The sequence below is a fragment of the Pseudofrankia coriaricola genome, from assembly GCF_032027725.1.
Lineage (GTDB): Bacteria > Actinomycetota > Actinomycetes > Frankiales > Frankiaceae > Pseudofrankia.
Window position 1 is genome coordinate 1 of the sequence record NZ_JASNFO010000076.1, and the last position, 89,527, is coordinate 89,527.

The following is an 89,527-nucleotide window of genomic DNA, read 5'->3' on the forward strand; positions in this document are numbered from 1 at the left end:
TCCACGCAGCGTCGGCCGCGTCCGTTTTGCGGCCCGGGACGTTGCGCAGGTGCCGGGCGTTGAGCAGCCAGCACTCGCCGATCACGTCCTCAAGGATGTGGAAGACCGGCTTCCAGAAAACCCCGGTCGACTCCATCCCGACCCGGGTCACCCCCAGGGAGGTCAGCCAGTCCCGCAACGCCAGCAGCTCCCGGGTCGTGGCCCCGAACGTGTGCAACTGGACCTGGGCAGACCCACCCGGCCGCTCGGTGACCCGCACACAGGCCACGATCTCGTCCTTGTGCACGTCCAGACCGGCGCACCGCGCCACCTGCGCTTCCATCAGACCCCCAGACGGTCGTCCCGACAGGACAGGGCGGCCACCCGGGGGGATCCGATGATCAAAGAGTCTAGAGGTCGCGCTCGAAGCAGCAGTCCCACGTGCCTGCAGATCCCCACGTCACACTAAGCGACGGGCTCAACCTTCGGCACCAAGCTCGCCCGACGTCGTCCAGGTGACCACAGGCATTTTCCGACGCCCCACGTGGCCGGCGACGCCGGCCCTCACCACTAAGCGGTAGGCCGCAGGTCCGATTCCTGCCGGGGGCACCCAAGAACGATCTTGGGTCTTCTATTTACGCTGGTCATCAAACTAGGTAAGCGACATCGCGCCTCAACCTCGCCGCTCATCCAGGGACACGCCAAACCGGCCGCCACCAGCGGTTTCGCCAATCGCAGGCCGGCAGAGGTCCGTGCCCTCCGGGGTAACGGCGCCGACAGCCCGGTAACGCCAGCTTCGGGTTCGAGTCCCTGACGGCCCACCACGCTGTGTAGTTAGCCTCTGACCTGGATTGATAGGTTTTACGTATCGGTTGTGTCGCTCGAGGGTCACGTGAACGCGCAGGTAGGCGGGCCTGACTCCTGGTTCGTACGGAAACATGGTCCTGCTCAACAGGCGTCCGCCCAGCCCGCGCGACAACGGGGCACCCGGCCACGGACGCACCCAGGGCCACCGGCCAAACTCAACATCAACAAGGCTGGGAGGCCGGCTCGCGATCACACCCGGCCGAGGCACGAAAGATCTGAGCCAATGCAGGATCGCGCTTGGCTATCGCGGGATGGTGTGCGGACCGGCGACTACCTGGTCGACCATTCCATAGTCCTTCGCCTCGTCGGCGGTGTACCACCGTTCGCGATCGAAGTCACGGTCAATCCGGTCCTTGGGTTGCCCAGTGTGGTGGGCAAGCCGTTCGCTTATCATTACCTTGACAAAGGCGAGCTGTTCGTCCTCGGTGGCGACGTCGGATCGGTCTGCGTTCCGGCCCGCCGTTGGCGGGCGTGTCATGATTCGCGCATGCGGCAGGGCGTAGCGTTTACCAGTCGCCCCCGCGCAAAGAAGTAGCTGTGCTATGCCCGCGACCAGTCCCATCCCGACCGTGACAACATCGGCCTGGATGAACTGCATTGTGTCGTAGATCGCCATGCCGGCACCCACCTTGCCGCCCGGCGAGTTAAGGTAGAGGAATATGTCGCGGTTTGGGTCCTGCGCTTCCAACAGCAACAACTGGGCGCAGATTTGGTCCGCCCGGTCGTCCTCCAGGACCGCGCCGACGACGATGATCCGCTCCCGCAGCAGCCGTGCCTCCTGCTCCGGCCAGAGGGGGTCCGTCTGCTCAGGCGTGCGGTTCGGGAGCGGAGACTCGGCGGATGGCTCGGTCGGGGTCGCGTCGCTCGGCGGGGTGCTCGTCGTAGTAGCTGGGTTGTCGGGGTCGACGTGCTTGGGCCGATCCTCGAAGATCTTGATGACGACCCACCGCTGGCCGCGCGGTTCGGCCTGCCGGCCGGGGTAAACCCGGACCTGGGTCCTGGCCGGGCAGGCGGCGGACAGTTCGCCCGCCAGGGCCAACCCAAGATCGCTCCCGTCTCCCCAGAACCTCCGGCGGTTGGCTCCAGTAATCTGCGGGTCTTCCTCGAACACCTCGGGGACGGTTTCCTCGAAAAGTCCGCTCATGAACTCGGGCGACGGTGGCTCCCGCCCTTCGACCAGGACGCCGACGTGGACGAGCGGCAGGTTGAGGCGCGGTGTCTGGACCTCGTCGCGGCGTCCGTTCGGACGTGGCGCGGAATCCATCTCCCCACCGCATCGGAGGCAGCCACGAAGAATGCCCGTCGGTCCCGTCGGCACGTGCGTTCGACAGAGCGTCTCGCCGCACTTCTTGCAACCCGCGCCGAGCGGATTGGCGATCACGAGAGTTCGCCAGGCGTCTCTCGAGTGGTGCGCGCTGACCCAGGTCACCTGACAGCCAGGCGCGTCGCAGAAACAGAAGATCGGGGAAAGGCGGCTGTCCATCAGATGCGGGCGCTCGAGCACCTCGTCGGGGCTCGCGTCGGCGGTCCGCCGCGTGCCCGCGCGAACCACCTCGCTGGCCAGCATCCGCGCCTCCGGCTGACCCGGGTAGACGTCAAAGATGATCAAAAGCCGCTGCAGGGCTGACCGATACCTTCGCGCCTCGTACAACGAGAGCGCGTCGTCCAGCAGTGTCCGCGTCCACCGCGTCACCCCGGACGTTCCTTGGCCAGCGATCATCACGACGCCTCGGCGCATCTGGCAATATTGCGCGGCAGTGCTATCACCATTCCGTCATTCTGCGGGTTGCGGTCCGCGCAAGTCCGCGCTTCGGAGCGCCGCCAGCGGGGCTACCGGGAAGCAGCACAGCCATCCGGGTCTCCCTGGTACTCCAAGTCGCTGCTCTGTGATCATTTGGTTTGTGGTCTCGGCGGCGATAGTGGCTGGTCCCGGCGTTGGCTGCGTGGCGTCGTCGCCAACGTGACCAGCGCAGGACGTGATCGAGCGCTATGGCTGGCGGGGTGATGATCGCGTTGACGAGGCGACGGGTCTCGTTGACGGTGATCGGTAGGAGGTGCTCATCGCCTGGCTGGTCACGCTGCTCGGCCGCGGCGTAGTCCGAGCGCGAGGACACTCTCGAACCCGAGGAGAAACGCCAACGCGACCACGAGGCCCCCGATCACGGGCACAAGTCGGGTCGGCGCGTCCCGAGCCGCGACAGATTCGGAACGCTTGTTCGATTCGATAGATGATGTTCCGGTTGGCGCGGTCACCGGGCGTCGCCCCTGGCTACGGCCCGGGTAGCGACCGGACGGACAGCGATTTCAGGGCCAGCAACCAAGATCGAACGGTTCGGATGCTGGTACATGGTCCACTACGGCGAGCGACAGGTCACTGACCTGGTCAAATAGGCTGTACCTATCTGCTGGGCTGCTCGGGCGTTGCCTAAACGAGCAGGTAGATAGGCAGATCATCCGGTTCGTACGGCTCGCCCATCAGGACCACCAGACCGACAAGAGCCACTCGTGCGAACGTCCCCCGACCGTGGCCAGGGGTGGCACCGGTCGCCGGCGACCGGGTCTGCCCAGCCCACCACGCAGCCGCCGCCGTTGCCGCGATCAGCCCCACCAGGTGGGAACGCAGGCGACGGCGGCCTCGACCAGGTCCGTTTTCGTCACCGTGTCGTCGCTGAGCCACCCGGAGATGGCACCGGCGAAGCCGTGGGCGACAAATTGGGCGATGATCTGATGGTTGCCGGCAGGCAGGTCCGGATGGGCGCACCGGGCGATGAAAGCCAGGCTGTAATCGGTGAAATGGCGAACCAGCGCCTCGTACACGCCGCGGTCGGCCGGGTCCCGCAAAGCATGCTGATAGACGGCCTGGAACCGTTCGACGTGGTCGGCGACGTCGGCGGTGGCCAGACGCAGCATCTGCGCCGCCGAATATCCGCCTCCGGCTCGTCGATCCTCCTCCAAGCGGTGGGCGCGCTCCAGATCGGCGTAGAGGACCTCGATGAGGAGTTCGAGGGGACTGCCATAGCGGTTGTAAAAAGTCGCGCGAGTCACCCCGGCACGGTCGGCCAGCTCGGCAACGGTGATCTGTGAGACCGGGCGCAGGGCTGCGAGATCCACGATCGCCTGCGCCAGGACTTCCGTCGTACGTGCGATCCGCGGATCTATCCGGTCAGCCATCCGTCGCCCTCCCCGCCAGCGTCCGAACGGACCGGCCTCCGCCGTTCAACGGCGGCCCGTCGCAGCTCAGCGCCCGTTGCGTCGCAGCCTAAAACCTGCTGTTATCCACGTGTAAAATAGTCTTTGTGAGAGGCCACCATGGCACAGCACACGACAATCTCACCCGCGGAAGCCGCTGACCGACTGGCCATCCGCGAACTGGTCGACGCGTACGCGCGCTGCGCGGACCGGCGCGACGCCAAGGGCCAGATGGCGCTGTTCACCGAGGACACGCGCTTCCTGGTGTTCATGGACTACGACTCCCCCGAGCCGACCCAACAGGTACGCGGGCGCGCGTCGCTGGCACCCGTGTTCGACACCCTCAACGCCTACGCGGTCACCATGCACTTCAACGGGCAGAGCACGGTCGTCCTCGACGGAGACCAGGCGAGCGGCGAGAGCTACTGCCTGGCGCACCACCTGTCGGTCGCCGAGGGTGGACAGCGCACCGTGATGATCGCTTCTATTCGCTACCTCGATGAGTTCGTCAAGCAGGACGGCCAGTGGCTCTTCGCCGAGCGCCGGCTGATGGTCAACTGGGTGGAGACCCGACCGTCTACACCTTGATCTCTCGGCCGGCCGGCGTCCAACTGCCCCATGGCGCCCAGGCTCCGGCCGCGGATTCACGGGAGCGACACGCACCCAGTCGAACCGGAACGTGGAGTGACATCACATTTTGGGCCACGGACCGGCCAGCGATGATCTGCCCGGCCGAAGCGGACCCGGTAGAAATCGGTCAGGCCTGAGGCAGCCCCTGGCTGTCAGGTGCGAGGAGTGCTGACGGACACATGACGAGCGTGGCGACGGAGCAGCACGCTAACCAGGTGCCGCGGCAGAGCGCACAACGCTCTGCGGGTACTCGTGGAATGCTCGACCGGCCGGATCTGCTCCGGCTGCTGGATCGCGCGACGACCAAACGGGTGACGGTCATCTCCGCCCCACCGGGAAGCGGCAAGACCTCGCTGCTGCGGGCGTGGGCCGATCGCTCGGACCTCCGTCATCGCGTCGCGTACGCGTCCGTCGACCGAGGCCAACAGGACACGCAGCTCTTCTGGTCAGCGCTTCTGGAGGCGATCCGCGGCCCAGCGTCCTCGACCGGCGCTGCGGCCCCAGGTGCGGCGACACTCGACGGCGACCAATGGGTCGATGCGGTCGTTGCGGCGCTTGCCGAGGTCGAGCCCGCCGTCCTGATCATCGACGATCTCCACGAGCTCAACCTGGCTGATGGCCGCGGACAGCTTGAACGCCTTGTCTCGACGTTGCCGCGCTCTGCGCGGCTGGTGCTGTCCTCTCGGCGAAATCCGCCCATACGGCTGCACCAGCTCAGGCTGGCTGACGAGCTGGCGGAGATCCGAGCTGACGATCTTCGATTCTCGAGGACCGAGGCACGCGAGTTGCTCGCCGCCTCCGGGATCACCCTGTCCGAGCGCGCGATAGCGACGTTGCACCAGCGCACAGAAGGCTGGGCAGCCGGCCTGCGTATGGCAGTGATGTCGCTTCGGGGTCACCCAGACCCCGAACGGTTCGTGGCAGAGTTCTCGGGCATCGACCGGGCGGTCGGGGAATACCTGATGGCCGAGATGTTCGAAAGACAACCAAGCATGATCCAGAACCTGCTGTTGCGTACCGCGCTTGTCGACCGCCTGAACGGCGAGCTCGCAGACCTGCTGGCCGGCCTATCGGGCTCCGAGCAAGTGCTGCTGCACCTGGAAGACGCCAACGCCTTCGTCGTCTCGCTCAACCCCAGCCGTACCTGGTTTCGCTACCATCAGCTTTTCGCCGACTTTCTGCGCCTTGAGCTGCGCAGACGGCACGCCGACGAGATTCCTGACCTACACCGCCGAGCGGCGCAGTGGCTTGATCATCATGGTGAGATCGCCGACGCCGTGCGGCACCTCCTCGCCGCCGGCGAGTGGCCTGACGCGGCCCGGCTGCTCGCGGACCATCTGTTCAGTCTCACCCTCGACGGGCAGGAAGGCACGATCGCCGCGCTGCTTCGGCTGTTCCCGGCCGGCGTCTCCGTCGATCACCCCGAGCTGGCATTGGCACACGCAGCGGTCGAACTCGCGCAGGGCCGTTTGGAGGAAGCCGCCGCCCGGCTGGCCCAAGCCGAAACCCACGCCCAGAGCGCCTCGCCAGACCGCCGTCCGAGCCTCGCGGTGGCAGTCGCTTCGTTGCGGCTCGCGCGAGCCCGGCGCAGCGGGCGATTCACCGAAGTCCTGGAACAGGTAAGCCTGCTCGACGCCTCAACAGCAGGCACATCGAGCGACCTCATCGCGATGAGCAGTGAGTTGCGAGCCGTCGCGCTGATGAATCTCGGGATCGTGGAGACGTGGTCAGGCCGGTTCGCCGACGCGGACCGGCACATGACCGAAGGAGCGACGCTCGCGGAGGCGATCGGCAGGCCGTATCTGGAGGTCACCTGCCGCGCCTACCAGGCGTTTCCATCCCCCCTCAGCTCGCTCGCCACGGCACGCGACCGCGGTCGTCAGGCGCTGACCGTGGCCGAACGCCATGGCCTGACGGACCACCCGGTCCTCGCGCCCGCGATGGGAGCGATCGCCTGCATCACGGTGTGGATGGGCGAGTTCGAGGAGGGCGAGCGCTGGCTTCGCCACGGCTGGAGCGTCGTTCAGCCAGACATCGACCCTGCCACTGCGGTGCTGTTGCACATGGTGACCGGCATGGTGCACGCCGGTCGCGGCGAACACCGGTCGGCACTTGAAGCGCTCACAGCGGCCGTGCGGGCGCAGTCTCTGCTCACCGGTGCGCACATTCTCGCGACGGTGATTGCAGAATGGCTCGCGGTCACCCAGGCTCGGCTCGGGATGCCCGACGAGGCCCGCGCGACGATCGCCGCGTTCTCCGCCGAACACGAACCGATGCATGGCATCGTGCTGGCCAGAGCACTCATCAGCCTGACCGAGGGCGACCCTGCCGTGGCGCTAGCTGCCCTCGGGGACGTGCGGGACATGGCGCCGCCACCCGGCTTCCCGGCCTACGCACTCGTAGAAGCACATGTGCTCGCCGGCCTCGCGTACCTCGCCCTGGGCGATCAAAGGGCCGCCGCCGCGTCGGCCGAGGCAGCGCTCGCCGCTGCGGAACCAGATCGGCTGATCTACCCGTTCGCCCTGTTCGACGCTGCCGAGCTCCTCAATGTGCTTCCGCGGCATCAGACGGCGCATGGCGCGTTGCTCGTCGATGTCGTCGACCTCCTGCGGGAGACTCCGCCGCCAGGTCGCGACCGCGGCCAGGCCTCGTCCTCGGTCGCGCTCAGCCGTAGCGAACTGCGGGTACTGCGCTATCTGCCAACGAACCTCACGCGGCCAGAGATCGCCCGGGAGCTCGGCGTGTCGATCCACACGGTCAACACGCACATCCGCAACGTCTACGCCAAGCTCGGCGCGCGCGACCGGTCCACCGCTGTTCAACAGGCACGCCACCTGCGGCTCCTGTCCAACCAGCTCCCGTCGACACGGCCCATCTAGCCCGGCGCGATCCTCCTGTCCTCCGCTGAGGCCGATCAGGTCCGCAGCCCCTCTCGCGACGAGCCCGCGACGGTCGCGCGCCACCACCAGCCGTCTGGGATCGGTGCGTCGCCGATGGCCGGTCTTCGTCCACCACCCGCAGGGACTGCGCCCGCGCTGAAGCCGGTGGCATGGGTAATCACCTGGATCTGGCGAGGGCCGGTCACCGGGATTCAGGCCATCGTGCGCTCATGAGCACGGAACAGCAGCGCCAGCTAGACGCCATCCTTCGCCAGGGCGGGCTGGACACCAGCGCAGACGTCGCCACGATGCGGGCGGCCTTCAGCGATCTCATGGCACGGATACCGGTGGCTCCCGACGTGCAGCAGAAACCCGTGGAGCTGGGCGGGGTCGCAGGCATCGAGGTCACCATCCAGGGCCACGACTCCGAGAATGTGATCCTCTATTTTCACGGAGGTGTCTACGTCATCGGCAACGCCGAAGCGACGGTGCCGTTGGCAAGTGATCTCGCGCGAAGAACCGGCACCAAGGTCATCACGACCGACTACCGGCTAGCGCCCGAACATCCCTATCCAGCCGCGGTCAGGGACGCACGGGCAGCCTACGAAGCCCTCCTCGCCCAGGGCATCGCGCCAGCGCACATCGCTCTCGCGGGCGAATCAGCCGGAGGCGGGCTGGCCGTGGCCGCGCTGCTCGCCCTGCGGGACAGCGGCGTGCCCCTGCCGGGCTGCGGGTACCTGATGTCGCCCTACGTGGACCTCACGCTGTCCGGAGAGACGCTGGCCACCAAGCAGACGCTCGACCCGCTACTCACCCTCGACGGGCTTCGCGCCCGGGTTCCGGACTATGTCGGGACCGCCGACGCCGCCGACCCCTACATCAGCCCGATCTTCGGCGACCTCCGCGAATTGCCGCCGCTGCTGATCCAGGTGGGTTCCCACGAGATCCTCCTCGGTGACGCCCTCCGGCTCGCCTGGCAGGCAGCCATTCACGACGTCCCGGTCACGCTCGATGTCACCCCCGGTGTCCCGCACGTCTTCCAGGCCTACGCAGGTCTCCTCGACGAGGCGGGCGAGGCACTGGACCGGGCGTCACGCTTTCTGAATCTTCACCTCGCCCACCCGGAGGTCCAACTGTGACTCGGATTGGCGTCATCCTCGGAAGTACCCGCCCCGGACGCCGCGGCGAGCCGGTCGCGCGCTGGGTGATGGAGGAGGCGAGCCGGCGCACCGACGCCGAGTTCGAGCTCATCGACCTTGCCGACTACCCGCTGCCGCACCTCGATGAGCCCCTTCCCGCGAGCACAGGGCAGTACCAGAACGCGCACACCAAGGAATGGGCCGCAACGATCGCCCGATTCGACGGGTACGTCTTCATCACGCCCGAGTACAACCATTCGACATCAGGCGTTCTGAAAAACGCCATCGACTACCTCTACGCCGAGTGGGGCAACAAAGCGATGGGCGTGGTCTCCTACGGTGCGATTGGCGGCGCCAGAGCCGCCGAACATCTCCGGCTCATCGCCGGCGAACTACGGATTGCAGACGTCCGGACCAACGTCGCGCTCTCGCTGCTGACCGACTTCGAGAACTTCAGCCAGTTCAAACCGAACCAGCATCAGGCAACGGTGCTCGACACACTTCTCAGTGAGGTCGTCGCCTGGAGCCAGGCGCTGGCGCCGTTGCGGCACAACGCGCGGCCCGCGTAGGCCGCAGCGACCCGCAGGAAGGGACCGTTGAGCATGGCTACCAATACAGAATCGGCCACTCACGACTGGCCAGAGGACCACGAAGAAGGAACCGAGCAGCTTCCCAGCCGTCGATGGTGGGCCCTCGCCGTCATAGCCGTCGCCCAACTCATGGTCGTGCTCGACGGCACCGTGGTCACTATCGCACTGCCTTCGGCCCAACGCGACCTGCATATCTCCAACGCCGATCGGCAGTGGGCGATCACCGCCTACACGCTCGCGTTCGGCGGCCTGCTGCTGCTCGGCGGACGGATCTCCGACTATGTGGGCCGCAGGCGAACCTTCCTGATCGGGCTACTCGGGTTCGCCGCAGCCTCCGCACTCGGCGGTGCGGCGCAGAACAGCGGGACGCTCTTCGGCGCCCGCGCCGTCCAGGGCCTTTTCGCGGCACTGCTCGCGCCCGCCGCCCTGTCGCTGATCACAGTGACCTTCGCTGAGGCCAAGGAACGGTCTCGGGCGTTCTCGGTCTACGGCGCCATCTCGGGCGGCGGCGCCGCGATCGGCCTGATCGTCGGCGGATCGCTGACCGAGTACACCTCGTGGCGCTGGTGCCTGTTCATCAACGTGCCGATCGCGATCATCACCTTCCTCGCCGGCACCGTCCTCATCAACGAAAGCAGGTCCGAGAGCGCCACCTCCTACGACATCCCAGGCGCCATCCTCGGCACGGGCGGGCTCGTCGCCCTCGTCTACGGATTCACAGCCGCGGCCAAGCCCGGGGTCGGCTGGCTCTCGGTCGAGACCATCAGCCTTCTCGCCGGCGCCGGCATCGCGCTCGTCGCGTTCGTACTCGTCGAGACGCGGTCCACACACCCCCTGTTGCCGATGCGCGTGGTACTCGACCGCAATCGCGGCGGCACCTACATCGCCTCGCTGTTGTCCTTCGCCGGATTGTTCGCGATGTTCCTCTTCCTGAGCTACTACCTCCAGTACAATCTTGGATACAGCGCGCTGAAGACGGGCCTGGCAGTTCTACCGTTCAGCGGCGGGGTCATCGTTACCTCGGCCGTGGTGCCGCCGCTACTCTCCCGAACCGGGCCCAAGCCGGTGATGCTGATCGGGCTGGCCATGGCCGCCGTCGGTCTCGCCACCTTCACCGCCATCTCCGACACAAGCAGCTGGGGCACCCGCGTCCTGCCCGGCGAGCTGCTCATGAGCATCGGCTTCGCCCTGCTCCTGGTGCCGCTGTCCAGTCTCGCGCTTTCCGGAGTGAACGACAACGACGCCGGCGTCGCCAGCGCGCTCCTCAACTCGACCCAGCAAATCGGCGGCTCCCTGGGCACCGCGCTACTGAACACCTTCTATGCGAGCGCGGTCACGTCCTACGTCGCAGCCCACCATCTCGCACCGTCCGCGTTCAATCCGCTCGCTGCGATCCACGGCTATCGCGTCGCGTTCTGGATCGGCGCCGGCCTGGTCGCCGCGGCCTTCGTCGCTATTCTGGTCCTGGTCAACGCCGGCAAGACCACCGTCGCCGCACAGTCTGACGTCACGCCCAGCGCATAGAGCCGCGAGCGGCGAATCTCAATACCCCTCGCACTACAGACAGATCCATGGTCGCCTCAGCCTGGATGCACCGCCCGATTTGTGCCTTGAGCGGTGCGTTGAACGAGAAAGTGCCCTCTGGCCTGGGAAGATGGGGTTGCTGAAACCATCCTTCCCCCCGGGAAGAGGGCACTTCCAAGGTGCGATTGTTGCATACCGCCTCGCGGACCCATGTCGCGTTCGACGACCCGTCTCTGCTCGGCTCGGCTGGGCTGGTCCCGGTGATGCGCCTCGCCGAGCGGGCCGGGCTGGGCGACCTGGTCGCCGAGCATGTCAAGGTGCCCGCGTCGGCCTGGTCGGCGGGCGCGAACGCGGCGGCGAAGGTCGGCTGCCTGGTCGCGGGCATGGCCGCGGGCGCGGACTGCCTCGACGACATGAACCTGCTGCGCGCCGGCGCTCTCGACGGCGTGTTCGACGGGATCCGCGCACCGTCGACGCTCGGCATGTTCGCGCGCGCGTTCACCTGGGGCAACGTCGCCCAGCTCGGCAAGGTCAACAAGCTGCTGCTGGTCAGCCTCGCCGCCGCGGCGCCGGCGCTGCTGACCGGGGCCGACGCGCTCACGTTTGTCGACCTCGATACCTGCCAGCGCCGGGTGTTCGGCCCCCGCAAACGGGGCGCCAGGTTCGGCCACACCAAAATCGCGAGCAAGTCGGTGTTCGTCCGCGGCCTCAACGCCATGATCGGCACCGTGTCCACCCCGACCGCGGCTCCGGTCATCGCGAACGCCCGGCTGCGCGGTGGTAACGCCGTGTCCGCGAAGGGCGCGGCCCGGTTTCTGGCCGCCACGGTCGGCACCGCCCGCCAGGCAGGGGCGACCGGCGTGATCGTCGCGAGGTGCGACGCCGGGTTCTACACCGCCGAGATCGTGGCCGCGGCCCGCCGCCAGCAGGTCCACTTCTCGATCACCACGCCGCAGAACGTCGCGATCCGGGCCGCCTGCGAGGCGATCGACGAGGCCGCGTGGGTCCCGATCCGCTACCCGAACGCGATCTGGGACGAGGACCTCAAGGAATGGATCTCCGATGCGGAGATCGCCGAGACCACGTACACCGCGTTCGGCCACACGAAGACGCCGGTCACCGCCCGGCTGATCGTCCGCCGGGTCAAGGCCCTGAACAGGAAGGCGAACACCGGGCAGGGCGAGCTGTTCGACGTCTGGCGCTACCACGCGGCGTTCACCGACAGCCCGTTCGCCCTGCCCGAGACCGAGGGCCAGCACCGCGACCACGCGATCATCGAGCAGGTCAACGCCGACCTGATCCACGGCCCGCTCGCGCACCTGCCGTCCGGGGTGTTCACCGCCAACGCCGCCTGGCTCGTCCTCGCGGCGATCACACACAACCTGCTGCGCGCCGCCGGCACGCTGGCCTCGCGGTTCCACGGCCGCGCCCGTGGCGCGACCCTGCGCGCGCACCTGGTGAACATCCCCGGCCGGCTCGCCCGCCACGGCCGCGGCCACGTCACCGTGCACCTGCCCACCGGCTGGCACGCCGAGAACGCCTTCACCGGCCTGGTCGCCGCCGTGCACGCCCTGCCGCCCGCCCGAGCCGCCTGATCCGGGCCGCCCCCCCCCCCCCCCCCCGCACCCGGTCAGCACCATCGCGCAGCGCCCGCCTGACGGAGCCCCAGGACAAGCCGCCGAACCGTGAGCGGCCATCAGTAACGACCAGCGATGACCACTGTCGGTTAACGACCGTTACAGATCAACTGAAATAGCCGCCGAATCAGATCGGTGCATCCAGGCTCAGCATCTGTTGCTCATGCTCGCCAGGAGCGCCATCCGCGCAGCCAGTCGGCCTATCGCTGGCTATGAGCGATTCGATCCAAGGGCCAATGGACGGTGGGCACCGCACCGTACAGCTACACCCGCAACAGCGGGCACAGCCTCGCGACCCTCGACGACGAAATCACCATCGTCAAACTGATCTTCCGCCTCTACACCCGACGCCGGCTCGGCTGCCGCGCCATCGCCGCCCACCTCAACGAGCGGAACCTGGTACGCCGCCGCGCGCACCACAAGGCGATCGCACAACCAGGAACCAGCCCTGAAGCACAAAGCCATCGCCGACGTCCTCACCAATCGCATCTACCTCGGCAAGGTCCGCTTCCGTGACATCGACGCCCGCGCCGCGGTGATCGAGCCTGCCACCTTCGATCTGGCCCAGCACATCCTCACCGAACGCGGCGAGACGAACCCTGAACTGATCTACTCCATCCGACCGGCCAGGGGCCGGGGGGGCGGGGGGGGGGCCCCCCCCCCCCCGGCCCCCCCCCCGGGGTGGGGGCGCGGGGCGGCCCCGCATCACGCCAATCGCACCGCCTACTGAGGCTCTCCCCTGGCGAGGCCCGTGGTGCTTTCGATCTGGGTGTGAGTGTCGCTGCGCAGTTGCACAACCAGGCTGCGAGCGACGCCAGCGCCGACATGCAGGCGTTTGCGGAGCGTCTCCGCGGAGATCGGCCGCTGATGCTGCTGCCAATGCAGCACATCCTCGGCCCGAGCTCGATGCAGCAAATCCTGCTCGCGGGCCCTACCATCCACTCGACACCCCTTCGTTGCCGAGGCCGGCTCAGAGGCGGCGGGGCGATCCCCCCACCCGTGCTGTTTCGCCACCGCGCGACCATCCGCGACATCAGCCCCGTGCGGCTCTGGTGGCGCGACCCCCGACCCGGCAGGCCGCATAGCATGGAGCAGACCCGACCCCACCTCCGCCCAGCCGATCAGCAGCAGAGGGCCAACGGCATCGAACGCCGCCTTACCCAGGTTCCCGGCCGCAATAGGCTCGGCGATATTAAGCGCCAGCGTCACCACACTCGCGAACACCAGAAGTCGACGAGCAGGCCGGATCTCCTCACGAGGCGCGCCCCGCAGCGCAAGCTCCCGGATCGCGACAAGCAGGCCAAGCACGGACAAGTCCACCGCCGGCGCGACCAACGGCGCCACATACGCCGGCACACCCAGCCGCAGACCAAGCAGCCAGACATTGCCGAACCCAAACAAGAACGTCAGAGCGACCACCGCACCCATGATCACGGTGACCGCCCGGAACGCTACACTACGCCCGTCCACACCAGGCGCCGAGACAGGAGTCGTCGTGGTCATCGCGCACCACGCGGAACCTCGAAACTGGCCTCCACAACCAGTTCCCCGGCAGGAACCCCCAGGTCAGCGCCTCCCCCTTCTGCACGGTTCCCCGCCGGGGGCACGCGATCGAGATCTTCCTGTTCGCAAACCCGTCGGGTTTGCTCCCAGACTCCTGCGCCATGCTGCTCCGGGGCCGAGCCCCGGACCCCACGCCGAAAGTTGCGTGGATGCTGTACGAGCCTCCACGGGGGCACTTTTCATGTCATGACCAGCGCGTTTACAGCGCTTAGCGATCGAAGGCTTCAAGCGCTCCGGTCGTAGGTCTATTGACTTTCGGCGTGGCGCGACGCTCCGACGGGCGCGGGCGGGGTGGCGGGCCCGACGTGCCCGGGTGCCGAGCGAAGCGAGGCGGGGCCCCAGTGGCGCGGGCGGGCCGTCGGGGTCCTGCGCCGCGCGCGGCGCGGGCGGCGCGCCACGCATCTCAACGACCGGCGCCCGCGCCCTGTCGGTTCCAGACACGTGGCCGTTAATGCGGTACGGGAGCCTCCTGGCATGAGCTACGACCTGGCCGTATGGGATGGCGAGCGCCCAGCGGATGAAGAGACCGCCAGCCAGGTTCTCCGAGGTCGCACAGCACCCTCAACGGATCGACATGCGTCCGGAGCTTCACGACGAATCGACGGTTGGTTCACTGTCACGGTTCGGCCACGGTATGTGTTGTACCGTCCGGGACATGACGGTCGACGGTCGCAGCGATCAGGCCAGAACGGATCTCGTGACGCCGTGGGCCGCGACATGCATCCTCGCCCGCTCCGACGGGACCAGCCTGCCCGCCGCGGTCCAGCGCGGAGTCGCCGCGGGACGGTGCGGCGTGTGGTGGATCTTCGTTGATCTGCGCTGCTAGGGCTGTGGGGCTGGAAACGCGACTACTTGACAACGCCCGGGTGCTACGACATTCTTGTAGTAATTGAACTAAGGCTAACCTTACGAAGGCGATGCGGGGGTGAGTGGTGGAGTAACCCTGCCGGGGCGGCAGGGCGGTGCTCAGTCGGGTCACTTTCCACCGTGAAGGAAGTCTCTGACCTGCGGACTTCCCTGTGGTGTGGTCGGCTGAGGCGTACTTGTCTCGGGTCCCAGGGTCGGGTCGCCTGACCTAGGCTGACTGCTCGTCTCGTGGCTGTCGCTCCCACGGTCGGAGGTTCCAGGCCGGGCTCGATGGCGGCGTCCGACGGCGGGCGACTCCGCGCGCCTCTGCTCGTCGAGCGGTGCAGGCCGACGTGTCTCGCCACGGCGGTCGCGTCGATGGCGTGGAAACCTGTGTCATCTGGCCGCGTTGCCATCCGCCGTTGTCGCGGCCGGCTGGCGAATGCCGGCCGTCGTTCGCGGCGTTCGACAGCGGGATTCGCGGCGCGTGATATAGGCGTCGATCCTGTCTTGTTGGATGGGTTTGTTGTGGGTATTCCGGTCGGCGGAGCGAGGGCGAGTTCTCCCGCCCGCATCTCGGTGGAGCATGCGCTCAGGAATCACTGAAGCGAGCATCGCTCTGTTCGGAGAGGCGCGGACCGTTCGCGCGTCCGCGCCCCAATTCCCTCCTCTGGAGCGCGTGTCGCGCGCCCTTGGACGTGGTAGAGCCGACGGTCTCCATCACAGAGATTAAGGACTCAGGGAAGATTTGTCGAAACGTGTAGGTGTCGGTATGACCTCTGTTGGCCTGCCCTGCGTGGCGGGTTCGACCGCGTTCTTCGTGCGTGAGCTGGCTCGGCATGGCGAACGCACCGCGGTGGTCACGGCGGAGGGGCAGCTGTCGTACCGTGAGCTGCGGACGCGGGTCGACGAGGCCGCCGCGCGGCTTGGCCCTGGACGTCGGCTGGTGTTGCTCGCCGCGGTCAACTCGCTCGATGTGCTCGTCATGTACCTGGCGGCGCTGTCCGCTGGTCATGTGGTCCTGCTGGCGCCGGGTGATGGTCCCGGCCCGGCGGCGTCGCTCGTCACGGCCTACGACCCCGACGTCGTGGTGCGCCCGGTCGGCGCGGCGGTCGAGGTCGAGCATCGACGCGACGGATCCGGCCACGACTTGCATCCCGACCTCGCCCTCCTGCTGAGCACGTCTGGCTCGACGGGCTCGCCGAAACTGGTTCGCTTGTCGTACGCGAACCTGCAGGCCAATGCCGAGTCGATCGCCGAATACCTCGAGCTGCGGCCGGAGGATCGCGCCCCGACGACGCTGCCGATGTACTACTGCTACGGACTGTCGGTCGTCCACAGTCACCTGTGGCGCGGAGCCGGCCTGATCCTCACTTCCCGATCTGTGACCGACCCGTGTTTCTGGGACCTCTTCCGGGCAGGGAAGGGCACCTCACTCGCCGGTGTGCCGTATACATTTGATCTCCTGGACCGCGTCGGTTTCGACCAGATGCCGCTGCCACATCTGCGCTATGTCACGCAGGCCGGCGGTCGGCTCCCGCCGGACCGTGTGAGGCGCTATGCCCGGCTTGGGCAGCGTGACGGCTGGGATCTCGTCGTGATGTACGGCCAGACCGAGGCCACCGCTCGCATGGCCTACCTGCCCCCGCGCCTCGCCGCGACCCACCCACACACGATCGGCATGCCGATCCCGGGTGGGTCGTTCCGGCTCGAACCGCTGGCCGGCGCCGGCCGCGACGACGGCCCGGTCGGCGACAGCGCGGACGGTCTCGCGGGGGCCGGCGGGGTGGCCGACGCCGTGGGGGAACTGGTGTACACCGGCCCCAACGTCATGATGGGCTACGCGGACTCGGCCGCGGACCTAGCGCTGGGCTCGACGCTGGACGAGCTGCGCACCGGCGACATCGCGCGCCGGACCGACGACGGTCTGTACGAGATCGTGGGGCGGCGGACCAGGTTCGCCAAGGTGTTCGGACTGCGTATCGACCTGCGCCGCGTCGAGGAAGTGCTCGCCACCGATGGGCTGAGTGCCTGCTGCGTGACCGACGACGCCGCGATCGACGTGGTGGTCGCGGGCCCCGCCGACCTGCTGCTCGTCCGTGGGCTGGTCGCGCGGACGTGCCGACTGCCGGACACCGCGGTGCGGGTCCATCTCGTGGACGCGCTGCCACGCCTGCCGACCGGCAAGGTGGACCTCGTCACGATGCGGAGGATCGCGCGTGCCGCGGCGCCTCCCGTGCCCGCCGCGCGGCCTGTGGCCGCCTCCGCGCACGGACGCGAGCCGTCGGACGTCGCCGCCGACGTGCGGCGACTGTTCGCCGACGTGCTGCGAAGCGACGAGGTCACCGAGGACAGCACGTTCGTGAGTCTTGGCGGCGACTCGCTGTCCTACGTCGACCTGTCGCTGCGCCTGGAAGATCTCCTCGGACATCTGCCCGCCAGCTGGCACACCACCCCGCTACGGGATCTGGCCCCGGCGGCCAGGCCGCGTCGTGGACGAAGCGCGTCCGTCGAGATCAGCGCTCTTCTGCGCGCGGTCGCGATCGTGTTGATCGTCGGTACCCATGCGAACACCTTCGACGCGATCGGTGGCCTCCTCGGCGGCGCTCACCTGCTGATCGCGGTCGCTGGCTACAACTTCGCCCGCTTCCACCTGACGTCTGCTCCGCGCTCGCGGCGGGTGCGCGGCCTGCTGCGCAGCACGGCCCAGATCGCCGTTCCGAGCGTCCTGTTCATCACGGCGCTCGTTCTCGTCATGGACGAGCACAACCTCGCCAACATCGTGCTGCTCACCAACGTGTTCGGACCGGACCTGGCCGGCCCGACCTGGGAGTTCTGGTTCATCGAGGCGCTGGTCCAGATCCTGCTGGTGCTCGCGGTTCTGGTCAGCATTCCCGTGCTGGACCGGGCGCAGCGCCGCTTCCCGTTCGCCGTCGCCATGGGGGCGCTGGCGGTCGGTCTCCTCACCCGGTTCGAGGTGGTCGTGCTGCCCGCGGGCCCACGCCATACGCAGACCTCGGTCGCCGTGTTCTGGCTGTTCGCGTTGGGCTGGGCCGCCGCCGCCGCGACCACGGTGTGGCGACGGCTGGCCGTGACGGCCGCCGCGACGCTGACCATCCCCGGCTTCTTCGCGGACGCGCGCCGGGAGGACATCGTGCTCGGTGGCCTGGTCCTGCTGATCTGGATCTCAAGCGTGCGCTGTCCACGCCCACTGCGGCGGCTGGCCGGCGTACTGGCCAGCAGCTCGCTCTGCATCTACCTGACTCACTGGCAGGTGTTTCCCCTATTGCAGGTCGACCACCCGGTCCTGGCGCTGCTGGCCTCGCTTGCCGTCGGCGTGGCGGCGTGGCGGCTCTGGTCGGGCGTGACGACGTTGTTCGGCCGGCTCAGGCTGCTCCCGCGCTCGTTCGTCCGGGCGGGCCGTCGCCCGGTGCCCCAGCCGCCGGGCGTCCCACCGGCGTCCTCCAGTCGAACGCGCCCGCACAAGCAACCGAAAGTGCGTCCAGCTGCCGCGCGGCTCGCGTGTGCTCGCCGCCGCGGCGGCCGCGGCGGTCGACCCGACGTTGAGCACCCACCGCCAGGCATGCTCCACGTCACCCATCTGGAATCGAAGGTAAGGATGGGTTAACTTAACTACTACAAGTTTGTAGCTGTCTGGCCTGTTTCGACGTGTTTGCGCGATGACGAAGATGACGAAGGAGTTCCATGCGTAAGGCGGGACGGATCGCGGCCGCGCTGGCGGCAGCCATCCTTGCGACGGGCCTGTCGGCGTGTGGGTCGGGTGACGGAAAGACGCTTACTCTGTACAACGCGCAGCACAAGGACCTGATGCAGGTCATGATCGATGCGTTCACCGAGCAGACCGGTATCAAGGTCGAAATGCGGTCTGGCGGCGACACCGCGTTGGCCAACCAGATCATCCAGGAGGGCGACAGCTCGCCCGCGGACGTCTTCGCCACCGAGAACTCGCCGGCGATGACGCTCGTCGACCGCGCTGGCGGGTTCAGCCACCTCGACGCGGCGACCATCGGCCAGGTGCCCGACCAGTACGTGCCGAGCACCGGCAACTGGGCCGGCTTCGCCGCCCGGTCGACCGTGTTCATCTACAACCCCAGCCAGGTCACCGAAGACCAGATACCGACCTCGATCATGGACCTGGCCAAGCCCGAGTGGCGGGGACGGATCGGCGTCGCGGCTGGCGGCGCGGACTTCCAGGCCATCGTCAGCGCCGTGCTCGCGGTGGAGGGGGAGCCCGCCACGGCCGAGTGGCTCGCCGGCCTCGACCACAACGCAAAGATCTACGACAACAACATCGCCGCGATGCGCGCCGTGAACACCGGCCAGGTTCCCGCCGCCGTGATCTACCACTACTACTGGTACCAGGACCAGGCGGAGTCGGGCGAGGACAGCAAGAACGTCAAGCTGCACTTCTTCCGCAACCAGGACGCTGGCGCGTTCATCAGCGTCTCCGGGGTCGGCATGCTCGCGGCCAGTGACCAGCAGGCCGAGGCGCAGCAGTTCGTCAGCTTCCTCACCAGCGACGCCGGGCAGAGGGTCCTGGTCGACAGCGGCGCACTGGAGTACGCCGTATCCGACAAGGTGCCCACCAACCCCGCCCTGACCCCGCTGGCGGACCTCGACGCGCCGACCATCGACGTCGGGAGTCTGAACGGCCCGAAGGTCGTCGAGCTGATGCAGAAGGCCGGCCTCCTCTGAGCAGCCTGCCGACGACGGCGGGAGCACGGGCACGGCGCGCCACGGTCATGGCGTACCCGCGCCCGCTGCTCCTGGCCTGCTCGCTCGTCGCGCTGCTGGCGGCGGTCCCGCTGCTGTTCATCATCGGGTACACGATCGACGTCGGGTGGTCGGAGACCTGGCGGCTGCTGGTCCGGCCCAGGGTCGGCGACCTGCTCGTCAACACCACCGAGCTGGTGGTCGGCGGCATGCTCGCCAGCGCCGTGCTGGGCACCGCGGCCGCGTGGCTGGTGGAACGGACGGACCTGCCGTTGCGGCGGGTGTGGCACGTGCTGCTCGCCGCCCCGCTGGCGGTGCCGGCGTTCGTCGTCAGCTACGGGTGGGTCTCGCTGACCCCAGCGGTCGAGGGCTACCGGGGCGCGCTCCTGATCGTCGTGCTCGCGTACTACCCGCTGGTCTACCTACCGGTCGGCGCCACGCTGCGCGGGCTCGACCCGGCGCTGGAGGAGTCGGCCCGCTCGCTTGGGCTCGGCTCGTGGCGGACGTTCGCCAGGGTCGTGCTGCCGCAGCTGCGACCGGCCATCCTGGGCGGATCACTGCTGGTGGGCCTGCATCTGCTCGCCGAGTTCGGCGCCCTCCAGATGCTGCGGTTCCCGACGTTCACTACGGCGATCTACGACCAGTACCGCTCGTCGTTCAACGGCCCGGCGGCGAACATGCTTGCCGGCGTCCTGGTGCTGTACTGCGGGGTGCTGGTCGTGACCGAGCTGAGCCTGCGCGGCCGGCACCGTTACGCCCGGCTCGGGTCCGGTGTCAGCCGTACCGCCGAACCGGCCCGGCTCGGGTGGCTCACCGTCCCCGCGGTGGCCGGTCTCGGCGCGGTCGTCGCGCTGGCACTCGGAGTGCCCCTCGCCAGCGTCGTCCGGTGGCTGCTGGTCGGCGCCTCCACGGCGTTCCCGGTCGGCGACCTGGCCACGGCGACGGCGACCGCGGCGGGTCTGGGACTGGCCGGGGCGCTGGCGACGGTCGCGCTCGCATCCCCGGTCGCCTGGCTCGCGGTGCGGCACCCCGGACGGATCGCCACGCTCCTTGAACGTAGTACCTACACGGCGAACGCGCTCCCGGGGATCGTGGTCGCGCTCACGCTCGTCACCCTGTCCCTGCGGGTGCTGCCGGCGGTGTACCAGACCACCACCCTGCTGATCATCGCATACGCGATCATGTTCCTGCCCAGGGCCATGGTGGCAGCGCGGGCCGCGATCGCGCAGGCACCGCCGGTCCTCGACGATGTCGCGCTCGCCCTCGGGAACTCCCCGATGCGGGCCTGGCGGCGCGTCACCCTCCCGTTGATAGCGCCCGGCATCGGAGCCGGCGCGATCCTCGTCTTCCTCGCGGTGGTCACTGAGCTCACCGCCACGCTGCTGCTGTCGCCGACCGGCACCGAGACGCTGGCGACCCAGTTCTGGAGCGAGACGAACGACATCGACTACGGCGCGGCCGCCCCGTACGCGGCGCTCATGGTGGCGCTGTCGACCCCGGCGACGCTCCTGCTCACCCGATCGGTCCGGAGAGGCCCATGAAAGCGCTCACCGTCAGCCAGGTGACCAAGCATTTTGGCGCGACGACGGCGCTCGCCGGCGTCGACCTGCACGTCACCGACGGCAGCGTGACGGCCGTGCTCGGGCCCTCGGGCTGCGGCAAGACCACGCTGCTGCGGCTGGTGGCCGGATTCGGCGACCCGGATGCGGGGACGATCGAACTCGGCGGGCGACAGGTGTTCGGCCCCGGTCGCAGCGTCCCCGCCCAGCGGCGAGGAGTGGGCTACGTCCCGCAGGAGGGCGCGCTGTTCCCGCACGTGGACGTCGCGGCCAACATCGGGTTCGGGCTGCCCCGCACCGAGCGCCGGGCCGGTCGCCGCGCCGCGAAACTGCTCGACCTCGTTGGCCTCGACGCGGGCCTGGCCCACCGGTTCCCGCACCAGCTCTCCGGCGGCCAGCAGCAGCGGGTGGCGCTCGCCCGCGCGCTGGCGCCCCGCCCCGCTCTCGTGCTACTCGACGAGCCGTTCTCATCCCTGGACGCCGGGCTGCGCCTGAGCACCGCCAACGCGGTCGTCGAGGCCCTGCGCGCCAACGGAACCACCGCGTTGCTGGTCACCCACGACCAGAACGAGGCGCTGTCGCTCGCGGACCAGGTCGCCGTGATGGCCGCCGGCCGCATCGCGCAGGTCGGCCCGCCGCGCGATGTCTACTCCATGCCCGGCGACCCGGTCGTGGCAGCGTTCGTCGGCGCGGCCGTGTTCGTGCCAGCCGTCGTCACCGGCCTCACCGCGTCCTGCGACCTCGGCACACTGCCGGTGGCCGCCGGTGGCGCCGAGGGCGCGGCGCGGGTGCTCATCCGGCCGGAGCAGATAAGGCTCCTCGGCCCGGCGGACGGCACCGACGGCGCCCACGACAGTGGCCGCAACGGTGACCTGGTCGGTGAGGTGACCGAGATCCGGTACTTCGGCCACGACGCGACGGTCCAGCTCCAGCTCACCCGCTCGGGTCTGACCGTGACGGCCAGAATCCCAGGCGACCAGCTCCCAAGCCCCGGCGCGCGGGTACGGCTGGCAGTGGCCGGCCCGGTGACCGCCTACTCCGCACCCGGGTGACCCCACCCGCCCGGTCCCTGAAAGCGTCCGGAAAGCGAACGCTGCCCACGCTGCGCGAGGGCTTCGCCCAGCCACCAGGTCTCCAGTCCCGACCAGCCGCCAAATGAACCATCCCGCGGAGTCTCCCCAGCCTGGCGATCGTGCGCAGCGACTACGCACGGGCCCGTCTCCCCAGTCGTCGAAGTCGTCGACACGCCGTCACATGCGACAAGCCGACCAGTAGTCGCGGCGCCCCGCCAGCACGATTTCCCCAGCGGCCTGATCGTCATGCAGACTCGGCCCACCAGCGCGGCAGGAGCTCCGGCACCTCCCAGGGGCCTTAGCCGAGGGGCCCGCAGATGGGATCAAGTGAGATGGTGGTGGCTTGAGGAATACCTCGCGCCCGAGTCGTTGATTCGTTCACAGTAGGCGGCGAGGGTCTGCAGGAACTCGTCGGCGCTTTGTCCAAAGACGAGACGACCGCGGGACGACCTGAGAGGCAGGCAAGTTAACGACACGCTCAAGCGCGGCAGGAAGTGAAGAGGACCCGCGGGGCTGCCGATCGGGACAGGATGCCGTCGACGGAGCGCTGGAGGGCTTTCACGACGGCCGGTACGTTCACGCGTACCAGTCGGCCGGCGTGCTTGACGACGCGCCCGCCGATGATCACTGTCTCGACGTTGCTTGTGTCCATCAGCATCACGACGGCGCCGGCTGCGTGGTTGACGGGGGCCGCGTTGAGCGCGAGCGCGTTGAGCACGAGGATGTCCGCCTGTTTGCCCGGAGTGAGGGAGCCGACCCGGTGGTCCAGGTGTGCCGCTCGTGCGCCCTCGATGGTGGCCATCCTGAGGATGTCCCGCGTGGTGAGCGGGTCTGAGTGGACGGGCTCGCCGGCGATGGCGCGCTCTTGCCGGCGGCTTCGCTGCAGCGCGTAGGCGGCGCGCATCTGGGTGAAGAGGTCGGTTGGGCCGAGGCTGACCGCGTCGGTGCTAAAACTCGGCTGTATTCCGTGGTCGAGGGCGGGCTGCATTCCTGGTAGGCCAGTGCAGAGCGTCTGTTCGACGAGATTCGACAAACTTACGTGGCCGCCGGTGCGAGCGATCGTGCGCCACGTGCTCTCCGCGAGGCCGGTGCAGTGGATGTAGGTGTTCCATGGCCCGGTGAGTCCGAGTCCGCTGAGCTTTTCTAGCTGCAGGCCGGTCGCCTCGTCGTTGACATGGGAGAACATGGTGAGGTCACGTTCGCGGGCTAGGCGCCAGTTCTGTTCGTCGACCGGCGAGCCCAGCGCCAGGGTCACGAGCTGGTCGTCCGAGCTGAAGTAGGTGTCGCGGAGGCGGTCGACGTCGGCCGGGTAGGCGTAGGACGGGTGGGCTCTGCTTCCGTGGGCCCTGGGCGAGTACGCGTAGACGCAGCGCAAGCCGGAGGCGATGAGGGCATCGGCGGCGGCGTCGGTGTGCTCGGGCGTTTCGGTGCACTGGGACGTGTCGACGACGGTGGTCGTTCCGGAGCTGATCTGTTCTAGGGCGCCGGCGTACTGGCCCCAGTAGATGTCCTCGGGCGTGTAGACGTGGAAGAACGCCTTGTCACCCTGACGAGACTGGCTGAAGTAGTCGTCGGACAGCGCGTCGGCCCAGTAGCCGCGCAGCGCGGTCTGGAACATGTGGTGATGCGAGTTGACGAATCCCGGCAGGATGATTCGCCCGGCGCAGTCGAGGGAGGGCGCGTCGGATGTGAGCTGGGGGCCGACTGCCTGGATCCTGCCGTCCTGGACCAGGACGTCCGCGGTCTCGAAGTCACCGACCCGCGGGTCCATCGACAGCACGAGCCCGTTGCGGAGAACGAACGGGTTGGCGCCTGAGCCGCCGAACTGCTCAGGATCGTTCATCTCTTCTCCATAAGTTGTACCGTGCCCTACCGGTCGGACTCGTGCCAATCTTTACCACGATGTGGCGATATACTTGGTCTCCGTGTACTCGAGCATTCCCTCGTGGCCGCCCTCTCGACCAAGGCCGCTTAGCTTGACGCCACCGAACGGTGCGCTCGGATCGGAGACGATCCCGCGGTTCAGCCCGACCATCCCGGTCTCGAGCGCCTCAGCGACCCGCATGCCCTCGGCAAGATCGGCGGTGTAGACGTAGGAGACGAGCCCGTAGTCCGTCACGTTGGCCGCGGTGATCGCCTCGTCTACCTCGGTGAATCGGACGATCGGGGCGACGGGGCCAAAGATCTCCTCACGCAGGAGATTGGCCTCGGCCGGGACATGGTCGACCACCGTCGGCGGGTAGTAGTAGCCCTCGCGGTCCGGGACTGCGCCGCCGGTGACGAGGGCGGCTCCGCGGCCGACTGCATCGGCCACGAGGGCACCCATCCTGTCCCGCGCCGCTTCGTTGACGAGCGGACCCAGCGTCACGCCGTCCTCGTACCCGGGGCCGACACGTAGCGACTCCATCCTGGCGGCGAAGGCGCGGGAGAACTCGTCGGCGACCAAGTCGTGAACATAGAAGCGGTTGGCCGCGGTGCATGCCTCTCCGCCGTTACGCATCTTCGCCGCCATGGCACCGGCGACGGCCCGGTCCAGGTCCGCGTCGGCGAGCACGAGGAACGGAGCGTTGCCGCCGAGCTCCATCGACGAGCTGAGGACACGGTCGGCCGCGGCGTGCAGGAGAGTGACACCGACCGCCGTCGACCCGGTGAAGGAGACCTTCCGCACGGCGGGCGCGGACAGCAGCCTGCTGACGACCTCGCCGGAGCGCTGCGCGGGCAGCACGTTCACCACCCCTGGCGGTACGCCGGCCTCGGCGAGCAGGGCGGCTGTGGCGAGAGCGGTCAGCGGCGTGTCGGTCGCTGGTTTCAGCACGACGGTGCAGCCGGCCGCGAGCGCGGGCGCTATCTTGCGCGTCGCCATCGCCGCGGGGTAGTTCCACGGGGTAACCAGAACGGCCACACCGATCGGCTCGCGTTCCACGACGACGCGATAGTCGCCGCTGGGGGCGACGTGGACGGTTCCGCCCAGCCGGACCGCTTCCTCGGAGTACCAGCGGAAGAACTCCGCGGCGTACGCGACCTCAGCCAGCGCGTCTGGGAGCGCTTTGCCGTTCTCCGCACTGATCAGAAGCGCGAACCACTCCTGTCGTTGCATCATCAGCTCGAAAGCGCGCCGCAGCAGCTCAGCGCGCGTACGAGGAGCGGTGCGCCGCCAGGAGCGCAGCGCCTCCTCGGCGGCGGCGACCGCGGCGATCCCGTCATCGGGGGTCGCGGAGGCGACCGTGGTCAGCGGTTTGGCCGTCGAGGGATCGATGACCTCGAGGGTGGCGCCGTCGCTCGCGTCGCGCCACTCACCGCCGATGTGCAGCCGCGTCGGCACCGCACTCAGCAGAGCATCCAGATCGTGGGGCATGTCTTATCGCTTTCCGCGCGCTGGCGCGCTCGCGCGGCTCCAGTCGCCGCCGCCCGAATCGCACACCGTCGCTGCTCAGACCGGCGCGTACTCGCCGGCGGTCACGGGGAGCTCGGGCACCGTGGGTGTCGGGTCCTCACGGCCGAGGGCGGACCATGCCGCGGCGACGATGTCGCGCGTGGACAGTCCGTACTTCCGGAACAGGTGCGGAGCGCTCTTCGCGCCCTCCGCGAAGGTGTCCTGCAGCCCGACGCGGCGCAGCGGACGGCCCAGCCCCGCGGTCGCGAGTGTCTCCGCGACGGCCGAACCGAGCCCACCGATGACGGAGTGGTTCTCCGCGGTGACGACGGCTCGTACGCCGCGCGCCACATCCAGCACTGTCGGACCGGGGAACGGCTTGAGGACAGGCGTGTTGACCACGGCGACGGACACGCCGGCGGCGCCGAGCACCTCAGCCGCCGCCAGAGCCGCAGGGATCATCATTCCGCAGGCGATCACGGCCACGGCGTCGCCTTCGGTGAGCACCTGCGCGTCTTCCAGCGAGAGGTGGTGTGGCTCGTCGAAGATGACCGGGATCTCGCCCCGCTTCAGGCGCAGGTACACCGGGCCGGGAAGGTCGACGATCGCCGCGACGGCGGCGCGGCTCTGGACCGCGTCGGCGACGTCGATCACGGTCATGCCAGGGATTGCACGCATGATCGCGATGTCCTCGATGGCTTGGTGGCTCGGCCCGCCGGGGCTGGAGACGCCGGGCATAAAGCCCACAATGCGCACGGGAAGTCGCGGATAGGCGATCGAGTTGACGATCTGGTCGTACGGCCGTCGGGTGGCGAACACACCGAAGGTGTGCACGAACGGGATCAGACCCTTGCGCGCGAGAGCGCCGGCGACGCTCATCATGTTGGCCTCGGCCATTCCGCCGTGGATGAACCGTTCCGGGATCTTCTCCTGGAACAGGTCGACCTCACACTGGCGCGTGAGATCACCCGACAGACAGACGATCTCTTCGCGTGCCGACGCCATGTCGACCAGCGCGGTGCCGTAGGGCTTGAGGACAGTGGGGTATGGCGGGTTACGCAAGACGGGCCTCCAGTTCGGCGATGGCCTCGCGCGCGAGGCCCGGCGGCAGCTTGATGAAGTGCCCGTCCGCGTCTGGCGGCAGGACGTCCAGTCCGGTCCGTGTCGAGGTCCGCGCGATGATCACGCTCGGCCGGTCGGCGTGCAGGGCGGCGGCGACCGCGTCGCCCAGGGCGTCGACGTCGTGGCCGTCGATGTCGTGGGTGTTCCAGCCGAATGCCGCCCACTTGTCGGCTACCGGTTCAAGTGTCGTGATCGAGCTGACCGGTCCGTCGACCTGCGAGTCGTTGGCGTCGAGCAGCACGACGAGCCGGTCGAGGTGGTGGTGCCCGGCGAACAAGGCCGCCTCCCACAGTTGGCCCTCCTCCAGCTCTCCGTCGCTTGCCACGACGTAGACGCGGGCATCGCTATCGCCCTTTAACCGGTTTGCGAGCGCGAAGCCGGCACCGCTGGACAGACCGAGGCCGAGGGACCCGCAGGTGAGGTCGACCGCGGGCGAGCGTTCCGTGCCGATCGCTTCGAGGGCGCTGTCGTCGAAGCCGTACGTGGCGAGCTGCTCTCGGTCGACGAGTCCGATCTGCGCGGCGGCGGCGAACACGGCGATGATGTAGTGACCCGGCGAGCAGACGAGCTGGTCCACGCCGGGGCGATAGGCCCGCAGGTACAACGTCGCGAGGAGCTCCGCCGAGGACAGCGCCTGGCCGAGATAGCCGAAGCCGTGCGGGGCTACCATGCGCACGGCTTCGAGCCGGAGGGCGTCGGCGAACCGGCGCACCTCGCTGGATTCCGCGGCGAGATGGGGCATGGGCACTCTCCTTGGACTACGTGGCCTTGCCGGGGTGTCGGGCGTGGCTGTGCGCTGCTACGACTTCGTGGGGAACTGGTCGGTTTCGGTTGGGAGCCCGGCGATCCTGGCCTGCTGGACGAACAGCGACAGGAAGTCCGCGTCGCGCAGCCCCGACCCGATGGCGCTTTGGATCAGCTGGTGTACCGACGCCGCCACCGGCATCGGGACCTCCAGGGCGCGCGCGGCGCCGAGACCGAGGTCGAAGTCCTTGCGCAACAGTTCGGTGGTGAAGGTCGGTGTCCAGTCCTGCGCGACCAGGTCCTTCGTCCGCTTGCGGACCCAGTCCGAACCCAGGACGGTGCCGTTCAGGAATTCCAGGAAGGCCGCGCGATCGGTGCCGCCCTTCTCGGCGAGGCTGGTGACCTCGACGAGCGCCTGAACCATGACTCCGAGGTAGAGGTTGTGGCAGAGCTTGACGAGGCGGCTCTGCTCCTCCTCCCCCGTCCACACCGCGACTTTCGCGATCTGTAGGAGATAGGGCGCGACGAGGTCGTAGGAGTCGCGCGGGCCGGACGCGACAATGCTCGCGCCGCCTGAGGCGACGACGTGCGGGTTGCCGCTCACCGGGGCGGCGAGGAAGGCAACTCCGGCCTTCGCCGCCCGCGCGCGCACCCACGCCGACGTCTCCATGGACACCGTCGAGCAGTCGACGAGGACCTTGAGCGCGGTCTCGGGCTCCTGCTCGTACGCGAGGAGACCGCCGGGCCCGGCGGCGACCTCCTCGAGATCCCTGGGAGTCGACACCATGGTGAACACGACGTCCGCCGCGCACAGGTCGGCGACAGTCTCGACCCGCGTCGCGCCCTTTTCGACCAGCGGGGCGGTCTTGGCGGCGGTGCGGTTCCAGATGAGCACATCGTTACCGGCGTCGATCAACCGGGCCGCCATCGCGGCGCCCATTCGGCCGGTACCGAGCCAGCCGAGCTTCGTCATGTCAGGTCCTCCTTCGTCCGCCCGGCCCCAGCCCGCCCGGACAGGCTCACTGGTCGGCCTGTCGGGCCTGGTAACCCGGCGGGGTCTTTTCGGCATAGCGCTCCGCGAACGTCCGGCCGTTCTTCATCTTGTCGGTCCACCTGGACTCGATGATTTGAACCGTGACGACGTCCGGCGGGCAGTCGAGGTTGTCCACGAGCGCGCGAGTGACGGCGAGCATCATGTTTCGCTTCTGCTCGTCCGTTCGGCCCTCGGCCATGTAGACGTGTACTTCCGGCATCTTTCCCTCCTTGGCGGACGCGGCATCGAGCATGCCCGTGAGGGCTCAGCCCCCGGCCGACGCCGAATTGCCGTCCTTGTCGAAGTTGTTGCGCCGCCCCTGCCGGACGTATTCCACGGTCGAGGAGATCGCCTCACGGCCGTGAATGCTCTTCTGCTTGGCGACGTGACCGAACATCTGGATTCCGAAACCGCCGTCCAGGTCGTCCACGATGCGCTTCTTCCACGGCCGTCGGACGATCTGCGTGGTCAGCCGCCGGGTGATGCGCGGCTGGCTCATGATGTGGTCGGCGATGACGAGGGCTCTGTCGATCAGCTGCTCACGAGGGAGCAGTTCGTTGACCATCCCCCACTCGAGAGCCGTGCGCGCGGAGATCGCCTCGCCGGTCAGCAGCGCATACGCGGCGCGCTTCACGCCGAGCAGCTCCTGGAAGCAGGTGTGGATCCCGTCCGCCGGCACGGAGCCGATGTCGTAGTGGAGGTCGAAGAGAGTGGCCTCCTGGGCGCACAACGTGATGTCGCACATCAGCACGATCTCGGTGTGGAAGCCCGGCCCGTTAAGGACACCGATGGTCGGGATCTCAAGGTCGTTGATGAGTGAGGAGACGTTGATACGACCGTCCTTGTAGGCGTACTCGTACGCCCAGTAGGGCATGTCGGCGTCCTCGAGCTCGAACCCGGACGGATCGGACTCCATCATGAAGTCCGGGCCCGAGCCGGCGAGGATGAGCACCTCGTTCTCCGGGTCGGCGCCGATCGTCTTGAGCAGCTGGCCGAGAGCGCGATGGTTCTGCACGCTGAGCTGGATCGAGCCGCCGCGGGTGTGCGCCCGCGCGACCAGCACCCCGTCACGGCGCTCCAGGTGGAAGAACTCCTCGAACGCGCGCCGGTAGTCGTCGAACTTCGGCGTGGGGACGAACTCCTGCAACGACATAAGGTCCTCGACTCACCAGTCGGCGCGCGGTGGCCGCGGAACGGGCTCAGCGACGCATGTGGTCAATTGGCTAGGCCAGTATCAAGCTCGACCCACTCCTCGTCAAGGCCCGTGGACCAGCAAAGCGATCGCCGGTTCGGCGTTGACAGCACGGGACACCCGGACGACACTCGCCACAACTGGCATGGCCACATGGCCAATCTTGATGGGAGCACCGACGTGCGGTATGCGCGAAGCGAGGCCAAGGAGGCGGCCCGCAAGCAGTTCACCGGCCTGTGGGCCGCCACCACCACACCGTTCACCACCGACGGTCGGCTCGACCAGGACGCCATCGCGGCGGACCTCGAGCGCCTGACCCGCGAGCTCCATGTCGGCGGGGTTTTCTGCGCCGGCGTCATGGGCGAGTTCTGGGCGCTGAGTGCCGACGAGCGCAAGGAGGCTGTAGAGGCGGTGGTGCGCGCGGCGAGCGGTGCCTGCCCGGTGCTCGCGCACACCGGTGACCACTCGGCCGCCACCACGATCGAGCTCACCCGGCACGCCGAGCAGATCGGCGCGGACTTCGCGGTGGTCATCAACCCCTACTACCCGCCGGCCTCCGCGGCGGGCCTGCGGGCGTGGTACCAGGAAGTGCTGTCGTCGGTGGATATCGGCGTCTGGCTGTTCGACACCAGCTACTCAGGCGTGACGCTACCCATGGATCTCATCGACGAGCTCGCGGACGTGGAGAACGTGTGCGGGATCAAGGTCGGCCACGACCACGCCCGCTATCTGGAGACCTTGGCGCGCGTCGGGGACCGCATCCTGGTCTGCGAGGCGAACGAGGCCACCTGGCTGGAGAACATCCGCGACCACGGGCAGACGGTGTACATGTCGTCGGCCCTGCCCTATCTGTTCCAGACAGCGAGCTCGCAGCCGATGCGGGAGTACACCGAGCTGGCTCTGGGCGGCGAGTTCGACAAGGCGGCCGAAGTGGCCGCGACACTCGAACCGCTGCGCGCCCTCGGGTCGAAATGGCTGCACGGACAGTGGGTTCGCGACCGGATCCTGCCGATTCCGTTCATCAAGGCGTGGGCCGGCCTGCTGGGGATGTCCGGTGGCGACCCGCGAGTGCCGCTGCTGCCGCTGACCGACCGGCAACGCGCCGAGCTCACCGCTGACCTCGCCGCCGCCGGCCTCATCTGAGGACATGATGCGCCTCATCGAGCACTGGATCGACGGCAAGTCGTTCACGGGAACCGGCGCCGCCGCCGGTGACGTCACCGACCCCGCCACCGGCGACGTCACCGCCCAGGTTGGCCTGGCATCGAAGGACGACGTCGAGGCCGCCGTCGGGTCGGCCCGCGACGCCTTCCCGAGCTGGGCCAGCACATCACTCGCCCGGCGTACGCGGATCCTGTTCCGATTCCGTGAACTGTTGAACGACCGCGCCGACGAGTTGGCCGCGATCATTACCTCCGAGCACGGAAAGGTACTGAGCGACGCGGCCGGCGAGGTGGCCCGGGGACAGGAGGTCGTCGAGTTCGCCTGCGGTATCGCTCACCTGCTCAAGGGGTCGTTCACGTCCGCGGCGTCGACCGGGGTGGACGTGCATTCGATTCGCGAACCCCTCGGACCGGTGGCGATCATCGGGCCGTTCAACTTCCCGGTGATGGTCCCGATGTGGTTCTTCCCGGTGGCCATCGCGGCCGGGAACACCATCGTGCTCAAGCCCAGCGAGAAGGTCCCCAGCGCCGCGATGTGGCTGGCCGAGCTGTGGCGCGACGCGGGGCTTCCTGACGGAGTGTTCAACGTCGTGCACGGGGGCAGGGAAGCGGTGGACGCGCTGCTGCGCCACCCCGACGTGCAGGCGGTGTCGTTCGTGGGCTCGACGCCGGTGGCGCGCCACGTCTACGCGACGGCCTCAGCGGAGGGCAAGCGGGTTCAGGCATTCGGCGGCGCGAAGAACCACATGGTGGTGCTTCCGGACGCCGACCTGGACCTCGCCGCCGACCAGGCGGTCAACGCCGGTTATGGCTCTGCCGGCGAGCGGTGTATGGCCATCTCGGTCTGTGTGGCGGTCGGTGACTGCGCCGACGCGCTCGTGGCGAAAATCCAGGAGCGCACGCGGGCGCTGCGGACCGGAGACGGCCGCCGCGCCTGTGACATGGGGCCGCTCGTCAGCGCAGCGGCACTCCACCGCGTCCGGTCCTACATCGACGCGGGCCTCGCCGCCGGTGCCCGGCTCGTCGTCGACGGCCGCGACGCCGAACCAGACGCCGACGGCGCGGGGTTCTTCGTCGGGCCCAGCCTCTTCGACGACGTGACGCCGGACATGAGCATCTACCAGGACGAGATCTTCGGGCCCGTCCTGTCCGTCATGCGCGTCCCGTCGTTGGATGACGCCCTTCGCCTCGTCAACGCAAATCCCTATGGAAACGGCACCGCGATCTTCACGAACGACGGCCGCGCGGCTCGACACTTCCAGAACACGGTGCGCGTCGGCATGGTCGGCGTCAACGTGCCGATCCCCGTGCCGGTGGCCTACTACTCCTTCGGCGGCTGGAAGAACTCGCTCTTCGGCGACAGCCACGCCCACGGCACCGACGGGGTGCATTTCTTCACCCGGGCCAAGGTCGTCACGAGCAGGTGGCCCGAGCAGAACACCGGCGGCGGGGTCGACCTGGTCTTCCCCCGCAACATCTGATCGACTTCGCAGTCTTGGTTCACCCTCATCGAAAGGTTCGACGACGATGTCTGACATCACGCCTGCCAGCGGCGCGCGGTATCCCCGCGAGATCCCGATGCCGGCCGGCTCGGGACCGGAGAGCATCGTGATCGCCGAGGGCGCACGGGCCTACGTTTCGTCCTTGAAGACCGGCGCGGTCTTCCTCGTGGACCTCGAGCACGGTACACACGAGACCTTCATGCCGCCGCTGTCTCCCACCGGCGTCGGTATGGCGCTCGACGCCCGAGGACGGCTGTTCGTCTGCGGCGGGATCGACGGGTCGCTGTCCGTCGTCGACACCGCCAGCCGTAGCGTGATCACCCGCTACCAGCTCGGCCAGGACAGGACGTTCACGAACGAGCTGATCCTCACGCCCAGCGCCGCCTGGGTCACCGACTCGTTCGCGCCCGTCCTCTACAAGCTGCCGTTCGGTCCCTACGGTGAGCTGCCCACCGACGACGACGTCGTCCGGATTCCGATCACCGGCGACCTCGTCTACCAGTACGGCGAGACCTTCGCGGAGAACTTCAACGCCAACGGCATCGCTCCCACACCGGACCGCGCCGCGATCCTGGTCGTACAGACCAACACCGGCAAGCTGTTCCGGATCGACCCGGAAACAGGCTCCGCCACGCTGGTCGACCTGGCCGGCGATGACGTCGCGTGGGGGGACGGCCTCGTCCTCGAAGGCCGGACCCTGCACGTCGTGCAGAACCTCGCGAACACGGTGGCCGTGATCGAACTCGACCCGGCCGGTACCAGCGGGAAGATCGTCGACCGGTGGACGGATCCCGCGTTCGACACGCCGACCGCGATGGCGCGGTTCGGGGACAGGTTCTACCTGTCGAACGCCCGCTTCACCACCCCCGACGCGGAGACCGCCGACTTCAGGCTGATCTCCATCCAGCGCTGAACGACTGCCGGACTGAAAAGGCCGGGCGCTACGCGCCCGGCCTTTTCAGCGACCCTTTTCATCGTCGCCTCAGACCGGCGATCGCAGCCTCAGGTCCCAGGTGGGATGATAAGCGTCGGTCATGAAGTTGCCTTCGAGGCCGCTCAGCGGGACCGGCCCGCGGGGCGGCCACGGCGCATCGCCCGACGCGCCGCTTCCAGGTGTTCAAGCATGACTTCGTGGTGCCGCAGGACGGCCTGCTCGGCAGCGTGCGGATCACGGCTTTCGACCGCGGCAGCTATCGGCTCGTGCAACGCCATCTGCTCCTCCGGATCGGAGTTGCGTAGCCAAGCCGGTACGTTCTCGGTCTGAACCCAGTTGTTGAACTCATACGACAGGATCGCCGTGTGTACGCTCTCGTACACTGCGGCGACATAAGGGTTCCCGGAGCTGCGGACGAGTGTCGCGTGGAACACGGTGTCGGCCGCGATCCATTCCGACGGCCGCCCTACGGACGCGCGCAGGCGTTCCAGTGCGACGACGATGTCGGCGTGCTCGTCCCGGGTGAGCTCCGGCTCCCGCGACGCGGCCTCCTTCACGCCCAGCGACTCGAGCCACAGCCGCAGCTGCATCAGGTGGCCCAACGACTGTTCGTCGAGATCCAGCATCAGGTGGACGGACGCCGCCACCATCGTCTCCGGCCTGCGCAGCACGTAGGCGCCCGATCCGCGGCGAACCTCCACCAGACCCATAAGTGACAAGGTCCGAAGCGCCTGGCTCACGGTCGGCCGGCTCGCTCGAAATCGCTCGGCCAGCTCCCGTTCCGACGGAAGGCGCGCGCCCTCGGCGACCTTCTCGGTGATGATCAGGCGCCTGATCTGGTCGGCCAGCTCGTCCGAAAGACGCGCGACCGAGAGCGGCTCGATGCCCCGCAGGTCGATCGTCGCGCGACGCGACGACTCGACCGACGAGTCACGACTGGACGCAGGCATCGAGCTCGCCCTCCCGGCCTTCGACAGACATGACTACGAGTCTAGCCTCGCGGCCAGGTACTGGTAAATCGGCCAGTCCACCTTGCCAGTCGAGCCACCGAATGCCCGCGATGCGCGCACGGCGGTCCCGTGGGCACGACGGCGTCAGGAGTCGATCACGGGAGCGTCGGCCACTGCCCGGGTGAACCGGGGCAGCGCCGCGGTGCCGACGGCAAGCATGGCAGCGATCCCCATCTGCACATACGCGACGGTGGCGAAGGCATGCGAGATGTCGTGCGGCGCCAGTGTGAGATAGAGCGTGCCGAGCGTGGCCACCCCGAGAGCGAGTCCGCTCTGCTGCAGGGTGATCAGCGCCCCACTGCCGATACCGCCCAGGTGGGTCGGGACGTCAGCCAGCACGCTGCGGAACAGGCCGGCGAACAGCATCGACTGTCCGGCGCCGGCGAGGGCGAGCGGCACGGCCGTGACCCACAGGCTGACGTGCGGCCAGCCGTGCACGAGCACGGCGACCAGCAGGGCCAGGCCGATGAGCTGGACGACCGCGCCGGTCGACATCGCGGCCCGGCCGAAGCGGCCGATCAGGTGCGGGGCGAGCAACGATCCGGCGAAGAACGCGCACGCCATAGGCACAACAGCCAGACCGCCGTGCAACGCGTCCGCATGCAGGCCGTTCTGGACGGTCAGGGCGAAGGCGAACATGAACGCCCCGAAACCCATGCTGAACAGCAGCACCAACGTCAGTCCGCGAGCCATCGAGGGTAGGCGCAGCAGCGACGGCGGCAGCAACGGGACCTCGCCGCGCCGCTCGGCGCGCGTTTCGACCCAGCAGGTGGCGACGGCGAGGACAGCCGCGAGCGTAAGCATCGACCAGGTCCACCAGGGCCAGCCCAGCGAATGACCCTCGGTCAGCGGGACGAGAAGTGCGGTGAGGGTGGCGGCGAACAGGATCGTGCCCCGCACGTCGATGCCGACGGGGTGGGGCGAGCGCGTGGCGGGCACGATCCGGGCCGCCACGAGCAGGACGATCAGCCCGACGGGCACGTTGACAAGGAAGATTGGCCGCCAGGACGTTCCGGCGATGTTGGCGGAGACCAGCAGTCCGCCCACCACCTGTCCGACGACCGAGGCGATACCCGAGGTCGCACCGTAGAGGGCGAGGGCGCGGGCCTTGCGTTCCCCGTCCAGCACATGATGGAACGTCGCCAGCACCTGCGGGACGAGGAGGGCCGCGGCGCCGCCCTGCACGATCCGGGCCCCCACCAACACCGCCATCGTCGGCGCGAGCCCGCAGGCCAGGGAGGCCAGGACGAAGGCGACAAGAGCCCCCAGGAACAGGCGATGCCGACCGTAGCGGTCACCGAGCCGACCTCCAAGTACCAGCAGGGCCGCATAGGCGACGCCATACGCGGCGATCACCAGCTGCAACGAGGAGGCCGACGCGTGCAAGGACGAATCAATGCTGGGCAGGGCGACGTTGGTGATGAAAAAGTCCATGATCGGCATGAACGCGCCGGCCAACAGGATGAACACGCCGAGTGGGTGCAGCCCGCCGGCGCCGGCCGCGGCCCGCGGGGAGATCAGCGCGGGTTCGGCCGAACGTGATGGGGAGACTGTCGTCACAAGACCTCCAAGCCAGACGCCATCAGATATTGATGGCCAGGAACTTATGAATGATCGTCAGGGGATTCCGCGATCACGGTGTTGGTGGAGAGACGAAACCCGCTCGGCGACATCAGCCATCACGGGCTCCATTCGATCTCGTCGCCGATCGGCATCCTGTAACGACCATCGGATCGCCGGCCCTTATGCGTCCAATGCCTCTTTGCATCACGTCTCATAACCCGGAATCATGGGTGGCATGGACCTGCAGGTGTTGCGCTGGTTTCAGGCCGTCGCGGACGGCGCCACCGTGACCGACACCGCGGACCGCGCGCACCTCACCCAGCCCGGGCTGTCCCGTGCCCTCGCCCGGTTGGAGCGCGAGGTCGGGACGCCGTTGCTCACTCGGGTCGGCCGCGGGCTACGGCTGACTCCGGCTGGTCGGATGTTCAAGGCCCACGTGGACCAGGCGCTCGACCACTACGACCTCGGCCTGCGTTCTGTCGCCGACTTGGTCGACCCCAACCGGGGCGTCGTTCCGTTGGCATTCCTGCACACGCTCGGCAGCTGGCTGGTGCCGCCGCTGGTCGGCGGCTTCCGTGGCAGCTACCCACTGATTCGCTTCGAGCTCCACGAGCAGGGTGAGGCCGGGCTGCTGGGCATGCTGCTCGACGCGGGCGTGGATCTCGTGTTCACCAGCGATGACCCTGTCCATCCACAGGTGTGCTGGCGACGGTTGCTGATCGAGCCGTTGCGGCTCGTCGTGCCCGAGCGTCACCGCCTCGCCGGCCGGAAACGGATCCGGCTGGCCGAGATCGCGGGAGAGGCGTTCATCCTGCCGCGTAAGGGCTACGGGCTGCGCACACACACCGAGCGGCTCTGCCGCGAAGCCGGCTTCACCCCGCGAGTGGCCTTCGAGGGCGAGGACGTCGACACCCTGCGCGCCCTCGTCACCGCGGGGCTCGGGGTCGCGCTGCTGCCGCCCTCGCGGACGCCGCATTCGACGGCCGACGGCATCCAGGTGTCCCTGCCTCATCTGCACATCACCGATGTCGACTGCACCCGGGACATCGGCCTCGCCTGGCTCCTCGACCGGCTGCTGCCCCCGGCTTCAGCATCATTCCGCGAGCACGTTCTGCGATCCACACCCACAGTGACCCCGAGCAGCTACCTCACCCAACGAACCGCAGATGTTCCTGCGCCTCGTCCGGCCCAGGAGGCCAAGGTCTGACCTCGGTCGAGGCGCCCGCGGCCCTGGGCGGAACGCCGTTGCACTGTCACCGCCTACGACATCGCCGCCGGCGCGGCGGGGAGCATCGCCTGGTCGGCGGCGATCGTGGATGCCGCGAGCCTGCGCACGGACTCGCTGACCGGTCCGAACGCGTCGACCGGCAGCGCTCGAAGATCCACGTCCTGGCCGCCGGCAACGGTGACCTGCCGGCGGCCTGGCGCGCGCCCCTACCAATCGGCTTCTTCGGTGACCGGCCGGCTCACGTGGCGACTTGTGGTGCCGGCCGCCGTCTCCAGGATCGGATGTTCCACCGTTCTGCGATTCGGCCGAATCCTTCGACCGCGACGGCCAGGAGGATGAGGACGCCGAGCGTCACCTGCTGGTAGAGCGGGTCGAGTCCGAGCAGGTTGTAACCGTTGCCGATCAGCGCGAGGAAGAGGATTCCAAGGACGGAGCGCCACACCGCGCCCTCCCCTCCCAACATGCTCGTGCCGCCGACCACGATGCCCGCGATCACGGTGAATGTCAGCGTGTCGCCGCCGTTGGTGGCCTGGGCGCTCAGCACCCGTGACGAGTCGATCAGTCCACCAAAGGCGGCTGCGCCGCCGCTGATGGCGAACGTGGCGACGCGAATCTGCGTCACGCGCAGGCCGGCGAGTCGAGCGGCATTGATGTTGCCACCGACCGCGTAGATGTGCCGGCCGAAGGACGTGGCCCAGAGCGCCGCACCCAGAAGGCATGCCACCAGGAGTGTCAGCCAGGTCGCCGACGTGACGCTGAAGATCTGCGTCCTTGCGAGGTCGCCGTAGGCCGAGCGGTGATAGAGCGTGATGCTGTCGCCGGAGGTGATAAGAGAGGCGATGCCCGAGACCACGAACGACATGGACAGCGTCGCGATGAGCGGGTTTATCTCGAAGATCGCGACGATGACGCCGTTGAGCAGGCCGACGAGCACGCCCACGAGCACGCCCACGAGTAAGGCGAGCCCGATGTCGCCGTGCTGCGCGAGGCGCGCGGCGACGACCGCCGAGAGCGCGTACACGGCGCCGACGGACAGGTCCAGCCCGCCGGCGACGAAGACCAGCGTGCCCGCGCAGGCGATGACCAGTAGCGCCGACTGCTGGTCAAGGAGGTTGAGCAGGTTCACCTTCGTCGCGAACGGCTTGCTGGAGATGGCAAGCGCGATGAACAGAATGATGAAGGGGATCAGAATGCCAGATCTCCGCAGTCCTCGAAGCATGTCACTCTCCGTCGCGCCTGATCGTGTTGCGTAAGGACGGGTGTGGTTGACCGGCTCCGCGCCACGCAGAGTCGGACTCGGCCTCCTGCGTGTTCGTCAACGCGGCCGTGAGGATTCGGTCCTCGCGGATCTCGTCACCGACCAGCTCGGCGGAAACCTCGCCGCGGCACATCACCAGGACCCGGTGCGAGAGGCCGATGAGCTCTTCGCGCTCAGATGAGATCAACAGAATGCCCACGCCCTGTTCGGCCAGTCCGTGCAGCAACCCGTAGATGGCCGTCTTCGCGCCGATGTCGACGCCTCGGGTCGGCTCATTGGCGATCAAGGCCAGCGGTCTGCGCATGAACGCCCGAGCGAACAGGACCTTCTGCTGGTTGCCGCCAGACAGCGTCGACACCGGCCTGCGTTGCCGGTCCGGCGGGACGTCCAGTGTGGACAGCACCTCGGCGATGCGTTGTGTCTCGGCACGTCGGCGCACCACGCCCAGGCGGCTCACGTCGGCGAGTGAACTGATGCTGACGTTCTCCACGATCGGCCTGGTCAGGAACAGCCCGTCGTCTCGCCGCGATGCCGGGACCATGCTCAACCCGTGGGCGAGCGCTCGTCTCGGGCTGGGCCGGCGGACCGGTTCGCCTCCGATGAACAGCTTTCCGGACGACATCTTGAGCTGGCCGAACAGCGCGCGTGCGAGCTCTGCGCGACCCGATCCCTCTAGCCCAGCCAACCCGAGGATCTCCCCGGCGCGTACCTCGACGGACACGCCGCGCACGCCGGGCGCCACGATGTTCTCGCCGCCCAGGACGACCGGCGCGGTGGCGGGGGCCGGTCGTTTCTCCGGAAACACCGTCGATAGATCGCGGCCGAGCATCGCCTGGATCAACGACGCTTCGGTCTCCGCACTCGCCGGACCGGTCCGCACATGCTTGCCGTCGCGCAGGACCGTCACCGTGTCGGCGAGCGCGAGCACCTCCTTGAGGAAGTGAGTCACGATCAAGACGGTCGCCCCGCGTGCCACGACGGAACGGATTGTCCTGTGCAGCACGTGGGCTTCCTGCTCGGTGAGCGCCGCGGTCGGTTCGTCCATCACGATGAGGTCGGCACGCCGGGACAGCGCCCGCAGGATCTCGACCTGCTGCTGTTCGCCCAGCCGTAGCGAACTGACCTGCTGGAAGCCATCGAGCCGGAAGCCGGACTCGTCGCTGATCATTTGCCACCGCCGCCGCAGTTCGCGGCGGCGTACCAAGCCGCATGCGTGCGGCTCGGCACCGAGGAACACGTTGTCCTGGACGGCGAGGCCGGGCACGAGCGAGATCTCCTGCTCGATCGTGGCGATGCCGTGGACGAGGGCGTCCCGCGGAGAGCGCATCGAGACAGTTCGGCCGCCGATGGCGACCTGGCCCTGATCAGGCTGGATGACACCGGCGATGATCTTTCCGAGCGTCGACTTCCCGGCACCGTTCTCGCCGACCAGGGCGTGGACCGTGCCTGGCTCGATCCTGAGCGTCACGTCGTTCAGTGCCCGGACCGCACCGAACGTCTTGGAGATCCCGATGACCTCAAGGCCTGCGAACGAGCGCCGCGGGGCCTCGGCGGTCTCGACGACGTCGATCCTCATCCGCTCCACTCACCCGTGAACTTGCCGACGTTGGACGTGGTCGCGAGCCCGCCGTCCGGCAGGTCGGCAGCGGGGTTGCGCCCTCCGCTGACGACGTTCTGCCGAACTGCCTTGACGAGGGCTTGGACCGCGACGCGAGCGGTTGTCGCGGGCAGCGTCGGGACGTCGCCGAACCAGACACCTTGCCGCACCTGCTGCAGGCCGGCGACGCTCCCACCCAGACCGATGATCTTCACCTGCTGTGCTTTGTGGGCCGCCACCACGGCCTGCGTCGCGCCCTGCATGCCTTGATCCGAGCCGACCAGAACGTGGATGTCGGGATGGGCCTGGAGCATCGTTTGCGCCGAGGCAAGCCCGCCGGCCGCGCTGAACTTGTGACCGCCTCGACCGGGGCCGGCGTCACCGCCGGCGGTCAGAGGCCGGGACGGGCTGCCATATTGGCTATGCCACATTGCCGCCGAGTGTGGGACCACGTCATCGCGCCGTCAAGCCTCGGAAACCTGCCGGCCTCTGCGCTCCAGCAGCAGGAGCAGTACTTACAGGCAGCCGAAGAGGTCGGTTGGGCGGCCTGTTGACAGGGCGTCGAGGCTTTGCTTGGGTACTGATTGGACTGGCCACCTGGCCAAAGCTACTGGAGCTTGAGGAGATCAGATGCGCAGAGTGATCGTGGCGAACGTCAACGGAGTCAGCCGCGTGGTCGACGACAGTGCGCCGCCGAGGTCCAGACAGGCCGTGCACACCCCGGGGTTCTCCAACACGCTCCTGTGGTCGACTCCCCCGAACGCTTCGACGGAGTACGACGGGACAGACCCCACCCTCTCCGCGGGAACCTTCGTTCCCGCACCTGGCGGCTCCTCCCTGCTGCTCCTGACCCTTCCGCCCCTGGCGGTGTTCCAAGATCCCGGGTTCGACCGAGAAGCCGCCGCGGCGGAGCATCCGCTGATCTCTCCGGGCATCTACGAGCTGATGGAGCCGGACAACCCCGGTATGCATACGACCCCGTCGGTCGACTACGACTTCTTACTGGAGGGAAAGTTGACCTTGGAGCTGACCGCCGGTGAGGCTGAACTGAACGCCGGAGATGTCGTCGTCCAGATCGGCACCCGCCACGCGTGGCGGAATCGCTCCAACCGAGTCGCCAAGCTGCTTGTCGTGTTCATCGGCGCGACCGGTACGGCCTGAATCGTCAAGGGCACCCAACCCGCGCGGCGACCGACTTCGCCTACCTGGTTCGGGGCGTTCCCCTACAGGACCGTCGGGCCGGGCTCCAGCGCGCGCAGCCCGCCACGCCGGACGCGAAGCGCTAGCCCCCCTTGGCCGCCGCAACGCCTGTGCCCACGCCGCCGCCGAGCAGGGACTGGTTCGGCAGGGACCTGGCGCGGTGGCGGTTGTCCTCCACACAGGAGCACCGATCCGACACTCACAGATCACAAAGCGACAGCTGGGACTAACGCTCGTGGATGGCGCCGTCGCCACCACCGCCTTCCTGGAGTGGCTGCATCAGCGCCGGCATCGGGGCCGGCCCACCCAGCAGAGCGCGGTCCATGCGTGCACAAGCAAGCTGTAAGCTGGGCGGCATGGCAGACGATGACGGCGTCGTTCCGCTTCGCCAGGACGAAGAGGCGGTGATCCGGGCGCTGTTGCCCGCGATCGCGGCAATGATGCGGGCATTTGATGCGGATCTGGACCGTATGCAGCGTATGGCGCACACCGAGTACGTGGTCCTGATGTTCCTGTCCGAGGCGCCCGAGCGAACGCTACGGCTCAATGACCTCGCTGCCCGCTGTCACAAGTCGCTGAGCGCGGTAAGCCGCGCGGTGGGTCGACTGGAGGCGCAGGCTCTTGTTCGTCGGTCGCTGTCCCTTGATGACGGTCGTGGTCGCGAAGCGGTCTTGACCGAGGCTGGGCTCGCTCGTCTTGATGAGGCGCGGGCCACTCATGTCGAGAGCATTCGGCGCCATCTGATCAACCACCTGGAGGGCGTCGACCTTGGCGCCCTGTCCCGGGCTCTGGAGCACATCGCCGATGCTGATAGTTCCGCGAAGCTCCCGAAGCGAGCGACGTCCGCTCGGTAGCACTCTGACACCGACTCGCTAGGCCCAGCGGACCGCGGACTGACGCCCGAGTCCCCGTGAACGCACGCTGTAGCTAAGAAATCGCATCACGCTACTGTGGCGGAGGCCATAGCTAGCCATTCTCGCGGCGGTGTTATGTTTGCTCGCGCAAGCAAGTTACTGCCTAGGCGCAACTCACCGAGCTCGACCGGAGACACGCGAATGGAAACCAGTCGGCCAGCAGGAAACGGCACCTCACGACGGACGTTGTTCCGCCAGGCCACGCTCGCCGGAGCGGGGATTGCCGCAGCCACGCTTCTCCCCGCGGGGAGCGCGTCGGCCGCCGGCACCCGGGACGGCCTCACCTTCCCCGGCGTCGATATCGTCATCGATGCCTCGCACGCCACTGAAGACGTGGTTGTGTTGGTCCGGGAGTACCTCACTCGCAAGAGCGCGCACAGTCCGGATGCGACGATGTCATTCTTTTGGCGCGATCCACTCACGTACATCGATGCGGTGCTGGGGTGGTCCTGGTATGACTGGGACTCCTTGCGGACATCTTTGGGCCAGTTCATGCCGAACTGGCCCAAGGACGGCAAGTCGTATCCCACACGGATACTGGGCGATGCGACTAGTGCCCTAGTTTTCTTCACCGATACCGCCGGCCTGTTCGGACCGTCCGAGATCCGGACGGTCGGTGTCATCAATTTCGACGACCGCAAGATCACACGTCAAATCGATTACTGGGACGGCCGGCATTTCGGGATCTCCGACACGCTGGGGCTGAAAGTATCCTCGGACAAGTTCCCGACGGACTTCCGGGAGTCGACAGTCGGAGAAACCGCGGCGCTCGGCATGAAGAACGTCACGTACCAGCTCGCCGGAGCCCTGCGAGACGGCGACGGAGCGCGCGCGGCGCAACTTTTCGCGCCTGGCGCCATTTTCGAGGACGTTCCAGCGCACGTGCAGCTTGTCGGCCCTCGGAGTATTGGCTCCTATCTGGCCAACGCCATCTCCCTCTTGCCGTACACCGGTCGCGGCACGGTCGTTCGACATGTCGTCGGCGGCGCGGTGGGCGGGGGCTACGAATGGACTTCCGCTGATAACCCTGTTCCTCGCGGCGTCGTCGCGCTCGAGTTGGACCTCTGGGGAAAGATCACCCGCCTTACCGCGATGTGGGACGGCTCGCTTGTCGACGACTCAGCGTTGATCTCGCTGGGCCAGAAGGCGGTCGAACGCTGAACGTTGCGCCCATCCCAGAATGGTCGCCGCGAATCGTGTCCGCCTCACGCCCAGTTGACGCCGGACTTCGAGCCCGGCTGTCGCGTCACTCGCGGCCTCCATTTAACGATCTTCAGCGGTCTTGATCGCCAGCGAGTTTTGGCCTGTGTTCGGAGTGTTGGCGGCGAAATTCGGGGAGCAGGGCGAGGAGCAGCAGTGCGCTGGCGGTGCAGGCGAGGCCGCCGGAGACGACGGAGATGGCATCTGAGAACGCGGTCGCGACGGTGCCGGCCTCGAGGTCACCGAGGCGTGGTCCGCCGGTCACGACCGAGATTTGTAGGCCGGTAAGCCGGCCTCGCGGGGTGTCGGGGGCCGAGAGCCGTTCTGATGTAGGACGTCCCGCAGCACAGGTTCTCGACCTCGACCGGGCTGTCCTGGCATGGTCGTTGCGGCCCGTCGACCGGACCGACGGTCGCGTCCGGGCGCGTCGGCCAGGCTGAGCCACCAGGCAGGCGCTTTCCCCCACCCGATCATCGCCAGCGAGACCGGGTTCGGAGCGTTCTCGAAGGAGCCGACAAGCGACGCCTCATCGAGCGCGACCGACGCGGCGCTTCCTGACCGCCGAAAAGTGCGCGCACATGCCGCTCTGCGCACGTTGGCCGGGTGTAGCCACCTGGGTCCTTGCTGATGCCGCGGTGGGATGAGGGCGAGCGGCTTCCTGGTGGCGCTCGCCGCAGTGTGGCTTGCTGCCGGTGACGGCCACTGGGCGCTGGAAGTCCCTGGCGAGGTGAGTCCGTTTAGAACCGCCCGGTAATCGCGCTGGAGAGGGATGTGTGGCGCGGGTCGTTCACATATCGTCTGGCCCTGTGAGGCACCAGGTTGTAGACGCCCGGGGGACGAGGATCCACTGCGTCGAGGAAGGGTCCGGTCGGTTGGTGCTGTTCGTCCACGGGTTCCCCGAGTCGTGGTACTCGTGGCGTCACCAGTTGCCAGCGATCGCCGAGGCTGGGTTCCGGGCCGTGGCAATCGACGTCCGAGGGTACGGGAGGTCCTCCGCCCCCGTCGAGGTCGAGGCGTACGGGATGCTCCAGCACGTCGGCGACAACCTCGGGGTGGTAGAGGGGCTCGCCGGCCGGGGCTCACCGGCGATCATCGTCGGCCACGACTGGGGGGCGCCGATCGCCGCCCACTCGGCCCTGTTGCGACCGGACATCTTCACCGCGGTAGCTCTGCTCAGCGTCCCGTACAGCCCCCCGGGCGGTCGGCGGCCCACCGATGCCTTCGCCGAGATGGGAAGGCTGGCCGGCCCGGACGAGGAGTTCTACATCAACTACTTCCAGGAGCCGGGACGGGCCGAGCGGGAGATCGAGATCGACGTTCGATCATGGCTGCTCGGCGGCTATCTCGCGTCGTCAGGTGACGGGGCGACGTCGGCGTCGGACGAAAAGCCCGCCGGCACCGTGGCGCGCGGAAAGATGCTGCGAGACCGCTTTCCCGCTCCCGACCGCCTCCCTGCCTGGCTCACCGAGGACGACCTTGAGTTCTATGTCGAGGAGTTCGAGCGGACCGGATTCCGGGGAGCCCTCAACCGCTACCGCAACGTGGACCGGGACTGGCAGGACCTCCAACCGTGGAGAGGCGCGCCCATCCGAGTTCCATCCCTCTTCATCGGCGGGGAAAAGGACAGTCCGACCCTGTGGGGAAGCCGGGCCATCGCCCGCTTCCCCGACACCCTGCCAGGCCTACGCGGCAGCCACATACTCCCCGGCTGCGGTCACTGGGTTCAGCAAGAACGAGCCGACGAGGTCAACCGGCTCCTCGTAAACTGGCTGAAAACGCTGTAACCGTCGAGGCCAGCAGAACCAACGACGACAACGGAGCGTTGATCGTCGCCGCGAACCCGGCTAACTCACCGCTGGTGGGGCCCCGGCTCCCGCCCCGATCTTCCGATCGAGCTTGAGGAGGCGCAGAGCGTTCTCCTTGAGGATCAGCGTGCGGACCTCGTCGGACAGATCGAGGGCGGCGAAGTCGCGCAGCCAGCGATCCGGGGTGAGGACCGGGTAGTCGGAGCCGAACAGCACCTTGTGCCGCAGCAGCGATCCCGCCTGGCGGACCAGCTGCGGCGGGAAGTACTTCGGTGACCAGCCTGAGAGGTCGATGTAGGCGTTGGCCTTGTGGGTGGCCACCGAGATCGCCGCGTCGACCCAGGGCACGGCCGGGTGGGCCATGATGATGTCAAGGCCAGGGAAGTCGGCCGCGACGTCGTCGAGCAGCATCGGGTCGGAATAGCGCAGCTTGATCCCCCGTCCGCCCGGCAGGCCGGCGCCGATGCCGGTCTGCCCGGTGTGGAACAGGGCGATCGTCTCGAGCTCCTCCAGGGCGGCGTAGAGCGGGTAGAACGCGGCGTCGTTCGGCGCGAAGCCCTGCAGGCTCGGATGGAACTTGAACCCGCGGACCCCGTGGACCTCGGCGAGCCGCCGTGCCTGCGCGACCGCCTCGGCGCCACGCAGCGGGTCGACCGAGCCGAAGGGGATGAGCACATCGGCGTGTTCGGCAGCCTCTGCCGCGATCTGCTCGCTCGACAGCGCCGGGTGTCCCAGGCTCGTGGTCGCGTCCACGGTGAAGACGACAGCGGCCATGTCGCGCTCGCGGTAGTACTGGGCGATCCGCGCGAGGCTCGGGGTCCGGTCCTGGTCCACGCGGAAGTACCTCGCAGACGCGTCCAGCAGCTCGTCGTCGAGGGAGAAGTGTCCTTGGCCGTCGGACTCGACGTGGGTGTGGACGTCGAGGGCCACGATGCGGCCGGTGTCGATGGCTGGCGCGTAGGGGCGGGTCACGGGAGTGCCTTCCTGGTGTTCTTGAGGGCCAGTAGCGTCACGAGGAGGTCGTCGCGTTCGGCGACCATCCGCGCCTGGTCGAGGCCGGTCAGCTCGTCATCGACGCCGGCGACCAGCTTGGAAGAGCGCCGCCCAGCTCGCGCCGATCACGCCGGTCCCGACGACGGCCGCGCGCTCGACTCCGGCGACGCTCATCGTGGCCGTGCCTGGCGGTGGAGGGCGAACTGCGCGAACGCGTCGAGGGACGCCGGGTCGAGCAGCGACCCCGGCGAGGCGACGGCGTCCACGGCCGCGCCGCGCAAAATCTTCTTGACCGGGACCTCCAGCTTCTTGCCAGTGCGGCTGTACGGTACGGCCGCGACCTCGACGATCTGGTCCGGGACGTGGCGCGGCGACAGCGCCGAGCGGATCTGCTGGCCGAGCCGGCGGCGCAGGTCGTCGTCGAGTCGGTGACCCTCGCTCGGTACCACGAACAGGATGAGCTCGCCCATCCCGCCGGCGGAGTCCTCGAGGTGGACCACGACGCTGTCGCTCACCTCCTGGATGTCCTGCAGCGCCCGGTAGAACTCGGCTGTGCCCAGCCGCACTCCGCCGCGGTTGAGGGTGGCGTCCGAACGGCCGGTGATGACGCAGGTGCCCGCCTCGGAGAACCTGACCCAGTCGCCGAACCGGAACAGCCCCGGGAACTCGGCGAAGTACGCCGCCGCGTACCGGCTCCCGTCGTCGCCCCAGAACCCGACCGGCATAGAGGGCATCGGCGCACCGATCACCAGCTCACCGAGGTCACCCACCACGACGTTCCCGCGTTCGTCGAGTGCCTTCGCGTCCACGCCCAGGCTGGCGCCGGACATCTCGCCCGCCCAGACCGCCTGCAGCGGGGACGCCTGCACCAGGCCGGTGCAGACGTCGGTACCGCCGCTGCCGACGTTGAGCAGCACCCGGTCACCCAGCTGCTCGTGCACCCAGCGGAACCCCTCCGCCGGGAACGGGCTGCCGGCGACGCCGAGCTGGCGAAGCCGCGAGAGGTCGAACTCCGCGGCCGGTCGCAGCCCTTCGCGCCGGCAGGCCATGAGATAGCCGGGGCTCGCGCCCATCAGCGTGGCCCCGGTCCGCTCGACCAGCCGCCACTGCTCGCGCAGGTCGGGGTACAACGGATTGCCATCGATCATCACGACCGATGCGCCGAGGGCGAGGCTGGAGACACCGACGTTCCACATCATCCAGGCGGTGGTGGTGAACCACAGCAGCCGGTCGGCCGGCCGCAGGTCCCAGTGCAGGCCGAGATTCTTCAAGTGCTCCAGCAGGATCCCGCCGTGGCAGTGGACGATGGCCTTCGGCAGACCGGTCGTCCCCGACGAGAACAGGACGTAGAGCGGGTGGTCGAACGCCACCGGCTCGAACTCCAGCGGGTCGTCGGCGGCGTCGAGAAGCGACGGCCAGGCGACGGCGTCGTCGAGAGTGTCGTCGAGGGCGAGAGGTCCATAAGGGACATGGACGAGGTGCTCGACGGACGGCAGCGCGGCCCGGATCGCGGCGAGCTCCGCGCACCGGTCGATCTGCTTGTCGCCGTAGGTGTAGCCGGCGACCGCGAGCAGAACCTTCGGCTCGATCTGGGCGAACCGGTCCACCACGCTCGGTGTGCCGAACTCGGGCGCGCAGCTGGCCCAGATGGCACCGAGGCTCGCAGTCGCGAGGAAGGCCACCAGCGTCTCCGGGCAGTTCGGCAGATAGGCCGCGACCCGGTCGCCCAGCCCGACGCCGAGACGGCGCAGGCCAGCGCGGGCCCGGCGGACCTGCTCGGCGAGCTCACCGAACGTGAGCTCGACCGGCGGGCGAGTCTGCGAGTAGCCGAGAACCGCGAGGCTGTCGGCCCGGTCCGCCGTGGCGAAGCAGTGCTCGGCGTAGTTGAGGGTGGCACCGGTGAACCACTGGGCGCCCGGCATCGACCGCTCGACGAGGACCCGGTCGTAGCGGGCGTGTGCCTTCACCCCGAAGTAGTGCCAGATCGACTCCCAGAAGTCCTCGAGGCGATCGACCGACCAGGCCCGCAGGTCCGCCCAGCCGGCTAAGGTGAGGCCACGCTCGCGGGCGAGCCAGCCGAGGTAGTCCTGAACCCGGGCGCCGTCGGTGACCTCCGGTCCCGGGCGGTAGAGAAGGTCCGGGGCACCCGCCCGGCGCGCTGTGGCCGTCATCGGTTCGACTCCTGTGGGTTGGTCACCTTCGCGGCCGTCCCGTCGAGGAAGGCGCGCATCCGGTCCTTGGCTTCGACGCTGTCCTGCGCGACGGCCGACATCAGCGACTCCAGGAGCAGCCCCGCCTCGGGGCCGGCCTCCGCGATCCGCGGCAGCGCGTGGAGCACCGCGTAGGTCGTGACCGGCGAGTTCTGGGCGACCCGGGCCGCGAGCCCGAGCGCGGTGTCCAGGCCGGCGCCGTCGTCGACGACGTACTGGGCCAGGCCGTACCGTTCCGCGTCGGCGGCGGAGAGCACCCGCCCGGTGAGCATCATGTCGGTCATCCGAGCTGCCCCGATCAGCCGCTGGATCCGTACCGACCCCCCGCCGCCGACGAACAGGCCCCGCTCGCCCTCCGGCAGCGCGAAGAACGCCGACCGCTCCGCCACCCGGATATGGGTGGCACAGGCGAGCTCAAGCCCGCCGCCGATGACTGCCCCCTTCAGAACGCAGATCACCGCCACCGGGCACGACTCGATCTGCCCAAAGGCGTGATGCCACATCCGGGAGTGGTGCAGGCCGTCGAGGGTGTCACGTTCACGGAGCTCACCGAGGTCGAGGCCCGCCGAGAAGTGGCTGCCGTCCGCCGCCAGCACGGCGGCCCGCGCCCAGCCCGGCGGTGCGGCGAAAAACGCGCCCAGCCCGAGGACGGTCGCGTCGTCAAGGGCATTGCGTTTCTTGGCCCGGCTCAGGCTCAGGACGGCGACGTCCCCAGTGCGGTCGAGCCTCAGCGAGGGCGGCAGGGCGGCGAGATCGGGCACGAGGCTTGGTCCAATCAACAGGAAACCTGATGATCTTAAGTGTCGAGTATCATCAGGTTTCCTGTCAATGCTCGTGGTCTTCCGAAGGTTGAGAGGCAGCGTGGACCACCCGCCCCCGTCGCTGCTGTACGCGGTGAAGCGCCTGGAGCTGGCCGTCCGGGCCGGTCTCGACGACGCGCTCCGCGCGTCCGGCGTGACGACCCCCCAATACACTGCGCTCACCGTGCTCGAGCGCTCCGGCGCCGTCTCCGCGGCGCGGCTCGCCCGCGACTCGTTCGTGACCCCACAATCGATGGCGGACATGCTGCGCACCCTCGAGGAACGCGGCCTCATCCGCCGCGAGACCAACCCGCGCAACCGCCGCGAATCCCTGGTTCACCTCACCGACGCGGGCCAGCACCTCCTCGAGGAATTCGCCGCGCCGGTCGCCAACCTGGAAAACCGGATGACCCGCTCACTCGCTGCGCGCGAGGTGGCACGGGTTCAGGCGAGCCTGTACGAGATGTGGCAGGCACTGCTGCCGGGACATTAAGCCGTGGCGCTAGCCAGGGCCGAGAGAGACCCCCGCGTAGGCGAACTGGGTCGCGCCGTCACCGCGCGCCGCGGCCACCTCCTCCACGTAGGCAAGAACGCCCGCGGCCAGCTCGCCGATCGTGAACGGCCCGTGGACAGGCGCGGCACCATGGCCGGGCAGGTCCCAGCCGACGACGTGGAAGGTGTCCCCGAGCAGGCCGGCCGCCGTGGCCCACAGGGCCGTCGACGAGGTGCCCAGCGACGGTCCGACGACGAGCAGGGGCTGGTGAGGACGCCCGGCGAGCCTGCCACCGGTGATGCGGGGCACGGTCACCGCGTGGCCGCCAGGTTGGCGTGCGCGCGGGCGAGCACGGCGGTGATGACGTCGTCGGCGACGCCGAGGTACCCGTCCTCGCACGGTTCGCCGCCGGTGAAGGCGGCCACCGAGCGGCGCTCGGCCGTCAGGCCAGGCCAGGCGGCCTCGGCGGTGGCGCGCATGCGGTTGACGTCGACCCGCAGGCCGCGCAGCAGCTCGCTGGTGTGGCTGGCCGCGACGACCGCGCGCCGGGCCAGGTCGCGCACCGTCGACCACTCGGCGTGCCAGGCGCCGTCGGGCCGCTCGTCCCCGGCCAGCGCCGCCGCGAGGTGCAGCGTCGAAGCCAGCGCCGGCGCGGTGAGGGCCGCGCGGCGGATCAGCACCGAGAGGACCGGGTTGCGCTTCTGGGGCATGGTCGACGAGCCGCCGCGCCCGCCCGCGGCCGGCTCCGCGAGCTCGCCGATCTCCGGGCGGGACAGCGTGGCCACGTCGGCGGCGAGGCGGCCCCAGGCGTCGGTGCCGGCCACCAGCGCGTCGCCGATCGCGGTGAACGTCGTACGCGTCGTGTGCCAGGGCGCGGCGGGCCGCAGCGAGAGCGCGGACGCGGCGTCCGCGACGGCGCTCGACACCGCCGAGACCGGGTCCGCGACGCCGCGCAGCCTCGCCAGCTCGACGGCAGCCGACAGCGTCCCGGCCGCACCGCCGAACTGCCCGGGCAGCGCCACCCGGTCGAGCGCGTCGGCCGCGTCGAGCACCCCGGTCAGCCAGCCGGCCGTCTTGAGCCCGAACGTCGTCGGGACCGCGTGCTGGGTGAGGGTACGACCGGCGATCACCGTGCCCCGGTGGGCGTGGGCTAGCGCGGCGAGCGAGCCGACCTGGTCGCGCTGCTCCTGGCGGACCCGGTTCACCACGTCGCGCAGCAGCAGGACGAGGCTTGTGTCGATCACGTCCTGGCTGGTGAGGCCGCGATGGACCCAGTGGGCGCCCGGTCCCGCGGCGCGCTCCCGCCACAGCGCCACGAGCGCTGGTACCGGATTGCCGGTGGCTTCGGCGGCGCGAGCGACGGTGGCCAGCTCGTCCGGCCCGACGAGGCCGGTCAGCTCGGCGCTGGTTGGCGCGATTTCCGCCCGGGCGAGCGCATCGAGCCAGGCCTGTTCGACGCGCGCCATCGCCGCCAGCCACGACGCCTCGGTGACCAGGTCGCCGGCGCGCTCGTCGCCGGGCCAGAAAAGATCACTCACGGGGGCTCACTGGCCCGGGTAGCGCAGGAAGACGGTCTCGTCGCCGCCTTGCAGGCGGATGTCGAACACGAAGCCGCGCTCGTCAGTCGACGCGATCAGGGTTCGTCGGCGCTCGGCCGGCAGCGAGGACAGCAGCGGGTCGGCGGCCAGCGCCGCGGAATCGCCCGGCACGTAGGCCCGGGTGAAAAGCCGGTCCAGCAGGCCACGCGCGAAGACGGTGACGGCGAAGAACGCCGCTCTGCCAGCCTCGGTCGGTCCGGGCACCAGGGTGCTGAACGCGTAGCACCCGTCCCCGCCGGTGGCCGCCCGCCCGAAGCCCGTGAATGTCCACCCGTCGCGGCGCAGCGAGCCGGGCTCCCGCGCAACGGTCCCGTCGGGGCGGGCCTGCCAGAGCTCCACGAGCGCGTCCGGCACCGCGTTGCCTGCGCCGTCGAGCACCTGTCCCCGCAGGACCACCGCTCCCGGGCCGCCCGGCGGTACGAGATCGCGGTCGCCCTCGTAGGGGAGGGCGTAGTGAAAGAACGGCCCGACAGTCTGACCCGGGGTCGCGGTCGGCGTCATGCGACGTCCTCGGACTCGAACCAGGTCTGCCGGCCGCCGGTCAGCACGATGTCCCACCGGTAGCCGGTGGCCCACTCATGGCTGGTCAGGTCGTGGTCGTAGGTCGCGACCAGCCGGTCGCGGGCCCGATCGTCGATGATCGACTGGTAGATCGGGTCGAGCGCCCGCAGCGGGTCTCCCGGGAAGTACAGCTGCGTGACGAGGCGCTGGGTGAACGAGCTGCCGAACACCGAGAAGTGGACGTGCGCCGGACGCCACGCGTTGAAATGGTTGCGCCAGGGATAGGGACCGGGCTTGATCGTCTGGAACCGATACCGGCCGTCCGCGTCGGTCAGGCATCGTCCCGTTCCGGTGAAGTTCGGATCGAGCGGCGCCGGATGCTGATCTCGCTCGTGCGTGTAGCGGCCCGCGGCGTTGGCCTGCCAGATCTCGACCAGCTGCCCGCGGACCGGCCGGCCCGCACCGTCGACGACCCGCCCGGCCAGGATGATGCGCTCGCCGATCGGTTCGCCCGCGTGACCCGCGGTCAGGTCGGCCTCCAGCGGGTCGACATCGCGGGCGCCGAAGCAAGGAGCCCAGCGTTCGATCGTCTCCGGCTCGACGTCGCACAAGTCGCCGGTGGGGTGCCGCAGAGTGCTGCTGCGGTAGGGCGGATAGTCCAGCCTCGGCTGGGTCTCCTCGACGCCCGCCTGCCGGTAGCCAGCCTCGATCGCCGCGATCTCGGAGCTGATCACGGACTGCGGCTCCAGCTCGGGCGCCGGAACGGCGATACTGCTCATGCAGCGCAGCGTAGGAGCGCCAGCGGTGACCGCGACCGCGGATGCTTCCGCTCAGTGGAAGAATCGGCCGTATGGCGGGTAACACCAGCACCCCGGGCGCGACCGTCGCGGGCCGGATCATGGCCATCCTCGGCGCGTTCGACGACCACCACCCGCGACTGCCGCTGTCGGACATCGCCCGGCGCGCCGACCTGCCGTTACCCACGGCCCATCGCCTGGTGGGAGAGCTTGTGCGCCACGGCGCCCTGGCGCGCACCGACGACGACTACGTCATCGGCCGGCGCCTGTGGGAGCTCGGACTGCTCGCCCCGATCGCGTCGACCCTGCGCGAGACAGCCGCGCCGTTCCTGCACGACATCCACGCCGCCACGCGCGCCACCGTCCACCTGGCGGTGCGCGACGGCCACCAGGTGCTGTACCTGGAGCGGATGGCCGGTCGGGACTCGGTGCCGGTGGTCAGCTCGGTCGGCTCGGTGCTGCCGCTGCACGCCACCGGCGTCGGCAAGGTGCTGCTCGCCCACGCGCCGGACGACGTCCGGCGCGGCGTCCTGTCGTCCCTTCCGCGGGTGACCCCGTACACGATCACCCAACCGGGCCGGCTCAACGAACAGCTCAAGCAGATCCGACGCGTCGGATACGCCACGACGGTCGAGGAGATGTCGCTGGGCGCCTGCTCCGTCGCCACACCGGTTCACCGACACGGCCAGGTGGTGGCCGCGATCGGTGTCGTCGTACCCACCCTCAGGCGCGACCGCGGCGGGGTCACCGCCGCGCTCCACGTCGCTGCACAAGGGATCTCACGCCAGCTCGGCGCCCTACCACCGGCGTGAGTCGGCTGCGCGTCGGCTGCTGGGTCCGGTGGCGAGTCAGGCGGCCGGTGGGGTGGGGATCCCGCCGGCGAGCGCGCGGCTGATGCCGCGGGCGGCTGTGCGGACCGCTGGTCCGAGCGCGTCGGGCGCGGTGATGCTCGAGCAGGTCGTCGACGCGGGTGTGTACAGCTCAGGCATGCGGACCTTGCTGTTCGCCGGTGACCATCTGCTGTCGTTCATCACTCCGTCGATCGGGTTGGACGGCCGCGCGGCGCTCGCCCGCACGACAAGGGACAGAGCCGCCACGACGTTCCCCGCCCGGTCGACGACCGGCGCCGCTACCGACAGCGCGTCCATCGTCACCTGACGGTCGCTCACCGCGAGTCCAGTCCGTCGGACACCGTCCAGCGTCCGGCGCAGGACCACCGGATCCGTGATCGTCTTCTCGGTGAAGCGACGGAGCGGCCCAGCCAGCGCTGCCTCCTGCACCTCCTGCGGCGCGTAGGCGAGGAGGACCAGCCCCACCCCTGTCGCGTGCGCCGGAAACCTGCCCCCGACCCGGGTCAGCACTCCGACGGAGTGCCTGCCCGCGATCCGTTCCACGAAGACGACCTCGTGGTCCGCCCGGACGGCGAGTTGCACATTCTCGTGAGTGACCTCGTAGAGGTCCTCGAGGAATGGCATGGCCAGCTCGCGCAGGCGCAGCCCGCGGGGCGCGAGTGAAGCCACCTCCCACAGCCTCAGCCCAACCTGGTAGCGGCCGAGGTCGTCGCGTTCCAACGCCCCCCACTCTGTGAGATCGCCGACCAGCCGGTGCGCGGTGGTGAGCGGTAGTCCCGCCCGGCGGGCGATCTCACTGACCGTCAGTTCGGTGTGGCCTGGCGCGAATGCCTCCAGGACCATCAAGGCCCGGCCGGTGACCGACCTCGGCCCGACTGGGCGGCGCACTCCCGGCGTGGCCACGCCGACGGAGCATGCGGCCGCCTCGGCGGGCGATGCCGGGGGCGTGTTGGTCTGCCCGGCCGGTATCGGCGCAGTGGTCATCGTGGCTCGGCGGACCCGTCCGTGTGGGCGGCGGCCTACAGGTCCAGCACCAGCACCGGGGTGCGGGAGCGGGACACGCAGATGAACATCGTGTCGTTCGCGGCCTGCTCCTCCTCGGTGAGCAGCGAGTCCCGGTGGTCGGGCATCCCCTCGAGCACCACGGTCTCGCAGGTCCCGCAGGTGCCTTCGGTACACGAGTAAAGGACGTCGACGCCGGCTTCCTCGAGCGTCCGCAGGATCGACTGGCCGGCCGGTACTACCAGCGTCTGCCCGGAGCGTTCGAGGCGCACCTCGAAATCGGTGTCCGGCCGGTTCCGGGTGACCTCCTTGGGCGAGAACCGCTCCACGTGCAGCGAACCGCTCGGCCACGCCCGGCACCGGTCCTCGACGGCGCGCAGGAGCGGCTCGGGGCCGCAGCAGTAGACGAGGGTGTCCGCGACCGGGGAGTCGAGGATGCTCAGGTCGAGTAGCCCGTGGGTGTCCTGCGGCCGGGCCGTCACCCGGTCGCCGTAGCGGGCGGTGAGATCGTCGAGGAAGGCCATGGAGGCGCGGCTGCGCCCGCCGTACAGCAGCCGCCAGTCCGCGCCGGCCGCCTCGGTGGCGGCGACCATCGGCAGGATCGGGGTGATGCCGATGCCGCCGGCGATGAACTGGTACCGGGGCGACAGGACCAGGGCGAAGTTGTTGCGGGGCCCGCGGACCGCGACCCGGTCGCCCTTGGCCAGCTTGTCGTGGACCCGCTGCGAGCCGCCCCGTCCCGCTCGTTCCCGCAGCACGGCGACCTGCCAGCGGGCCGGCTGTTCCGGGTCGCCGCACAGCGAGTACTGGCGCACCAGGCCGTCGTCGAGGATGAGATCCACATGCGCGCCCGGCTCCCAGACAGGCAGCGGCGAACCGCAGGGATCCTCCAGGGTGAGCAGCGCGACGCCGTCGGCGACGACCTGCCTGCCCGCGAGGACCAGGGTCAGCTCCGTCTCGTTGTGGCCGTCGGAGTGGCTCATGGAAGCCTCTTCGTCAGAGTGTCGGGATGTCTGGTCTGGATTCCCGCGCCGCCCGCATCATGTCCCAGCGGATGGTCGAGCAGCCGCCGCCAGACCTCGGCCGGGTCCTCCGCTACGCGTCGTGCCCCGCGGAGGCGCTCCCCGACCAACAGGTCGTACCCGGTAACCCGCACCACCCGGATGACGAACCAAGCGCCCACCCGGGGCCCGCCGTGTCATGTCGTGGTCATGTGATCATGTCGTGGCGGCGGCTGTGGCGGCCGGCCGCGCCGGGGCCGGCCGCGACCCGGCGAGCATACGTGCGAGCATGCGGCGCGCGGCGAGCGCGCCGGTGTCGATGTTCACGCTGAGCTCCTGGTATCCGGCAGGCTCGGCCGCGATCACCTGCTCGAGCAGGTTCAGCGCGGTGACGTCCTGCATGACCACGGCGTGGTTGTTCTCCCGCAGGAAGTCCGTCACGCTCTGGTCGTCGACCGCGAAGTCGCGGGCCACCGCCCAGAAGTCGTACGTGGTGCTCTCGGTGGACGGCGTGATCCCATAGACGATCTCGGCGTGGAACGCCGCCGAGTCGTCGCCGTCCGGGCCGGGCAGCACCCCGACCGGCGCGATCCGGCTGTGCAGCAAGTACAGGCACGGCGGGTGGTACTCGATGTCCTGCCAGCGCGTGATCCGCCCCTGGATGCCGGTCGAGCGGGCGTAGAACGGCGGGCAGGCCGCGTCGGCCATGTGCCGGGACACCCTGACAATGCCGCACACCTCGTCCACATCGGTGGTGGTCGAGGTGTCCGCCACCTCCGGCGTCCCGATGTACCCGCCGTGCAGGTAGGTCTCGTGGGAGAGGTCCATCAGGTTGTCGACGAGCAGCGAGTACCGGGCGGCGAGCGGCTCCATCCCGCGCACGACGGTGTAGCGCGGGTCGTCGAGCCATGGCGCCCGCGGCACCAGGTGCTCGTCCGCCCGGTCCCGGTCACCGATCCACACCCAGACGAACGAGTCCCGCTCGACGACCGGGTAGGCGGGCACCCGGGCGGTCCGGGGGATCCGGTGCTGCGCCGGGACGGCCACGCAGGTCCCGGTCGTGTCGTAGGTGAAGCCGTGGTAGCCACAGACGATCAGGTCGCCGACCAGCCGGCTCTCCGACAGCGGGAAGCGACGGTGGACGCACCGGTCCGCCAGCCCGACCGCCACGCCGTCTTCCGTCCGGTAGAGAACGACCGGCTCGCCGCAGATCGTGCGGGCGAGCAGCTCGCGGCCGACCTCGGCGCCGTAGGCGGCCACATACCACTGGTTGCGGACGAACCACTGATTGCGGATGACGTCAGTCACGCTCTCCTCCAGACGTGCGGACATCAGGAGTGTGCGGGCCGCGGCAGAGGCGCCGGTACCGACCCTTCCGCTATCCGGAAGACGCGTTTGCGAGAACGGGTACGGCCGGCGCACTCACAAGCCCAGCGACGATGCACCTGCCCTGGACCGCGGCGATCGACGGCTTCGGGATCTCCCGCCGGCGCCTGGCGTAGAGGGCCATGGATTCTCTGGTCAGCGGCCCCCCACCCTGAGGTGGCCGGCGACGATACGGGTGATCTCCTCGGGGTCGTGGCCCAGTTCTTCGGGGAGGTTCCCGGTGAGCCACAGGGCCGCAATTCCGTGGACGATTGCCCAGGCCGCGACACCGGCGGCGCGCTGGCCGTCGTCTGGATGATCCGTGCCGTAGAGCAATGTCGATGTGGCCGCCTTCGCCGCGCGGAGTTCGGCGTCGTCGCGGCGATGCAGCTCGGGCTGGAACATGGCCTCGAAGTAGGCGTGGTGAGTCACCGCGAAGCGGACGTAGGCGACTCCCACCTCCAGGAAGCTGTGGCGGGACCGGTGCGCTTCGCGGAGCGTGTCGCCCAGCATCCGATAACCATCGGCGGCGAGGACCGTGAGCAACCCGGCCTTGTCGCCGAAGTGGTAGGTGACGGATGCGTGGGAGACGCCCGCCCGCCGAGCGACCTCCCGCAGGGTCATGGCAGCCGGGCCAACCTCCTCGATCAGGCCGACGGCCGCGTCCACCAGGGCTCGCCGCAGGTCGCCGTGGTGGTAGGGGTGGGTGCCGGCCGCCATGCCACCGATCCTACTTGCAATCTTTCCACTGGAAAGGTATCTTTACGACGGAAAGATACATAAGTGAAATATGAGGGGAAATCTGGATGATCCCGTCATTGGAAGGTTGGGAAATCGGCCGTGCCCAGGGGATCGACTGGAGTCCCTGGGGGCAGGAGGGCAACGCTCGGGCGAAGGTCATCGGCAGCGCGGATGGGTATTTTGTGGCACTCGTCGAGGCCGACGCCGGCTATCGCGGCACCCCCCATGAGCACAAATACGCCGAGTTCTTCTACCTACTGGCCGGACAGATCCGCAACCAGGGCCAGGTCCTGGCGGCCGGCGACGGCTATGCGGCAGCAGCCGGCTCGACCCACGAGGACTTCGAGGCGCTTACCCCGTCCACCTACCTGAGCATCTTCAAGATCTGATCCGGATCGGCCGGTCAACCAGAGAGAAGCTCAGGTAAACGGCCGATGATCGACTCAGGGCGCGACGTCGAGAAGGCGAGAAAATGATCTTGGTGACGGGTTCGACCGGCAACGTAGGGGCGGAGTTGGTGCGCGCCTTGGTCGAGGCGGGCGAGCGGGTGCGCGCGCTGGTGCGCGACCCGCGGCGGGGCCGGCTGCCGGATGGCGTCGAGGTGGGTGTCGGTGACCTGAACCAGCCGGAAAGTCTGGCCGGTGCGCTGACCGGTGTTCGTGGCGTGTTCCTGCTGCCCGGGTATGCGGACATGCCGGGCCTGCTCAACCAGATTCGGCTGGCCGGCGTGGAGCGGGTCGTGCTGCTGTCGGGGGGTTCGGCCGGAAGCGGGGACACGAACAACGCGGTTGCCCGCTACATGATCGTTTCCGAGGGTGCCGTGCGGGAGGCAGGAGTCGGCTGGACCTTTCTGCGGCCTGGAGCGTTCATGTCCAATGCGCTGCGGTGGGTGCCACAGCTCAGGATCGGTGACGTGGTGCGCGTACCGTTCGGCGGCGTGCGGGCCGCCGCTGTCGACCCGTACGACATCGCGGCGGTCGCGGCCCGGGCTCTGCTGGTCGACGGCCACGAGGGGCAGATCTACCGGCTGTCTGGCCCCGAATCGCTTCTGCCCGCCGACCAGGTCGCGGTGCTGGGCAAGGCGCTTGGCAGGGAGCTGCGCTGCGAGGAGCTGTCGAACGCCGAGGCCCGGGCGCAGATGGAGGCAAGTATGCCGGCCGAGTACGTCGACGCCTTCTTCAGCTTCTACGTCGACGGAACACTCGACGAATCCCAGGTCCTACCAACGGTGCGGGAGGTGACAGGCCAACCCTCACGCACCTTCGAGCAGTGGGCGGAAGCGCACGCCGACGCTTTCCACTGAAGGGGCGACGGCGAGCCCGCTAACGGCGATGGCTGGTCCGACGGCGGCGTCGCCTTCCCCGCCGCCGGCACCTCCAGCACGTCCATCCGGATCGTGCGGGTCAGGCCGCTCAACTGACACCCCAGGAAAGGGACAGGCGCGGCGAGGTCGCCGCGCCTGCCCCACACTGCCTGGGGTGCTAAAGGATGCGTGATGGTTGGGCGTAGGCGATCAGGGCGGGGCGGTCGGCGGTCAGAGCGAATCCGGCTTTGATCGTGGCATCCGTCGCGGCGTTGTACTTCTGGAGGTAGGCGTCGCGCGACGGGTAGAGCGCCGCGAGGCGAGTCGCGGGCAACGGCGTGGTCGAGCCGAACAGCACACAGATCGATGAGGGGTTCGGGTCAGGGGTGCCGGACAGGACGTCAACCGGTACGGCGACCGGTGGGGTGCGGATGCCTCCGCGGGCGATGCCGTCGGCGTCGCGCACCACCTGAGGGGTGGCGCCGGTGGTGACGTCGATGCGGGGTGCGGTCGGCGGCGGCGTTCCGGTCCGGGCCCAGGCGTCGAGGGCGTGCAGGGCGGCTTTGACGACGATGTGGGTGGGGGAATTGTTGATCGCGACCGCGCAGTTGAGGGCGCTCGCGAACGGGCCGACCGAGTGGGTGTCCGCATGCGAGGCTCCGGCGACCTCCCACAGCCGGAACCGGTTGGTGTCGGGTTGGCGGGCCTGCACCGAGTTCAGAACGACGGTGAGGTCGCCTTCGGTCTGGACATCAATCACGGGAACGTCGGTATCGGTTCGGATGATCGTCGCCGGGGTCGCGTTGGCACCCTGGATGCTGGCGGGTTGGCCGGGGGCGGCGAGGGCCATAGCGCCGGCACCTCGGCTGTGGACGAGGAACCCGTCGAACTCGTGCGTGAGCGGCTGCACGCCGTTGAGATAGGCGACCATCGCGTAGGCCGACTGGGACTCCCCGGCAGCGAGCAGACGTCGCGGCGTCAGTCCGCCCGTCGCCGTGGCGCCGGCCCGGATCGTCCGCGCCACCTGAGTGAAGATGTCGAATGCGTAGCCGTCACCGGGCTGGTTGAGCGAGCCATAGCGTGCCGGGTCCGTCCCCTTCAGCCCTGGGGTGACGCTTCCGGCGGCGGACGGAGTAAGGGCGGGGCCGCCCATGACGCCGATGCGTTGCGCCGAGACGCCGACCCATATGTCGCCTTGCCGCATGATCTCTTCGTGGGTGTTCCACCATTCCACGTCCGAGTCGACGCCGGAGCTGACGTTCAGCCATTCGACGACCACGGTGCCGTTGAAGTCCTTGGCGGCGGCCGGCCGGCGTACCAGCACCCGGGTGCTGTAAGCCGCGGTGCTGTCGGGCGTGAACGTCCAGCGCCCGTCGTCGGCGTACCCGCCCTGCGCCTTGTACGAGGTCGCTGTCCCGGACGCCGCGTACTCCTGCTCGACGTACCCGGTGCCCTGCAGGTTCACCGAGACCGGGGAACCCATGTTGACGCCTTTTCCGCCTGCCAGCTCCTGGAACGTGGCAGCCGGGCCTACGGGTCGTGATGGGGCCTCCGCCGACGACGATGCCGACGTCGTACCCGTCGTGTCTGAGCTAGAACACGCGGATGCGACGAGTCCAACGGCGACCAGGCTGCTGATCACCCCGAGGCACCGCACGCCGGGTAATACTCGACGCTGGCCGGAGAGCGAATCACGGGCCCGAATCACGCGTCTCATCGTTCTCGTTGTCCTATCTTCTGGGTTCAGGCTCTGTGTGGATGGTGACGGTAAGGACGGTCAACAGCCGCATCAGCCGGTCGGCGAACGCCTCGGCATCGAGGGGATCCGGACCGTCGACCACCCAGGAATTGAAGATCGCGGCCCACCCGCCGATGACGAATCCGGTGAGGTCCTCGACCAGATCCGCGGGAAGGCGTCGGTCAGATGCCTGGAGCACAAGCTGCGCGTTGAAATCATGGAGCACACCCTGCAGCACCTTGGACAGTTCGTAGGAGCACGGTCCGGTCATCATCGCCCGGTAGAAAGACCGGTGATGGGCGAAATGCTGGGTCGTCGCAAGCACGCGCGTCCGCGTGTCCGGCGCCTCCGAGATACTCGGCACGAGTTCGCGCCTCGCCAGATCGAGTGCGGCTTCCAGCAGCAACGTGTCGCGGTCGCCGAACTGCTGGTAGAGCAACTGCCGGCTCACGTCCGCGGCTCGGGCGATATCAGACACTCCGACGGCTGAGGTGCCTCGTTCGACCACGAGAGACACCGCGGCCCCCATGAGAGCGGCCCGCGATCGGCGAACCCGTCGGTCCCCTGCCCGGACGGGCTCCGTAAGTGCGGTCTCCACGACGAGGATTATTGACATGTGTCACTAAAAAGACAAGTGTCTACGGTGCGGCGCCAACCAGGTCTGTCGCACCGGGCGAGGCTGAGGGGCGTCCCGCCGACGCACTCGTTGCCAGGAGGCCGGTGTCCCGAACCTGAAGAACTGGCAGCGCCAGTCCAACGGTCGAGTCCGCGGATCGCCGCCGGTCACGCCGTGTTCGCACGGCTGCGCGACCAGACGCGTGGCCGCATCGCCCCAGGGGTGCCTCTCCCCGGAGCCGGCAAACCGAGTCCGAGTGCGCGAGGACGAGGCCAGGTCGACAGGACGCGGCGTGGCTGGTTTCAGACCAAGGCGCAATCCAGGCATTCCTGATGAACCGGGTGACTGCTGGGCCGCTATCGTGAGGGCCGCTGATCCGCTGGCGGGGATCGGCCGCGGCGAGGCGGGCACGCCGCCGAGGGTGCCGCGGGACGCGGCGGGGGGCATCAGCGTGGACAGATCACTCGGGCGGGTCTCGCGGGGGCCGGCTCTGGCAGGGGTTTTCACCCTGACGTTTGTGCTGCTCACCGGGTGTTCCGGCGACCAGGCACGACCGACGGCGACAGCCTCAGCCACCGCGGCCTCTGCGCGCGGGTGCCTTCCGGCCGGCGACCCGGCCGCCTCGGTTCACGGCGGTTTCGGCATCGGCCAGACACAGGTCACGTTCGTCGACCACAGCCGTCCGACGGGCGCCGCGCCTGACCGCGACCTGGCCGGCAAGCCCGACCGCACGATTCCGGTCGTCGTGAGCTATCCGATCATCCCGGCGGCCGATGCCGCCCCGGCCGCGCCGGCCATCGCGGGCGCGGCTTCTGCTCCGGGTCGGTTCCCGCTGGTCGTGCTGTCCCATGGGGTGACTTCGGACGGGACCGTCGCGGCGAACGTCATCGCGGCTCCGCTCGTCCGCCAGGGCTACGTCGTGGCCACCCCGACCTTCCCGCTCTCCAGCGGCCCAGGCGGGACGATCTTCGACCTGCCTAACCAGCCGGCCGACGTCAGTTTCGTCATTACCTCGCTCAGCGCCTGGAGCACGACCGCTGGCACGCCGCTGGCCGGTCATCTCCAGGCGAGCTGCCTGGCGATCGCCGGCCATTCGCTCGGCGCGGCGACCACGCTCGCGGCCGCCTACCTGTCGTGCTGCCGGGACCCTCGAGTCAAGGCTGTGGTGTCGATGGCGGGGGTTATCGCGGCCTTCAAGGGAACCTTCGCCGGTAACCCACCGACCCCACTGCTGATCCTGCACGGCGACCAAGACCAGACCGTACCGCTGGACAAGAGCGCCGAGATGTTCAGGACGCTTCGCGGGCCGCGTTACTTCCTCACCCTGCGCGGCGCCGGTCATTCCACGATGTTCTTCGAGCAGGCCGGCCAGACGCTCGACCAGTCAGTAACCGCATTCCTCGACGCCTACCTCAAAGGCGACTTCTCCGCGCTGCACGCGCTACCCGGCGACGTCCGGCGCTCCGGGGTCGCGACCTACCAGGCGGCGAGCTGAGGACAACCCGCCCGAGACCGTAGATCAGGTCTCGACAGGCTAAGAAGTTTCGACAGCCTGCCCAGCTGGCCGCAGCGCGCCTCGGTGAAGGCGACCGCGAGCCGGCGTTGGGCTTCAGCGTCGACGGCCGGTTCGTGCGTGTCCGCCCGGCGGTGGACGTCGCGGGATTCTGTCCTGGGCCGTCGCCGACTCATACGTCGTCCGTCAGCTACCGCCCTGGCAGCTGCCGGTATCCGGCCCGCCGCCGCCTGCGGGCCGTCCAGGTTGTCGCTACGGACAGCGACTGGACCCGGGGCAAGGGCCAGTCATCCAGACCAGGTCACCTCAGGGCGCGGAGCGATCGGACGCTGTCGAGGGCGGCGCGGCTGGGCGCTGCGGAAGGAGCAGCGCGGCGACGGCGGCTGCGACGAGGGCGGTGCAGGTGGCGATGAGGAATGCCTGGTCGTAGCCGGTGGCCGGATCACCGGGTTGGCTGGTGGCGAGGGTGGACAGGATGGCGAGCCCGAGGGCGGCGGCGACCTGGCGGACGGTGTTGAGCACTCCGGCGGCGACGCCGGCGAGTGCCGGTGGCACGGCGGTCGCGGCGAGGGTGATCGGGGTGAAGGCGGTGCCGATACCGAGCCCGAACAGCAGCTGCGGGAGGACCAGGCCAGGCCAGTAGGAGGTGTGGTCGCTGAGCTGGGTGAGCCAGCCGAAGCCGGCGACGGCGCCGAGAGCCCCGCCTGTTGCGACGGTCCGGACGCCGAACCGGTGGGTCAGCTGGCCGGCGGTCTGGGCACCGACGAACAGCGCGGCCGCGGCGGGCAGGAACGCCAGCCCAGCCCGCAGCGGGCTGTAGCCGAGCGCGTCCTGCAGGTAGAGGGACAGCAGGACAGGGCTGGCGAAGAAGCCGAGGCCGAGGCAGAAGATCACGGCGTTGGCGGTACTGACATGCCGCGAGCGGAAGAGGCGCGGCGGTACCAGCGGGGCACTGGTCCAGCGGTGCAGGTGGATCAGGAACAGGCCCAGCAACACGACGGCGGCTGTGAGAGAGGCGACGACCCGCGCGCCGGACCAGCCATCGGTGCCGCCGTCGAGCACCCCGTACACGAGCGCGACCAGTCCCGCCGTCGCCAGGGCGGCACCGGGCAGGTCGAGTCGTGCCCGCGTCGATCCGCTTCGACCGGCCGCCAGCACCCGCGGGCCGCCGAGGACGGCGGCGAGGGTGATCGGGACGTTGACGAGGAACACCCAGCGCCAGCCGGCCAGATCGGTCAGCAAGCCACCCGCGACGGTCCCGGCCGCCCCGCCGGCGGCGCCGACCGCGCTCCAGAGCCCCAGTGCCCTGGCCCGCCGCCGCTCGTCGGGATACGCCGCGGTGGCCATGGTCAGGGTGGCGGGCATGACGAGCGCGCCGGCCAGCCCCTGCAACGCGCGCGCCGCGACCAGCACCCAAGCCGTCGGCGCCAGACCGCAGGCCAGGCTGGCGATCCCGAAGCAGCCGACGCCTGTGAGGAAACCGAACCTCGTGCCATGGTTGGCGACCAGCCGCCCGGCCACGAGCAGGGCCCCGCCGAAGGCCAGCGTGTAGGCGTTGACAACCCAAGCCACGCTGGAACGGCCAAAGCGCAGGTCAGCGCCGATATGCGGCAGCGCGACCGAGACGATCGTCGCATCCAGGATGATCACGAACACTCCGACGCAGGCCAGCGCCAGCGCCACCGCCGGGCGGGACGGGACCGGCTGTGGGCCGACCGGGAGCCGGGTCGTGTTGCTGGAGGACGGCACGGATGCGGTCATGAAGGCAACCCTAACCCCGTTAGTGACCGCTGGTCACAAAAGATTGGGATGCGGGTCCGGCTCACCTCGTTCAAGGACAGCACCCTGCCCGGACTGGCGGAGCGCCCTGCCCGGCGCGGCACGATGCGAGGCGCTGTCCCAGGGCCACCGGGCCTGGCGCGTGGTCCGGCGCGCCGGTCCGCGGTCGGCGGTACGCGGTCCGCGGTCGGCGGTACGCGGTCCGCGGTCGGCGGTACGCGGTCGGCGCCGAGGCGTCGGGCGTAGCGGCCTGGGGCGCGGTGCCGCGCGTGTGCGCGCGCCGGCCGGTGCAGGTTCGTGGGTCGAAGTACCGCCGCCGTGGTAGGCGCGGATGACGACGGTGGATGGACGTTCCACGTTGGATTTCGCGGGACCGTGAGCTGCCACGTTCGGACTCATGGAAGGCAGTTCAGTGCACACTCTCGCCCGGTGGTGCTCTCGGCATCGCTTCGTCGTCCTCGGGGGTTGGGTCGGCGCCGTCGTTGTCCTGATCGGCCTCGTCGTCGGGATGGGGTCCAATTTCAAGACCATCGCCGACCTGCCCAACAGTGAGTCGTCACACGCCTACACGCTGCTTGGCACGTCGGCCACCTCGACCGAAACAGGTCGCATAGTCTGGCACACGACCGGTCAGAGTGTCGACACGGCGCAGGTGCGCGCCGACGTCTCCAGCATGCTGAACAAGGTCGCGTCGCTGCCTGACGTCAAGGCTGTGCAAAGTCCGTACACCGCCGGCGACGCCGCGCAGCTCAACGTCGGTCAGAACACGGCCTACGCCAACGTGACCGTGACCCACGGCGTCAACGTCGACCAGGTCCAGAAGGTCGCGCAGTCGATCGAGAACAGCGACCTGCAGGTCGAGATCGGCGGGCAGGCGTTCGCGCCCAAGACCAAGTCCGGTGGCATCGCCGAGGTCGTCGGCATCGTGGCGGCACTGCTGATCCTTCTACTGATGTTCCGCTCGGCGTGGGCCGCGGCCCTCCCGATCGTCACCGGCGTCGCGGGCGTGGTCACCTCACTGCTGTTCGTGATGGTCGGTTCCCACTTCGTCAACCTGTCAAGTGACTCGATCACACTGGGGTCGCTGATCGGCCTGGGAGTCGGCATCGACTACGCCCTGTTCGTTGTCAACCGACACCGCAAGGCCCTGACCGCCGGAGCGTCCGTCACCGAGGCCATCCAGGAGGCCGTGAACACGTCCGGCCGGGCGGTAATCTTCGCCGGCCTGACAGTGATCGCCGCGTTGCTGGCGATGGTCGTGGTCGGCATGGGCGTGCTCACCGGCATGGGCCAGGCCGCCGCGGTCACCGTACTGTTCACCGTGCTCGCCGCGATCACCCTGCTACCCGCGCTGCTGTCCATCCTCGGCCTACGCGTGCTGTCCAAGCGCCAGCGCCGCCGCCTGCTCGGCCAGGAGACAACCCCGGCAGCGACGCGCAGGAAGCGGCCCCGCCGCACACCCGCCGGGCTCTGGGCGGCGCTCGTCACCCGATTCCCCCGACCGATGGCCACACTCGCGCTGATCGTGCTGGCCGCGCTCGCGGTCCCGGTGCTCGCGATGCGCGTCGGCGAAGCAGACGCCAGCAGCGACCCAGCCCACTCGACCTCACGGCAGTACTACGAGCTGATCAGCCCCGCGTTCGGCAAGGGCATCGACGCCACCCTCATCCTGGTCGCCGAGACCCCCGACGCCGGCTCCGCGCAGGCACTGAACACACTGGCCAAGAACCTGCCGTCGGTGCCCGACATCGCCTCCGTCTCGGCCCCAATCCCCGCCCGCGACGGCGTGCAGGTCATCCAGGTCACGCCCTCCAGCAGCGCGGGAGCCAAAGCCACCGTCAACCTGGTCGATCACCTACGCAACGACATCATCCCGACCGCCACGGCCGGCAGCCACCTCAAGGTCGACATCGGCGGCGAGACTGCAAGCAATATCGACATCGCGCACGCGCTGATGAGCAAGCTACCGCTCTACCTGGCGCTGGTCGCCCTGCTCGGATTCCTGCTACTGGCACTCGCCTTCCGCAGCCTGCTGCTACCCCTCGTCGGAGCCGTCAGCAACCTCGCGACGATCGCCGTGGCCCTCGGTGTCCTCACCGCGATCTTCCAGTGGGGCTGGGCCAGCAAACTGCTCGGCGTCGGAGACGGCGCACCGATCTCCTACATCGTCCCAGTCATGATCGTCGGCGTCATGTTCGGCCTCTCCATGGACTACCAGGTCTTCCTCGTCAGCCGCATGCACGAAGAATGGACCCACACCCACGACAACACCCGCTCGATCCGCGTCGGCCTCACCGAGACCACCAAAGTCATCGCCACCGCGGCCGTCATCATGCTCTGCGTGTTCTCCTCATTCGGGTTCAGCGGCCAACGCGTCGTCTCCAGCATCGGCATCGGCCTGGCACTCGCCGTAGTCGTGGACGCCTTCGTCGTCCGCATGGTCCTCGTCCCAGCCCTCATGCGCATGATCGGCAACCGGGTATGGGCATACCCTCGATGGGCCGACCGCATCACCCCACGCCTCGCCGTCGAAGGACCGTCCCCCGAGACGACGGGTACACGGCCCGTGAGTGTCCTTGTCGGAGCCGCTGAGGCGGATACGCACGCGGATGTCCTTGTCGGAGCCGCCGAGGCGGAAACGCACGCGGATGTCCTTGTCGGGGCCGCGCACTACGCGTCGCCCGCTCCCGCGGGCCAGCACTGGCAGAGGAACCGCTAACGATCAACCGATCGCCTGCCGGGACAACCGGCGACACCGACACCACCGGGTGGCGACGCCTGCTCAGTGAGAGCCGGCGTCCCACCCGGTGGACGTTGTGGTCACGGTCCGCGCATCCTCGCACTGGCGACGATGACGGCGCCCCGCCACTGTCGCCCTCACCGATCGAGCCGGGCAGCGGGAACGGCACCGGGACGAACACGAAAGGCCTGGGACCCGTCGCGACCTGACCGCGCACTCGCCGGCTCGGGCAGGCCGTCAGCCGGTCGCGGACGAGGATGAGCCGTCGGCCCCGCCGCGGTTGCGTAGGTCGGTGAAGACCTGTCGCCAGTGTTTGGCGCGCCGTCGCCGCCGGTGCTGGCCCACTGGCTGAGCACGTCGGTTCGCTGGCGCCGCCGAGGCGCAAGTCCGCGAGTTATTGATCTGTGGTCTTTGGGTCGGCCGTGACGTTCCGTGATCGGATTTCGGGTGGCTTGTCTCCGGCTGCGGGATGTGCCCGACGGTGTGTACCGCGCTCGTGGTAGCGGGGAATGTCAGCGGGCGGATGACGACGGAAAGGCCCCACTGGGACATGATCGTCAGGTACGCAAAGGACGGATATCGAGACCGGGGCCCGTCCACCGATCTTCGGTCGGATGTCTGTGACCGGTTCTTACCGCCACACCTTTGAGGAGGTCCTCCTCGGCCGGGTGGCGGACGACACGAAAGGGAAAAGCCATGTACCGGCGACTTACTCTGATAGCCGCGGCCGTCGGGGTCGCGGCGTTGGCCGCCTGCGGCCCGGTAGACAACGCGGCCGACACGTCGGCCCCGATGGACAACGCGGCCGACACGTCGGTGGTGAGTACGTCGCCCGGGGCTGCCGCGGCGGGGGTGCCAGCAAGCCCGACGGCCGGGATCAGCAGTGACAGCGACGGCGACGGCGCCGGCAGGTATGTGAGAGCGTTTCACCGGGAGTTCCCCGACCTCGCCAGCGGCAAGACAGACGCGCAAATCCTGAGCGACGGCCGGGCGGACTGCTCGGACATGGCCACCAGCCGGAAGGTCGCCACCCCTTCGATGGCGCAGCGTTACGGACTGGGCAACTCGACAATCGACCAGGCCGTTCTCAACAACATTGGACTGCTGGCCATGTTCACCATCTGCCCGGCCCGCTGACGCCCGCCCCGACTCGGGGCCCCGCCAACGTCGGGAGCGCCACCACCCAGCCTCGCCGGAACGAGCAACGCTGGTGCGGGCAGCCACACCAACGTTTCGGAAGCGCATTCGCTCGCACCGAAACCGCTACCCCGCCCCCGTTCGCTCGAAAGGCAAAGATGATGAGATCGTTCCTGTCGTTCCTCTGGTCGGGTGTCCTCTGGCTGGTGTTCACAAACGCCCAGGTCAGCGCCTCCCCCTTCTACCGGGCATCCCGCCGGGGGCACGGGCTGGGCGATCCTGCTCACCGACCTCCGGTCGGGCTCGCCACGGCCGCGACATCGCATGGGGACGATCCCCAGCTCCCCGATGTCGGGGCCTGGAATGGGCCCCTCAGCGTGGTAGGACGGTGGGGTTGAGGATTCCTGCTGGGTCGAACGCGGTGCGGATGCGGGCGAAGATCGCCCGTTCGGAGGCTGTGCGGGAGAGTGGCAGCCAGGCGGCCTTCAGCGCGCCGATGCCGTGCTCCGCCGAGATCGAGCCGTCCAGGTCAGCCACGAAGGCGAAGACCGCGTCCTGGTGACGGCCATCCGCCTCGGCGACCGGGGCGATGTTGATGTGCACGTTCCCGTCCGCGACATGGCCGAACGTGATGACCCGCGCTCCAGGGTCCACGGCGGCCACCACGTCGTCGACGCGCGTGGCCAGCTCCACCCAGCGGGCGGCGGGGACCGAGACGTCGAGTTTGAGGGGCGGCGCCAGGAGGCCCGCCAATTCGGGATGCCGCTCCCGGTACGCCCAGAGGCGGGCACGGTCGGCCGCGCCGCTGGCGACGGCGGCTGGCAGATCGCCGGCTAGCTCGGCGAGAGCCTCCATCGCGCCGGCCCCGCATGCCTCAAGCAGGAGGTAGGCCTCGGCGGGCACGCTCAGTGGCGGCGTCAGGTCGGTGTGCCGTAGCAGGATGTCGAGCCCCGTACTGGTGAAGAACTCCGCCGAGACCAGCCCGGGGATCTCCCGGACCGCCCTGGCCGCCAGGCTGTGCAGGTCCGCCAGCCCCGGCAGGCCCAGGAGCGCGACGACCGGGTCGCGCATGCGCGGCACCAGTCGCAGGCGCGCCTTCGTGACGACCGCCAGGGTGCCCTCCGAACCCGCCAGCAGGCTCGGGTAGTCGTAGCCCGTGTTGTCCTTGACCAGTCCCGACAGGTGCGACAGGACGGTGCCGTCCGACAGGACCGCCTCGATACCGCGGATCTGCGCGCGCATGGGCCCGTTGCGCAGGACGCGCAGGCCGCCCGCGTTCGTGGCGATCGCGCCGCCCACGGTCGCGCTGTGGCGGCTGGCGATGACCACCCCGAAGTCCAGGTCGGGATGCGCGTCCGCGAGCCGTTGCAGGGTCACACCGGCCTCGGCCGTCACCTGCATCCCGTCCCCGTCGACCGGGCCTAGACGGTCGAGGCGTCCCAGGCTCAGCACGAGCTCGCCGGAGCGCGGCACCCCGCCGCCGACAAGGCCGGTGTTGCCGCCTTGCGCCACGACGGGCATGCCCGTCGTGGCACACAGCGCGAGCACCGCGGCGACCTGAGCGGTATCCCGTGGCCGGACGACGGCGGGGGTGAAACCGCGGTACCGGCCGGTCCAGTCGATCGCGTACCCGGCGGTCCGCGAGTCCGTCAGCACGTGCTCTCCGCCGACCACGTCGACCAGGGACCGGCGAAGGGCCGCCGGGAGCCCTCGACCCGAACGCGACCCGTCGGCGGGTGGCAACGCCATCGCTCGCTCCTTGCCTGGGCTTGTCTGGAACCCACAGGGTCCCAGAGGCCAGAGGTAGAGCCGTGTCGCGGAACTCCGCGGCCGCCGCGGGACCGTTCGCTCCAGGGGCACGCGAACCCGTCTATCTGGAGTTCCCCTTCGATCGCCCGCATTTCGGGCATCCGGGCTTGGCCGGACGTGTTGCTCCGCCAGGATCCGCACACCCCACCGCCGTTACTCACCGTGACACGCAGCCTCCGCCTACAACGCTATTGATCAGGCGCGGGTCGTCGGCATTGATCCCGGAGTCAGCCGCGCGGGCCGGCCTGGCCAGCAAGATCCGGTAGTGTCTCCTAGACTGCGGACCTACCTGACGTCGGTTATGGGAAGGTAGAAACTTGCACCGAGAACGCGTGCGCACGTCGCTTGCTCCGAGAGGTTGGCCGGGTTACGCCAACCCAGCGGGGCCAGCGTCAGACCGGACGCTTCCCGCGGCCCGGGAGCGGGGAGAAGCCCTGCCCGCGACGCGTTCAGAGCGGCAAACGGTCGAGCGGACGCCAGCACTCCCCGTCAGGGCACGGTCCATCTTTTCCCGGACTAACGCGAGTCAAAATTACACCGGCCCGCGCCGTTTCCCGGTCACGAGAAGTGATCATTCCACGGCGCCGGCAATCAAGGTGGAGGTAGTCGATGAGTAGCCTGCCCACGGTTTCCCGCCAGACTGGAGTAGAGGGGCCGGCGCGCGGGGACCGGTTCGTCTACCAGGGGTTTGACATCGACGCCGGCACGGGTACCGTCAGCTGCAGGTACAGTACCGATACCGACGACTTCACAGAGGTATTCACATTCTCGCCGGACGGCGGCTGGGACAGGCCAGAAGTGCGGGCGGCGGCAAGAATACTGTTCCTGGCCGCCGGTGTCTCCTACTACAAGACGACGGCCGCGCGAGTCGTGGACCTTGGACCCGTCGGAATGTCCGAGGTCGAGGAGCGGTTTCTTCGAGCGTATTACTTCCACGGTCTAGGTGAGTATGCCTTCAAGAACCGGCTCGACCTGGGTGACATCGAGTTCAACGGTGATCTTCGCACCCCTCCCCCCAGCCGTTACCAGAGCGCGAGCCGCAGGCCGCTGATTCCCTTCGGCGGCGGAATCGACTCGATTGTCACGACGGAACTCATGGCACCGTACAGCACGGACGCCGCCCTGTTCATCGCCAATCGACAGAACGACAGGTTCTCCGCGATCGAGGCTCCCGCCGCGGTGACCGGCCTGCCGATCGTCCGGGCGGAACGAGAGCTCGACCCGAAGGTCCTGGCGCCGACGAGCAAGACCGGCTATCTGAACGGCCACGTCCCGGTGACCGGTGTTCTGTCGGCGGCGGCCGTGCTCGCGGCGGTTCTCGGTGGCCGCGACGCGGTCGTGATGTCGAACGAATGGTCGGCCTCGTCGCCGACGGTGATTCTCGACGGCACGCCAGTGAATCACCAGTGGTCGAAGTCGGCCGAGTTCGAGATACTCTTCCGCGAACTCGTGTCCGAGAGCCTGGGAGACGGGCTCCAGTACTTCTCACGGCTGCGCTCGTTCAGCGAGCTGAAAATCGCCGAGATATTCTCCGCGCTCGAGCGTTATCACCACACCTTCAGAAGCTGCAACAGAGCCTTCGCTCTGAAGCCGCAGAACCGGTACGAGAAGTGGTGCGGCGAATGCGACAAATGCTGCTTCATAGATCTGATTCTGGCCCCGTTTATCGAGCCCGACGCGCTGCGCCAAGTATTTTCCGGCACAGAACCGCTTGACCGCGTGGAACTCCTGGACCGGTTTCGAACGCTGGTCGGGACGATGCCGGACTCCAAGCCGTTCGAGTGCGTGGGCGACCAGCGGGAGTGCATTGCCGCGGTGAAGCTCGCCGTAAACGACCCGAGGCGGAAAGGGCAGCGCGTCCTGGAGGCCATCGACAACGAACTAGGGGAGCCGGCCGCCGGTGTCGACGAACTACTCCGCCCGATCGGACGGAACTTTGTCCCAGACATATACGCGACCGCGATTGACGTGGTCTGACCTCTCCGGCCGGCGAGTCGGTATCTGGGGATTTGGCACGGAGGGCCGCGCGAGCGTCGCCCGCCTTCAGGCGATGGGAACCACCCCGGCGGTGATCGTTGATGACGGCGACGTCGAAGGTGGCGGCCTGCCGGTCATGACATTCGACCGCGGCGGCCTGGAAGCCCTCGCGGACTGCGATGTCATCATCAAGACGCCCGGCGTCAGCCGCTACTCCACCAGGTTTCTCACCCTGGCGGACAAGGGGATCCCGATCGTCGGAGGTCTCGCTCTCTGGCTGGAAGGGCGCGATCTTTCCCGGGTGGTCTGCGTGACCGGCACGAAGGGCAAGAGCACGACGACGGCCATAATCGGCCATATGCTGCGCGGGCTTGGAATATCCCCTTTCGTGGGAGGAAACTTCGGGCTACCGCCCTGGGATCCCAACGTCGACCACGAACGCCATGACTGCTGGATCATCGAGACGTCGAGCTACCAGGCCACAGACGTGAGCGTTTCACCTCCGGTCGTCGCGGTCACCTCGCTCTCGCAGGACCACATCGACTGGCATGGAGGATCGCCGGAAAACTACTACAGAGACAAGCTGTCCGTCTGCCGGCAGCCGGGCGCGGACCTGACTGTCGCCAACGGCGATGACGAACTGATCCGGGATCGAAGCGAACTGCTGGGCCCCAGGGTCCTATGGGTCTCGTCGGCCGAGGCGTCACCTTCCTGGATCCACTCGATCAAGCTTCCCGGAAGCCACAACCAGATGAATGTCCTCATCGCGGCGGCCTGCGTCCGAGCGATGGGGGTGGCCGGCGCGGACCACGACGAGGTGCTTCAGGAGGCCCTTCGGGGATTCGAGGGCCTCGAGAGCCGCCTGAACACAATTGGCGAGGCTGGCGGCGTCACGTTCGTCGATGACAGCCTCTCGACGAATGTCCTTCCGACCATGGCGGCGCTCGACTCGTTTCCGGGTCGTCGCATAGCACTGATCGTCGGTGGCTACGACCGGCAGATCGACTATGCCCCTTTGGCGGTCGCGCTGCGTGACCGAAAGTATCCGACCAGCGTCCAGACGCTTCCGGACAGCGGTCCGCGCATCCGGGCGGCGATTGAGGCGGTCGACGGCACCCCACCCGTCACCGATCACGACGATCTGCGGTCCGCGGTGCGCGCGGCCTTTGCCTGGGCGTCGCCGGACGGGATCGTGCTGCTGTCGCCAGCGGCACCGAGCTTCGGGCATTTCGCGAACTACCGCGACCGGGCGACCGCATTTCGGCGGGCCTTTGACGAGTGCGCGCGACGCTGACACCGCGGCGGCCAGCCCAACGCGGCGAGCGCCGCAAGGCGGCCGGCATCGTCCCGGTCCGCGCGTGGCCTGTTGAGTGGCGATCCGTGAACAGAATTGGCCGTCAGCGCGAGGACAGTCCGTCGAGGAAGACCAGGCGTGGTGGCGGGCCTTGTACGTAAGGCAGCTGGCGGGTCTGTAGGCAGGCTGGGCGCCGTCGTGCCAGTCGTGGCGGCCGTGGTCAGCGAAGGTGTCATCGCTCCGGCACCGCGTGGGCGTTACTACAGTGGGCGGATGGGTCGGAATCCTGTGCTGCGACCATTCCTCTTCAGCGGCGACGACGTGACCGCCGTCATCACGACGAGGCACGGTGGAGTGAGTTCGGGGAGCTACGCGAGCCTCAACCTCGGGGACCGCGTCGGGGACGACCACGAGGCCGTGCTGGAGAACCGGCGACGGGTCGCCGACGCGCTCGGCGTGGACCGGTTGACCGTGCCCGACCAGCGGCACACAAACCGGGTGGCCGTTGTCGGCCCGGCGCTGGCCGGCCGCGGCCATGACGGTACAGCGGACTCGGTCGCCGCGTTCCCCGCGACTGACGCGCTCATCACGGATCTGCCCGGCGCCGCGCTTGCGATCACGGCGGCCGACTGCGCTCCGGTGGTGCTGTTCGATCCCGGTCGGGGGGCGATCGGGGTGGCGCACAGCGGCCGCGGCGGCACCGTGCTCGGCGTGCTGCCGAAGACGATCGAGGCGATGACCGCGAGCTACGGCACAGCGCCCGGTGACCTGCTCGTCGGCATCGGTCCGGCGATCGGCGCCGCCAGCTACGAGATCGGAGACGCGCAGGCGGCGGAGGTCACGGCCGCGTTCGGTGACGCGGGCCTTCTCACGCCGACCCGCCCTGGCCACTGCACGCTCGACGTCGTCGGTGGCCTGCGCATCCAGCTCCGCGCCGCCGGCGTCAAGGACGCCAACATCCACGACATGGCCATCGACACCAGGACCTCGACGGACACCTTCTTCTCCGACCGAGCGACCCGCCCGTGCGGCCGCTTCATGGCCGTGGCGGCCCTCCCGGCCTGACCTCGCCGGCCCGGTGCCCTTGCTCGCGCGGCATCTGCTTCGCTCCATCGCAAGGGCGACATCGCCCTCGAGACCTACTGGTCGGCCGAGAGGGGCACCAGTCGAACCGGTCACTGACGGCGGCGCGCGGCCACCGGCGCGGTGAGAGCGGCCGCATCCGTCGACGGTTCAGGCCAACCAGGTTCTGAACCGGTCGCGGTGGCGGGAGGGGCGGGCGTCAGCGGCGTCGCGGGAAGGCGCGCCACGAGCTGACCGGCCCGGCCCGGTGCGGTGATCCATACCGCGCTGGCCACCAGGAGGCCGCCCACGATGCCGTCGAGCCAGTAGTGGTTACCGGTCAGCACGACGACGAGCGTGGTGACGACCGGGTGGGCGAGCGCGACCCACCGCGCCCGGGACCGCAGGATCGTGAGGACGCCCCATGCCTCAAGGATCGCCCAGCCGACGTGCATGCTCGGCATGGCCGCGTACTGGTTCGCCGAACCGCCCTCCGACGGGTACGGCGACGGGCCGATGAGCCGGCCGGTGTCGACGATGCCGACGTTCGGAAGCACCCCGGACAGGAAACGCGGTGGCGCGAGCGGGTAAGCCAGATGGATCACCAGCGCGGCGCCGGTCAGCGCGATCAACGCGTTACGTACCCGGGCCCAGTGGTCACGGTGGCGCAGCAATACCCAGGCCAGAAAGAGAATCGACGCCGGGAAATGGACGTACATGTAGAACCGGTTCGCCAGTTCCACCAGCGTCGTCGAGTGGAGGGCCAAGCGCTGCACGGCCTCCTCGCTCGGCAGGCCGAGCGCCCGTTCCAGATGCCAGACCTCCCGCGCATGTCCCAGCGCGTCGCTCTCGTGCCCGGCCGCGAGCTGCCGCCCGAGCCGGTAGACCTTGAACAGCCCGGCGAGCAGCAGCGCCTGGCCGAGGGCGTATCCGAGCCACCGACCGAGCGATCGCGCCTTTCTTAGCGGCTCGTCGGCGTGCGGCGACGAGCCCGCGTCCACCGTCTCCCGTCCCCCGGCACCCATCGCCGCCGCGCTCATCGCACTCCTCCCGCTCACCCGCCCGCCTCGTCGTCGCGTTCCACGCCAGGTCCGCACGGCCTGGCGCGTACATGGACTCTGGGCGTCCCGCCGATGTCTGGCTCGTGAACCATCAGTAGCGCACGTTCGTGACGTACCACCATCAAGGCAGGCAAAACGCCCCAGCGACACTGCCAGCTCGGCGCCGGCGGATCACGTCAACCCTCAACCGGGGCCAGCTGATGCGAGCCGATGCGCGCCGGCCGTCGCGGGCCGGCCCGCCGGGCTGGAACCGCTGTGTCAGCCCGATGGACCCATGAGTGATCCTGGGGACAACGGCCGCCGGGTGTGCGAAGGAAGATCATTTTCGCACACCCTTTGGCCCTCTAGCCAGACGAGAACAGGCGTCCGCGACCGTCGACGGCGGCTCTGAAAGATCCACAGACGGATTCGGGAGGCCGCCCGGGCGCGCACGGTGTCAGAGTGCCGGTACCAGGGGCCGTCGCTCCGCTGGTGGAGTGGCACAGATTCTGATGAGGGGTGCGATGCCGTATGTGTCGCCTGTTCGGTATGAGTAGCTCTCCGCGGCGTACTCACGCCACTTTCTGGCTGCTCGACGCCCCGGACAGCCTCAGCGACCAGAGTCGGCGTGAGCCAGATGGCACCGGGCTCGGCTATTTCGACGCGGACGATTCCCCGCAGCTACGCAAGGCACCCATCGCCGCCTACGAGGACCGAAGTTTCGCCGGGGCGGCCAGACAGGTCGAGTCGGCAACATTCCTCGCCCATATCCGTTTCGCCTCCACGGGAGGCGTGGAGAAACGCAACACCCACCCCTTCGAACAGGACGGTCGCCTGTTCGCGCACAACGGGGTGATCGAAGGCCTGGCCGAGCTGGACGCCGAGCTCGGCGCCGACCTGTCGGCGGTGAAAGGTGACACCGATTCCGAACGGTTCTTCGCCCTCGTCACCCGCGAGATCAGATCGGCCGACGGCGACGTGGCCGCCGGCATCGCCCGCGCCGCCCGCTGGGTCGCCCAGCACCTGCCCCTGTATGCCCTCAACGTGATCCTCACGACCTCGCGGGGGCTGTGGGCGTTGCGCTATCCCGACACCCACCCGCTGTATGTCCTCGAACGCCGGGCCGGCGGCCACCACGGCGACCGGCATCTCGACCACAGCGGCACCGCCGGCCACATGCGCATCCACTCCCGCGACCTGGCCGACGTTCCCGCGCTCGTGGTCGCCAGCGAATGTATGGACGACAGCCCCGCCTGGCGCCTGATGGATCCCGGTGAGCTCCTCCACGCCGGGCCCGACCTGCGTGTCACCCGCCAGATCGCGCTCCACGACGAGCCCGCGCACCAGCTCTCGCTGAAGGACCTCCGGCCCGAGGCCGCGGCGTCGCAGCAGCACAGATAGTCGCAGCGGCACAGACAGCGGACCGGGCCACCGGTCCGCTGTCCCGCGAGGTCATGCTCGACGGCTACCGGCCGAGCATGGCCTCGAGCGCGATGTTGTCCGGGTCGCGGAAGGCGAGCAGCCAGCCATAGGGCAGCTCTCGCTTCGGCGTGAACGAGGCGCCCGCCGCGGTGAGGTTTTTCTCGAGCTCGTCGAGGTCGGCCTCTGTCTCCACGGAGAACGAAAGATGATCCAGCCCGGGACGTTTCTCGTCGAACGGTTCCACGATGCGCTGGTCGTGTTCGCGCAGGACGAGGCTCAGCCCGCCGGGAAGAACACCGTGCGCGAAGGACGTCGTGTCACCGCGGCCGCGGGCCTGCTCCTTCCAGCCCAGGACCTCGGTGTACCAGGCGCAGCTTCGATTCAGATCCGTCACAGTAAGACCTACGTGTGACACCCCGAGCGGCGGCATATCGATCCTCCCCAGATGAGCGAGTCGACGGCCGCCCAGTTCCGCGCTGGCCGACCGGGTCGAGTCCACAACAGGACGCCGGGTCATCTCAAAACCTCGGACGCGTCGTCATCGGACCCGACCGACTGTAGGCAGGGGCGACCGCGGACGTGCGACCTGGACGGCCTTCCTCGGTACCGATCCGGCCGCGCTCCGGCCACGACGAGAGGACCTACGATCGCGCCGTGACCGCCGTGACCGCCGTGACCGCCGTGACCGCCGCGCCGCTCATCGCCATGCGTCGGCACGCCACAGTGGCCGCGGGCACGGTGGAGCACCACGCCACCGACGTGATCTCGTACTGGCACCGCCACGACCTGCACGAGATCGAGTACGCGGTATCCGGATGTGCCGAGATCCGCACCCCCACCACTCACTACCTGCTGCCGCCGTCCTACGCGGCATGGGTACCCGCCGGTGTCGAGCACGCGCCCCTGCTCAGGGATGTGACCACCATCGCGGTGTTCTTCGACCCCGCCGCCTTCGACTTTCCGCGCGCGCGGGCCGCCATCATTCCGGTGCCGCCGGTGTTGCGCGAGATGATGAGATACGCCACCCGGTGGCCCATCGGCCGGACCCACCATGACGCGGAGGCCAGCGGCTTCTTCACGGCGCTCGCCGGCGTCGTCCGCCGTCAGCTCGCGTACGAGGCGCCGCTGTCGCTGCCGGTCTCGGACGATCCCGTCGTCCGGGATGTGATCGCCTATACCGCGGCTCATCTGGCCGATGCCAGGGCCGCGGCGGTGTGCCGCGCCGTCGGAATCTCCGAACGTGTGCTGCGCCGGCGGTTCGCGGCCGTCCTGGGCCAGACCTGGCAGGAGCACCTCCAGCAGGCTCGGCTGTTCCGGGCCATGGCTCTGCTGAGCACGTCAACGATGTCGGTCGGCCAGATCGCCGCCGCGGTGGGCTTCGGGAGCGCGAGCGCGCTGGCCCGTGCCTTCCGGGCGTGGACCGGTGAGACGCCCTCCGCGTATCGCGATCGGTATCTCGCGACCGATGGCACGAACGAGATGACCCCGAACCGGGGGTAGACGGACCCGCGGTCGCGGCGCCCCTCTCGCCCCACACCTCGCGGTTCGTCGTGCAGTTCGGCAGCGGGAGCTCCAGCGCGAGCAAGGTGATCGCGATCGCGATGACGGCGTCCGAGAAGAAGACCAGCCGCTCGGCGTCTCGCCCCCGTGCCTGCGTCAGCATCGCGCGTGGCGTCGGCATCAGGCGGCGCAGCGGCATCGGCCCCGGCCGGCATCCCGTCGGTCACCCGGTTCCTCATCCGGTAGCGCTATCGGACGGCCAGAGCGCCGGTACGCCGTCATCCGGCCCGCACGGTCCAGACGAAGGCATGGGCGGCACGACCCGCCCGCGTCGCCATGCCCACCACGGCGCGGGGGCCGCCGGTCCCGACGCCGTCGCTCGCGGCGAAGCCGGAGGGGACGCCCAGGTCGGTCGCGGTCGCGACCAGTCCCAGCCCAGTGGGCGCGGTGCGCGCGGTCCAGAGCACCGCGTGTGTCGTCGTGCTCCCCGGCGCGACCGTCGAGGAACCGGCAATGCGGCCGGCGTCATCGATCGACGCAGCCAGGCTCTCGTCGCCGCCGAGGACGCCCAGGTCCATCATCGTCCCGTCCGCCCAGACGAAGGCGTGCACTGCTTCCCCGGCCGTGGCCGCGTGGCCGACGACCTGGCCACGCTCGTTGATCGCGGCCGCGAAGCTCGATCTGCCACCGAGCGTGCCCAGGTCGGTCATCTGCCCCTTCTCCCAGCGGAAGGCGTGCGAGTCGTCGGATGCCGTCGAGCTCACGCCCACGACCTGCCCACGTTCGTTGATCGCGACTGCACGGACGAAGGCGTACCCGTCGGCCCGCGGCTCGAGGACGCCGAGATCGACGAGCCGGGCGCCGTCCCACAGGTAGGAGCGAGTAACCCGCGCACCGCCTGGTTGGACGATCTCGGCCGAGCCGATCACCACGCCGTGGTCGTTGATCGCCTCGCCATACTGCCTGACCGCGCCAGGCATGGCGGGAACCCGGGTGAACTCGCCACCGCCCGCCGGTCCGACGCCGGCGTGGACGACGACCACGGAGGCGCCGTTGTCGACCAGCACGTCGCCGCGGTCGTTGATGTCCTTGCTGGTGCCGGCGCCCGGCGGGCCTACGGGCACGGCGACGGCGTCCGGCAGGTGCCAGACCACCGGTTGGAAGCGGCCGTTCCCGAGATCGACCGCTCCGGCCACCTGTCCCCGCTCGTTCAGTGCGCCCACCATGATCGAAGGTCTGGTAGCGAGCGGCGCCGTGGCCGACGCGGGATCGCCTGACGGCGCGGGACTGCTTGACGGCGCGGCGAGGTCGTAGCGACGTCCACCGGTGAACAGGAAGGCGCGCCCACTGTAGGGCCAGTAGCCGGCGACGTCGCCCCGCGCGTTGATCCCCGCGATGGTGGCCGGGCCCGCGCCGTCCCCGCTGACGTCGGTCACAGCCTCGATGCCGAGCGGCGACGCCGGGCTCGCCGCTTCCGAACCAGAGATCGCGACCGGCGACCCACCATTGGACGGCGTGGACGCGTCCAGGCTCCCGCACCAGGCCAGCCCGCCGAACAGCGCCAGCCCGCCGACCGTGGCCGCTGTGGCGAGGGGGACCGCACGGCGCGCGACGATCGAAGCCAGCATCACGACCACGACGACATCGTGATCGACCCGCGGTCACCTGTCGACCAGGAGGGCGCCGACTCGGCCGGGAGAGCGCCGTCATGACGTACTTGTCAGCGCCGCGGGCAGGCACCGGCGGAAGTGGGAGCTCTCGACCGGAACGGTGCCTCCGGTCGACACTGCAGGGCGTGCCTGAGACCACCGCGGCGCCCCGCGCCGCCGACGAACCGGAATCCAGGGCTGCCGAATTCAAGGCTGCCGCGTCCCAGCCCGCCGAGCCCGAGCCGGCCGAGCCCGCGTTAGCCGCGGCTTCCGAAGCGGCGGCGCCCACGACGTCGGGCGACGTGCTGTTGACGTCCACGACCGGTCGGGTGCGGCTGCTGACCCTGAACCGGCCCCGGCAGGCCAACGCCTTCAGCTCCGGCCTCTACCTGGCCGCCGCCGAGGCGCTGCGCGCGGCGGCCGTCGACGACGCGATCGGCGCCGTCGTCCTGACCGGCGCCGGCAAGTACTTCTCCGCGGGCACCGACCTTGTCGAGATGGCCGCCCAGGCATCCACGGTCGCCGCGGAGAATGCCGAGGCCACCGAGACGGCGGAGGAGGCGGCCGCGGGCACAACCGGCGGCGGTCCCTTCAACGCCTTCCTGGATGCGCTGACGACATTCCCGAAGCCGCTGCTCGCGGCCGTCAACGGCGCGGGCGTCGGGCTTGGCCTGACCATGCTCGCCCACTGCGACATCGTGCTCATCTCCGAGGAGGCCCGCCTCCTGGCGCCGTTCACCACGATGGGCGTCGCTCCGGAGGCCGGCAGCAGCTACCTGCTGCCTCGCCGGATGGGCCGGCAGCGGGCGGCGAAGGCCCTGCTGGCGGCGGAATGGATCTCGGCGGCCGAGGCGGTGGAGACGGGCCTGGCGCTGCGGGCCTGCCCGGCGGAGACGCTGCTGGCCGAGACGTTGGCGCTCGCCTCGACGATCGCCGACAAGCCGCTCGCCTCCGTGCTCGCGACCACCCGGCTGATCCGGGATGCCGAGCGATCAGGCGTCGAGCGAGCCCGGCAGGCCGAGAACACCGCCTTCCGCGAGCTGATGCGCCGCCCCGACCTGGGCACCGCCATCCTGGACCGGCTCGGCCCGGCCACCCGCGACGAGCGGCGGAGCTGACGGCGGCGGAGGCGAGGCGGCAAAGGGGGAGCGGCAGGACCAGGCTGGCTCGACGCGGGCCAGCCGGCGGGGCTGGCCGCGCACAGCGCGTCCGCCGCGTTCAGACAACAATTCCCGCTTATTCCACATACCCATGGCGACGCAAGCCGCCAGCACGTTGGCGGGACGGATAGGCTGTACATTTCCTTGGCAATAGCATGTCGCGTCGCCTAACAGGTACGACGCCTCCCACGCTGCCACGTCCGATACAGGGGAGCACGGTGGAACCGATCCGCGAGCGCGCGGCCGACGCGCAGCCGCGGCCGGTCCGCCGCGCTCCCTGGTCGGGCCGCTCCCCCGCCGCCGCCGCCGAGTCGGCCCGAGAAAAGATCATCGACGCCACGTTGGCCTGCATCCGGCGGCACGGCCTGGAGCGCACCTCGATAAGCGCGATCGCGACGATCGCCGGCGTCTCCCGGCCGACCGTCTACGCCTATTTCGACACCCGCGAGGCACTGGTATCCGTCGCGCTCGAGCAGGCGGGCGCGTCGATCGCCGAACGGGTCGTCGCCGCGGCCCGGCGCCGGTCAAAGACGGCCGGCGACTTCGCGGTGGAGGCGCTGATCGCCGCCCGCCGGGAGTTCCGCGCCGAGCCGGCGCTGCATCCGATCAGCCAGGCCCCGGCGGACCCGTGGGCCGCGAACGAGGCGTTGTCCGAGAACTCGCTGCAGATCGCCAGGACCATCCTTGAGCCGATCACCAGCTACGACCCGTCGCTGGAGTCCCGGCTGGATGAGATCACCGAGACGCTGATCCGCTGGCTGCTCTCGCTGCTCATCTTCGACAGCGACCGCACATCCAGCGACACCAAGCTGCGTGCCTACCTGCGCCGCAGCGTCGTCCCGGCGATCCTTCCCCCCGAGCCCGGCGAATGCTCCACCGAGCCGGGTGACTCCGAACCCACCGACGCGTCCACAGCCGAGGACGAGCCGGCTGCCGACAAGCCCGTCCCCGCCGATCCCATCCCCTGACGCGCGTCGTCGGGCGGCTCAGGTCGTCGACTGGACGGTCTCGCGTTCGTCCGTGCGGCCGGCCTCGGCGGGCTCCGTCGAAGCCGCCGCCCTGGCCGGGCGCATGAGGATCAGGACGAGGATCGCGGCGAGGACGCCGACAGCGCCGGCCACGACGAAGGTCGCCTGGACGCCGCTGACGGCGGCGGCGTGCGCGGCCGTGTCGAACGCCGGCCTGGCATCCGCCGGGGTGGCGTTCAGCAGGCCGGGGGTCTGGCCCCCGGCGATCGCGTGTGCCACCCGGCCGCCGCCCGCGGGGATGGGCTTGCCCGCCAGGCTGTCCTGCGCGCGGGCGACGAAGACGCTGCCAAGCGCCGCGATACCGAAGGCGTAGCCCAGCTGGCGCATGGTGTTCACCGCTCCCGCGGCCATCCCGGTGCGCTGGAGGGGCACCAGGGACATGGAGACCGATCCGAGCATCGGGGTTGTCATGCCGACGCCGATACCGATGATCGCGAAGCCGGGGATCAGGGCGGGCCAGCTGGCCGACCCGTGCACGAGCAGGGCGACCACGAACCCGCCGACACCGATGAACGCGAGTCCACTGCCGATCACCAGGTCCGGTCGGCGCTCATGCAGGAACCGGCCGAGCAGCGCGGAGACGAAGAACGCGGTGATGGAGAGTGGCAGCCCGGTGAGGCCTGCCTCCAGCGGACTCATCCGCAGCACCGACTGCAGCCAGATCGATGTGTAGGTGAAGGCGGAGAAGGCGGCGAACGTCATCAGCAGTCCGGCGATCAGCACGGCGACGAACGAACGGTTGCGCAGCAGCGCCAGGTCGAACATCGGGTGCGACGAGTGCGCTTCCAACGCGGCGAACGCCGCCAGCAGCACCACCGTCGCGCCGAGGAGCAGCCAGACGCCCGCGTCCGACCAGCCGTCGTCGTTCGCCCTGATCAGCGCGTATGTGGCAGCGGCGGCCGCGGCGGTGAAGCTGACGATGCCCGGGACGTCCACCCGGATGCGCAGCTGTGCCCGAGCGTCCGTGAGGACCGTCAGCGCGAGCACGACGGCGACCGCGCTAACGGGCAGGTTCACGAAGAAGATCCACCGCCAGGAGATGTACTCGGTGAGCACCCCGCCGACGATCGGGCCGATGGCCGACGACGCGCCGGCGACCGCTCCCCAGATCCCGTAGGCGGCGCCCCGGTCCCTGCCCGTGTAGGAGGCGTTGAGCAGCGGGAAGTTGGTCGCGAACATGGCGGCGGCGCCGATGCCCTGCACCGCGCGGGCCGCGACCAGCAGCCCGTCGTTCGCGGCGAGTCCGCACATCAACGACGACAGAGCGAACACCACGAGCCCGGCGATGTAGGCCCGGCGGTGCCCGACGATGTCCGCGATCGAGCCGGCGCCGAGCACCAGCGCGGCCAGCGCGAGCGCGTAGGCGTCGATGACCCATTGCAGCGCCCCGAAGGACGCGTGCAGGTCGTCGACCATGCTCGGCAGCGCGACGTTCACGATCGTGACGTCGACTAGCAGCATGAACGTGCCCAGACAGACCGTCAGCAGTGGCAGCCATTTGCGCATCGTGATACCTGCGATTCCGGCGAGACAGTGGTATGCGGTTGGGCCCCTCGTGGGCGGCTCGGTCTCCCAGCATGCTCCACGGGTCCGACAAGTCGGCCGTTCCGGGCGGCCGGGCCGGCCGTCGTCCGGGGACGACGGTCGGCACCTACCGAGACCGCGTGGTCGACGGAGGACTGCCGCGTCCCGGGCACCAGTGCGTAGATTTCCCCTGATAGACGCACCTAAGCGGCCCGAATCCGCCGTCCTCGCGGCTTGCGCAGAATCTTGAGCCTGTCAGCCGACGACCCGCAGCCAGAACCATGAGGCGGTCGGCACGGAGGCGCTCCGGATGCGCTCAAGCTTGACGGCCGCCGTCTCCATGAGACCGGTCGCCGCGACAGAACTCATCGCGACTCGTCGCGCGGCCAGGCGCGGGAAACGGGTTCGCCGTCACTCAGGCGGTTGGGTGGTGCCGCCGAAGTAGCTCTCCTCGATGAGCTCGGGGTGCGCGATCAGGTGAGCGGCGTCCTCATGCAGGGCGATGCGGCCGCGGTCGAGGACGTAGGCCCGGTCGGCGACCCGCAGCGCGAGCGAGACGTGCTGCTCGACCAGCAGTACCCCCAGGCCCGTCTCGTCGGCGACGCGGCGCAGCGCGGCAAGCAGCGGCGGCACGATGCCGGGCGCGAGGCCGAAGGAGAACTCGTCGACCAGCAGCAGCGCGGGCCGGCGGACCAGCGCGAGGGCGAGCGCGAGCTGCTGGCGCTCGCCGCCCGAGAGCGCTCCGGCCGGCCGGCCGAGCAGCGCGCTCAACGCCGGGAACAGTTCGAGAACGGCCGCGATCCTCTCCCCGGCCCGCTGGGCGCCGACCGACGGGGCGGCATCGGCGCTGGCGGTGGCACCGCGGGTGCCATCGCTGCCGGAGGGGCCGACGCCGGCTGGGGCGCCCGCGCCCGCGGCGGGGCCAGCCGCGGTGTCGGGACCGGGCCAGCCCGCCCCGGCGGCACCGCGCGGCGCGGGATGGCGGACGGCCAGCCGCAGGTTCTCCCGGACGGTCAGGGTCGGAACCGAGCCATGCCCCTGTGGCACGACGGCGAGCCCCCGCCTGGCCAGCCTGTCGGGAGTCGCTCGCCGGGTGGGCGAGCCGAGCAGCGTAACCGTGCCGGTGACCGGCGACAGCAGCCCGGAGATCATGCGGATGAGCGTCGTCTTGCCGGCCCCGTTCGGGCCGAGCAGGGCGACGATCTCTCCTGGGCGGACGGTGAGCGAGACGTCGCGCACCACCGGCGCGCCGGCCGGGACACCGCCGCCCGCGAGGGCGAGCACGCCGCGGCGCCGCCCGCCGTAGCGCCCGACGACCCGGTCGACCTCCAGCAACACGGGCGGCAGCGCCCGCGCCGCCGCCGAACCGGGCCTGGCCGGCGTGGTGTCGCCTGTGGACGCCGGCCGGCGGGGCCGCGGCGGGGCGGGCACGTCGGCATCGCTCGGCCCGGTGCCCAGGTAGGCGGTCCGCACAGCGGGGTGCACCCGGACCCGCTCGGGCGGTCCCTGGGCGACCACCCGCCCGCCGTCGAGCACGACCACCTCATCGCAGACGGAGAAGACGAGCTCGACGTCGTGGTCGACGAGCAGCACGCCTATGCCAGCGGCGGCGAGCGCACGGAGGCGGGCGGACAGGGCCGCCCGTCCCGGCGCGTCGAGGCCGGCGGCCGGCTCGTCGAGCAGCACGGCTCGTGGCCGCCCGGCGAGCGCCCGCCCGAACGCGAGCGCCGCCCGCTGGTCGTGGGTCAACGTGTCCGGCAGCTGGCTGGCGACCGCGGTGAGGTCGACCCCGCCGCGTCCCGCCCGGGCGAGCCCGCCGCTGATCGCCGCGCCGATGGCCAGCGGCCCGGTCCTCGGGCCGATGGTGATCGGCCCGGTCGAGGCCGGGCCGACGGCGGCGACCGCGGACGCAAGCGGCGAGGCCCCGGCCGGGTTGGCGAGCCTGCCCGTGGCGGCACCGCCGGCGACGGCCAGGTTCTCGGAGACCGACAGGTCCTCGAACAGCTCCAACGACTGGAACGTACGGGCCAGGCCGCGCCGGAACCGCTCGTGCGGCGCCAGCGACTCGATCCGGGTGCCGTCGAGCAGGATCGACCCGTCGGTGTCGGACCCGGGCACGAAACCGGTGATCGCGTCGATCAGGGTGGTCTTGCCGGCACCGTTCGGGCCGATCAGCCCAATGATCGTGCCGGCTGGTACGACGAACGACACGTCGTCGACGACGGTCACGCGTCCGTAGCGGACGGTGAGACCGTCGACGGCGAGCCCGCGCTCGGGCGCCACGAGCGCCCCCATGTTCGGCAGTGACCCGCTCACTGACCCACTCACCGGGCGTCCCCCTCCGGCGGTGCCCCACCAGCCACGCCAGTTCCGGGCCGTCGATCGCCCGGGATGCTCGGTTCGCCCGCGGGCGCGACCCCGGCCCGGGAGTCGGCTCCGGCCGGCGGGGCCGGTCCTGTCAACGGGCCGGTCCTGCTCCCCGGCCTCAGCTGGGCGGCGACGCCGCGCGCCCCGCCCGGCCGGGCGCCGCTCCGGCCGGCCCGGTGCGCACCAGCCGTCACGGGCACCGCCGGCCGCCGGTAGGCGAGTCCCGCGGGCCGCAGCACCGCGAGCACCACGACGGCGAGCCCGCAGATCAGCGACTGGTAGGTACCCAGCCCGGCCACGTCGTCGAGCGCGGTGAACACCAGCCCGCCCGGCACCAGCAGCCCGGCGGTCAGCGCTCCGGACACCGTCGTCACCCCGCCGACCGCGACGACGGCCAGGAAGAACAGCGACGCGGTGACGCCGAACGAGTCGAAGGAGAGGGTGCCCTGGCCGTAGCCGAGGAGGCAGCCACCCAGGCCCGCGATCCCGGCCGAGATCCCGAACGCGAGAACCTTGGTACGCCGGACGTCTACGCCAGCCGCCGATGCCGCTCGCTCGTTGGCCCGGACGGCGAGCATCCGCCGCCCGAAGCGGGAGCCGCGCAGCCGGACGACGCCGTAGCAGCAGGCGGCCAGCACGACCAGCGACAGCAACCCGTACTGCACCCGGGGGAAGCCGGGGCCGGAGAGCCCGAAGTCAACGCCGAACACCTTCGGCGACGGCACCTTGGTGCCGCCAAGTCCACCGGTGACCAGCGGGTTGGCGAACACCGCCTCCTGGATCGCGACGCCGGCGGCGAGTGTGATGACCGCGAGGTCGATGCCGCGTACCCGGCGGGCGACGAGACCCAGCAGCAGGCCGACGGCGGCGGCCACGGCCGTCGCGAGCAGCGGCGCCACCGGGAACGGGATGTGCAGGCTGCGCTGCAGGCGGGCGAGCAGGAAGCCGGCGACGCCGGCGATTGACATCTGCGCGAGCGAGAGCTGGCCGACGTAGCCGACCAGGACGACGAACGACAGGCAGACGACCGCGCCGGCGATGCTGCGTTCCAGGCCGAGCCGGTAGGTCCCCTGCAGGAGGAAGAGCGCGCCGACGCCGACCGCGAGCCCAGCGAGCAGCGTGAGCGCCGCGCGCCGCGCGCCGGTCGGCGGCCCCACCGGTGGCAGCCGGGTGATGGCCGCGGCGGTCGTGACCCTGCCCGGCACCAGCTGCCCGCGCGAGACGGCGACCCCGATGAGCAGCAGCAGCGGCAGCAGCTCGCGCAGGCCCGGCTGGTCGAGCCAGCTCACGTCCTGCCGGACCTGGAGCAGCGCCGACTGGGCCATGCCGAGAGCGAGCGCGCCCGCCACGGTCGCGCCGAACGACGAAAGGCCGCCGAGCAGCGCCGCCGCGAGCGCGGGCACGACGAACAGCGAGAACGTCCCCGGGTTGAGGGCGGAGACCGGCGCGATCAGGATTCCGGCCGCCGCCGCCAGCACCGCCGCCACCACCCAGTTCGCGGCGGCGATGAGCTCGGTGCGGTAGCCCCACAGCGCCACCGTGTCCGGGTCGGCGGCGACGGCCCGTGTGGCGAGCCCGAACCGGGTCCAGCGGGACACGGCCCACAGCACCAGCCCGGCGGCGATGGCGAGCGCGGCGAGCAGCAGCCGGTCGCTGGGGACCGTCGTGCCGAGCACCTTGACGGGCTTCTGCGTCAGCACCGGGTCGAGGGACCGGCTGTCGGTACCTGACGGCCCGGAGACAAACTGGATCACGGCCACGGCCTGCAGCGCGATCATCAGCCCGACGGCGGCCACAACGGCGGTCATCGGCGGCGCGGAGCGCAACGGCCGGAACACCAGCAGATAGCCGATCAGCCCGAACAGCCCCGCGAGCGCCAGCGAGACCGTGAAAGCCAGGGTGAACGACGGGTGGTCGGTCAGATGAATTCGTGGTGGCACGCCGACGACGGGAAAGACGATGTCGCCGACCTCACGCAGCTCGGCGTACTGGTACGTCGCATACATGGCGAAGGCGCCATGCGCGACGTTGACCACGCCAGATGCCCGATAGGTCAGCACAAGGCCGAGTCCGAGTGCTGCGTACACGGCCCCGGTGCCAAGCCCGAGAACCAACGCGGCTAGATACGTGGACACACCTGTCCCCAAGCTCGACTCGACCGCGCCCGGCTGCCGACGGGAGTGTAGCTTCCTGGTCGTGATCCGTTTTGGGCGTGTTCTCGCGGCTGGCTGTGTAGCGCTGGCGATGGTTCTCGCCGGGTGCACGAGTCAGCGCGGAGGGGATTCGGCGGGCGACGGCACAGGCAGCGGGACGCCCGCCGTCGGGCCGACCGGGCCACCGCTGCTGCTCGGCTATGTGACCCAGGAAAACAGCGCGGTCGGCTCGTTCCCGGAGACCCGGGTCGCCGCGGAGGCGGCGGCCGCGTATGCGAACGCGGAGCTGGACGGGGTCAAGGGCCGGCCCGTCAAGCTGGTGACCTGCGCGACGAACGGCTCGCCCGAGTCGTCGCAGGGCTGCGCGAACAAGCTCGTGGCGCAGCACCCGGTCGCCGTCGTCGGCGGGATCGACGTCGGCGCCGAGGCGGCGATGGAGGTCTACAAGAACGCTGGCATCCCCTACGTGAGCGGCTCGCCGCAGCTCAACGGGGAGCTGAACTCGACGAACTCGTTCTCGCTGACCGGCGGCACCGCGGCCGAGCTGATCGGCATCACCGACTACCTCACGTCGGTGAAGAAGGTCCACAGCGTGCACGCGCTGTACGTCGACCTGTCCGGGCTGCTCTCCATCGCGATCGACTACTCGAGGCAGATCCTGAACAAAAAGGGCGTGACGGACGTCACCCTCACGTCGGAGAAGGCTGACGCCGCCGACTTCGCCCCGGCCCTCAGCAACGCCGCCAAGGGCAATCCCGACGCGATCGTCGTCGTGTTCCAGGCGCAGGCCTGCGCCCGCATCGTCCAGGCTGCGAGCGCACTCAACATCAAGACACCGATGTACCTGATCGGTTCCTGCGCGAGCCCCACCGTCGCCAGGGCGGCCGGCGGGCACACCGACAACCTGGTCTTCGCCTCCGGCTACCTGCCGGCGACCGACGGCGACAAGGACCCCGCCGCCGCGGCCTTCGCCAAGCGGGTGCCGGCCGAGCAGCGGACCTCCGGTTCGGAGGGCTCGTTCTCCGCGGTGCTGGTGGTCCGCAACCTGCTCGAGACCCTGCCGGACCCGACGCCGGCGGCGCTGACCACCGCGCTGCGGGCGACCAAGGAATACCCGAACGTCATGGCGCATCCGTTCACCTGCGACGGCAAGCAGATCAATCTCCTGCCGTCGATCTGCAACTCCGCCGTGCGCCTGCTCACCTGGAACGGCAAGGGCTTCACCGACCTCACCGGCAACTGGGTCGACGGCCGCAAGCTCCTCGACCTCGTCAGCTGACCCCGCCGCCCTCGTTCCATCCGCTCGTCCCTCGGCGG

Annotated in this window: 72 protein-coding genes and 2 pseudogenes; 34 read left to right on the top strand and 40 right to left on the bottom strand. The window is 69.4% G+C overall.

The genetic code is table 11. From position 1 onward, the window contains the following. The 3 genes from QOZ89_RS33590 to QOZ89_RS33600 form a co-directional block, all read right to left on the bottom strand. Positions 1 to 322, bottom strand: a 322-nt coding sequence (locus QOZ89_RS33590) for an IS110 family transposase (RefSeq protein WP_312627792.1), incomplete at its 3' end; no start/stop codon positions are given. Between the two features lie 765 nt (positions 323 to 1,087). Then, positions 1,088 to 2,539 (bottom strand): ATP-dependent Clp protease proteolytic subunit, encoded by a 1,452-nt coding sequence (locus tag QOZ89_RS33595; RefSeq protein ID WP_312627793.1) that lies wholly within the window; start codon positions 2,537 to 2,539, stop codon positions 1,088 to 1,090. A 905-nt stretch (positions 2,540 to 3,444) separates the two neighbouring features. Next, the gene (locus tag QOZ89_RS33600) at positions 3,445 to 4,017 is read right to left on the bottom strand and encodes a TetR/AcrR family transcriptional regulator (protein WP_071049630.1); all 573 of its coding nucleotides are present in this window, start codon (positions 4,015 to 4,017) and stop codon (positions 3,445 to 3,447) included. 138 nt (positions 4,018 to 4,155) lie between these two features. On the opposite strand from QOZ89_RS33600, the gene QOZ89_RS33605 reads away from it, so the two are divergent. The 7 genes and pseudogenes from QOZ89_RS33605 (at position 4,156) to QOZ89_RS33635 (ending at position 12,950) form a co-directional block, all read left to right on the top strand. Next, positions 4,156 to 4,623: a nuclear transport factor 2 family protein gene (locus tag QOZ89_RS33605; protein WP_071049631.1), complete on the top strand. Its 468-nt coding sequence runs from the start codon at positions 4,156 to 4,158 to the stop codon at positions 4,621 to 4,623. A gap of 221 nt (positions 4,624 to 4,844) precedes the next feature. Beyond that, positions 4,845 to 7,544, top strand: coding sequence for a winged helix-turn-helix domain-containing protein (locus QOZ89_RS33610; RefSeq protein WP_198543294.1), 2,700 nt, complete (start codon positions 4,845 to 4,847; stop codon positions 7,542 to 7,544). 230 nt (positions 7,545 to 7,774) lie between these two features. Beyond that, complete coding sequence (locus QOZ89_RS33615) at positions 7,775 to 8,683, top strand: alpha/beta hydrolase (protein WP_071049633.1); 909 nt, start codon at positions 7,775 to 7,777, stop codon at positions 8,681 to 8,683. Next, positions 8,680 to 9,252, top strand: a complete 573-nt coding sequence (locus QOZ89_RS33620) for an NADPH-dependent FMN reductase (protein ID WP_071049634.1) — start codon at positions 8,680 to 8,682, stop codon at positions 9,250 to 9,252. The genes QOZ89_RS33615 and QOZ89_RS33620 overlap by 4 nt, the downstream gene beginning before the upstream one ends. Positions 9,253 to 9,285: 33 nt before the next feature. Then, the gene (locus tag QOZ89_RS33625) at positions 9,286 to 10,797 is read left to right on the top strand and encodes an MFS transporter (RefSeq protein WP_071049635.1); all 1,512 of its coding nucleotides are present in this window, start codon (positions 9,286 to 9,288) and stop codon (positions 10,795 to 10,797) included. 179 nt (positions 10,798 to 10,976) lie between these two features. Next, positions 10,977 to 12,372: pseudogene (locus QOZ89_RS33630) on the top strand (IS1380 family transposase); the annotation flags it as partial. Between the two features lie 305 nt (positions 12,373 to 12,677). Continuing rightward, entirely contained in the window at positions 12,678 to 12,950 is a 273-nt protein-coding gene (locus QOZ89_RS33635) for a recombinase family protein (protein WP_131804037.1), read from the top strand. A gap of 207 nt (positions 12,951 to 13,157) precedes the next feature. Here QOZ89_RS33635 and QOZ89_RS33640 read toward each other — a convergent pair whose 3' ends face one another. Continuing rightward, positions 13,158 to 13,937: a hypothetical protein gene (locus QOZ89_RS33640; protein WP_312627805.1), complete on the bottom strand. Its 780-nt coding sequence runs from the start codon at positions 13,935 to 13,937 to the stop codon at positions 13,158 to 13,160. Between the two features lie 1,678 nt (positions 13,938 to 15,615). Here QOZ89_RS33640 and QOZ89_RS33645 point away from each other — a divergent pair. The 4 genes from QOZ89_RS33645 to QOZ89_RS33660 all read left to right on the top strand — a co-directional run bounded on the left by QOZ89_RS33645 (position 15,616) and on the right by QOZ89_RS33660 (position 22,188). After that, entirely contained in the window at positions 15,616 to 18,471 is a 2,856-nt protein-coding gene (locus QOZ89_RS33645) for an AMP-binding protein (RefSeq protein WP_312627807.1), read from the top strand. Between the two features lie 77 nt (positions 18,472 to 18,548). Further along, positions 18,549 to 19,559, top strand: a complete 1,011-nt coding sequence (locus tag QOZ89_RS33650; RefSeq protein WP_071049638.1) for an iron ABC transporter substrate-binding protein — start codon at positions 18,549 to 18,551, stop codon at positions 19,557 to 19,559. Positions 19,560 to 19,606: 47 nt separating this feature from the next. After that, entirely contained in the window at positions 19,607 to 21,118 is a 1,512-nt protein-coding gene (locus tag QOZ89_RS33655; protein ID WP_071049639.1) for an ABC transporter permease, read from the top strand. Then, the gene (locus QOZ89_RS33660) at positions 21,115 to 22,188 is read left to right on the top strand and encodes an ABC transporter ATP-binding protein (protein WP_071049640.1); all 1,074 of its coding nucleotides are present in this window, start codon (positions 21,115 to 21,117) and stop codon (positions 22,186 to 22,188) included. The genes QOZ89_RS33655 and QOZ89_RS33660 overlap by 4 nt, the downstream gene beginning before the upstream one ends. 499 nt (positions 22,189 to 22,687) lie before the next feature. Here QOZ89_RS33660 and QOZ89_RS33665 read toward each other — a convergent pair whose 3' ends face one another. The 7 genes from QOZ89_RS33665 to QOZ89_RS33695 form a co-directional block, all read right to left on the bottom strand. Further along, positions 22,688 to 24,052 carry an amidohydrolase family protein gene (locus QOZ89_RS33665; protein WP_083418834.1) on the bottom strand — a complete coding sequence of 455 codons (1,365 nt, stop codon included), beginning with the start codon at positions 24,050 to 24,052 and terminating at the stop codon, positions 22,688 to 22,690. 51 nt (positions 24,053 to 24,103) lie between these two features. Continuing rightward, positions 24,104 to 25,564 (bottom strand): NAD-dependent succinate-semialdehyde dehydrogenase, encoded by a 1,461-nt coding sequence (locus tag QOZ89_RS33670; protein WP_071049641.1) that lies wholly within the window; start codon positions 25,562 to 25,564, stop codon positions 24,104 to 24,106. A 75-nt stretch (positions 25,565 to 25,639) separates the two neighbouring features. Further along, positions 25,640 to 26,644 carry a transketolase family protein gene (locus QOZ89_RS33675; RefSeq protein WP_071049642.1) on the bottom strand — a complete coding sequence of 335 codons (1,005 nt, stop codon included), beginning with the start codon at positions 26,642 to 26,644 and terminating at the stop codon, positions 25,640 to 25,642. Next, the gene (locus QOZ89_RS33680) at positions 26,637 to 27,446 is read right to left on the bottom strand and encodes a thiamine pyrophosphate-binding protein (protein WP_071049643.1); all 810 of its coding nucleotides are present in this window, start codon (positions 27,444 to 27,446) and stop codon (positions 26,637 to 26,639) included. The genes QOZ89_RS33675 and QOZ89_RS33680 overlap by 8 nt, the downstream gene beginning before the upstream one ends. Before the next feature lie 57 nt (positions 27,447 to 27,503). Continuing rightward, complete coding sequence (locus QOZ89_RS33685) at positions 27,504 to 28,421, bottom strand: NAD(P)-dependent oxidoreductase (RefSeq protein ID WP_071049644.1); 918 nt, start codon at positions 28,419 to 28,421, stop codon at positions 27,504 to 27,506. Between the two features lie 46 nt (positions 28,422 to 28,467). Next, entirely contained in the window at positions 28,468 to 28,701 is a 234-nt protein-coding gene (locus QOZ89_RS33690; protein WP_071049769.1) for a tautomerase family protein, read from the bottom strand. A gap of 45 nt (positions 28,702 to 28,746) precedes the next feature. Then, entirely contained in the window at positions 28,747 to 29,634 is an 888-nt protein-coding gene (locus tag QOZ89_RS33695; RefSeq protein ID WP_312627813.1) for an enoyl-CoA hydratase/isomerase family protein, read from the bottom strand. A gap of 219 nt (positions 29,635 to 29,853) precedes the next feature. Between QOZ89_RS33695 and QOZ89_RS33700 the strand changes: the two genes are divergently transcribed. From QOZ89_RS33700 to QOZ89_RS33710, 3 genes are read left to right on the top strand one after another with little or no spacing between them, the layout of a single operon-like run. Beyond that, the gene (locus tag QOZ89_RS33700) at positions 29,854 to 30,816 is read left to right on the top strand and encodes a dihydrodipicolinate synthase family protein (RefSeq protein WP_312627815.1); all 963 of its coding nucleotides are present in this window, start codon (positions 29,854 to 29,856) and stop codon (positions 30,814 to 30,816) included. Between the two features lie 7 nt (positions 30,817 to 30,823). Continuing rightward, a complete protein-coding gene (locus QOZ89_RS33705; protein WP_083418871.1) occupies positions 30,824 to 32,317 on the top strand; it encodes a CoA-acylating methylmalonate-semialdehyde dehydrogenase in 1,494 nt (497 codons plus the stop codon). 46 nt (positions 32,318 to 32,363) lie between these two features. Further along, positions 32,364 to 33,251, top strand: coding sequence for an SMP-30/gluconolactonase/LRE family protein (locus QOZ89_RS33710; RefSeq protein WP_071049647.1), 888 nt, complete (start codon positions 32,364 to 32,366; stop codon positions 33,249 to 33,251). A 143-nt stretch (positions 33,252 to 33,394) separates the two neighbouring features. On the opposite strand, the gene QOZ89_RS33715 is transcribed toward QOZ89_RS33710, so the two are convergent. Together QOZ89_RS33715 and QOZ89_RS33720 are read right to left on the bottom strand one after the other, a co-directional pair. Then, positions 33,395 to 34,222: a FadR/GntR family transcriptional regulator gene (locus QOZ89_RS33715; RefSeq protein WP_083418835.1), complete on the bottom strand. Its 828-nt coding sequence runs from the start codon at positions 34,220 to 34,222 to the stop codon at positions 33,395 to 33,397. Positions 34,223 to 34,366: 144 nt separating this feature from the next. Then, a complete protein-coding gene (locus QOZ89_RS33720; RefSeq protein ID WP_198543295.1) occupies positions 34,367 to 35,842 on the bottom strand; it encodes an MFS transporter in 1,476 nt (491 codons plus the stop codon). A 238-nt stretch (positions 35,843 to 36,080) separates the two neighbouring features. Here QOZ89_RS33720 and QOZ89_RS33725 point away from each other — a divergent pair, with 238 nt between their 5' ends. Continuing rightward, positions 36,081 to 37,052: a LysR family transcriptional regulator gene (locus QOZ89_RS33725; protein ID WP_071049648.1), complete on the top strand. Its 972-nt coding sequence runs from the start codon at positions 36,081 to 36,083 to the stop codon at positions 37,050 to 37,052. 53 nt (positions 37,053 to 37,105) lie between these two features. Here the strand turns inward: QOZ89_RS33725 and QOZ89_RS33730 are convergent, their stop codons facing one another. The 4 genes from QOZ89_RS33730 to QOZ89_RS33745 form a co-directional block, all read right to left on the bottom strand. Further along, entirely contained in the window at positions 37,106 to 37,231 is a 126-nt protein-coding gene (locus QOZ89_RS33730; protein ID WP_274536546.1) for a hypothetical protein, read from the bottom strand. Positions 37,232 to 37,311: 80 nt separating this feature from the next. Next, positions 37,312 to 38,292, bottom strand: a complete 981-nt coding sequence (locus QOZ89_RS33735; protein WP_071049649.1) for an ABC transporter permease — start codon at positions 38,290 to 38,292, stop codon at positions 37,312 to 37,314. Position 38,293: 1 nt separating this feature from the next. Further along, entirely contained in the window at positions 38,294 to 39,907 is a 1,614-nt protein-coding gene (locus QOZ89_RS33740; RefSeq protein ID WP_071049650.1) for a sugar ABC transporter ATP-binding protein, read from the bottom strand. Next, positions 39,904 to 40,242 (bottom strand): type 1 periplasmic-binding domain-containing protein, encoded by a 339-nt coding sequence (locus QOZ89_RS33745; RefSeq protein ID WP_131804038.1) that lies wholly within the window; start codon positions 40,240 to 40,242, stop codon positions 39,904 to 39,906. The genes QOZ89_RS33740 and QOZ89_RS33745 overlap by 4 nt, the downstream gene beginning before the upstream one ends. A 316-nt stretch (positions 40,243 to 40,558) precedes the next feature. On the opposite strand from QOZ89_RS33745, the gene QOZ89_RS33750 reads away from it, so the two are divergent. From QOZ89_RS33750 to QOZ89_RS33760, 3 genes are all read left to right on the top strand, one after another. Beyond that, a complete protein-coding gene (locus QOZ89_RS33750) occupies positions 40,559 to 41,089 on the top strand; it encodes a cupin domain-containing protein (RefSeq protein ID WP_312627822.1) in 531 nt (176 codons plus the stop codon). 395 nt (positions 41,090 to 41,484) lie between these two features. Next, complete coding sequence (locus QOZ89_RS33755) at positions 41,485 to 41,982, top strand: MarR family winged helix-turn-helix transcriptional regulator (RefSeq protein ID WP_312627824.1); 498 nt, start codon at positions 41,485 to 41,487, stop codon at positions 41,980 to 41,982. Positions 41,983 to 42,183: 201 nt separating this feature from the next. Beyond that, positions 42,184 to 43,203 carry a hypothetical protein gene (locus QOZ89_RS33760; RefSeq protein WP_312627826.1) on the top strand — a complete coding sequence of 340 codons (1,020 nt, stop codon included), beginning with the start codon at positions 42,184 to 42,186 and terminating at the stop codon, positions 43,201 to 43,203. A 112-nt stretch (positions 43,204 to 43,315) separates the two neighbouring features. Here QOZ89_RS33760 and QOZ89_RS33765 read toward each other — a convergent pair whose 3' ends face one another. Further along, entirely contained in the window at positions 43,316 to 43,507 is a 192-nt protein-coding gene (locus QOZ89_RS33765; RefSeq protein WP_071049655.1) for a hypothetical protein, read from the bottom strand. Positions 43,508 to 44,117: 610 nt separating this feature from the next. Between QOZ89_RS33765 and QOZ89_RS33770 the strand changes: the two genes are divergently transcribed. After that, a complete protein-coding gene (locus QOZ89_RS33770) occupies positions 44,118 to 45,026 on the top strand; it encodes an alpha/beta fold hydrolase (RefSeq protein ID WP_241841849.1) in 909 nt (302 codons plus the stop codon). A 60-nt stretch (positions 45,027 to 45,086) separates the two neighbouring features. Here the strand turns inward: QOZ89_RS33770 and QOZ89_RS33775 are convergent, their stop codons facing one another. The 3 genes from QOZ89_RS33775 to QOZ89_RS33785 form a co-directional block, all read right to left on the bottom strand. After that, positions 45,087 to 45,995 (bottom strand): amidohydrolase family protein, encoded by a 909-nt coding sequence (locus tag QOZ89_RS33775; protein WP_312627856.1) that lies wholly within the window; start codon positions 45,993 to 45,995, stop codon positions 45,087 to 45,089. A gap of 215 nt (positions 45,996 to 46,210) precedes the next feature. Next, positions 46,211 to 48,211: an acetoacetate--CoA ligase gene (locus QOZ89_RS33780; RefSeq protein ID WP_312627830.1), complete on the bottom strand. Its 2,001-nt coding sequence runs from the start codon at positions 48,209 to 48,211 to the stop codon at positions 46,211 to 46,213. Then, positions 48,208 to 49,029, bottom strand: a complete 822-nt coding sequence (locus QOZ89_RS33785) for a crotonase/enoyl-CoA hydratase family protein (protein ID WP_312627832.1) — start codon at positions 49,027 to 49,029, stop codon at positions 48,208 to 48,210. The genes QOZ89_RS33780 and QOZ89_RS33785 overlap by 4 nt, the downstream gene beginning before the upstream one ends. 49 nt (positions 49,030 to 49,078) lie before the next feature. Here QOZ89_RS33785 and QOZ89_RS33790 point away from each other — a divergent pair, with 49 nt between their 5' ends. Beyond that, on the top strand, positions 49,079 to 49,543 hold the full coding sequence (locus QOZ89_RS33790; protein ID WP_312627834.1) for a MarR family winged helix-turn-helix transcriptional regulator: 465 nt from the start codon (positions 49,079 to 49,081) through the stop codon (positions 49,541 to 49,543). A 9-nt stretch (positions 49,544 to 49,552) separates the two neighbouring features. Here QOZ89_RS33790 and QOZ89_RS33795 read toward each other — a convergent pair whose 3' ends face one another. Genes QOZ89_RS33795 through pcaH form a run of 4 tightly spaced genes read right to left on the bottom strand, consistent with a single transcriptional unit; the run spans position 49,553 to position 52,421 of the window. Next, positions 49,553 to 49,858 carry an alpha/beta fold hydrolase gene (locus QOZ89_RS33795; protein ID WP_312627836.1) on the bottom strand — a complete coding sequence of 102 codons (306 nt, stop codon included), beginning with the start codon at positions 49,856 to 49,858 and terminating at the stop codon, positions 49,553 to 49,555. After that, on the bottom strand, positions 49,855 to 51,081 hold the full coding sequence (locus QOZ89_RS33800) for a lyase family protein (RefSeq protein WP_312627838.1): 1,227 nt from the start codon (positions 51,079 to 51,081) through the stop codon (positions 49,855 to 49,857). The genes QOZ89_RS33795 and QOZ89_RS33800 overlap by 4 nt, the downstream gene beginning before the upstream one ends. A 6-nt stretch (positions 51,082 to 51,087) precedes the next feature. Continuing rightward, positions 51,088 to 51,642, bottom strand: coding sequence for a protocatechuate 3,4-dioxygenase subunit alpha (gene pcaG, locus QOZ89_RS33805; protein WP_071049660.1), 555 nt, complete (start codon positions 51,640 to 51,642; stop codon positions 51,088 to 51,090). Beyond that, positions 51,639 to 52,421 carry a protocatechuate 3,4-dioxygenase subunit beta gene (gene pcaH, locus QOZ89_RS33810; protein WP_071049661.1) on the bottom strand — a complete coding sequence of 261 codons (783 nt, stop codon included), beginning with the start codon at positions 52,419 to 52,421 and terminating at the stop codon, positions 51,639 to 51,641. The genes pcaG and pcaH overlap by 4 nt, the downstream gene beginning before the upstream one ends. 71 nt (positions 52,422 to 52,492) lie before the next feature. On the opposite strand from pcaH, the gene QOZ89_RS33815 reads away from it, so the two are divergent. Further along, positions 52,493 to 53,251, top strand: coding sequence for an IclR family transcriptional regulator (locus QOZ89_RS33815; RefSeq protein ID WP_071049662.1), 759 nt, complete (start codon positions 52,493 to 52,495; stop codon positions 53,249 to 53,251). Between the two features lie 36 nt (positions 53,252 to 53,287). Here the strand turns inward: QOZ89_RS33815 and QOZ89_RS33820 are convergent, their stop codons facing one another. From QOZ89_RS33820 to QOZ89_RS33835, 4 genes are all read right to left on the bottom strand, one after another. Continuing rightward, the gene (locus QOZ89_RS33820; protein WP_083418838.1) at positions 53,288 to 54,274 is read right to left on the bottom strand and encodes an IclR family transcriptional regulator; all 987 of its coding nucleotides are present in this window, start codon (positions 54,272 to 54,274) and stop codon (positions 53,288 to 53,290) included. Positions 54,275 to 54,309: 35 nt separating this feature from the next. Beyond that, positions 54,310 to 55,275, bottom strand: coding sequence for a PDR/VanB family oxidoreductase (locus tag QOZ89_RS33825; protein ID WP_312627842.1), 966 nt, complete (start codon positions 55,273 to 55,275; stop codon positions 54,310 to 54,312). A gap of 234 nt (positions 55,276 to 55,509) precedes the next feature. Further along, positions 55,510 to 56,601 carry a Rieske 2Fe-2S domain-containing protein gene (locus tag QOZ89_RS33830; protein ID WP_241841829.1) on the bottom strand — a complete coding sequence of 364 codons (1,092 nt, stop codon included), beginning with the start codon at positions 56,599 to 56,601 and terminating at the stop codon, positions 55,510 to 55,512. Positions 56,602 to 56,814: 213 nt separating this feature from the next. Continuing rightward, positions 56,815 to 57,378: a TetR/AcrR family transcriptional regulator gene (locus tag QOZ89_RS33835; RefSeq protein WP_071049665.1), complete on the bottom strand. Its 564-nt coding sequence runs from the start codon at positions 57,376 to 57,378 to the stop codon at positions 56,815 to 56,817. A gap of 86 nt (positions 57,379 to 57,464) precedes the next feature. Here QOZ89_RS33835 and QOZ89_RS33840 point away from each other — a divergent pair, with 86 nt between their 5' ends. Continuing rightward, positions 57,465 to 57,788 carry a cupin domain-containing protein gene (locus QOZ89_RS33840; protein WP_071049666.1) on the top strand — a complete coding sequence of 108 codons (324 nt, stop codon included), beginning with the start codon at positions 57,465 to 57,467 and terminating at the stop codon, positions 57,786 to 57,788. Between the two features lie 83 nt (positions 57,789 to 57,871). Continuing rightward, positions 57,872 to 58,702: an NmrA family NAD(P)-binding protein gene (locus tag QOZ89_RS33845; RefSeq protein WP_071049667.1), complete on the top strand. Its 831-nt coding sequence runs from the start codon at positions 57,872 to 57,874 to the stop codon at positions 58,700 to 58,702. Positions 58,703 to 58,880: 178 nt separating this feature from the next. Here QOZ89_RS33845 and QOZ89_RS33850 read toward each other — a convergent pair whose 3' ends face one another. Beyond that, complete coding sequence (locus tag QOZ89_RS33850) at positions 58,881 to 60,419, bottom strand: alpha/beta hydrolase domain-containing protein (RefSeq protein ID WP_397428892.1); 1,539 nt, start codon at positions 60,417 to 60,419, stop codon at positions 58,881 to 58,883. A gap of 13 nt (positions 60,420 to 60,432) precedes the next feature. Then, positions 60,433 to 60,969, bottom strand: a complete 537-nt coding sequence (locus QOZ89_RS33855) for a TetR/AcrR family transcriptional regulator (RefSeq protein WP_241841831.1) — start codon at positions 60,967 to 60,969, stop codon at positions 60,433 to 60,435. A 448-nt stretch (positions 60,970 to 61,417) separates the two neighbouring features. Here QOZ89_RS33855 and QOZ89_RS33860 point away from each other — a divergent pair, with 448 nt between their 5' ends. Beyond that, on the top strand, positions 61,418 to 62,551 hold the full coding sequence (locus tag QOZ89_RS33860) for an alpha/beta hydrolase family protein (RefSeq protein ID WP_312627845.1): 1,134 nt from the start codon (positions 61,418 to 61,420) through the stop codon (positions 62,549 to 62,551). A 324-nt stretch (positions 62,552 to 62,875) separates the two neighbouring features. Here QOZ89_RS33860 and QOZ89_RS33865 read toward each other — a convergent pair whose 3' ends face one another. After that, positions 62,876 to 64,330, bottom strand: coding sequence for a DHA2 family efflux MFS transporter permease subunit (locus tag QOZ89_RS33865; RefSeq protein WP_312627846.1), 1,455 nt, complete (start codon positions 64,328 to 64,330; stop codon positions 62,876 to 62,878). A 415-nt stretch (positions 64,331 to 64,745) separates the two neighbouring features. On the opposite strand from QOZ89_RS33865, the gene QOZ89_RS33870 reads away from it, so the two are divergent. Together QOZ89_RS33870 and QOZ89_RS33875 are read left to right on the top strand one after the other, a co-directional pair. Continuing rightward, positions 64,746 to 67,067, top strand: a complete 2,322-nt coding sequence (locus tag QOZ89_RS33870) for an MMPL family transporter (RefSeq protein WP_312627848.1) — start codon at positions 64,746 to 64,748, stop codon at positions 67,065 to 67,067. A gap of 717 nt (positions 67,068 to 67,784) precedes the next feature. Further along, on the top strand, positions 67,785 to 68,225 hold the full coding sequence (locus QOZ89_RS33875; protein ID WP_071049670.1) for a hypothetical protein: 441 nt from the start codon (positions 67,785 to 67,787) through the stop codon (positions 68,223 to 68,225). A gap of 372 nt (positions 68,226 to 68,597) precedes the next feature. Here the strand turns inward: QOZ89_RS33875 and QOZ89_RS33880 are convergent, their stop codons facing one another. Then, the gene (locus tag QOZ89_RS33880) at positions 68,598 to 69,974 is read right to left on the bottom strand and encodes an FAD-binding oxidoreductase (protein ID WP_312627849.1); all 1,377 of its coding nucleotides are present in this window, start codon (positions 69,972 to 69,974) and stop codon (positions 68,598 to 68,600) included. Between the two features lie 669 nt (positions 69,975 to 70,643). Between QOZ89_RS33880 and QOZ89_RS33885 the strand changes: the two genes are divergently transcribed. From QOZ89_RS33885 to QOZ89_RS33895, 3 genes are all read left to right on the top strand, one after another. Further along, complete coding sequence (locus tag QOZ89_RS33885; RefSeq protein ID WP_312627850.1) at positions 70,644 to 72,011, top strand: MurL-like N-terminal domain-containing; 1,368 nt, start codon at positions 70,644 to 70,646, stop codon at positions 72,009 to 72,011. Next, the gene (gene murD, locus QOZ89_RS33890) at positions 71,935 to 73,305 is read left to right on the top strand and encodes a UDP-N-acetylmuramoyl-L-alanine--D-glutamate ligase (protein WP_083418842.1); all 1,371 of its coding nucleotides are present in this window, start codon (positions 71,935 to 71,937) and stop codon (positions 73,303 to 73,305) included. Before QOZ89_RS33885 ends, murD begins: the two co-directional genes overlap by 77 nt. Before the next feature lie 288 nt (positions 73,306 to 73,593). Continuing rightward, positions 73,594 to 74,370 (top strand): purine nucleoside phosphorylase YfiH/LACC1 family protein, encoded by a 777-nt coding sequence (locus tag QOZ89_RS33895; protein WP_157910524.1) that lies wholly within the window; start codon positions 73,594 to 73,596, stop codon positions 74,368 to 74,370. 110 nt (positions 74,371 to 74,480) lie between these two features. Here the strand turns inward: QOZ89_RS33895 and QOZ89_RS33900 are convergent, their stop codons facing one another. Beyond that, positions 74,481 to 75,407, bottom strand: a complete 927-nt coding sequence (locus QOZ89_RS33900) for a phosphatase PAP2 family protein (RefSeq protein WP_312627853.1) — start codon at positions 75,405 to 75,407, stop codon at positions 74,481 to 74,483. A 531-nt stretch (positions 75,408 to 75,938) separates the two neighbouring features. Between QOZ89_RS33900 and QOZ89_RS33905 the strand changes: the two genes are divergently transcribed. Next, the gene (locus QOZ89_RS33905; RefSeq protein WP_071049674.1) at positions 75,939 to 76,808 is read left to right on the top strand and encodes a class II glutamine amidotransferase; all 870 of its coding nucleotides are present in this window, start codon (positions 75,939 to 75,941) and stop codon (positions 76,806 to 76,808) included. A gap of 64 nt (positions 76,809 to 76,872) precedes the next feature. Here QOZ89_RS33905 and QOZ89_RS33910 read toward each other — a convergent pair whose 3' ends face one another. Next, positions 76,873 to 77,259, bottom strand: a complete 387-nt coding sequence (locus QOZ89_RS33910; protein WP_071049675.1) for a VOC family protein — start codon at positions 77,257 to 77,259, stop codon at positions 76,873 to 76,875. Positions 77,260 to 77,483: 224 nt separating this feature from the next. Between QOZ89_RS33910 and QOZ89_RS33915 the strand changes: the two genes are divergently transcribed. Continuing rightward, positions 77,484 to 78,329, top strand: a complete 846-nt coding sequence (locus tag QOZ89_RS33915; RefSeq protein ID WP_312627854.1) for an AraC family transcriptional regulator — start codon at positions 77,484 to 77,486, stop codon at positions 78,327 to 78,329. A 61-nt stretch (positions 78,330 to 78,390) separates the two neighbouring features. Here QOZ89_RS33915 and QOZ89_RS47740 read toward each other — a convergent pair. Then, a pseudogene (locus tag QOZ89_RS47740) lies at positions 78,391 to 78,528 on the bottom strand (TMEM175 family protein); the annotation flags it as partial. 79 nt (positions 78,529 to 78,607) lie between these two features. Continuing rightward, the gene (locus QOZ89_RS33920) at positions 78,608 to 79,957 is read right to left on the bottom strand and encodes a hypothetical protein (protein WP_312627857.1); all 1,350 of its coding nucleotides are present in this window, start codon (positions 79,955 to 79,957) and stop codon (positions 78,608 to 78,610) included. A 167-nt stretch (positions 79,958 to 80,124) separates the two neighbouring features. Here QOZ89_RS33920 and QOZ89_RS33925 point away from each other — a divergent pair, with 167 nt between their 5' ends. Together QOZ89_RS33925 and QOZ89_RS33930 are read left to right on the top strand one after the other, a co-directional pair. Further along, positions 80,125 to 81,096 (top strand): enoyl-CoA hydratase/isomerase family protein, encoded by a 972-nt coding sequence (locus tag QOZ89_RS33925; RefSeq protein WP_198543298.1) that lies wholly within the window; start codon positions 80,125 to 80,127, stop codon positions 81,094 to 81,096. A 260-nt stretch (positions 81,097 to 81,356) separates the two neighbouring features. After that, positions 81,357 to 82,106 (top strand): TetR/AcrR family transcriptional regulator, encoded by a 750-nt coding sequence (locus tag QOZ89_RS33930; protein ID WP_071049677.1) that lies wholly within the window; start codon positions 81,357 to 81,359, stop codon positions 82,104 to 82,106. A gap of 18 nt (positions 82,107 to 82,124) precedes the next feature. Here the strand turns inward: QOZ89_RS33930 and QOZ89_RS33935 are convergent, their stop codons facing one another. The 3 genes from QOZ89_RS33935 to QOZ89_RS33945 form a co-directional block, all read right to left on the bottom strand. Then, complete coding sequence (locus QOZ89_RS33935) at positions 82,125 to 83,672, bottom strand: MFS transporter (protein ID WP_071049678.1); 1,548 nt, start codon at positions 83,670 to 83,672, stop codon at positions 82,125 to 82,127. 429 nt (positions 83,673 to 84,101) lie between these two features. Beyond that, positions 84,102 to 86,006: an ATP-binding cassette domain-containing protein gene (locus tag QOZ89_RS33940; protein ID WP_312627855.1), complete on the bottom strand. Its 1,905-nt coding sequence runs from the start codon at positions 86,004 to 86,006 to the stop codon at positions 84,102 to 84,104. Between the two features lie 8 nt (positions 86,007 to 86,014). Then, positions 86,015 to 88,192, bottom strand: coding sequence for a branched-chain amino acid ABC transporter permease (locus QOZ89_RS33945; protein WP_083418846.1), 2,178 nt, complete (start codon positions 88,190 to 88,192; stop codon positions 86,015 to 86,017). A 109-nt stretch (positions 88,193 to 88,301) separates the two neighbouring features. On the opposite strand from QOZ89_RS33945, the gene QOZ89_RS33950 reads away from it, so the two are divergent. Next, positions 88,302 to 89,489: an ABC transporter substrate-binding protein gene (locus tag QOZ89_RS33950; RefSeq protein ID WP_083418847.1), complete on the top strand. Its 1,188-nt coding sequence runs from the start codon at positions 88,302 to 88,304 to the stop codon at positions 89,487 to 89,489. Positions 89,490 to 89,527 lie beyond the last annotated feature (38 nt).

Excerpts from the sequence above, each read along its gene's own strand:
- QOZ89_RS33905 (WP_071049674.1), top strand. The coding sequence starts at position 75,939 with ATGTGTCGCCTGTTCGGTATGAGTAGCTCTCCGCGGCGTACTCACGCC.
- QOZ89_RS33750 (WP_312627822.1), top strand. The coding sequence starts at position 40,559 with ATGCGCAGAGTGATCGTGGCGAACGTCAACGGAGTCAGCCGCGTGGTC.
- QOZ89_RS33935 (WP_071049678.1), bottom strand. The coding sequence starts at position 83,672 with ATGCGCAAATGGCTGCCACTGCTGACGGTCTGTCTGGGCACGTTCATG.
- QOZ89_RS33615 (WP_071049633.1), top strand. The coding sequence starts at position 7,775 with ATGAGCACGGAACAGCAGCGCCAGCTAGACGCCATCCTTCGCCAGGGC.
- QOZ89_RS33880 (WP_312627849.1), bottom strand. The coding sequence starts at position 69,974 with ATGGCGTTGCCACCCGCCGACGGGTCGCGTTCGGGTCGAGGGCTCCCG.
- QOZ89_RS33690 (WP_071049769.1), bottom strand. The coding sequence starts at position 28,701 with ATGCCGGAAGTACACGTCTACATGGCCGAGGGCCGAACGGACGAGCAG.
- QOZ89_RS33710 (WP_071049647.1), top strand. The coding sequence starts at position 32,364 with ATGTCTGACATCACGCCTGCCAGCGGCGCGCGGTATCCCCGCGAGATC.
- QOZ89_RS33705 (WP_083418871.1), top strand. The coding sequence starts at position 30,824 with ATGCGCCTCATCGAGCACTGGATCGACGGCAAGTCGTTCACGGGAACC.
- QOZ89_RS33780 (WP_312627830.1), bottom strand. The coding sequence starts at position 48,211 with ATGACGGCCACAGCGCGCCGGGCGGGTGCCCCGGACCTTCTCTACCGC.
- QOZ89_RS33760 (WP_312627826.1), top strand. The coding sequence starts at position 42,184 with ATGGAAACCAGTCGGCCAGCAGGAAACGGCACCTCACGACGGACGTTG.
- QOZ89_RS33875 (WP_071049670.1), top strand. The coding sequence starts at position 67,785 with ATGTACCGGCGACTTACTCTGATAGCCGCGGCCGTCGGGGTCGCGGCG.
- QOZ89_RS33680 (WP_071049643.1), bottom strand. The coding sequence starts at position 27,446 with ATGCCCCATCTCGCCGCGGAATCCAGCGAGGTGCGCCGGTTCGCCGAC.
- QOZ89_RS33920 (WP_312627857.1), bottom strand. The coding sequence starts at position 79,957 with ATGCTGGCTTCGATCGTCGCGCGCCGTGCGGTCCCCCTCGCCACAGCG.
- QOZ89_RS33885 (WP_312627850.1), top strand. The coding sequence starts at position 70,644 with ATGAGTAGCCTGCCCACGGTTTCCCGCCAGACTGGAGTAGAGGGGCCG.
- QOZ89_RS33865 (WP_312627846.1), bottom strand. The coding sequence starts at position 64,330 with ATGACCGCATCCGTGCCGTCCTCCAGCAACACGACCCGGCTCCCGGTC.
- QOZ89_RS33845 (WP_071049667.1), top strand. The coding sequence starts at position 57,872 with ATGATCTTGGTGACGGGTTCGACCGGCAACGTAGGGGCGGAGTTGGTG.
- QOZ89_RS33870 (WP_312627848.1), top strand. The coding sequence starts at position 64,746 with ATGGAAGGCAGTTCAGTGCACACTCTCGCCCGGTGGTGCTCTCGGCAT.
- QOZ89_RS33740 (WP_071049650.1), bottom strand. The coding sequence starts at position 39,907 with ATGAGGATCGACGTCGTCGAGACCGCCGAGGCCCCGCGGCGCTCGTTC.
- QOZ89_RS33820 (WP_083418838.1), bottom strand. The coding sequence starts at position 54,274 with ATGACCACTGCGCCGATACCGGCCGGGCAGACCAACACGCCCCCGGCA.
- QOZ89_RS33650 (WP_071049638.1), top strand. The coding sequence starts at position 18,549 with ATGCGTAAGGCGGGACGGATCGCGGCCGCGCTGGCGGCAGCCATCCTT.
- QOZ89_RS33670 (WP_071049641.1), bottom strand. The coding sequence starts at position 25,564 with ATGCCCCACGATCTGGATGCTCTGCTGAGTGCGGTGCCGACGCGGCTG.
- QOZ89_RS33685 (WP_071049644.1), bottom strand. The coding sequence starts at position 28,421 with ATGACGAAGCTCGGCTGGCTCGGTACCGGCCGAATGGGCGCCGCGATG.
- QOZ89_RS33910 (WP_071049675.1), bottom strand. The coding sequence starts at position 77,259 with ATGCCGCCGCTCGGGGTGTCACACGTAGGTCTTACTGTGACGGATCTG.
- pcaH (WP_071049661.1), bottom strand. The coding sequence starts at position 52,421 with ATGAGCAGTATCGCCGTTCCGGCGCCCGAGCTGGAGCCGCAGTCCGTG.
- QOZ89_RS33950 (WP_083418847.1), top strand. The coding sequence starts at position 88,302 with ATGGTTCTCGCCGGGTGCACGAGTCAGCGCGGAGGGGATTCGGCGGGC.
- QOZ89_RS33640 (WP_312627805.1), bottom strand. The coding sequence starts at position 13,937 with ATGACCACGACGACTCCTGTCTCGGCGCCTGGTGTGGACGGGCGTAGT.
- QOZ89_RS33790 (WP_312627834.1), top strand. The coding sequence starts at position 49,079 with ATGCTCGTGGTCTTCCGAAGGTTGAGAGGCAGCGTGGACCACCCGCCC.
- QOZ89_RS33605 (WP_071049631.1), top strand. The coding sequence starts at position 4,156 with ATGGCACAGCACACGACAATCTCACCCGCGGAAGCCGCTGACCGACTG.
- QOZ89_RS33850 (WP_397428892.1), bottom strand. The coding sequence starts at position 60,419 with ATGAGACGCGTGATTCGGGCCCGTGATTCGCTCTCCGGCCAGCGTCGA.
- QOZ89_RS33900 (WP_312627853.1), bottom strand. The coding sequence starts at position 75,407 with ATGAGCGCGGCGGCGATGGGTGCCGGGGGACGGGAGACGGTGGACGCG.
- QOZ89_RS33815 (WP_071049662.1), top strand. The coding sequence starts at position 52,493 with ATGGCGGGTAACACCAGCACCCCGGGCGCGACCGTCGCGGGCCGGATC.
- QOZ89_RS33835 (WP_071049665.1), bottom strand. The coding sequence starts at position 57,378 with ATGGCGGCCGGCACCCACCCCTACCACCACGGCGACCTGCGGCGAGCC.
- QOZ89_RS33725 (WP_071049648.1), top strand. The coding sequence starts at position 36,081 with ATGGACCTGCAGGTGTTGCGCTGGTTTCAGGCCGTCGCGGACGGCGCC.
- QOZ89_RS33855 (WP_241841831.1), bottom strand. The coding sequence starts at position 60,969 with ATGGGGGCCGCGGTGTCTCTCGTGGTCGAACGAGGCACCTCAGCCGTC.
- QOZ89_RS33655 (WP_071049639.1), top strand. The coding sequence starts at position 19,607 with ATGGCGTACCCGCGCCCGCTGCTCCTGGCCTGCTCGCTCGTCGCGCTG.
- QOZ89_RS33695 (WP_312627813.1), bottom strand. The coding sequence starts at position 29,634 with ATGTCGTTGCAGGAGTTCGTCCCCACGCCGAAGTTCGACGACTACCGG.
- QOZ89_RS33715 (WP_083418835.1), bottom strand. The coding sequence starts at position 34,222 with ATGCCTGCGTCCAGTCGTGACTCGTCGGTCGAGTCGTCGCGTCGCGCG.
- QOZ89_RS33665 (WP_083418834.1), bottom strand. The coding sequence starts at position 24,052 with ATGAACGATCCTGAGCAGTTCGGCGGCTCAGGCGCCAACCCGTTCGTT.
- QOZ89_RS33825 (WP_312627842.1), bottom strand. The coding sequence starts at position 55,275 with ATGAGCCACTCCGACGGCCACAACGAGACGGAGCTGACCCTGGTCCTC.
- QOZ89_RS33600 (WP_071049630.1), bottom strand. The coding sequence starts at position 4,017 with ATGGCTGACCGGATAGATCCGCGGATCGCACGTACGACGGAAGTCCTG.
- QOZ89_RS33610 (WP_198543294.1), top strand. The coding sequence starts at position 4,845 with ATGACGAGCGTGGCGACGGAGCAGCACGCTAACCAGGTGCCGCGGCAG.
- QOZ89_RS33735 (WP_071049649.1), bottom strand. The coding sequence starts at position 38,292 with ATGCTTCGAGGACTGCGGAGATCTGGCATTCTGATCCCCTTCATCATT.
- QOZ89_RS33645 (WP_312627807.1), top strand. The coding sequence starts at position 15,616 with ATGACCTCTGTTGGCCTGCCCTGCGTGGCGGGTTCGACCGCGTTCTTC.
- QOZ89_RS33745 (WP_131804038.1), bottom strand. The coding sequence starts at position 40,242 with ATGCTCCAGGCCCATCCCGACATCCACGTTCTGGTCGGCTCGGATCAA.
- QOZ89_RS33755 (WP_312627824.1), top strand. The coding sequence starts at position 41,485 with ATGGCAGACGATGACGGCGTCGTTCCGCTTCGCCAGGACGAAGAGGCG.
- QOZ89_RS33660 (WP_071049640.1), top strand. The coding sequence starts at position 21,115 with ATGAAAGCGCTCACCGTCAGCCAGGTGACCAAGCATTTTGGCGCGACG.
- QOZ89_RS33840 (WP_071049666.1), top strand. The coding sequence starts at position 57,465 with ATGATCCCGTCATTGGAAGGTTGGGAAATCGGCCGTGCCCAGGGGATC.
- QOZ89_RS33625 (WP_071049635.1), top strand. The coding sequence starts at position 9,286 with ATGGCTACCAATACAGAATCGGCCACTCACGACTGGCCAGAGGACCAC.
- pcaG (WP_071049660.1), bottom strand. The coding sequence starts at position 51,642 with ATGACGCCGACCGCGACCCCGGGTCAGACTGTCGGGCCGTTCTTTCAC.